Raw genomic sequence first — 91,895 nt, forward strand, 5'->3', positions numbered from 1 at the left:
CCCGCCGACACTCGGCACGAGCGTCGGCGGGCTGCCCGACGGTGGGTCGGTCGGCGATGTTCGGCCAGTTCAGACGGGCGGGTGCCGCCTTGAACCTCGAACCTCGTAGAGAAAATCTGAACGCACGCCCCGGGCCACCTGTCGGGCAAGTCAGTCGCTCTGCTCTCCGTTGCCCGCTTCCAGAACTGCGACGCGGGCGCGGAGTTCGGCGAGCTGCTCGACGGCCTCGGCCAGCGCCTGCTCCAGTGCCTCGACGCGGGCCGCGGTCCCGCCCGCAGGAGCGCTCGCCTCCCCCGGGCCTTCGTCCTTGGTGTGGTCGTAGTGAGCGACGAAGGCGCCCTTGCCGGGACGGGAGACCGCCCACCCCTCCCGCTTGAGCAGGGTCATGGCCTTCTGCACGGTCAGGCTGGAGGCCCCGAACTCCCGCATCAGCACGGCCTGCGTCGGCAGCGCGTCACCAGGCCGCAGTCCGCCGGAGCGAATCTGCTCCCGCAGGGTCTCGGCGATGACCTCGAACGTCAGCTGCACCCCGCCGCCCGTCGGCCTGCGCCCGCGCCGCGTCGCCTTTACGCCCGCCACCCCGCCGCCTTCCGTGCCGTCTATCAGCTATTTCCGGCCCGTCCAAACCGGGAAACCGGCCCCACACTACCCGCGTCCCACCACCCGCAAGAAAGGAATCAGGAGGGATGCACTTGAACGCGCCTGTGGGCCGATGTTAACGTCACGCACCCGCTGGTGATCAACACCGCGCCCCGCCGACCAGCCCTTACTGGTCCGGCCCCCGCGCCCAACTCCGAGGCGCCCCGTTCCCCTGTGAGCCGATCACTTCGGCCTGCCCACGTCACCCCGCGCCGTACCGCTTCCGCGCTCCCGCCGAAAGGCCGCTTTCCGCATGCCCGCACAGCTCCAACTCCCGTACCCCGCAGCCGTTCCAGCCGCCTCGCGTCCCTCGTCGTCGGCGCTGGAGCGCCGCGCCAGGCTGACCGCCAGGCTGGCGAAGCTCGCCGCCACCGGCCACCTTGCACCCCTCGCACGACAGATAGCCGGACTCGGCGGCTGCGTGCACCCGATCCGCCTGACCGGGCACCGCACCTGCCTGAAAGGCGCGACCGGTGAGATCCTCGACCACTTCGACTCCGGCCGACTCCCGGCGGGCGAACTGCTGGTCCGCTGCGGCAACCGCCGCGCCACCCGCTGCCCCGCCTGCTCCACCGTCTACCGCTACGACACCTACCAACTCATCGCCGCCGGACTACGCGGCGGCAAGACCGTCCCTACCAGCGTTGCCGTGCACCCGCGCGTGTTCGCCACCCTCACCGCCCCCGGCTTCGGACCCGTCCACAACCAGCCCGACACCGGCCGCTGCCACTGCGGCCACACCCACCCCGACGACGACCGGTTGCTGGGCACCCCGCTCGACCCCGAGCACTACGACTACATGGGCGCGGTGCTGTGGAACGCGCACGCCCCGGCCCTTTGGGCACGCTTCACCACCCACCTACGCCGCGAGATCGCCAAGGCCGCCGGCCTCACCCAGCGCTCGCTGCGCCACCACGCCACACTCTCGTACGCCAAGGTCGCCGAGTACCAGAAGCGCGGCCAGGTCCACTTCCACGCCGTCATCCGACTCGACGGCCCCACCGGCCCCGGCAGCACCCCGCCCGCCTGGGCCACCACCCAGTTCCTCAACCACGCCGTCCGAGCCGCCGCCCAACGCGCACGCGTCCACGACGAGGGTGAACCACCGAAGCAATCGCAGCCCGCCGGGCGCGTCCCCACGTCCCCGCCCCAAGGCTCAGATCGGGCGCGGTGGTTGGTGTTCCGGTTCGGGAAGCAGATCGACGTCCGGGCAATCCGCAGCACCGACTTCACCGGCGGCGGCCCGGTCACCGAGCGGCACGTCGCCAGTTACATCGCCAAGTACGCCACCAAGGGCGCCGAGACCACCACCGGCACCCTCGACCACCGCCTCCGCCTCCTCGCCGAACTCGCCACCCACGACATCACCGACCACGCACGCCGCATGATCCACACCGCCTGGCACCTCGCCACCAACTGCCAGCACGCGCACCTCCGCCTGCGCCAATGGGCCCACATGCTCGGCTTCCGCGGCCACTTCTCCACCCGCACCCGCCACTACTCCACCACCCTCACCCACCTCCGAGCCGAACGCACCACCTGGCGAACCAGCCGACCCGACACCCAGACCCCAACCCCCGCCCCGGCGTCGGCGTCGGCGTCGGCGTCGGCCGGTCAGACAGGCGGCAGCCTGATCGGTGACCAGGCCCAGCACTCCACTGACCTGGCCGCCGGTCACCGCAACATCGCCGGTCAGCGCGTGGACTCGGACACAACGCTGGTCATCTCCCACTGGCAGTACGCCGGAACCGGCCTCCTGCCCGAACACGAACACCTCGCCGACCTCCTGACCACAAAACGGCAGACCCGACCCGAGCAACCCACCCACACCCGGCACTCGAAGCGCTCCAGTGACCGCGCCGGTCACCCGGTCGGTCACTCCACCGATCGGCTGACCAGTGCTGTCCGGTCAAGGGCCGTCGGGTGACCGCCGGCACGGAACTCCTCACCGTTCCCCAGGTCATGGAACGCCTCCAACTCGGCCGCACCGCCGTCTACGACCTCATCCGCACCCACCAACTCCCCTCCATCACCCTCGGCCGCGCCCGCCGCATCCCCACCCACGCCCTCACCGACTTCATCCGCACCCGCCTCGACCAGGAAGCCGCCGCCTGATGACCACAGCCCGCCCCGCTTCGCCCCGCCGCTCCCGCACCCGTGCGAACGGCGATGGGACCATCTACCAGCGCAAGGACGGACGATGGGAAGCCGCCGGATACGTGCTGGCCCCCGGCAACACCCGCAAGCGCGTCCGTGTCTACGGCGCTACCCGTAAAGACGCGATGACCAAGCTCACCGAGAAGACCGCCGCCAGCAACCGCGGCCTCCCCGTCGCCGCAGCCGACAGCACCGTGAGCACCTACCTCACGTACTGGCTGGACGGCGTCGCCGTTCACCACCTGCGAGAGAACACCCACACCCGCTACGCGGCCTCCATCCGTCTCCACCTCAATCCCGGCCTCGGCGTCAAGAAGCTCGCCCGGCTCACCACCCGCGACGTACGCACCTTCCTCGACGGGCTCCGCACCACCTGCCAGTGCTGCGCCCAGAAACGGGACTCCGTCCGGCGATCCTGCTGCACCATCGGCCAGTGCTGCGGAAAGCGGCTCTCGCCGCTGACCGTGACGTACGTCCACGCCGTGCTCAAGTCCGCCCTGGAACACGCCGTCCGCGAGGACGAACTGCCACGCAACGTCGCCCGGAACGTCAAGACGACCACGCCCCGCCCCAGGCGTTTCCAGCCCCTCACCGCCGCCGAAGCCCGGCGACTCCTTCATGCGGCCAATGGCGACCGGCTTCACGCCCTGTATGAACTCGCTCTGCGCACCGGACTCCGCAAGGGCGAACTCCTCGGCCTCCACTGGGAAGACCTCGACCTCGACGGCGCCACCGCCAGCATCCACCGCTCGCTCCAGCGGACCCGCAGCCGGGGTCTGGCCGTCTTGAACACCAAGACCCTGGCCTCTGAGCGGCGCATCGCTCTCCCTACCGAATGTCTCAGCTCTCTCAAGATCCACCAGGAACGGCAGGAGGAAGAGCGTCAGGCGGCCGGAACGGGCTGGACGGACAACGGCCTCGTCTTCACCACCCCGAAGGGCAGGCCGCTCGACCCCACCAACCTCACCCGCCGCTTCCGCCGCCTCCTCCAGAGCGCAGGGCTCCGGACGATCCGCTTCCACGACCTCCGGCACTCGACCGCCACCCTGCTCCTTGAGCAAGGCGTCGACCTCGTCGTCATCAAAGAACTCCTCGGACACGCCCACATCGGCGTCACCGCCGGCGTCTACGCCCACGTCCGACTCCGCCTCCAGCGCCAGGCCATCAACACCCTCGGCGACGCGCTCAGCCCCACCGACGACGACCCTGACGCCCCACCCACCGCAGCCGCCGTCCGCTGACGTTGCCGTCAGCGTTGCCGTCAAACGACGCAGGGGTCCCGCTGGAACACTCCAGTGGGACCCCTGGCATTTCACCCTCTATTCGCGTGACGTCGAGTCCAGTCACTCCGGCGAGAATTGCTGAATTACTGGGTTATCGACCAGTCCGGGGACATTTTCAGTCAGCCGAGCATGCGCCCCTCGCAGGAAGTCACCGAAAGCGTCAACGAGCTCTTCCTGCTCCACGGAAACCTGCCACTGATGCTTCGAGGACGTAATTTCGACTAGACCGGACTCACGACGCAAGCGGATGACTTCATCATCTTCCGTGAAGCCAATCGCCGCATCTTCTCCTGACGAGAGACGACTCAACGCGTGGCGGAGAGAAAGGGCTAGATCAACGAGGGTCACATATCCCTCGCCGGAGATGACCTTGACGTCGCCAACCACAAGTTCGGCACTTACCCCGAAGTACTTGTAGCAGAGGTCCATCTCGCTGATCGCCGCTGAGTTGACCTGGGTCGCCCTGTCCCAGGTATCGCGCCAGGGCGACTCAGATTTCGGCACCTCGAAAGAGAAGTGAATCACAAATTCCTCAGCTCGCCGTTATTCAACTAGAACGGGAACGCCGTCACGACTTTACCGTCATTTACGACGACACGAATGCCTGTCAACTCTCCCCCACCATTCGCCGGACCGGCCCTTCCAATAGGAACCCCGAAATCCCACTCGTATACCTGTCCGGCGCGCGGCCTACCGGTTTCAGGGTCCGGAGTGTTCGCCCTTGGCGTCCCTCGGTCGATGGTCTCCGCTATTCGCCCACGAACATGCTTGGCCTTACCTGTAAAAATTCCAGCCTTATCGTCGACCTTCACACCGCCAGGACGGTGCCGATCCACGATGTGCTGCCAGTCTCCATTGTCCAGCGCCGCAGTTCCGCACAACCCACTCGAATTGTGAACCAGAACCGGCGTCTCCCCCGCCAGCACATAGTACGTATGCAGGTCGCTGACGGTGAGATTGTGAACCGTTGATTGCTGAGTCCAGCGCTGGACCGCAGTGATCTGAACGAGCGTGCCGGCCGAAGTGCGGAGCCACTCACCCGGCTGGAGGTCCGTCGCGTCGATCCACTCACGCAGCTCAGGAACCCAGAACGGGTGGCCGTCAGTCGCAGTGACCGATGCGGTCTTGGTGCCCTCAGCCCCGTCGGTGTCGAGGGTGACCTTGACCAGACGCTTGGTCCCGGTGCCCTTGATCTCCGCCGTGACCGTCTGGACCTCGGTCTTGCTGGTCTCCGGGTCGGTGGCGACGACACGGTCGCCTATCTCGATGTCCTCGATGGACTTCTGACTTCCGTCAGCCATCAAGACTTTCGTCTCGGGGACGAAGCTGTTGCAGTTCGCTCCGACTTCGGCTGCGTCTTCAGCAGCCTTCTCTGCTTTCTTCGCCCGCTTGTCGAACTTGAACCAGTCCTTGACGGCCGAGATCAGTTTGTCGCCGAGGCCCCAGATTCGTTTGGCGAGGGCCGCTCCCTTGTTCCACTTCTTGATCGAGAGCCCGTACCTCGTCGCCAGCTTGCCGACCAGACCGCCGGCGAAGCTGGTGGCGATGTTGAACGCCGTCGCCCCGCAGGCACCAAGGTTGCCCGTGGTGAAGCAGTCGAGAGCGTCTGTGATGCCGAGTTCGTCCAGCGCGATCTTGGCGAGTTCCTGGGCAATGGACTTCAGTCGCTGCTTGGCCGTGTCGGCCTGCTCACGGGCCACACCCGCCTCGGCCTCGGCGACGGTCGTTCCGCCGCCGCCACCGTTGCCTCCCGGGTGGCCGCCGGGGTCATCCGTGTAATCGCCACGGTCGGACGACGGTCCGGGGCCGCACTCGTTCCAGCCACCCACGCAGTTCGTGAGCCGCAGACCCGTCGCGTCGACGAAGGCGACCGGGTTGTTGTTGGCGTAGGTGTATCCGTTGATCTGCTGCGGATCGTTGAAGTCGATGATCGGGTCGACCGAGATGAACCGTCCGATCGACCGGTCGTACTCGCGTGCCCCGACGTTGGCGAGGCCCGTCGACTCGTCGACCGTCTTGCCCAGGAAGCCCTTGTCGTTGACCCAGGTCCTGCCGTCGTTGCCCCGCTCGTTGCCGTACGGGTCCATGCGCCGGCGGGTGATCGAGCCCGTGGCCGCGTCGACCGCGATCTCGGCCGTGCCGTGCTGGTCCGCTGCCAGGAACTGGACGCCGGTGGCCGTGCGCATGGCGACTGTGGTGGCGCCGAAGCCGTAGTACCGGGTGGCCGTGACCGCCTTGGTCGTCGGGTTCAGGCTCAGTTCCATGCCCGGCAGGTACAGCGTCTTCTCGCCGCCGACATTGCGCAGCAGGCGCTGACCGGAGGCGTCGTAGACGTAGTCCGTCGTCTTGGCGCCGGTGACCTTGGTCAGTTTGCCCGCGACGTTCCAGGTCAGGTCCTGGGTGTTGCCGCTCAGGATCCGCTTGGTCGTGTTGCCCGCGCTGTCGTATGCGTACGTGTCCTGGGACTTGACCTCCGGGTTGCCCGCGGTGGCCGGGGTGAGGGTCTCGACCTTCGTCAGAGCGTGCGGGCCGCCGTCGCCCGTCTCGCCGGCCGTGCCGTCCTGGTCGGCGTCGCCGTAGAAGTAGGACTTCTTGACGTCCGGGGCAGCCGTGGTGCCGTAGCCGTGGATCGTCTCCGTCTTGCGGTTGCCCGTGACGTCGTCGAACTCGTACGAGCGCCAGGACGGGGCCGGGCCGCCGACCGTGGCGGTCGAGGGCGCCGCGGTGCACGCCGCGTTGGTGGTGCCCGTGCCGATCGCGGTGTCCGGCGTCGTGCTGCTGGTCCAGGCGTCGGTCATCCGGCGCTGCCAGTCGTACCGGAAGCACTGGGTGTCCGCCTGGCCCCCGGCCGGGTTGTCCGTGACGGAGGTGACGTTGCCGACCTGGTCGTAGGTGTAACGGGCGTCGTACGCGACCGTCGCGGCGTCGTTGGTCTTGACGAAGGAGTGCGTCGTGCGGTCGGTGCCGCGCTCGTACTCGAAGCCCAGCTCGGTCGTCTTCGCCCGGTCCGCGTTGCTGGTCAGGAGCAGACGCCTCAGCTGGCTGGTGGTGGAGTACTCCGCCTTGTCGACGTACGTGTAGTTGGTCGATCCATAGACGCTACGCAGCGCCGTTTGCCGTTGCAGGGTGTCGTAAGTGGGGAACAGCACTTCTTGGGACAGCCCACCCGCCGCCGGGATCTGCGAGGACTGAACGCTCCCGTCAGCGTTGTACGCCGTCGTGTACTCGTAGGTGCCGCCCAGTTCCGGCTCGGCCGTCTTGGACACCGAGTAGCGGGTGGTGAGGGGCTCGTAGTTGGTGCCGAGCGCCGTCACCAAGGCGGCGGCGTACACCGCGCCGTTCACGTAGGTGTACGAACCATAGGCCTCGCCCTTGGCCACCGTGTCGTACGTGTAGGCCGTCAACTGCTTGCCCGTGGTCGGCTCGCCGTCCCACGTGGCCGTGACGCGGCCCATCTCGTCGTACACGGTGGAGACCTTCTTGCCCTGCGTGTCGGTCGCCGACGCCGTCTGGGTCGTCGCCGTCAGCCGGTCGAGGATGTCGTAGTCGTACTTGGCGTAGCCGGAGTCAGGGTCCTGAGAGGTGATCTTCCGGCCGCGCAGGTCGTAGCCGTAGGACCAGAGGTTGCCCTTGCCGTCCTTCACGCCCTCCAGCAGGCCTGCCTTGTTGTACGTGTACGTGGTGGCGACGTAGTCCGCGGACGTGCCCGTGGGAACGGGAGCACTGCCCTTGTACTGACGCATCTCGACCGTGCGGCCGCGGCCGTCGGCGATCGTCGTGGTCGGGGCCTGGCCGTTCGGCGGGTCGGCGTGGACGCGGTCGCCGCCGTAGGCGTAGGTGGTCCGCCAGCGTTCGTCGCCCGCCACCGCGAAGATGTCCGCGGTCTTGCGGCCGGCGCCGTCGTAGACCATCAGGCTCTGGGCATTGGTGTCGCCGTTCCTGACGGCGAACGGTGTGCTGCTGGGCGCGCCCGTCGTGTAGTAGTCGGTGTTGGTCTTCACGACGCGGCCGAGGCCGTCGTAGAAGGTGTCGGCGATCATGCGCCCGCTGTTCGGTCCTTCGGTCTGGACCTGGAAGGGGCGCAGGTTGCCGTCGTACAGCGTGTACTCGGGCGTTCCGTAGGTGCCGCCGATCTGGATCTTCTGCGTGGTCACCACGGACGGGCCGTCCTGGCGGACGGTGTACGCGTACTTGATGCTCGGTGAGGAACTCCCCTTCGACACGTCGGGGAGCCAGACGCTGGTGAGCCGGCCCAAGCCGTCGTAGGCGAGGTCGGTGCGCCTGCCGTTGGGGTCGGTCTGGGCCAGCGGGACGCCCCAGGCGGGGGCGTACTCCGTGATGGTGTTCCAGCCCCGCTTGTTCGTCTCCACCTTCTTGGTGGCCAGTCCGCTCGTGTCCGTGTAGGCGATCGTCGTAGCGGTGCCTGCCGCGTCCTTGACCTTCAGCGGGCGGCCGTAGGCGTCGAAGTCCGTCGTGGCCAGCTCGGTGACCGTCTCGTAGACGGGCGTGCTGGTGTCGGCGGTCAGCGAGGCCAGTCGCTGGACCTTGGTCGTGTCGCCCTTCGTCGGTCCGGTGCCGAGGCTCTGACCGTCGTAGAAGGTGAGGTCGTCGGAGAGGGTCTGCTTGCCGTGGTTGGTCACGTCGGAGCAGGTCGTCGCGGTTTTGTGCACCCGGTAGGGGAACGCCAGCAGGTGCTTGGCGGCGTTGTCGGCGTAGTAGGTGAGGGTGCACTGGTTGTCGGTGGCGTCGCCGTCGACTCCGAAGTCGTCGACCTTGGTCGGCCGGCCGGTGACGGTGTCATAGGTGTTGGTGCTCTTCGTCACCCGCCACTTGGGGCTCTGCGCCGTGTAGCCCTCGAGTGCCGTGTAGCTGGTGGTCGTGTCCGGGCGGATGTAGCGGGACTCGTCCGTGCCCCAGTCCTGCTTGCGGGAGCCGGTGAGCTGGGTCCAGGGCGTGCTGATGCTCTTGGAGACGATCGCGTCGGCGCTGTAGGAGCCGTTGTACGTGGTCGTCTCGAGCTCGAAGCCGGAGAAGTGGTCGGCGTCCGGGTACGTCTTGCCGGCCGAGTCGGTGAGCGTCTCCGTCCGCTTCGCGCCCGACGGGGTCTGGTCACCGTCGAGGCCGCGGAAGAAGGTGTGCTCGGTGCGGGTGTTGTCCGCCGCGACGACGCCGCCTTCGGAAGCTCTCACCCTGACCTTGGCGTAGCCGCGCCAGTCGCCCCACGTCAGGTACTTGGACTCGGTGATGCCGTCCGGGCGGTTCTTCCGCCAGCCGGTGTCGCCGATGTACTCGTACGACGTGGTCATGTCGGGGGTGTCGCCGACCAGGTCGGTCTGGGTGACCGAGCTGACGACATACTTGTGGAACCAGTCGGTGATCGGTTCCTCGACGCCCGGCGGGTTCCACTTCACCGGGTAGCAGCGCTTGGTGGACTCGCCCTCCTTCGGCAGCGCGGAGGCCGAGCAGTCGGCAGCCGCGTAGTTGACGCTGAGCTGGCCGCCGGACTCGTTCTGCACGCCGACGAGGCGGAACCGGTTCATCGCCTGGATGTTGTCGCCGGAGACGTCGACGCGGTTGGGGAACTGGTTGCCCAGGAGCTCGATGTCCGGCATCGACGTCGCCGTGCCGACCCGGCCCTCGTGGTCGATGTTCTGCAGCCAGAGCGACTTCGAGCCGTCACCGTTGTCGGTGAAGACGTGCGTCAGCTTCCAGTGGTCGACGTCGGACCAGCCGGTGCCCGAGCGGATCTGCGTGGTGACGGACGCCAGCTTCTTGCGGGTCCAGAACGTCGGTGAGTTCTGGCTCTCGCACTTCGTACCGGCCGCGCAGTTCTGGTCCCAGGGGACGTCCGGCCAGCGGGTGGCGGTGGAGTCGGTCAGATCGCCGGGCTCGCAGTCGGCGGCCGCGGCGAGGCAGCGCTCGTCGGTCGTGAAGACGACACGGCCCGGTGCGGCGGTCGTGTACACCTGGTTGTCGCGCTGGCCGTAGTCCACGCGCTTGAGGTAGCCGCCGCGGATGTACGGCTTGCCGTTCTCGGTGTACTTGAGGTTCTGGCTGTAGTAGTTGGTCTCCTTGCCGTAGTAGTAGGACATCACGTTGCCGTGGGTGTCCTTCACGTACGACAGGTTCCAACGCCAGGCCTGGGCGCAGGACGAGGCGTCGAACGTCGACGCGTGGCAGGGCTCGCCGGTGTCGTCGCCGTAGACGGGGACGGTCCAGGTGGAGTCGGTCGTCGGGTCGGGGTCCGTGGTGCCGGTGGTCGCCGGGTCGTCGGAACGCCAGCCCGGAAGGCGGTCCAGGCCGAAGTAGTACTCGGTGCCGTCGGTCGTCGTCAGGCGCCAGTACTCGCCCTCGTTGTCACCGTTGGTCGTGCCGGTGAGCTTCTCGACCGTCGAGTTGTCGTCGCCGGCGAGTCGCCAGGCTCCCGACTTGTCGTCCTTGACGATCTCGCCAGAAGTGCCGCCGGCCAGGGTGACCGTGGCGTTGTCGTACGCCCAGCACTGGTCGCCGTTGGCCTTGTCCTGACCGTCCTGGGCGCAGCCCTTGTAGCGGCGCTCGATGTAGCCGGGTTCGTAGCCGAAGCCCTGACCGGCCCAGGAGCCCTGGGAGTTGGTGACCGCCGTCTGGCCGTCGACGGACTGGGAGCTGTAGCCGAGGCTGACCGAGGGGGCGAGGCCGCCGGGCACCGGCGGGGTGCGCATCGGGTATGACCAGTTGAACGCACCCGAGGAGTTCGAGACGCTCCACTCGGAGGAGGGCTGGAGCGAGGTGGCCGTGTAGGTGCCCTGGTCGCCGGAGCTGTCGGCGGTCGCGGCGAGCAAGGTGACGCCGGTGCTCGTGGACGCCGACTTGAGGGTCTGAGTGGTGACACCGGCGGTCTGGTCGGGGGCGGCGTCAACCGTGGTCATGAGGGTCTGAGCCGATACCGAGTTCGTGCTCTTCAGCTCACGCGGGGTGGCGCACTTCTTCTTCTGGGGGGTGGTCAGCAGACACTCCGGGTACTGCACGAAGCGCAGCCGGGAGCCGTAGCTGCCGCCGTACGCGTCGGCGAAGCCGGAGTAGTCGAGCTGGACCTTGGCCGGACCCGCCTTGTTCACACCATCGGTACGAGCGACCTTGAGAAGTACGCCGTCCACGCCCGCGGCGAGCGACTTCTTGTGGTCGACGACCTCGACGGCCAGTTCGGCCGGGCCCGTGGTGCTCGGCGTGGCCGCCTTGAGGGGCAGGCCCTTGATCTTCGCGAACTTCGTGGAGACGGCCGTCTCCACGCGGCCGGCCTTCGGCCAGGTCACCTTCGCGGGGTCGGTGACGACGGCCGCGTCGACCGGGTTCTTCCTGGGCCTGTCGGCCTTCGCGTCGGTGCCCCGGGCGGGTCCGCGGTCCTTCTGCAGTTCGGGCAGACCGAGGTCCTTGGCCTCGGCCTGGGGGGCGTACTGCGGCAGCAGACCGATCGCCACGGCGATACCGAGGGCTGCCGCCGCTCTGCGTCGTGCGGTGCGGTTCCAGAACGCCGGTCGGGCGCGGAACCACGAGGGCGTGGACATGACTACTCCCAGCGAAGAGGGAAGTGGACGAGGCATCGGGGGCGGGGCGGCAGCGTGGGTGAGCGCCGCCGCCCCGGCCGTTGTCCGACTAGGTGGCGTCTCCGACGCCGGCGGCGATCAGCGAGGCTCGGTACTGGTCGACGACGCCTTGGTAGGCGCTGACCTCGTCAAGTGCTCCGGAGAAGTACTCACCGCCTGTGGCACCGGTCAAAGACCGGCCCACCTGGACGCTCACGGCGGAGAGATCCCAGATGTTGGGCCACAGGGTCTCGACCCCGCTCAGCTGACCGTTGACGTACAGCTTCACCTCGCCGAAAACAGCGTCGTAGGCCAGGATCAGGTGGTCGCCTGCTTTCTCCGTATTCGGCAACGGCATTGAGGCCGGACCAGCCGGCGTCGTCGTCGTCGCGTCAGAAGCGTCCCGATCCGTCACGGCGAGCTGCCAGCGCTGCGTCGCCTGCGAGTAACGGACCACGGCCGCCTGGCCGTTCACCCCCGCCAGGGCGAACACCGTCTGGTCCCTGCCCGGGGCGGCCGAGGCGAGCCGGGCTCGCGCCGCGACGGCGAAGCTGCCCTGCTCCGCGAACAGGTTCGAGCCCCGCTCGGCGAAGCCACTCGTGCCGTCCAACTGGAGGTGCCCGTCGCCCCACAGCGGTACTGCGGGGACGGTCGTGCAGGTCGGGTCCAGCTCGTCGCAGACGGTGTCCGACACCCGGTAGACGGAGGCGCCCCCGGACAGCGCGAGGCCTTCACGGCCGCCTGCCTCCGGCGAGACGCCGTTCTCCGCCTCGTCGAGCGGCCAGTAACCGACCTGCACCGGATCGGATCCACTCACCGTCGCGAGTTCCGGTTCCGTCAGCAGACGGTCGTAGACCTGGACGGCGGACAGCGTTCCCTTCAAGGGGTTCGTGTAGCCCGACAGAGAGAGGGACCTGCCCATCTGCAGCCCGCCGGTGGCTCCCCAGGACGTACGGCGCTGGACCGGCGCGGCCGCTGCCTTGCCGCCCTTGTACAGGGTCATGGTGCGCTTGTCGGCGTCGTAGACGGCGGCCAGGTTCACCCAGAGGTCGGCGACCGCCTTCGTGTCGTCCAGCACCCGCCACTCACCCAGCGAGTCTATGCCGGAGCCGGGGAAGCTGAACTCCCACTTCTGGGCCGTTCCGTCGTAGCCGAGCACGAAGCCGGGCTCGGCCGTACCGTCCTGGCTGACCAGCGTCATGTCGCGGGCGGGCAGTTCGGGGAGGTAGGCCCAGACGGAGACCGAGAACGACTTGGACGTGTCCACGACGGGAGTAGCGGTGGACAGGTGGGCGTCCTGCGATCCGTCGAAGGAGGTCGCGACCTTGTCCTTCATGTCGCCGAGTTTCGTCACGCCGAAGGTGGCTCCGGTGCCCTTCGCCGCCGACGGGTCGCCCGCCCGTCCCGCCGCCGCGGTGGCGGTCGCGGGATCGTCCAGCTTCCACGCGGCTGCGGGTGCTCGGCCGTTGGTGACGACGAAGCTGTATCCGGCCGGGCTCGTCGCGGACTTGCCGGCCGCGTCGACCGAGGTGACCGTCAGCGTCTGCGTGCCGGAGTTGGTCGGCGCCCAGCGCAGCGTCCCCGGCTTGCCGGTGCCCGACTGGGCGGACACGGAGCCGTTGGTCCCGTCCTGGAACTCGTAGCGGTAGGACACGACGTCGGTCGAGGTCGACGTGAAGGTGAAGGTGCCGTAGTCGCCGACTCCGGGATGCGGGGCGTCGTCGTCCGGGTAGTCCGTCGAGGTCACCTTCGGGGCGGCAGGGGTCGTCTTGTCGAGGACGAACTCGCAGGCCAGCGGGGGATCACTGCTGAGCGGTCCCCATCCCTGACCGTCGTTGCCCCGCGCCTGCCAGGCGTAGATGACGTTTTCCAGCAGGGTGTAGGTCCCTGGCGAACCGGGTGTGCCGGTGACCCCGGTCTTCGCCGAGAACTTCGCCATACCCGTCTGGCTGTTGGCCGGGTCGGAGTACGTGCTCTTCGGATCCGTGACGAACGACGACACCTGGATCCACTTCGCGGTCGCGGAGTCGTACCGCTTCAGGATGAACTCGGCGCGCACCGTCTCGGCCTTGCCGGCCACGTCGTTGTGGTCGTAGTCCCGGATGACGGCAGTCATCGTCGGCGCGGTGTCCACGTACGGACGCCCGGAGCCGCTGACGCACTTGCCGCCGGGCGAGATGCTCATCTCCGCTTTGGAGGGCTGCGCGGGAAGACGGTTGTACTTCACCTCCAGCTGGCCGTTGCCGCAGAAGCGGTTCCAGTAGGCGTAGCTCGAATCGTCGAAGGCCGCCAGGCGGAAAGTGGTGGTCGCCCAGCTGCTGTCCGCGGCCTGCTGCACCGCGGACGTCACGTTGAAGCGGAGGTTCTGGTTGGTCGACGTGCACGATCCCGCGCGGGCGGTCGTGGACGCGCTGGTGATCGTCTTCTTGACCGACGGCTGATTGTCCCAGTTCGTGATGGAGCCGATCGCGGCCGCGCCGGTGCTGTTGACCCGGGACAGGACCACCGAGCGCGCGGTGCCGTCGTAGGCGCTGGCCAGGGTGATCGCGAATTCGGCGTCGATGATGTCCTTGAGGGCGAGCGTGCCGGTCGGGATCGCGTAGAACTGACGCTTGCGGTCGTTACTGCTCGCACAGAGCGCGGAGACGTCCGCGGGACAGCGGCCCACACCCTCATGGCCCGAGAACTTCCAGAACTCCGCGTCGGGGAAGTACGACGAGACCATCGTCCACCCGGAGCGCGTGTAGGTCTTGGTCACCGGGTCGATGTACAGCGGGTATGTCGCGGACTTCAGCAGCTTCTCGTCCGGGGTGAGCACCATGGCGCCGTCGCGGAAGCCCAGCTTCACCGGAGAGACACGAGAACCCTCGCCCGGTCCTTCCCTGAGGTCCTCTCCACGGCCGCGGGCCGGGTCGGTCTTGCCCTTGCCCGAAGCCGAACCCGAACCCGAGGCCGACCCCGAGGTCAGACTGCGCTGCGTCCCGGACGCGGTCGTCGTGGAGGCCGTGTCCGTGGCCCCCGTCGAGTCCCACATCTGCGGCTGTGCCGCCTCGAACACCGGCCCGCCCGCACCCTCGTCCACGGCAATGAGGCCGCCGCCCGACTGCGCACGGACCTCTACACCTCGCGTGGTGACGGGCAGGTTGATCTCGGCCAGACGCGGGTCCTGCGCCGCCTCCGGCGTCTTGACCACGAGGAGGTGCGAGAAGCCGTCCACGTCCGCGCTCACTGTCAGGTCCACGCCCGGAAGTACGTCGGCGTAGGTGGCCGTGCTGCCCTCGACCTTCGGTTCGGGCAGTGCGCCCGGTCCCGGCCAGCTGAGGGACATCTGCTTGCCGGCCCGGTCCAGGGTCGCGAACGGGCCCGCGCCGCCGTTGGAGATCGCCATGTCGGCGGTCGACGCCTTGGGGGTCCAGGAGCCGTTGGGCGCCTGGACGAGCGTGGTGTCGAGCGACGCCCACGTGCCGTTCCTGAACACGCGTACGGGCTGGACGTACTCCCGGAGCGTGAAAGTACCGTCCGGATTGGCCAGTGTCTCGCTGCGCTCGGTGCGCAGGTTGACGGCTTCCACCTGCCGGCCGGCCGCAGTGGCCTCCGCCTGGGCCTCCTCCTCGGAGAACGCCTTGCCGTCGCTCGCCGCCTCGCCCTCCGAAGCGGCGACCGCTTCCTTGAGGGACGTCGGCCCGCTCACGGGCACTCCCACCAGTCCTGACGTGAACACCGCCCCCGCCGTCAGGGACACGACCGCCCCGCGCGCGAGATTCCGGCGCCGCTTGAGAGCGAACACCTTTGAACTCCCCACCGTTTGTCTGCTCATCGGTTTTGTGTCCCGGACCTTCGTCGCGTCAGCGAGCGGTCGCGCCGAAGGCTGCCGCCCCCGCCGCCGGGATCCCTCCCTCACCGGGCTTCCAGGTCTGCGTCGGCGCGCTGCCCGAGGCCGCGTTCCACGGGAAGCCGTACAGCGCACGCCCCGCCGCCGGACCGTAGGGAACGCCCACGTAGAGAAGTGACGTGCTTGCGCTCACGCTGATGCCCGCGTAGGTCCGGGCGGACGGGCCGGAGGGAATGCCCGCGCCGGGCTCGATCCAGGAGTCCGCCCCACCGGGCGCTCCCAGCAGCGAGAAGAGCTGGACGCCTCCCGCCTCCGGCGCGTCCGTCGTCGACTCCTCACCCGGCACGCCGACGGCCAGGCGCATGGTGATCGCCGTGCTCACCACGTTGACGCTGGTGTTCACGGCCGCGAGCCGCTGGCCGAAGTAGTCGCCTGCCTCGGCGTCGCCGTCGACGCCGTCGACGTTCTGGTCGATCCGGTTGAGCTGGACGACCGTGCCGTCGGACTTCACGTGGTACACGTGCACCATTCCGGCATCGGCGTTCGTGCCGATGTCCTCCCCCGGCACACCCACGGCCAGGATGGCGTCGGTGATGGTGGCGGCTCCGGACGGGCGGTAGGGAGCCAGCGCGAGGGCGGTGCCGTACTGGTCGTCCGCCTCGCCGACATCACCCGACAGCGTGACGTCCTGCCTCATACCGAAGTACTGGTCCGGAATGCCGTCGGTGTTGAGCGACGGCCGGAACACGTGCAGACCGCCCGCGAAGCCGACCGTTCCGATGCTCTCGCCAGGTACGCCGACCGTGAAGTAGCGGTCGGTCGCGGCGACCGAGGACCCGAAGCGGTCGTAGGCTTCCGCTTCCTCCCAGATCCCGACGCTGTTCTGATGAACCGTCGCGACGGATGGACTGACGCCGTAGGCGTACGCCGCGAACCCCATGTCCGTGAGGCCCGAGCTGTCCTCCCCCGGGATCCCGATGACGAGGAACGGCACGCCGGTCGTCGAGATGCCGCCGGCGACCGAGTAGCCGACCCAGTCGTCCACCTCGTAGTCGTTGGCCAACTTGCCGTCGGACCCCTGTCGGAATCCGAGGCTGGACGCGCCCTGGCCGATACCGGCCGTCGACCCGTAGACGAGGTGCACGAGACCGGCGTCCTTCACCGTGCCGACGTCCTCGTACGGCATCCCGACAGCGATGTCACTGCAGCCGTCGAGGTTCGCGTCGTACACGGCCATCGAGAAGCCGAACCGGTCACCGGCCTCGGCCGCGTCGGAAACGTTCGGCGTGTCCTGCGACAGCGTTGTCACGCCCGCGCCCCCGCCGTACACGATCTGGATCGCGCCGGCTTCTTCCTGGCCCGACACCGTCGCGAGCGGATCGGCGATCGCGACGTCCCGGATGCCGTCACCGTTGAAGTCGGAGTCGACCCCGCCCGCACACGCGGCCGCAGCCGCAGCCGGGGCGCCCACGGCGCCCCCCAGTCCCAGTTGCGACAGCACTAAAACCAACGCCCCAGCGGCCCCGCGCCGCCATGCCCTGTTCACTGGCACGGGTTTCCCCTCCCCCATGTGTTTCTCTGCGCTCGCGCGCCGGTCAGCCAGACTTGCCATGCCCCTGGCATCCCGGAAAAGCGACCCCTCCCCGAGCCCGCTTGCCCTGCCCTTGACACAGCAGGCCCCTCGATAAAGAGGGGCTAAAGAAAGTCAAGTGATCATCTCTTCACTCTGTGTACACAGGCAACACTCATCTCTCACCTCAGAATGTGACAACAATCACAGGGATCGCACACGACTCTCCAAAGCGGATCACGCCGGCGGATCACGCCAGCGGATCACGCCGGCGGACCACCCATACCCATCCCGCCCACCACCCCCGACGGCCGTCCGTCCCAGGGCCCGTATGCTCGCGAAACGAAGGCGGATGACACCGGAAGGCGAAGAAGTGAACTACAGGGTCCAGCCCAGCGCCCAGGTCGACGACAGTGCCGAGATCGGCGACGGGAGCAGCGTGTGGGACCTCGCGCAGATCCGTGAGGGAGCCCGCCTCGGCGAAGGCTGTGTCATCGGCCGGGGCGCGTACGTGGGCTCCGGGGTGCGTATGGGCGACAACTGCAAGCTGCAGAACTACGCGCTGGTCTACGAGCCGGCCGAACTCGGTGACGGTGTCTTCATCGGCCCCGCCGTGGTCCTCACCAACGACCACAACCCCCGCTCCGTGGACCCCGAGTTCCAGCAGAAGCGCGGCGGCGACTGGGAGGCCGTCGGCGTGCAGATCTCCGACGGCGCGTCCATCGGCGCACGGGCCGTGTGCGTCGCCCCGATCACCATCGGCCGCTGGGCGATGGTCGCCGCCGGCGCCGTCGTGACGAAGGACGTCCCGGACTTCGCCCTGGTCGTGGGCGTCCCCGCCCGGCAGGTCGGCTGGGTCGGCCGGACCGGCGTCCGGCTGGTCGAACGGGACGGCGGCGAAGGCCTCTGGGAATGCCCGCAGACCGGCGCGCTGTACGAGGAGAAGGACGGCGCCCTCGTGGAACGCGAAGGCTGACGAAGCCCGCCTGTTGAAAGGGCGCGACGCCGCCTTGGGTAGGGTTGCACTGCCGCGTCGTATCTCCCGACTGGTACCTGTGTCGGACGCGCGGCGCGCAGTTGAAAGGGCGAAAGGGATCCAGATGAACAGCCACGTGCTCTACCTCGCACTTGGTACCTACCGAGTGCGAGCGGCGCGCGAGCAGGTGAAGGAGCTCGCCTCCTCGGGAGCCAGGGTGTCCTTGGTGGCGTTGGACGATCCCGAGTGGCAGGAGACCCTGGCGGAACTCGGTGCGCTGGACGGCGTGGAGGTCGTCCGCGTCGCTCCCGGCAAGGACGGCGGCTGGGCCTCCGCCAAGAAGCTGGCCGGCTCCAAGTCCGGGCCGTTCGCCCAGGCGGACACCATCATCGCCGGTGACGCGCAGGCACTGCCCGTCGCCTGGATCGCGCGCCGCCGCCGCCCGGAGCTCGAACTGCGTCTGGAGCCGCACGGCGCCGGGCGCGAGATCGAGCCCTCCGACCTCGCCGTCCTCACCCCCTGGTATCCGTCCCCGAACAACCCGTTCGCCGGATCCTTCGTCCAGGCGGCCACGGACGCCGTCGGCGAGAACTTCGACCGCGTCACCGTCTTCCACACCGAGGACTGGGCCGGCGACGCCCCCGGCTCGCTCCGCGACGCGATCCCGGCGACCGTCGAACGCCTCCGGGAGCGTTCCGCCCTCGGTCACGTCCTCGACTCGCCCGAGGGCACCGTCGTCCGGGTCCCGGTGCCGCTGACCCGGCGCAAGAACTACGCCCCCTGGGTCGAGGCCCAGGTGGACGCGGTGCGCAGCGCCCTGCCCACCGGCCGCATCGAGGCGCCCCTCGTACACGCCCACGCGGGCATCTACGGCGGTGTGCTGGCCCTGCGGCTCGCCCGCCCCGACGCGCGGGTCGTCGTGACCGAGCACTCCACCTTCCTGGAGCAGGTGTTCGCGCAGGAACAGGGAGAGCAGCTCTACGGCGACATGCTGAAGCGCGCCGACGCTGTCATCTGCGTCGGTTCCGTGCTGCGGGACCAGATCGTCGAGCGTTTCCCGAAGTACGCGGCCAAGATCGGTGTCATCCCGAACGTCGTGGAATTCGATCGTTTCCCGCTTGGCCCCGAGCGCTCTCCCGAGCTGCTGCGATGGCTCTATGTGGGGCGTCTGGTCAAGCACAAGGGCGTCGGCGAGCTGCTGGAGGCCTTTGCGGTCGTCGCCGCCGACGAGCCGCGCGCGACGCTCACTCTGGTCGGACACGGCGCGCTCGAGGACGAGCTTCGCGAGCGCGGCGCGGAGCTGGGTCTGGGTGACCGGTTCCGTATCCTTGCGCCGGTCGCTCCGGACGCCGTCGGCCCGCTGATGCACGACTACGACCTCCTGGTGCACGCCAGCAAGCTGGAGACGTTCGGTATGACGATCGTCGAGGCGATCGCGACCGGGCTGCCCGTGCTCACCGCCCGCAGCGGCGGCCCCCAGGAGACAATGGCCGGCATCGAGCCGATGGTCGGCGCACTGATGGACGTCAGCGACGATCCCGGCGTCATCGTCGAGGCGTACCGGCGACTGCGCGAGACGGCCCATGAGCTCGACCTGCCGAGAGCCCGGAAGATCCTCGAGGGCCGCTACGGGCGTGACGCCGTGGCGAAGCAGCTCCAAGAGGTCTACGAAGGCGCCCTCCCCCCCATCCCCCAGCCCCCCGCCACCGACGCGGCGACCGCCAAGTCCCCCACCCTCAAGAAGAAGGACGCGGCCCCCGACTCCACCGAGCCTCTCGGCCGTGCCGTGATCCTCGCGCTCACCCCTCCCGGCAAGCCCCGCCGGATCACCAACTTCGCCAACGACCTCGTGGACATGGGCGTCGAGGTCACCCTCGTCACCGCCCAGTCGACGAAGCCGTGGGCGCGCATGGGGCTGAACCGGGGCGTGCCGGTGGTGAGCATCGAGGACGCCGAGAAGAAGCTGCGCGTCCCGCGCGCCGAGCGCTTCCTGGTCTACCGCGCGCCGCGGGCGGTGCTGCGCCGGGCCCAGCGGATCGCCGCGAAGAACCGTGAGGCGCTCGGCCCCGAACTGGCCGTCGCGACCGTGAAGCGGGCCCACACCAAGGTCGCCAACGCCTGGCACAAGAAGGTGTTCAACCGCACCTACAAGGAGGTCAGGCCGCAGCTGCTCTCCCGTATCGCCAAGCGGCGCGTGCTTCCGGAGCTGAGTCTGGACGCCGTGGACCACGTGTTCGTCAGCGACATCAACTCCACGGTGACGGGCTGGAAGTGGGCCAAGGCCCACCCGCATCTGAAGGTCACCACGAGCCTGGACCGCTCGGTGTACGACGCCGAGTGAGCCGACGGCAACGAGCGTGACGTGGGCGGTACCACCGGATCTTGCGGTGGTACCGCCCACAACCTTTTCCCACCCCCGGCAGTCGAAGACGACGACAGCGCAACAGGCGAACTGGGGGGAATTTCATGGGAGTTATCGGCAAAACCCTGCCGACGGCAGCCGTCGCGGCCGCGCTCGCGGGCGGAATGCTGTCCGCAACGCCCGCGCATGCCGTGGTGGGCGGCACCACGGCCACCACGTCCGACTGGATGGTGCAGATCCACGTCACCAAGCCCGACGGAAGCGTACGCATCTGCAGCGGGGCGGCCGTGGCGGCGCGCAAGGTGGTGACGTCCGCGGGCTGTGTGGCGGGCGCCGACAGCGTGCGGGTGGCCTCCGGCACCACCAGCCTCCTGGCGGAGACGGAGATGGACCCTTGGAGCGAGGACTCCAAAGCCTCCGCGGTGAGCCGGACCTGGACGGCCCCGGGCTACGACGCCACGACCGGCCGCGACGACATCGCCGTCCTCACCACTGTCGACCTGCTGCACACGTTCACCTACGTGCGGCTCGCAGCCTCGGACGACACCGCCGCGAACACGCCCGCGACCGTCGGCACCTTCTCCGGCTGGGGCAGCACCAGCGGCGCCTCCCAGGCTCCCTCAACCAACCTGCGCAAGGCGTCCCTGGCCGTCCGGCCCGACGCCGAGTGCGCCGAAGCCGCCGGCTCGGCGTGGGTGCCGGGACGGATGTTCTGCGCCGGTCTCCCGGCGACGGGCCAGGACGCCGGCAGCGTGACGCCGTGCACCGGGGACGAGGGCGGCCCGCTGATCAGCGACAACCGCCGCCTCATCGGCGTCTACTCACGCGCCACCGGCTCCGGCTGCACCGCCGACGGCAGCAACGCGGTGTTCACCAAGGTGAGCGCCCTCATGGGCGAGCTGGGCGCCCGGGTCAACGACACGAGCCTGAGCGGCGACGGCCTGGCCGACGTGTTCGCGATGACTCCGAACGGCAGGCGGTACGAGTACGACAGCACCGGCAGCGGCCTGAAGTCCCGCAGTCAGTGGCCCACCCTCGCCAAGCCCTACAGCCGCTACCGCCAGGTCGACCTGAACGGTGACGGATACCAGGACTACGTCTACCGGACCGCCACGGGCGATCTCTACCAGAGCTACGACACCGTCGTGTACGAAGGCTGGGGCAACTGGATCCGCGACCGCTACGAGATGAAGATCGGCAACGGCTGGAACAGCATGCAGTCCATCACCGTCCCCGGAGACGTCAGCGGCGACGGCACCCCCGACATCGTCGCGGTGGACGGCAACGGCGTGCAGTGGGTCTACCCCTTCAGCACCGGGGGCCGCCGGGGCCTCACCGGACGCTGGAAGACCGGTACCGGCTGGGCCGGTTACACCCTCTTCGGCAGCGGCGACTACACCGGCGACGGCAAGCCCGACCTGCTCGCCCGCGACACCGCCGGCCGCCTCTGGATCTACAAGGGCACGGGCCGGGGCGACGCACCCTGGCAGGCCCGCGTCCTGGTCGGCCGCGGCGGCTGGAACTACACCGCGTACGTGGCCTCCGGGGACACCACCGGCGACGGCAAGGCGGACTTCTACACCCGGGACAGCGCCGGAACCCTCTGGCTCTACAAGGGCACCGGCAACGCCTCGGCGCCCTTCCAGAACCGGGTGCGGATCGGCGGCGGCTGGAACATCTACAGCCTGCTCAGCTGACCCGGAGAACACGAAGTGGCGCCCGGCCGGGAAATCCGGCCGGGCGCCACTTCGTCGGCTCTACTGCAACGCGTCAGGCGCCCACGATCTCCCGCAGCCGCTCCTCGAACGGGATGAGCGTCGCCTCGCGGGTGTACGTCTGCGCGTGCTGCTGTGCCACCGCGCGCTGGTCCGGCGTCAGATCACGCGCCGCCTTGCCCGCGGCCACCATCGACGCGGCGAGCGCGTCCACGTCCAGGCTGTTGGCGTTGAACCACAGCGGGTAGCCCTCGAGCACGTCCTGCGCGGCGATGCCGGGCTGGTGCACGGAGACGATGGGGTGGCCGGACGCCATGTACTCGAAGATCTTGCCGGAGGTGACGTACCGTCCGCCGCCCGCGAGGAAGACCAGCACGTCGGCCTCCTCGTAGACCCGGCTGACCTCGGTCTTCGAGACCGGGCCGAGGTAGCGCAGGCCGGTGTCCTCCACGCCCTCCAGGTGGTTGCCCTCGTCGTCGAGGCCGAGGCGGGCCTTGAGGGCGCCGGGGCTGTTCTTGAAGAAGCCGAGGTGCCCGTGGATCTGCAGTTCGGCGTCGGCCAGGTCGGGATGACGCCGGGCGATCTTGAAGGCCTCGGCCATCTCCTCGACCGGCTGCTTGGCCGTCAGGGTGCCGAGGTAGGCGAACTTCAGCGGCTTCGGCTGGTCCTGCTCCTGCCCGGCGGCTTCGGCGGCCTCCGCCGCGGCCTTGGCCACGGCTTCCTTCTCCTCGGCCGTCGGCAGCACGTCCGCGTCCCAGCCGTTCGGCACGACCATCATGCGGTCGGCCACCTCCGGGTAGCGCTCGGCGTGCCAGCCGCGCAGGGCCTCGTTGACGAAGACGGAGGCCGAGGCCTTCGCCAGCATCCGCTTCTCCCACCCCCACGCGATGTGGCCCTCCGGGAAGGCCGGCTCGTCGTGGAAGATCTCCAGCGTCCACGAGTCGCGGTAGTCCATGACGTACGGAACGCCCGTGAGCCGGTTGAACATCCAGGCGGCCCCGAACGAGGCGAACGGGTTGCCGGTGGCGACGACCACGTCGAAGCGCTTCTTGGTGTGCAGCTTCAGGGCCCGCATGACGGACGCCCACGCCCAGGAGGAGTAGCGCTCGGGGAAGAGTTTGGTCTGGCTGAACTTGTAGACGCGCTGGGCCATCAACGGGAAGCTGCGGCGCAGCCAGCTGAACTCGCGCAGGTCGTTCTGCCACGAGTACTTGTTCAGCTCCGGCCGCTCCACGTGGATCCGCGGGTCGACGGTCTTCGACAGCTCCTCGTCGACGGATCCGATCACGTCGTAGAGGAAGTCGAACGGCGCGGCGCAGACGGTGACGTCCCAGCCCCTTTCCACCAGATGGTTGGCCGTGGCCCGGGCGCGGTAGACGCCACTCGCCCGCGACGGCGGGAAGTAGAACGCCAGGTAGAGCACACGGGGGCGCCGGTCGCTACGGTTCTTCATCGGTCTTCCTCGGTAGGTCAGCGAGCGGCTGAGGGCTGGGCGGGCGCGGTCGCGGGGGACGGTACAGCTGTTTCGACGCTGTAGGCGATGCGCGGGGTTCCCCGGCCGTCGGAGGAGTTCCAGAACTCCGTCAGCTCCACCGCGCGGGGAATGGACAGGGCGTCGGCGACGACGATGAGGTCCGGGCCGCCCTCGGAGCCGAAGCTGCGCCGGACCATACGGGTCCCGGCGGCGGGCCACAGCTTGCGGTGCACCGGCAGGAACACGCGGCGGTGCACCCGACCGGCCACGCCCTTCTCGTACGCCTTGAGCGCCTTGTCGGTACGCCCGCGCAGCCGGCCGCGGCCGATGGCGCCGGCGACGCGCCGGGGGACCCGGTAGAGCACCGCGCGCTCGATGCGGCGCGGCAGATGGCGGGCCTCCAGCTCCTCGAACGTGACCAGTCGCACGCCCGGCGCGAAGGTCTCGGTGTCCCAGGGCTTCTTCTGGCCGACGAGGACGACGACCTTGCCGCCGGCCGCGACGACGGCAGCGGATTCTTCGACCACGGCCCGCTTGCGCGCGGCGCCGACGGCCAGGAACAGTACCTGCATGTCACTCCATCACGGCGAGTCGGGGAACCAGAGTCGGTAGTGCGCCTGGGCCACGGCCTCGTAGCCGTAGTCGGCCGCGAGCTTGGCCTGGGCGCGGCCGAGGTCCAGCCCGCCGTCGAGGAAACGGGCGCGCAGGCGGCGGAAACCGTCGCTGACCGACTCGGCGTTCTCTTCCACGTCGATGAGTTCGCCCGCGGCGTCCTCGATCCCGGCGAGGATCTTCTGGGGTCCGCCGCACCGGGTGACCAGCACCGGCAGACCGGCGGCGAGTCCCTCGACGATGGTCATGCCGAACGTCTCGTACCGGCTGGGGTGCACCAGCAGGTCGTGCTCCCGCATCAGCTCCAGCGCCCGCTCGTGCGGGATGGCGCCGAGCAGTTCGACCGCGTCGCCCAGGCCGAGTTCGGCGATGCGCTCGGTGAGCGGGCGGCGCAGGGGTCCCTCGCCCGCCAGGGTGAGGGTGAGGGTGGGGTCCTCGGCGTGGCACTGGGCAAACGCCTCGAGCAGCCAGTTGACGCCCTTGTGCTCGCCCAGGGTGCCGAGGTAGATCCACTTGACGAGGTCCTTCACCGGCTCCGGGCGCGGTTCGTCGAAGGAGATCGGATTCGGTATGCGCAGGATTTTGTCCGCGTGGTGCGGGAACTGCTGCTCGAGGATCTCGGTGATCTTGTCGCCGACGACGAGGAAGCCGGTGACCCCGTTCAGGAGTTCGTCGTACAGCTCGACGGCCTGGGGGTCCTCGAAGACCTTGTCCAGGAACGAGGCGTGTTCGGTCACGAACACCTTGGCGTCGGGGCGGGCGTTCTTCAGCGCGGCCCAGCCGCTGGGCATCCCCACGTGGGCGTGGACGACGTCGGCCGGAATGGGCTTGCCGCCGAGGAGATTGCGCAGCTGGCGCTCGTGGTTGAGGGTCTGGGCGCCGTAGTTCTGGCCGCGCGGGACGGTGACGGGGAACTGCACGAGCTCGGCGCCGCCCGCGGTGGGCACCCGGTTGACGGCGAGGGGCATCAGCTTCGCGTTGGCGGCCTCGACCGCCTCGGTGCGCGCCGCGTCCATCGGGGCGACCCACGGGTCGCAGTGGTAGACGGTGAAGCGGTCGCAGCCCGGTGCCGTCGCCGCCACCATCGCGTGGACGAACGACCCCCGGAAAGGCAACTCCCGTGTCGGATACCACGGCGTGACCACGGCTACATCCCGGGGTGCTGCCTGCTTCATGTCAACTTCCTTATGGATCGCACGAGGACGCGTCACATTATCACCGGCTTTGCCACCGGCCGACGCCAGGACCGGACCGCGCCGGCCCTGGCGTACGGGGGGACGGAGACGGTCAGCGCCCGCTTCGGACGAGGCTCTGCCACTCCTCGAGGATACGGACGACGTTGTGCGAGGCCCGCCCGTCGCCGTAGGGCGTGCCCTTGTCCGCGGTCGGCGCGGGACGGGTGACCGTCGCGGCCCACTCGTCGGCGGACAGCGTGTGCGGGTCGGGCACCAGGAGGTTCCAGCCGGTCTCGACGGTCTCGACCCACTCCGTCTCCGGACGGATCGTGGTCGTGACGCGCTCCAGCAGGAACGCCTCCTTCTGGAGACCGCCGGAGTCGGTGACGACACCGGTCGAGGCCAGCACGGCGGCGACCAGACCGGCGTAGGGCAGCGGGCGGCCGACGTGGAGCGAGCCCTTCGTGAGCTCGATGCCGTGCTCCTTGGCCCGGGCGACCAGACGCGGGTGGGCGAGCAGCGCGACCGGCACCGGCAGCGCGGCCAGCGAGTCGACGATCGCGGCGAGCCGCTCGGGGTCGTCGGTGTTGTCCGGCCGGTGGATCGTGGCCAGCAGGAACGGCTGCGCGGGGTCGATGCCCTCGGGCAGCGCCGGCAGCTGGTGCTCGCCGGCGAGCACGGCGTCCCGGATGCGCAGGCAGATGTCGACCATCACGTCGCCCGCCAGGACGGAGCGCTCCTTGAGGCCCTCGTCGGCGAGGTGCCGCATGGCCTCCTCGGTCGGGGCGAGCAGGACGTCCGCGCAGTGGTCGGTGAGGACGCGGTTGTGCTCCTCCGGCATACGCCGGTTGAAGGAGCGCAGGCCCGCCTCCAGGTGCGCGACCGGCAGATGCATCTTCACGGCCGACAGCGCGCCGGCGATCGTGGAGTTGGTGTCGCCGTACACGAGGACCCAGTCGGGCTGCTCCCGCTCCAGGACCGGGTCGAGTGCGGAGAGCACGGCGCCGGTCTGCGTCCCGTGGCTGCCCGAGCCGACCCCGAGGTGGACGTCCGGGTCGGGAATGCCGAGTCCGTCGAAGAAGACGTCGGACAGATCGGCGTCGTAGTGCTGCCCGGTGTGCACGATGAAGTGCTCGTGATCAGTCCCGGCGAACGCGGCCGCGATGGGCGCCAGCTTCACCAGTTGGGGCCGGGCTCCGACAATGCTGATGACTTTCACTGCGCACTCTTCATTCTGGCTCAGGGCGGTGGGGGACTGACGCCATCATAAGGTCGGCGCCATGCGGGCCCCGCACCCGCTCCGTCCGGCAGGACGGTACGGGTGCGGGCCCCTCGCTTCGCTGATCGGGCGTTCGGTCAGCCGCCGATGACGACGCGGCGGACGCCCTTCCAGGCCTCCGGGTCCGTCGTACGGCGACCGTCGACCAGGACGGTGACGTCCGGCAGGTCGGCCGGGGTCAGGGTGCGGTACTCGGCGTGGTCGGCCTGGAGGATCGCCGCGGTGACCTTCTCGCCGGCGTGCGGGGCGAGACCGTGGGCGGCGAGCTCCTCGTCCGTGTACATCGGGTCCGAGACGTAGGGGACCGCGCCGCGCGCCTTGAGGGCCTCGACGGTCGGGAAGACGCCGGAGAAGGCCGTCTCCTTCACACCGCCGCGGTAGGCGGCGCCCAGCACCAGCACGTTCACCCCGGTCAGGTCGCCGTAGGCGGCGGCCAGCAGGTCGACGGCGTACTCGGGCATCGCGGCGTTCGCCTCACGGGCGGAGCGCACGACGGTCGCGGCCGGGTCGTTCCACAGGTACATCCGCGGGTAGATCGGGATGCAGTGACCGCCGACGGCGATGCCCGGCTGGTGGATGTGGCTGAAGGGCTGCGAGTTGCAGGCCTCGATGACCTTCTTGACGTCGATGTCGTTCTGGTCGGCGAAGCGCGCGAACTGGTTCGCCAGGCCGATGTTGACGTCCCGGTAGGTCGTCTCGGCCAGCTTGGCCAGCTCGGAGGCCTCGGCAGTGCCCAGGTCCCAGACGCCGTTCGGCTGCGGCAGGTCGGCGCGCTCGTCGAAGTCGAGGACCTCCTCGTAGAACGCCACACCACGGGCCGCCGACGCCTCGTCGATGCCGCCGACCAGCTTGGGGTAGCGGCGCAGGTCGGCGAAGACCCGGCCGGTCAGCACGCGCTCCGGGGAGAACACCAGGTGGAAGCCCTCGCCCGCGGTCAGACCGGAGCCCTCGGCCAGCATCGGCGCCCAGCGGGTGCGGGTGGTGCCGACCGGGAGGGTCGTCTCGTAGGAGACCAGCGTGCCGGGCTTGAGACCCTGCGCGATCGCCTTCGTCGCGGAGTCCATCCAGCCGAAGTCCGGGGTGCCCTCAGCGTCCACGAACAGCGGGACGACCACGACGACGGCCTCGGACTCGGCGACCGCCGCCGCGGTGTCCGTGGTCGCGCTCAGCAGCCCGGCGTCGACGGCCTGCTTCAGCTTGACGTCGAGGTCGTGCTCGCCGGGGAACGGCTCGACGCCGGCGTTGACCAGCTCGACGACCTTCTCGTTGACGTCCGCGCCGATGACCCGGTGGCCCTTGGAGGCGAACTGCACGGCCAGCGGGAGGCCGATCTTGCCGAGTGCTACTACACAGATGTTCATGGAGGGTCGCTACTTCCTTTTGGAACCGGTCGGCTTCTTGAAACCGGCGGACTTCAACTTTCTGACGCCGACCGCTCTCACGCGGCCGGCCAGGGACTTCAGCTTCCGGGGAGGAGCTGCCACCGCCCGGAGGATCAGTGCCCTCTTCGGCGGGTGCATCTGGGCCGTGTCGATCACGACCCGGCCCTTGTCGTTCACCAGGGCCGACGCCCGGTAGGGGTCCCCCTCCCGCCCCCACTGGCGGGCCAGCGGCATCGGCAGGTCCGTGCCGCGCACGGGGATCTCGTACGTCGTACCGACGAGGGTCACGTACAAGCGCAGACCTCGCTTGGCGGTGACGTACTCCAGCGGGATCCGGGCGTGCAGCACGCCGGCGGCGCCGTCCTCGGCGGGCTTCACCACCTGCTCGCCGACCGTTTCCGGGAGCTTGGCCCCGCTCTTCAGCTTCAGTGCGCCCGGCTTGTCGGCCGACTTGGGCATGGCGCCCGTCGCGAGCCGCAGGCTGACCCCGTCGAGGCCGCCGAGCACGGGCACCCGCACGGACACCGTGTAGGTGAGGCCGTCGCCCTCCTGCTCCCAGTCGGAGGCGAGCAGTCGGGTGCCCGGGGCGAGCTGGGCGGCCACCGAACCCCCGGGCAGCACCTCGAACACGCGGTCGGACAGGCCGAGGCGCGGGTCGCGGAAGCCGGGGTAGCGGGCGAAGGCGTGGTCGTCCTCGACGAGGAACGTGACGCCGGATTCCGCCTCCGAGCTGATCATCGTGGACAGCTCGTCGACCGCGCCGGCCTGGGCCAGCGCGATGCGCACCCGGCGCTTGACGTCCATGGCGTCCCGGATGCCGTCGGTGAAGTACGCGTCGGCCAGCTCCGCGATGCCCGCGCAGATCCGCCGCTGGAGCTCGCCGTCCAGGCCCGGGAAGTCGTCCTGGACCAGCTTGGCCAGCTCCCAGGTGAAGTGCCGACGCAGCATCGCGTCCCGCTGGGGACCCGCCTCGATGAGACCGGCCGCGGAGCCCATCATCTCGGCGGTGCATTCGAGCCGGGAGAGGTGGTCGGCGCGGTAGGTGATGTTGCTGTTGTCGCCCCGCTTGACCGCGTAGTAGCAGGTGTAGTTGGCGACCACGGAGATCTTGCGGGCCCGCACGAGGGCCTCGATGGTGAACGGCTGGTCGCTGCCCACGGCCATGTGCTCCGGGAAGCGCAGCCGGTGCTTCTCGACCAACTCCCGGCGGAACAGCTTGGTGTTGGCCAGGGTGTAGGGCACCCCCGGCTCGTCCAGAGCGACTTCCCGGTTGCCGTGCTGGTAGAGCTCCTGGTGCACGTACCGGCCGTTGGTGCCGACCATCTTGCCGATCACGACGTCCGAGCCCTGCTTGTCGGCGTACTTCACCATGCGCTCGAGAGCTTCCTCGCCGAGGTAGTCGTCGGAGCCTATGAAGTACACGTAACGGCCGGTGGCCACGTCCAGCGCTCGGTTGCTGGGCGCGGCCGGGCCGCCGGAGTTCGACTGGTGGATCACTTTGACGGTGTCCGGATACAGCGCCGCGAACCGATCCAGTTCGCGGCCGCTGTCGTCCGTGGAGCCGTCGTCGACGGCGACGATCTCCAAGCGCTCACGTCCGATGGTCTGTTTGACCAAGGAGTTCAGGCACTCCGTCAGATACGGCATCGTGTTGTAGACCGCGACGACGACACTGACGTCAGGCGCAGCACTCATGCTCGGGCTCCTGGTCTCCGCCAGCCGGAACGGCTGGGTCCTGCGGGGAAAGTCTCACAGAACATAGGAGTCCTACCGAGCACGCACCGTTCCCCCGATGTGTGATGCTCAGCTGCCATGGACGGCCAGGTCCTCCACCGGAAGGGTAACGCTGGTGTTCGTCGTGGCCGATTCGAGGAGCGCGGCGGCCACCTCGACCGTGCGCATGCCCTGACGCAGGGTGCAGATGTCCGCATCCTTGCCGAGCACCGCGTCCCGGAAGAGCTCGTGCTCGACCTGGAGCGGCTCGCGCTTCGGGATGGCGTACCGGATCATGTCGCCCTCGGAGACGCCGCGGAAAGCCCGCAGGGCCTCCCACTCGGTGGTCACCGCGGCGTTGGAGTGGAACGTGAGGTCGGCGGTGAGGGTGTCGGCGATGAAGCAGCCGCGCTCACCGGTGACCGAGGTGAACCGCTCCTTCAGCGGGCTCAGCCAGTTCACCAGGTGGTTGACCATGGTGCCGTCGTCGAGCCGGCCCACCGCGGAGACCATGTCCTCGTGCTCACGACCGCTCTTGGAGACGGTATGCGCGGCGATGGACACGTACTGCCGGCCGGTCACCCAGCCGGTGAGGTCGATGTCGTGCGTGGCGAGGTCCTTGACCACGCCGACGTCCGCGATGCGGTGCGGGAAGGGACCCTGACGACGGGTGACGACCTGGTAGACGTCACCCAGCTCGCCGGCCTCCAGCCGGGCCCGCAGCGACATCAGCGCCGGGTTGCACCGCTCGATGTGACCGACGCCGGCCACCAGACCCCGCGACTCGAACGCCTCGACGAGACGCCGGGCGCCGTCGACGGACTCCGCGAGCGGCTTCTCGACCAGCGCGCACACGCCGGCCTCGGCGAGCGCCAGACCGACCGGCTCGTGCAGCGCGGTCGGGCAGGCCACGACGGCGTAGTCCACGCCGAGGGCGATGAGCTCCTCGACGGTGTTCAGGATCGGCGCGCCCTGGGCGGCGCCGAACTGGTCCCCCATCGGGTCGACGACGCCGACGAGGTCGACGCCGTCCAGACCCGACAGGACACGGGCGTGGTGACGCCCCATGGAACCGAGGCCGACGAGTCCCGCTCGCAGCGACTTCCCGGTGCTCACAGTTGCTCCCCCAGAGCATTGACGGCGGTGACGATGCGCTCCAGGTCCTGCGTGGACAGGGCCGGGTGCACGGGCAGCGACACGACCTCGGCGGCCGCGCGGTCCGTCTCGGGCAGGTCCCAGTCGCGACCCGCCTTCTGGTCCGGCTCCCAGTACGGCTTCAGCCGGTGGATGGGGGTCGGGTAGTACACCGCGTTGCCGATGCCGGCCTCGGTCAGCTTGGCCATGGCGGCGTCGCGGTCGCCCTGGATGCGGACCGTGTACTGGTGGTAGATGTGCCGAGCGCCCTCGGCGACCTTGGGCGTGATCACGTTCGGCGCGGTGATGTGCTCGGTGAGGAACGCGGCGTTGGCGATGCGCTGCTCGGTCCAGCCGTCCAGCTTGCCGCGCTGCACACGGCCGATCGCGGCCGACACGTCCGTCATCCGCACGTTCACGCCGACGATTTCGTTGGCGTAGCGCTTCTCCATGCCCTGGTTGCGCAGCAGGCGCAGGGTCCGCGCGGTCTCCGCGTCCCCGGTGGAGATCATGCCGCCCTCGAGGCTGTGCATGTTCTTCGTCGGGTAGAAGCTGAACGTGCCCGCGGCGCCGAAGGCGCCGACCGGGGTGCCGTGCAGTGCGGCCGCGTGGGCCTGGCAGGCGTCCTCGATCACGGCGAGCCCGTGCTGCCCGGCGATCTCCATGATCTTGTCCATGGCGGCCGGGTGACCGTACAGGTGCACCGGCATGATCGCGGCGGTGCGCGGCGACAGGGCCGCCTCGACCGCGGCCGGGTCCAGGCAGAACGTCTCCGGGTCGATGTCGACGAAGACCACGTCGGCGCCGACCAGCCGCACCGCGTTCGCGGAGGCGGCGAAGGAGAACGACGGCACGATGACCTCGTCGCCCGGGCCGAGGCCGAGGGCGAGGAGGGACAGGTGCAGCGCGGAGGTACCGGAGTTGACCGCGACGCAGTGGCGTCCGGCGACCAGCTCCGAGAACTCCTCCTCGAACGCGGCCACCTCGGGCCCCTGGACGACCATGCCACTGCGCAGCACGCGCACGGCGGCCTCGATCTCCTCCTCGGAGATCACAGGCTTGGCGGCCGGTATGAACTCATGGGCGTCGGTCATCGACATCCCCTCCTCGTACGGCGACCTCGAAGGCGCACCACGTCACGCGTCGTCGGGAAGGGGCCGTGTCGATGCTCAGCACGGCCGCGTCCCTGGTTGTCCGCCGACCCTCGAGGCGAGCGAACAGTTCGTATACGGGACCCCGCTCCCCCCGAAGGGTTCCGTGCGGGAAGTCAGCCGTGTCCGGCTGTGGTCACGGTGTGCATGTCTTTGGCCACCGGGACCACGGTGCACGTTACCAGCCTGCGGACGGCGATTTTCCCTAGGGTTATCACAGCGAAACCCACCGTACGGGTGGGCTGCGCCACAGCGAGACACAGAGTAACTCCCCTGTGAACCCACTGCGACACGGCGCGTGGCCGGGTCACGACGATCACCCGGCGGGACGGCTGTGCGGGCGGCCGGTGGTTCCCGGATGCCCGCACAGCCGTTCGCTCGGACGGACGTCAGTCCTCCGTGGAGGCGGTGACGGACGGCACGCTCTGCTGCGCCGCCGCCGTCTTCTTCGACGCGGCCTTCTTCGCCGTCGTCTTCTTGGCGACGGTCTTCTTCGCGGCCGTCTTCTTGGCCGCGACCGTCTTCTTGGTGGCCGCCTTCTTCGCCGTGGCCTTCTTCGCCGTCTTGCGGGCGGCGGCCTTCTTCGCGGGAGCCGCCTCCGCGTCCTCGGCGGGCGCCTCGGCCACCTCGGCCTCGGCCGTCACGTCGGCTGCCACCTCGGTGGCGGCCTCCGGCGCGGCCGACGGGACGACCACGACGGCCGTCTCCTCGGACGCGGTCGGCGCGGTGGCCTTGCGCACGGCGCGACGCCGCGGGCGGGCCTGGGCCGCGCTCTCGACGACGGGCTCGGCGGCCTGCTCGGCCTCGGGCTGCTCCACCGGAGCGACCTCGGCGGCCGGAGCCTGCGCGAGAGCCGGCTCGGCGACCGTCACCACGGCGGCCTCCGCTCCCGCGGGCGAACCGGCCGGCGCGGACACCTTGCGGGTGGCGCGACGGCGCGTACGCCCCTTGGGCGCGGCCTCGTCGACGACCGGAGCCTCCGCCGTCTCGACGACCGGGTCCTCGACGGCGACCGGCTCGGCCTGCGCGACGGCCGCCTCGACGACGACCTCCTGCGCGGCGGGCACGTCGGCCGGCCCGGCGGCAGGCGCCTCGACGGGCTCCTCCACGGGCTCGGCCGTGACGAGCGGCTCGGTGCCGCCGGCCTTGCGCGACGAGCCGTTCCTCGACTCGCCGCCCCTCGGCGCACCCGCCGGAGCGGACGCCCGACGGCTCGCCCGACGCCGGCCCCGGCCACGCGTGGCGGCGGCCTCCGCCTCGGCGATGCTGCTGTACAGCTCCTCGTCGGGCGCGTAGTCGGGGGCCGGGAGCGCAATCGGCTCGGCTGCCTCGGCGGCGACCTCGGCCTCGCTCTCCGCCTCCTCCTCGACGCTCACGAACGGCTCGAGGACGTCGACGTCGGCCGCTGCCGTCTCGTGCTCGTGCTCGTGGGGCTGGCCCTCGCCACCGCGGCCGCGCTTCTTGCGCTTGCCACCGCCGCCGACCGCGGTCGGCTGCTCCATGTGGACGATGACACCGCGTCCGTTGCAGTGCACACAGGTCTCGGAGAACGACTCCAACAGCCCCTGGCCGACCCGCTTACGGGTCATCTGCACGAGCCCCAGCGAGGTCACCTCGGCGACCTGGTGCTTCGTACGGTCGCGGCCCAGGCACTCCAGGAGGCGCCGCAGCACCAGGTCCCGGTTGGACTCCAGCACCATGTCGATGAAGTCGATCACGATGATGCCGCCGAGGTCGCGCAGCCGCAGCTGACGCACGATCTCCTCGGCCGCCTCCAGGTTGTTCCTGGTGACGGTCTCCTCGAGGTTGCCGCCCTGACCGGTGAACTTTCCGGTGTTGACGTCGACGACGACCATCGCCTCGGTCCGGTCGATCACCAGCGAACCGCCGCTGGGCAGCCAGACCTTGCGGTCCAGCGCCTTGGCGAGCTGCTCGTCGATCCGGTAGGTGGCGAAGACGTCGACCTCGGAGGTCCACCTCGCCAGCCGCTCGGCCAGGTCGGGCGCGACGTGCGAGACGTACCCGTGGATGGTCGACCAGGCCTCGTCACCGCTGACGATGACCTTGGAGAAGTCCTCGTTGAAGATGTCGCGCACGACGCGGACGGTCATGTCCGGCTCGCCGTACAGCAGCGTCGGGGCGTTGCCGCCGTTCTTCGCCTTCTTCTGGATGTCCTCCCACTGCCCCTGCAGCCGCTCGACATCGCGGCGCAGCTCGTCCTCGCTCGCGCCCTCGGCGGCGGTGCGCACGATCACGCCCGCGTCCTCGGGGACGATCTTCTTGAGGATCGTCTTCAGCCGGGCCCGCTCGGTGTCGGGCAGCTTGCGGCTGATCCCGGTCATCGACCCCTCGGGGACGTAGACCAGGTAGCGGCCGGGCAGCGAGACCTGGCTGGTCAGACGCGCGCCCTTGTGCCCGATCGGGTCCTTCGTCACCTGCACGAGCACCGACTGGCCCGACTTCAGGGCGGCCTCGATGCGACGCGGCCCGTTGGCCATGCCGAGCGCCTCGAAGTTGACCTCACCGGCGTACAGGACGGCGTTGCGCCCCTTGCCGATGTCGATGAAGGCGGCCTCCATCGACGGCAGCACGTTCTGCACCTTGCCCAGGTACACGTTGCCGACGTAGGAGGTCGACTGCTCCTTGTTCACGTAGTGCTCGACGAGCACGTTGTCTTCCAGGACGCCGATCTGGGTGCGCTCGCCGCTCTGGCGGACGACCATCACCCGCTCGACGGCCTCACGGCGGGCCAGGAACTCGGCCTCGGTGATGATCGGCACCCGGCGGCGGCCCTGCTCGCGGCCTTCCCGGCGGCGCTGCTTCTTCGCCTCGAGACGGGTCGAGCCCTTGATGGACTGCACCTCGTCGGACGGCTCGGAGGGCTTGCGCGGCTCACGGACCTTGACGACCGTGCGCTCCGGGTCTCCGTCGCCCGGCTGCTCGGCCTCGCCCGAGGAGTCACCGGCGCGACGACGACGGCGACGGCGGCGACGGCTGCCGGCGGTGGAGCCACCGGCCGAGTCCTCGTCCTCCGCGTCCTCGTCCTCCTGCTCGGCGGTGTCCTCGGCGTCCTGTGCGGCCTGCGCGGCGGCGAGGTCGTCGGCGCTCTCGTCCGACTCCCCCTCGCCGTCGGCGGCATCGCCACGACGACGGCGTCGGCCGCCACGGCGGCGACGGCGACGCGAACCGGTCTCCTCGGTCTCGTCGTCACCCTCGACATCGGCCTCGTCGACCTCGTCGGGCTCCTCCGACTCGCTCTCCGCCTCGTCCTCGACGGCGGGGGCGGCGGTCTCGACCGGTGCGGCGGGCGCGGCGGTGCGGGCGGCCTCGGGCTCCTCGCCGAAACCGGCGCCACGGCGGCGGCGACGGCGACGCGACCCGGTCGGCTCCTCGATGAGCTCCTGGGCCGGCTGAGCCTCCTCGGGCTCCTCGACCTCGGTGGCCTCCGCCTCGGCGGCGGCCGCCTCGGCCGCGGCTCGCAGCGGGGTCTGGAACTGCGGCTCGGCGAACACGGGCGCCTGGAACACGGCGACCGCGGGCCGGGCCGGACGACGCGGCGCGTCGTCCTCGCCGTTGCCCTTCACGGGCTCGGGCGCGGAGAAGCCGCCGGCGGCCCGACGGACCACCCGGCGACGCCCACGCCGCGGACCGGCGTCCTCGTCGGCCTGGGCGGGAGCTTCGGCAGCGGGGGCTTCGGGAGCCTTCGGCTCTTCGGCAGCGGCCACGGGGGCGGCGGGCTCGGTGGTCTCGGGGACCTCGGCCTCGGCGGGCGCGGAGACGCGGCGCGTGGCGCGACGGCGGGTACGCGGAGCGGCCTCGGCGACCTCGGCGGGCGCCTCCTCCGCAACCGCGGGCGCCTCGGGCTCGGCGGCGACGGCGGGCGTCTCCGCCTCCGGGGCGCCGGCGGGCGCGGTGGCCCGGCGGGAGGCCCGGCGCCGCGTACGGGGAGCGGCCTCGGCAGGAGCCTCGTCGGCGACCGCGGCGGCAGGCTCGGGCAGGGTCTCGACGGCGGCCTCCTGGGCGGCGGGCTCGACGGCCTCGGCCGCGGCGGGCGCGGTCACGCGACGCGTGGCCCGGCGACGGGCACGGGGAGGAGCGGCGTCCTCGGCGGCGGTCTCCTCGGCGGCCGGTTCGCTCGCCTCGGCGGCGGCCACGGGCACGACGGTCTCCGCGACCTCGGCGGCGGCCGGAGCCCCGGCGGGCGCGGAGGCGCGCCGGGTGGCCCGGCGGCGCGTACGAGGAGCGGCCTCTTCGGGCTCCTCCGCCTTGACGTCGGCCTTGACGTCGGCCTGGCCGTCGGTCTGGAGGTCCTCGTCCTTGAGGTCCTCCTCCGCCAACTGCTCGGCGGACTCGACGGCCGGTATGGCCGGCGCGGTGATCTCGGCCGAGGTGTCGGCGGCGCCGACCGGCGGACCCGCCGGCCGGGAAGCGGCCCTGCGCCGACGACGCGGCGGCAGGGTGTCGCTGGGACTGTTCGATTCGGAGTCCGTCACGGACTCTGTGGATTCGGTTGGCTCGAGCATGCGGGCGTTTCTCCCGTCAGGCTCCCGGGCGCCGCGCCTGGTCCGGCGTCGATCACGAAGGATCGACCGCCGTTGACGTCCGCGGCTCGCGCGATGCGCGGTGCCGCCGTCCGGGGCGCGGGCGCCGCACGGGAGCTCTCTGTGTCCTGTCTCGCCGGTTCCGTACGCCGAATGCGTACGGCCTGGCGAAAGTCTTCTGGTCGGTGCGCTGCCCGACCCAGGTGGCTCCCGAGTACGAGGGCGGCGCTACGACGTTCGTCCCTTCGCGGAACCTTCCCTACGCGGGCGCCTTCGCGGCGGCAGCGGGATCGGCCGTTGTAGGGGCCTGAGCTGCCTCGCGGTCGGGCGCGAGCGGGTCGGTCACCGTGCCGGTCTCTTCATCGAACAGCCCCTGCGCCAGCCTGGTCACCGCAGCGGGGACCGGCGGCGCCAGGTCGGCCACGGCGCGAAGACCGGACAGGACGTCGTCGGGTCGAACGGCAGGCGTCACGTGCCGAACAACCAGCCGCAGTATCGCACAGGGCTGGTCGGTCGGCCTATCAGCAGGTTCACTGTGCGTTTCAAGTTGTACGACCGCGGCACGGGCGTCGAAGGTGCGGACGCCGTTCTTGGTCATGCGCTGGACCTCTACGGCGTCGGCCTCGTTGAAGGCGTCCACCGCGCGATCGGCGTCGGCCTGGTCCACCCCGGCCAGCCGCAGCTCCCATACGGAGGCCGTCAGCCGGTCGGCGAGACCCGAGGTCCGGGCCTCGACCGCGTCGACGACGTCGAGCCCGGTGGGCAGCGACTCGTCGAGCAGAGCTCTCAGCTTCTCCGGGTCACGCGCCGCGGTGAGCGCGATCTCCAGGTACTCCGCCTCACTGCCCGTGCCGGTGGGTGCGGCATTGGCGTACGACACCTTCGGGTGCGGCGTGAACCCCGCCGAGTACGCCATCGGCACCTCGGCACGGCGCAACGCGCGCTCGAAAGCACGCTGGAAGTCACGGTGGCTGGTGAACCGGAGGCGGCCGCGCTTGGTGTAGCGCAGTCGAATGCGCTGCACCGCGGGTGCGGGCGGCGGGCCTTCGGGCTGTCGCTTGCCCAGTGTCGTTCAGTCCTTCGTGAGAGCGGTCGTACTGCTACCAAGAGTACGTGTCTTGTCCGCCGATGGTTCCCGACGGGCGATCGCCTCCCGTTGCACCGGCTCCCCGAAAAGCAGCCGCCGCACGTCGGCGCGGGCCTGCCGGGCCGTCTCCCGGGCGGTGGCCAGCGCCTGCCGGGCAGCCCGGCTCACGCTGCGCGCGGCCTGGGCGGCGGGACGCAGCACGGCGTCCCGGACGACGTGCCCGACCGGGGTGAGAACGGTCCGGTACACCCAGCGCACGGGCTCCACGAAGATCCACCGGAAGAGCGTGCCGAGGAACCGCCCGACGGCGCGCGAGATCCGTCCGGCGATCCGCCAGGCGTGCCCGAGGGCCTGCCCCACCTCGCGCGCGACGACCGCGAGGAAGCGCCCGACGGGGGCGAGCACCCAGCGCCACAGAGCGAGCGCGGGCAGCACGACCAGCACCCTGGCCGTCCAGTACAGGACGAGCCCGATCCCGCTGACCAGCACCCCCAGGAACCAGCCCACCCCGCGCGCGCACCAGGCGATCGCCCGCCCGATGGGCGCGAGAAACCACTCGTAGACCCACCGGGCGGGCACGACGGCCAGATACCGCACCAGCCACGCCACGGCGGTGTACGCACCGACGCAGACCCCTGTCACCAGCCAGTGGACGGCCCGCCCGACCGGCGTCAGCACACGCGCGTACACCCACGCCAGTGCGCTCCGAACGCCTCGCCCGAACGGCGCGAGGACGTACCGCCAGAGCCAGACCACCGGCACGACCACCAACACGTTCCCCAGCCAGGCGAGCGCCTTGCCCACAGGCACGACGACATACCGCCACAGCCCGATCAGGGGCCGGACGACCAGCACCTTCCCCAGCCACAACAGCCCCCGCCCGAACGGCCGCAACGCGCCGTCCCGGAGCAACCGCCCCACCACGACCAGTGCGTCCCACGCCATCCGCACAGGCACGACCAGCACCAGCACCACGATCCGCACAGGCAGCCGGACCGCCACGACGAGACACCCTTCGGGCGACTGCGCGGACGGCCGGGCGGGCGGTTCGACGGGCGGTTTCTGCAGGTCCATGTAGACGTAGACGCTACATCCGCCCCGACGGATGCAGTGCTGAGAGCCCGTCAGAACGGGCCCGGAGCTCTGGGAGAGCACCTGCCCGGTGTTCGCGTTGCGGAATACACCATGCAGGTGAAGAGTGGTTCATATCGGCTCTGTCCTGTTCGAGCGCCAGATCTTCTCCGCTCCGGGAGTTCCCGTTCTCCGGAGCGTTTCTGAGCCTGAGAGGCCGCCCACAAAGCGCATCTGGAATCACTATGCCCAGAACCGCCCGGCGACACGTCTTCGACATGGTCGGCACATCCCTCTTGGCCGCAGCGCTCACCTTGCCAACGGGCCTGGCCAGTGCGGCAGCACCTCATACCGACGACAGCACGAGCCCGAACTCAGTACTCACACAAGCGGCATCTTCCTCGCCGTCGCCCACTCCGCCTCCGACACCTCCCCCCGCGCCCACGCCCACCCCTACACCCACACCCACTCAGCCCTCGACTGATACGTCGCCAACGCCCACTTCTCCCACACCGAACGATTCGGCTTCCGAAGCCCCGGCGGAGCAGAAGAAGAACATTGAAGATCTAACGACAAGTCTGAACGAACAGCAGGAAACCGTCCCCGAAGAACTCGCGTCGACCGTGGAGGATTTGACCACCACCCTGGAAACGGTCGAGGACCCCGAGACGACACCGCAGGACAGGCAGGCGGTCATCGAGAGCACGAAGGAACTGACCTCGACGCTGGCAGTCATCAGCGACGACAGCACCCCTCCCGAGCTGCAAGAACAGTTGACCCCGTTGGTGAAACAGGTGACCGCCACTCTGGAGGTGGGCAACGACCCGAGCGTGCCGCCCGAGGACCGGTCCAGGCTTCTCCTGGTCGTGAAGCGGACCGCATCCGCCCTCGACGCCATCCGCGCCCCCGAGACGCCGCAGAACCTGCGCGGGCAACTGATCGACATCGTGGCGGACGCGAACTCCGCCTTGGAGACGAGCCGCGGTACGGAGGAGACCGGCACGACCCTGATGATGACGAGCACTTCGGCGGAACTGGGCCTCGACCAGGACACACGCCCCGCGGACCGGCCCGGGCTCGTGGATGACGCACAGCAGGGCAATCAACTGGCGAAGCACATGAACGACCCCAGAACGCCACCGGAGGAGCAAGCCGAAGCCCGGCAAGAGCTGAGGGACCGAACCCCTCGGATGAAGGACAGGCAGGAGGACGCCGCCTCCGCCCAGCGCCTGCCGGAAGCCTCCCTCGGCAGGGCGGCCGAAGTGTGCACCAACGCGATATTCAACGCCAAGCCGGAGCGTGAACTCGCCAAGGGGCTGGAGGATCTGGTTCCCCAGAAGTGGGACACCGAAGGGGTCAAGGACTTCTGGAAGGCCAAGGAAGAGCGCGACGACTCGCTCGACGTCCTCGCCCAGTTGCAGAACGACGAGCACACCCACGCCCCCTTCCCGGTCGCACCGCTCATCACCGAGCTCGCCGAGCTCATACCGGGGGACGACCTGCTCTCGACTCTCGGCGGAAAGCCTGCTTCCTCCTGCAGGCAGACAGCGGTGTACCTGGAGGCGGACGCCGGGATCACCGTGACCCCCTGGCTCATGGAGCCCGACGGCGGTTGAGGAACGGAACACCGCCGTCAACGACCGGCGGATCCCAGCAGCTCCGCCACGGACACCTCCGCACCAGCACGAACCGACGCCGCCCCGTACCTGTCCAGCTCCCTCTTCTCTTCCGAATAAAAACCCCGCTCGTCCTGGAACCGGAACGAAGAGATCGAAGATATGAGCCGGCCCGTGGGCGACCAGATCGCCGTCACATAGCGGGGCTTACGCGTGACATTGATCAGATTATTGTTGTGCCACACCCTCCCGTGATAAATGAGCTGCTTCTCACATCCTCTTTCTGGAGGGCAGTAGTATTTCTCGTCACTCTTGTTCCATGAATAATGAACGGCGCCGAAATTCTTCACATCGAGCTTCCCACGATCCTTCCTCATGTACGAAACCTGCACGCGGACGCTTACTATTTCGTACGCGGCATCCACGGGGAGTTGGAGAACGCGCTCAAGAGCGTATTCCTGCCCGACTTCGAGGCGCTCACCCGGACCGTAGAAATGCCCGCTACTTATCGCGGTGGGAGAGAAGTCGTCGACATAGAGTTCCGCCTCCCCCGCCACGCCACCCCCCCTCCCTGCACTCTCCCCCCACTTCTCCAACAAGTCCCGAAGCTCGGAGTGCCTGGAGTAATGGAAATCTCTGCCACGGACCGTATAGATGTCATTGACGATATAGACCGGGATCCCGCCGGTATTCTTCATGTACAGCGTCAGCGGGACGTGAATGAACGGCTCCCTACGGTCCGGCCGCGCCGCCCCGAATTTTGCGCTCAAGGTAAAATGCATAGGGGCTGTGGCGGGTTGGTACATGGTCGAATACATCAGGCTGGAACCCGTCAGGAGTGCGGTGACGACCAATCCCGCCGCAAATGACTTGGGCTGCGGGACTCCCTGCCAGGTTTTTTCGCGCACAAGGAGGACAAAAGCCCACAGGGACCAGCACCACAGGGGCACGAACGCCAGCAGGTAGGGCGTGTAATCCGTCTCTTCCGTCCACATGGCCAGAAGGAGAGTGTCGGTTGCCAGCGCGATCAGCACCGCGAGCAGGACGACCGCTCCGGAGAGCCTGAGCTGCCGTCTCCCCCAGTAGTCGAGCACCATGACGGCGGCCGCGCCCTGCACCAGACCTGACAGGACGAACAGCCCCCCGGTCATCCGTTGCGCAAAAGTCAGTGCCCCGGAGGCGTCCGGCCATCCGATGACCGCATTGAGCATCATGGACGCCAGCAGTCCGGCCATCATGAGCACCGCGGTCGCACGCCTTCGCCATGCCCGGTCAGGCCAGGTCCTGCTGTCCCCGCCGCGCCAGCACATGGACGCCGGATCATCCAGATCCATGTTCACCGGACAGCCGCGCCGACCAAGTATTCTCCGCAGTTCACCCGCCGACCAGGCGCTGCCTGCCGCCTCGCCGTCGATCGTGACCCGGCGCAGCCCACGATCGTCCGGCTGCTCGACAATGACCCACGGACGGATGCTCATGGGATCAGGCTCAGCCCAGAAACAGCACCACGCACGCGGAACTGCCCCGTTTGGCCTGCCCCCACGGTCGCCGAGCCGAACCGCTCGACCGACGCCATCGCACCGGCCTACCCCGCCTCAGCCGGTCGGCGTCGCCTGCTTCACCGTCAACGGCAGCAACGTCTTACCGGTCGGACCGATCTGGATGGAGGTGTCCATCGCGGGGCACACCCCACAGTCGAAGCAGGGCGTCCAGCGGCAGTCCTCGACCTCTGTCTCGTCGAGGGCGTCCTGCCAGTCCTCCCAGAGCCAGTCCTTGTCGAGGCCCGAGTCCAGGTGGTCCCAGGGCAGGACCTCCTCGTAGGTCTTCTCGCGGGTGGTGTACCAGTCGACGTCCACGCCGAAGGCGGGCAGCGTCTTGTCGGCGCACGCCATCCAGCGGTCGTAGGAGAAGTGCTCGCGCCAGCCGTCGAAACGGCCGCCGTCCTCGTAGACGGCCCGGATGACCGCGCCGATGCGGCGGTCGCCGCGGGACAGCAGGCCCTCCACGATGCCGGGCTTGCCGTCGTGGTAGCGGAAGCCGATCGAGCGGCCGTACTTCTTGTCGCCGCGGATCTTGTCGCGGAGTTTCGTAAGGCGGGCGTCCGTCTCCTCCGCCGAGAGCTGCGGGGCCCACTGGAACGGGGTGTGGGGCTTGGGGACGAAGCCGCCGATCGAGACCGTGCAGCGGATGTCGTTCTGGCCGGAGACCCTGCGGCCCTCGGCGATCACGTTCATCGCCATGTCGGCGATCTGGAGGACGTCGTCGTCCGTCTCCGTCGGCAGACCGCACATGAAGTACAGCTTCACCTGACGCCAGCCGTTGCCGTACGCGGTGGAGACCGTCCTGATCAGGTCCTCTTCCGAGACCATCTTGTTGATGACCTTGCGCATGCGCTCCGAGCCGCCCTCGGGGGCGAAGGTGAGGCCCGAGCGGCGGCCGTTGCGCGTCAGTTCGTTCGCCAGGTCGACGTTGAAGGCGTCCACACGGGTGGAGGGGAGGGACAGGCCGATCTTGTCCTCCGTGTAGCGGTCCGCGAGGCCCTTCGCGACCTCACCGATCTCGCTGTGGTCGGCGCTGGACAGCGACAGCAGACCGACCTCCTCGAAGCCGGTCGCCTTCAGACCCTTCTCGACCATGTCGCCGATGCCCGTGATGGAGCGCTCGCGCACCGGGCGGGTGATCATGCCGGCCTGGCAGAAACGGCAGCCTCGGGTGCAGCCGCGGAAGATCTCCACCGACATCCGCTCGTGCACCGTCTCGGCGAGCGGGACCAGCGGCTGCTTGGGGTAGGGCCACTCGTCGAGGTCCATGACCGTGTGCTTCGACACGCGCCAGGGGACACCGCTCTTGTTCGGCACGACCCGGGCGATACGGCCGTCCGGCAGGTACTCGACGTCGTAGAACGCCGGGATGTACACCGCGCCCGTCTTCGCGAGGCGGAAGAGGACCTCCTCGCGGCCGCCCGGCCGGCCCTCCGCCTTCCACTCGCGGATGATCTTCGTCATGTCCAGTACGGCCTGCTCGCCGTCGCCGATGACCGCCGCGTCGATGAAGTCGGCGATCGGCTCGGGGTTGAAGGCCGCGTGGCCGCCCGCGAGGACGATCGGGTCGTCGAGGCCGCGGTCCTTGGACTCCAGCGGGATCCCGGCGAGGTCCAGGGCCGTCAGCATGTTGGTGTAGCCGAGCTCCGTGGAGAAGGACAGCCCGAACACGTCGAAGGCCTTCACCGGGCGGTGGCTGTCCACCGTGAACTGCGGGACGGCGTGCTCCCGCATCAGCGCCTCCAGGTCCGGCCACACGCTGTACGTGCGCTCGGCGAGGACGCCCTGCTGCTCGTTCAGTACCTCGTAGAGGATCATGACGCCCTGGTTGGGCAGACCGACCTCGTACGCGTCCGGGTACATGAGCGCCCAGCGGACGTCGCTGGACTCCCAGGGCTTGACCGTGGAGTTGAGCTCGCCGCCCACGTACTGGATCGGCTTCTGCACATGCGGGAGCAAGGCTTCGAGCTGCGGGAAGACCGATTCGACAGACATCGCGGAGTTACCTTCGTGAGCTGAGCCGACAGGGGCGGGACGGGGGAGGACGGGGGTACGACAGGGGTGACCATCAAGCCTAACCCGGTCGGAGGACTCCCCCGCCCCAGGGAAGGCCGCCGCCGGCCCTCCCGCACCACTGCTCCCGCTATACCTCCATGGCCCCCTGGATCGTCTCCCACGCCTTTGGCAGCGCGCCCTCCGCCAGCTCCGCCCGGCGTTCCTCACGGCCGTAGAGCAGCCCGTAGGTGAAGGCGCTCTCCCCCGCCGCGTGCGCCACGGCGGACAGCTCGCGCAGGGTCTGGCGGGCCATGACGCTGTCCTGGTGTTCGCCGAGCAGGCTCTGCAGCGACTTCATGGACCTGGTCAGGGTCTTGGCCGGGCCGCCGATCGCCGGGGTGGCGGTCTCCGCCGCGTACCGGGTCCGCTTGGCCTTCTTGCGCGCCTCGTGCAGGGCTTCGTCGCGTGCATGGCCGGACGGCTGCTCCAGGGCCTGCCCGATCAGCTCGGACACCTTCCCGAAGTCCTTGCGCACGGCCTTGGCGAGCACCTTGGACGGCTTGCCGGCGGCCGCCTCCAACAGCGGTGGGTCGGCGACCAGCGTGTCCAGGGTGTCGAGCAGGGTCAGATAGCGCGGGGAGTCCAGGACCCCGAGCAGTCGCTTGCGCGAGCCGCGGTGCCCGGCCCTGTCCCAGGTCTGCCACCGTTCGCGGACCGGGCCGGAGACCAGGGTGTGCGGCACCTCGTCGAGGCCGGCCCGGATGCGTTCGCCGAGCACCTCGTGGTCGCGGCCCACGCCCAGCTCACCGGCGAGCCACTTCAGCTCGTCGCCGATCGGGGCGGTGACGGTCCGGTCCAGGACCTTGCCGAACGAGCGCAGAGCGCTGCGCAGCCGACGGGTGGCGACGCGCATGTCGTGCACGGACTCCTCGGCCTCCTGGCGGACGGCCGGATCGAGCTCGACGATCGCGTCCCGCTGGGCCCGGGCATACGCCAGCACATGATCACCCGCGGTCACGGGCTCACCGCCGAAAGCCCCCTCCCCCGGCCCGGCTCCCTTTCCGGCTTCCTTCGCCTTCTTGCGCTGTTTCTTCGACGCGGTCTCGGTCAGCGCCCGCGCCAGCTTCGACGTCGACTTCGACGGCCGTACACCCGCCCTGCGCAGCCGTTTCTCCACCTTGTCGAGCAGGGCCGGGTCACCGCCGTCGGCGAGCTCCACCTCGATCTCGGTCCACTGGGCGCTGCCCTCGCCGCCGAACAGCCGGTCCGCCCGGACGGCGTCCACGCTGGCCTCGGCGAGCAGCCGCCCCTCGGCGTCCACGAGGTCGCGGATGTCCCGGCTGGAGCGCAGCCGCACCACGGGCACCAGCTGTCCCTCACGCACGCGGGAGCGCACCAGCCCGGCGAGCTCCTCGGGCACGTCGTCGGAGAGCGGGGCTCTGATCTCGTCCCGGACTCCGGCCTCGACCGGCAGTTTCAGATGCCAGCCGGCGTCCGAACCCCCGGTACGGCGGCGCAGCGTGATCGAGGCGGCGGCCAGGCGCAGGTCGGAGGTGTCGTAGTAGATCGCGTCCAGCTCGGCCACGCCCTTGTCGAGGACGGACGCGACCCCGGCCACACCGGTCAGGTCGGGCAGCCCGCTCTCGTCGGATTCGTACTTGCGCTCGATCTCGCGTTTCGTCTCCGCCATGAATTGAATCTAGTCGGAGTCGGGCCCGAACGGCAGTGCGCACGGGTCCCCAATCAGGGATGAACTCAGGGAAACCGCAAGGTGTCCCCATGTTTACGCGGACATCGGCCGTTGCACCCGGATGGACTGCAACAGCCCCATCGCGACCCATACCGCGAACATCGACGAGCCTCCGTAGGAGACGAACGGCAGCGGCAGGCCCGTCACCGGCATGATCCCCAGGGTCATCCCGATGTTCTCGAACGACTGGAAGGCGAACCAGGCCACGATGCCCGCGGCGACGATCGTGCCGTACAGCTCGGTCGTCTCCCGGGCGATACGGCAGGCGCGCCACAGGATCACGCCGAGCAGGACGATGATCAGGCCCGCGCCCATGAAACCCAGTTCCTCGCCGGCGACGGTGAACACGAAGTCCGTCTGCTGCTCCGGGACGAACTGCCCCGTCGTCTGCGAGCCGTGGAACAGGCCTGCCCCGGTCAGCCCGCCGGAACCGATCGCGATCCGCGCCTGGTTGGTGTTGTAGCCGACACCGGCGGGGTCGAGGCTGGGGTTGGCGAAGGCGGCGAAGCGGGCGATCTGGTACTCGTCCAGGATGTGCAGCTGCCAGACGGTGATCGCGCCGGCCGCTCCCGCGCCGAGCAGGCCGAAGATCCAGCGGTTGGAGGCTCCGGAGGCCAGCAGCACGCCCAGCACGATCAGCACCATGACCATGACCGACCCGAGGTCGGGCATCAGCATGACGATCAGCATGGGAACGGCCGCGAGGCCGAGCGCCTGGACGACCGTGCGGTGGTCGGGATAGAGCTTGTCGCCCGCGTCGACCCGCGCCGCGAGCAGCATCGCCATGCCCAGGATGATCGAGATCTTCACGAACTCCGAGGGCTGGAGCGAGAAGCCGCCGCCGAGGACGATCCAGGAGTGCGCACCGTTGACCGTCGAGCCGAGCGGGGTCAGCACCGCGAGGATCCCCAGCAGCGACAGGCCGTAGAGCACCGGCACCGCGTTGCGCAGGGTGCGGTGACCGAGCCAGACGGTGGCGATCATCAGGCCGATCCCGATGCCCATGTTCATCAGGTGCCGGACCAGGAAGTAGTACGGGTCACCCTGGTTGATCTCGGTGCGGTTGCGGGTCGCCGAGTAGACCAGGAGCGAGCCGATCAGCGACAGGGCGATCGCCGACAGCAGTATCGGCCAGTCCAGCCGCCGGGCCAGCGAGTCACGGGCGAAGACCCGTGTCCAGCCGGCCCGCTCGGGCCCGTATCCGGAGACGGAGAAGCTGTTCGCGCCGGTCATGTGCACATCCTCCGGCTTCCCCTCTTCCGCCGTCGCCGACGGGTGTCCCGGTTGGTGTTCGTGTTCTGCTGGACGGTGCCCGCCGCCTGCGTCTCATCCGGCTCCGGCGCGGCCTCCTGGCTGAGGCGCTGCTCCTTCGCCGGGTCCTTGGAGATCTTCGGGGACTTGATCGTGCCGTCCGTCTGGATCTTCGGCAGGCTGGTCAGCGGGGTGGGCAGCAGGGCGTTCTTCTTGTCGATCTTGCCGTCGTCGGAGACGCCGTACAGCGCGTCGTAGATGTTGCGCACGGCCGGACCGGAGGCGCCGGAACCGGTACCACCCTGCGAGATCGTCATCACGACCGCGTAGTCCTTGGTGTACGTGGTGAACCAGGACGTCGTCTGCTTGCCGTAGACCTCGGCGGTACCGGTCTTGGCGTGCATCGCGATCTTGTCCTGGGGCCAGCCGACCTGGGCGAAGCGCCAGGCGGCCGTACCGCGGGTGGCGACGCCCGCGAGGGCCTCGCCCATCTGGCTCAGCGTGGTCTTGCTTATCGGCAGCTTGCCGTGCGACTTGGGCTTGATCTCGCTGACCGTCTTGCCGTCGGCGCTGACGATGGCCTTGCCGACCGTCGGGTCGTACAGGGTGCCGCCGTTGGAGATCGCCGCGTAGATCGTGGCCATCTGGATCGGGGTGACGAGGGTGTCGCCCTGACCGATGGAGTAGTTGATCTCGTCACCGGCGCGCATCTTGTTGCCTTCGAGACAGTTCTCGTACGCGATCTTCTCGACGTAACTGCCGTCCTTCTTGCCGGTCTTGCACCAGCCGTCCTTGTTGGCGTCCCAGTAGGACTGCTTCCATTGACGGTCGGGGACCCGGCCGGTGACCTCGTTGGGAAGGTCGATGCCGGTCTCCTTGCCGAGCCCGAACTCGTGGGCGGCCTTGAAGAAGTAGTCCTTGGGCTCCCCCTTCTTCGGGTTGATGCCGCCGTCCTTCTGCCATTCCTTGTGGGCGAGCCCGTAGAACACGGTGTCGCAGGAGACCTCCAGGGCCCGGCCGAGCGAGATGGAGCCGAAGCTCTGCGACTCGAAGTTCTTGAAGACCTGGCCGCCGACCGAGTAGGAGCTGGTGCAGGGGTAGTTGCCGTTGAAGTCGTAGCCGGCCGCGACGGCGCCGGCCGTGGAGATCACCTTGAAGGTGGAGCCGGGCGCGGACTGACCCTGTATGGCCCTGTTGAGCAGCGGGTAGTTGGAGGACTTGCCCGTCAGCTTCGTGTAGTCCTTGGCGGAGATCCCGCCGACCCAGGCGTTCGGGTCGTACGTCGGGTTGGAGGCCATGGCGACGATGCGGCCGGTCTTGACCTCCATCACGACGACCGCGCCGGAGTCGGCCTTGTAGTTCTCGTTGGTGTTGCGGTCGTGCTGCTTGCGGGCTTCCTTCATCGCCTCGTTCAGCTCGTACTCGGCGACCCGCTGGACGCGGGCGTCGATGCTGGTGACGAGGTTGGAGCCGGGCTCGGCCGGGTCCGCCTCGGCCTGGCCGATGACACGGCCGAGGTTGTCGACCTCGTAGCGGGTGACGCCGGCCTTGCCGCGCAGCTCCTTGTCGTACTCGCGCTCCAGGCCCGAGCGGCCGACCTGGTCGGAGCGCAGGTAGGGCGAGTCGGTGTCCTGGGCCTTGGTGAGCTCGTCGTCGGTGACCGGGGAGAGGTAGCCGAGGACCTGCGCGGTGTTGGACTTGCCGGGGGCGGGGTAGCGGCGCACGGCCTCGGGCTCGGCGGTGATGCCGGGGAAGTCCTCGGCGCGCTCGCGGATCTGCAGGGCCTGCTTGGCGGTGGCCTCGTCGGTGATCGGGATCGGCTGGTACGGCGAGCCGTTCCAGCAGGGCTGGGGCGTCTGCGCGTCGCACAGCCGTACCTTCAGCATGACGTCCTCGGGGGTCATGCCGAGCACGGCCGCGAGTTTGGTCAGGACCGCCTTGCCGTCGTCCGGCTGCTTCAGCAGGTCGGTGCGGGAGGCGGAGACCACGAGCCGGGTCTCGTTGTCTGCCAGGGGCACCCCGCGCGCGTCCAGGATCGAGCCGCGTACGGCGGGCTCGACGACCTGCTGGACGTGGTTGCCGGAGGCCTCCTTGGCGTACTCCGCGCCCTCCCGGATCTGCAGGTACCACAGCCGGCCGCCGAGCGTGCCGAGGAGGGAGAGGACGAGAATCTGGATCACGACGAGCCTGATCTGGACCCGTGGTGTCCGACCGGTCTCCGGAATGTTAGTCATGGGCGGAGCCCATTCCTTCAAGGGTGATGGGCGACGGGTGGGCATTGGTCACTGCGACTGCCTCCCCCTCTCAGTACGCGAACGAGTGTGCGCAGCTGTGCGTGCGTACGAATGATGAACGACCGGCCTGTGAGCCCACGTTCCGCCGGAACTTCCCCGTTCGAGTGAATCCCGGGGTGGCCGTTCGGGTGAACCCGTCCTTGCTCACAGCCGCTTGACCCCCTTGATGCGGCCGGCCCGGGCCCCCCGCGACCTGGCCGCCTTCAGCTTCAGGCCGTTGCGCTGGCCGCCGATCCGCAGGCCCGTCCCGGAGGAGAGCCAGCCGGAGGAGATGTCGGGGCTCTTGGCGGCGGAGTTGGTCTCCGCGAGGGGGTCGTTGTCGGCGCGCCGGGCCAGGAACATGATCGCGGGGACCACGAACGGGGCCAGCAGCAGGTCGTACAGCGCGGCCGTGAACAGCAGCCCGGTCAGGCCGACATGGCGGGCGGCGGTGTCGCCGACGAGCGCGCCGACCCCGGCGTACAGCAGGGTGGAGCCGATCGCGGCGCCGACGACCACGACCATCGGGCCGGTGGCCGACTTGATCTGCCCGCTCTCGGGCTTGACGAGCCCGGCAAGGTAGCCGATCACGCACAGCACCAGCGCGTAGCGGCCGGCGGCGTGGTCGGCGGGCGGCGCGAGGTCGGCGAGGAGGCCGGCGCCGAAGCCGATGAGGGCGCCGCCGACATGACCGTAGATCATGGCGAGGCCCAGGACGGTGAGCAGGAGGAGGTCGGGGACGGCGCCCGGGAGGTGCAGGCGGGCGAGGACGCTCACCTGGATGACCAGGGCGACGACGATCAGCGGGACGGAGAGCAGGATCCGGTTGACGCGCATGGGGGTTGTCAGCTCCTACTGCTGCTCTTGCTGGCCGTCGACGGACGCGTTCGGGGTCACCGTGACGGTGACCGTCGGGGTGGGCACCGGCTTGGGCTTGGAGGGGAGCACGGTGTCGCGCGGGTCCTTCTTCGGGGCCTCGACGACCACGCCCACGATGTCGAGCTTGGTGAAGCTGACGTACGGCGTGACGTAGAGGGTGCGGGTGAGGTCGCCGCCGGAGGGGTCGACGCGGGAGACGACGCCGACCGGGACGCCGGGCACGAAGGGCTTGTCGGCCTGCGAGCCGAAGGTGACCAGCCGGTCGCCCTTCTTCACCTCGGCCTTGCCGTTGAGGAGTTCGACGCGCAGCGGCCGGTCGCCCTGCCCGGAGGCGAAGCCGAGCTCGTCGGACGCCTCCATCCGGGTGCCCACGGTGAAGTCGGGGTCGTTGGCGAGCAGCACGGTCGCGGTGTCGGGGCCGACCGTGGTGACCCGCCCGACCAGCCCGTCCCCGTTCAGGACCGTCATGTCGCGCTTGACGCCGTCGTTCGCGCCGACGTCGATGGTGATGGTCCAGGAGAAGCCCTGGGCCGCTCCTATCGCGATGACCTCGGCGCCCTTGATGCCGTACTGGCCCGCGCCGGCGATCTTCAGCATCTTGTCGAGCTGCGCCAGCCGGCTGCGGTTGCGGTCGTCGCTGCCGAGCTTCGCCTTGAGAGCCGCGTTCTCCTGCTCCAACGTGGCGAGCCGGTCATGGCGTTCACCGGAGTCACGGACGGCGGAGACGGCGTTGCCGACGGGATCCACCGCCGACGACATGCCGTCCTCGATCGGACCGAAGACCGCGGCCGCGGCCTGTCGGGCACCGTCGACCGGGGAGTCCTCCCCGCCGCGGATGTCCACCGTGATCAGCGCGAACGCGATGGCGACCAGCAGCACCAGGAGCAGCCGGCTCTCTCGTGTGTCCCTCACGTGCGGCGGCCGTGCCCTTCCTCGAAAGAAAAACCAAGAACAGGAATTCGGGCAGCCCCGGGCCAAGATGACCAAGGGCGCTTTGTGGGAGCTTATGCCTCTATATCAACGATCCGCCGCACGAGAGGAGATCATCTCGTACGGCGGAACCGAAGCGTTACGTCATCTGCGGGGCGCGGCGTCCAGCACCTGCTGGAGCGCCTCGAACTCTTCGACGCACTTGCCGGAGCCGAGCGCCACGCTGTCCAGCGGGTCCTCGGCGATGTGGATGGGCATGCCGGTCTCCCGGCGCAGCCGCTCGTCCAGACCGCGCAGCAGGGCTCCGCCGCCGGTCAGAACGATTCCGCGGTCCATGATGTCGCCGGACAGCTCCGGCGGACACTTGTCGAGGGTGGTCTTCACGGCGTCGACGATGGCGTTGACCGGCTCCTCGATCGCCTTGCGCACTTCGGCGGCCGAGATGACGACGGTCTTGGGCAGCCCGGACACGAGGTCCCGGCCACGGATTTCGGTGTGCTGGTCGTCGTCGAGGTCGTACGCCGAACCGATCGTGATCTTGATCTGTTCGGCCGTCCGCTCACCGAGAAGGAGGCTGTACTCCTTCTTGATGTGCTGGATGATCGCGTTGTCCAGTTCATCGCCCGCGACACGGATGGACTGGGCGGTGACGATGCCGCCGAGCGAGATGACCGCGACCTCCGTGGTGCCGCCGCCGATGTCCACCACCATGTTGCCCGTGGCCTCGTGGACCGGCAGGCCGGAGCCGATGGCCGCGGCCATGGGCTCCTCGATGATGTGCACCTGACGGGCGCCGGCCTGGGTCGACGCCTCGATGACGGCACGGCGCTCGACGCCCGTGATGCCCGAGGGCACACAGACGACGACTCGCGGCCGAGCCAGATACCGCCGCTTGTGGATCTTCAGGATGAAGTAGCGGAGCATCCGCTCGGTGATCTCGAAGTCGGCGATGACGCCGTCCTTCAGCGGACGCACGGCGACGATGTTGCCCGGCGTGCGCCCGATCATCTTCTTCGCTTCGGCGCCGACCGCGAGGATGCCACCGGTGTTGGTGTTGATCGCGACGACGGACGGCTCGTTGAGTACGATCCCGCGACCCCTGACGTACACCAGCGTGTTGGCGGTCCCGAGGTCGACAGCCATGTCACGGCCGATGAACGACATTGAGTTCCCCATCAGGATTCGACTGGCCTTCCATGAGCTTTTTGAGGGCTTATCAGGTCGGCGAGGTGGGTGCTGTGACGTGAAGGCTTCCATCGTAAACGCGCCTGCACGAACACTGCGGAGCGGTCTCCGCCATTGTTTGCAGATGCTGTGAGGGTTCGCTTCTGGAGACGGGCGTTCGGGGTTACGGGTTCCCTCGATCGCCCGCTTCAGACCGCTTCAGACTGGTTCGGACGATCCTCAGACGCGGCCGGGGAAGAAGATCTTCACCTCGCGCTCGGCGGACTCCTCGGAGTCGGACGCGTGGATCAGGTTCTCGCGGACGATCACGCCGAAGTCACCGCGGATGGAGCCGGGGGCGGCGGCGATCGGGTCGGTCGGACCGGCGAGCGCGCGCACGCCCTCGATGACCCGCTCGCCCTCGACGATCAGCGCGACGACCGGACCGGAGGCCATGAACACCATCAGCGGCTCGTAGAAGGGCTTGCCCTTGTGCTCGCCGTAGTGCTGCTCCAGCGTGTCCTGGTCCAGGGTCCGCAGCTCCAGCGCGGTGATCTGCCAGCCGGCCTTGCGCTCGATACGGCTGATGATCTCGCCGGTCAGGCCACGACGGACCGCGTCGGGCTTGAGCAGGACGAGGGTGCGCTGGCTCACGAGGTGACTCCTTCTACGACCGGGCTACTGCCGGGGTGTGCGGTGGGATGAGGTTACAGGGCGTATCCGGCCACCTGTTACGCAGCGTCAGCGGTATCCGGAGAGCCGGCGGCCTGTGCGGCGAAGCGCGCCTTCGCCGCGTCGATCTCTCTGCCGTAGTGCACCGAAGCCCACCACAGGGCGCCGAACAGCACCCCCATGAAGAACATCATCGGGACGAAGAACCCGGATGCGACGAGGGCGATCTGCAGCGCCCAGCCGAGAGTGACGCCCCCGGGCCGGGTGACCAGACCGCACAGCAGCACGCTGAAGAACATGGCGATGCCGCAGACCGTCCACACCGTGGACGTGGACAGATCGGGTTCCTTCATGGCGACCAGACCGGCGAAGCCGATGATGAAGAACTCGCCGATCAGGGTCGAGGAGCAGAGCGTACGCATGGTGGGGGACCTCAGCCCTTCCCGAGAAGCAGTCGGGCCTCGCCGACCGTGATGACGGAACCGGTGACCAGCACTCCGCCGCCGGTGAACTCGCCGTCCTCCTCGGCGAGCGTGATCGCCGCCTCCAGGGCGTCGGGCAGCCGGGGCTCGACCTGGACGCGGTCGTCCCCGAACACCTCGACGGCGATCGCGGCGAGCTCGTCGACGTCCATCGCGCGGTGGCTCGAGTTCTGGGTGATGACGACCTCGGCGAAGATCGGTTCGAAGGCCTCCAGCAGCCCTCGCACGTTCTTGTCGCCGCTGGCGCCGACCACGCCGATCAGCCGGCTGAAGTCGAAGGCCTCGCTGACGGCCTCGGCGGTGGCGCGGGCGCCGGCCGGGTTGTGGGCGGCGTCGAGGACGACGGTCGGGGAGCGCCGGACGACTTCGAGGCGGCCCGGGGAGGACACGGCCGCGAAGGCCTTGCGGATCGTCTCGATGTAGAGGGGCTCGGGCCGCTGGGCGCCGACGCCGAAGAACGCCTCGACGGCGGCGAGCGCGACGGCCGCGTTGTGCGCCTGGTAGGCGCCGTGCAACGGCAGATACACCTCGGGGTACTCGCCGCCCAGCCCGCGCAGGGTGACCAACTGCCCGCCGACGGCCACCTGCCGTGCGACGACGCCGAACTCCAGACCCTCCCGGGCCACGGTCGCGTCGACCTCGACGGCCTTCTTGAGCAGGACCTGGGCCGCGTCGACCGGCTGCTGGGCCAGGATGACGGTGGCGTCCTGCTTGATGATGCCGCCCTTCTCGACGGCGATCGCGGCAGGCGTCTCACCGAGCCGGTCGGTGTGGTCCAGGTCGATGGGCGTGACGACGGCGACGTCACCGTCGATCACGTTCGTCGCGTCCCACGAGCCGCCCATCCCCACTTCCACGACCGCGACGTCGACGGGCGCGTCGGCGAAGGCGGCGTACGCCATGCCGGTGAGCACCTCGAAGAAGGACAGCCGGTACTCCTGCGACCCGTCGACCATCTCGACGTACGGCTTGATGTCCTGGTACGTCTCGATGAACCGCTCGGCGGAGATCGGGACGCCGTCGAGGCTGATCCGCTCGGTGATCGACTGGACGTGCGGGCTCGTGTAGCGGCCGGTGCGCAGCTCGAAGGCGCCGAGCAGGGCCTCGATCATGCGGGCCGTGGACGTCTTGCCGTTCGTGCCCGTGATGTGGATCGACGGGTACGCGCGCTGCGGCTCCCCCAGCACGTCCATCAGCGCGGAGATCCGGCTGACGGAGGGCTCCAGCTTGGTCTCGCCCCAGCGGGTGGCCAGCTCCGACTCCACCTCGCGCAGGGCCTTGTCGACCTCGGGATCGGCAGGGCGCGCGGGCACATCGGCCTGCCCTGCGCCGCCCTGGGTGCGCAGGGTGCGGCTGCCGGCCTCGATGACGGCGAGGTCGGGATCGCGGTCTGTCTCCTCCGCGATGATCTCGTCGAAGGGGTCGAGGGGGCGGGGCTGGTCGTGGTCACCGTTCGGGGGGAGCTCGCTCACGGGGCCAGTCTACGGACGACCACTGACAGACGTAGGCGAAGGCCCCCAAGGACGCGTACGGCCGGTACGGGTCCCTGGGGGCCTTCGCCCTGTCTGCGCAGTGCCTCACGCCTCGGGCAGGCGCTCCAGCTGGCTCTGGATGCGGGCGATGTCCTCGTCCGCCTTGGCGAGGCGGCCGCGGATCTTGTCGACCACGTTGTCCGGGGCCTTCGCCAGGAAGGCCTCGTTGCCGAGCTTGGCGTCGGCCTGGGCCTTCTCCTTCTCGGCGGCGGCCAGGTCCTTGGCCAGGCGCTTGCGCTCCGCGACCACGTCGATCGTGCCGGAGAGGTCGAGCGCGACCGTGGCGCCCGCGACGGGGAGGGTCGCCGTCGCCGAGAAGTCCTCCCCCGCCGGTGTGAGGCGCAGCAGCTGGCGGACGGCCGCCTCGTGCGCCGCGAACGGCGTGCCGTCCAGCGTGAGACGGGCCGGGACGCGCTGCCCGGGCTGGAGCCCCTGGTCGGCGCGGAAGCGGCGGACCTCGGTGATCACCGTCTGCAGGCTCTCGATCTCCTGCTCGGCGGCCGGATCCCGCAAGCCACTGTCCTTCGGCCACTCGGCGACGACGACCGACTCGCCGCCGGTCAGCGTCGTCCACAGGGTCTCGGTGACGAACGGGACGATCGGGTGCAGCAGCTTCAGGGTGACGTCGAGGACCTCGCCGAGGACCCGGCCGGAGACCTTCGCGGGCTCGCCGCCGGCCATGAACGTCGTCTTGGAGAGCTCGACGTACCAGTCGAAGACTTCGTCCCAGGCGAAGTGGAACAGCGCGTCGGAGAGCTTCGCGAACTGGAAGTCCTCGTAGAGCGCGTCGACTTCGGCGACGACCGAGTTGAGGCGGGAGAGGATCCAGCGGTCGGTCGCCGACATCTGCGAGGCGTCCGGCAGCGGGCCGTCGACCGTGGCGCCGTTCATCAGCGCGAAGCGGGTGGCGTTCCAGATCTTGTTGGCGAAGTTGCGGGAGCCCTGGACCCAGTCCTCGCCGATCGGGACGTCGACACCCGGGTTGGCGCCGCGGGCCAGGGTGAACCGGAGGGCGTCGGAGCCGTACTTGTCCATCCAGTCCAGCGGGTTGACCGCGTTGCCGAAGGACTTCGACATCTTCTTGCCGAACTGGTCGCGGACCATGCCGTGCAGGGCGATGGTGTGGAACGGCGGGGTGCCGTCCATCGCGTACAGGCCGAACATCATCATCCGGGCGACCCAGAAGAAGAGGATGTCGTAGCCGGTGACCAGGACGGAGTTGGGGTAGAACTTCGCGAGCGACTCGGTCTGTTCGGGCCAGCCGAGCGTGGAGAACGGCCACAGGCCGGAGGAGAACCAGGTGTCGAGGACGTCGGTGTCCTGACGCCAGCCCTCACCGGTCGGCGGCTCCTCGCCCGGGCCGACGCAGACGACCTCGCCCTCCGGGCCGTACCAGACCGGGATGCGGTGGCCCCACCACAACTGCCGTGAGATGCACCAGTCGTGGAGGTTGTCGACCCAGTCGAAGTACCGCTTCTCCATCTCCTGCGGGTGGATCTTGACCCGGCCGTCGCGGACGGCGTCACCGGCGGCCTTCGCGAGCGGGCCGACCTTGACCCACCACTGCATGGACAGCCGCGGCTCGATGGTGGTCTTGCAGCGCGAGCAGTGGCCGACGGAGTGGACGTACGGCCGCTTCTCGGCGACGATCCGGCCCTCGGCGCGCAGCGCGGCGACGATGGCGGAGCGGGCCTCGAGCCGGTCCAGTCCCTGGAAGGGGCCGTGGGCGGTGATGACCGCGTGCTCGTCCATGATCGTGATGGCCGGCAGGTCGTGCCGCTGGCCGATCTCGAAGTCGTTCGGGTCGTGCGCCGGGGTCACCTTGACGGCGCCGGTGCCGAACTCGGGGTCGACGTGCGTGTCGGCGACGACCGGGATGGAGCGGTCGGTCAGCGGGAGGCGGATCTCCTTGCCGACCAGGTGTTTGTAGCGCTCGTCGTCGGGGTGGACGGCGACGGCGGTGTCACCGAGCATCGTCTCGGCACGGGTGGTGGCGACGACGATGGTGTCGTCACCCTCGCCGTACTTCATGGAGACGAGCTCGCCGTCGTCGTCCTGGTACTCGACCTCGATGTCGGAGATGGCCGTCAGACAGCGCGGACACCAGTTGATGATGCGCTCGGCGCGGTAGATCAGCTCGTCGTCGTAGAGCCGCTTGAAGATGGTCTGGACGGCCTGGGAGAGACCCTCGTCCATGGTGAAGCGCTCACGCGACCACGCGACGCCGTCGCCGAGCCGGCGCATCTGGCCGCTGATCTGGCCGCCGGACTCGCCCTTCCACTGCCAGACGCGCTCGACGAAGGCCTCACGGCCGAGGTCGTGCCGGGACTTGCCCTCCTTGCCCAGCTCACGCTCGACGACGTTCTGCGTGGCGATGCCGGCGTGGTCCATGCCGGGCTGCCACAGCGTCTCGAAGCCCTGCATGCGCTTGCGGCGGGTGAGGGCGTCGATGAGCGTGTGCTCGAAGGCGTGCCCCAGGTGCAGGCTGCCCGTGACGTTCGGCGGGGGGATGACGATGGTGTACGGAGGTTTCTCGCTCTTCGCGTCGGCCTCGAAGTAGCCCCGCTCTACCCAGCGCTCGTACAGCGGCCCCTCTACATCGGCCGGCGCGTACTGGGTCGGCAGTTCGGTGTGGGGCGCTGATGGCTGCTGCTGAGCGTTCTCGGTCACGGGGCCAGTTTAGGGGTGTCACCGCGCCGTCCCGAAACGTGTTTGCTCTGTAACGGTAGGGGCCCCGCCGCCGTGCAGGTGTTGGCTTTGAGCCAGGATGTGAAAATCACATAAGCATCTGGAGGGGAACCCAGAAATGAGTCACAACCAGCCGGGCCCGTACGGTGGGCAGCCCCAGCAGCCCGGACCGTACGGCCAACCGGGTCCGTACGGCCAGCCGCCGCAGGCACCCCAGCCCGGCTACGGCCACCCCCAGCAGCCTCCCGCCCCGCAGCCCGGTTACGGCTACCCGCAGCAGGGCGTCCCCCCGCAGGCCCCGCCGCCCTACGGCCAGCAGCCCGGACCGTACGGGCAGCAGCAGCCTCCGTACGGCCAGCAGCCGCCCTACGGCCAGCCTCCCTACGGCGTTCCGCAGCCCCCGGCGGCGGGCGGCGGCAAGAAGAAGGCCGGCATCGTCATCGGCGCGGTGGCGGTCGTCGCCGCGATCGGCGTGGGCGCCTACTTCGTGCTCGGCGGGACCGGCGGCGCAGGCGGCCTGAAGGACGACGGCGCGCACAAGCTGGACACCCCGGCGACCGCGCTCACCGAGTACAAGCGCGTCGGCAAGGGCGGCGAGAGCAGCGACTCCGACACCACCAAGTACCTGACGGCCAGCGGCGTCACGGGCGGCAAGGCCGTCGTCGGGCAGTGGTCGACGGCTGATTTCGGCGACTACGACCCGCAGAACCCCGACCCCGCGGACCTGCCCGGCGAGGCCGAACTGCTGACCGCCAAGGGCATCACGATGCTCGGCGGCTACGGCAAGATCGCGGACCCCGAGAGCACCCTGGACAAGTACTTCGCCGCGATTCAGCAGGAGCTCGAGAGCAGCAACTCCTCCAGTTCCTCGAGCAGCACCCAGGGCAAGACCGAGCTGATCGGCCAGCCCGAGGAGGCCGACATCGACGGCGCGGTCATGAAGTGCCAGTCGGCGAAGAGCACCAACTCGCTGACCAAGAAGGAGTCGACCGACTGGTTCTGCGTCTGGTCCGACTACAGCACGATCGCCATGGTGTCCCCGGGCGACAACACCAAGAGCATCACCAAGGACGCGGCGATCGACATCACCACGAAGCTGCGCGACCAGGTCCGCATCAAGGCGTAAGCCGCGGCGGAACGGGTCCGGCGACCTCGACTGCGAAGGGGCCCCGGTCGGTTGACCGGGGCCCCTTCGCCGTACGTGTGTCGTCGTACCTGTGTCGGCTAGGCGGTCTTCTGCTCGCCCGGGCCCCGCCCGCCGCGCGCGTCGCGGGGGATCAGGGTCGGGTTGACGTTGGAGAGGACGACGTCCGCCGTGATGACGACGCGCGCCACGTCCTTGCGGGACGGAACCTCGTACATGACCGCCTGGAGGACTTCCTCCATGATGGCGCGCAGGCCGCGCGCGCCGGTCTGGCGAAGGATGGCCTGGTCGGCGATGGCCTCCAGGGCCTCGCGCTCGAAGTCCAGCTCCACGCCGTCGAGTTCGAAGAGCCGCTGGTACTGCTTGACGAGCGCGTTGCGCGGCTCGATCAGGATCTGCAGGAGCGCCTCGCGGTCCAGGTTGTGGACCGAGGTGATGACCGGCAGCCGACCGATGAACTCCGGGATCATGCCGAACTTGACCAGGTCCTCGGGCATGACGGCCTCGAACTGGTCCTTGGACTCCAGCTCGCGCTTCGAGCGGATCGTGGCCCCGAAGCCGATGCCCTTGGCGCCCGCGCGGGTCTCGATGATCTTCTCGAGGCCGGCGAAGGCACCGCCCACGATGAACAGCACGTTCGTCGTGTCGATCTGGATGAACTCCTGGTGCGGGTGCTTGCGGCCCCCCTGCGGCGGGACCGAGGCGGTGGTGCCCTCCAGGATCTTCAGCAGGGCCTGCTGCACGCCCTCGCCCGACACGTCACGCGTGATGGAGGGGTTTTCACTCTTCCGCGCGACCTTGTCGATCTCATCGATGTAGATGATCCCGGTCTCGGCCTTCTTGACGTCGTAGTCGGCGGCCTGGATCAGCTTCAGCAGGATGTTCTCGACGTCCTCGCCGACGTATCCCGCCTCGGTCAGGGCCGTGGCGTCGGCGATCGCGAACGGGACGTTCAGCATGCGCGCCAGGGTCTGCGCGAGGAGCGTCTTGCCCGAGCCGGTGGGGCCGAGCAGGAGGATGTTGGACTTCGCCAACTCGATGGCGTCCTCGCGGCCTTGGGCGCCGCCGTTCTCGCCGGCCTGGACGCGCTTGTAGTGGTTGTACACCGCGACCGACAGAGCCTTCTTGGCGGGCTCCTGGCCGACCACGTAGCCCTCGAGGAACTCGTAGATCTCGCGCGGCTTCGGGAGTTCCTCCCAGCGGACCTCGCTCGTCTCCGCGAGTTCTTCCTCGATGATCTCGTTGCAGAGATCGATGCACTCGTCGCAGATGTAGACACCGGGCCCTGCGATGAGCTTCTTGACCTGCTTCTGGCTCTTGCCGCAGAACGAGCACTTGAGCAGATCGCCGCCGTCACCGATGCGTGCCACGGTGTGCTTCCCCTTCGCCTGGGAGACGACTGGACGCTTTCGAATCCAGCGGCTCCTGGTGCTGCCTTATTCCGACGGTACCTTGCCTGGCCCCCCGTTCGGGCCCCCCTTGGCACGGTTCACTGCGACGTGGACCGTGTCACACCGTGCCGGAGGGCCCTCGAACGGGACGACCGCGCGCGTCAGCGCAGAGAGTTGTTGTTCATCTTGCGGGTGGAGATGATCTGGTCGATCAGGCCGTACGCGAGCGCGTCCTCGGCCGTGAGGATCTTGTCGCGCTCGATGTCCTCGCGGATCTTCTCGATCGGCGTGGTGGAGTGCTTGGCCAGCATGTCCTCCAGCTGGGCGCGCATCCGGAGGATCTCGTTGGCGGCGATCTCCAGGTCGGAGACCTGACCGCGGCCCGTCTCGCTGTACGGCTGGTGGATCAGCACGCGCGCGTTGGGCAGCGCCATGCGCTTGCCCGGCGTGCCGGCGGCCAGCAGGATCGCGGCGGCGGAGGCCGCCTGGCCCATGCAGACCGTCTGGACGTCGGGCTTCACGAACTGCATCGTGTCGTAGATCGCGGTCAGCGCCGTGAAGGAGCCGCCGGGGCTGTTGATGTAGACCGAGATGTCCCGGTCGGGGTCCATCGACTCCAGGCACAGCAGCTGCGCCATGACGTCGTTGGCGGAGGCGTCGTCGATCTGCACGCCGAGGAAGATGACGCGCTCCTCGAAGAGCTTCGCGTACGGGTCGTACTCGCGGACGCCCTGGGAGGTGCGCTCGACGAAGCGCGGGATGACATAGCGGGATTCGGCGCGAGGGCCGGTGTATTCGGCCTCGGTGCGGGCGTAGAGGCCGCTGCCGGGGAAGTCGTTCACGGTGTCTCCTGGAGAGAGGGCTGGGGCGGTGACTGGAGGGGCTGGAAGGGGGTTCTGACGGCCCTGACGGCTTCCGGGGCCCCCGGGGTCCTCGACCACCCCCGGGACGACTCCAGGAGGCCGGGAGGGCTTCCTGGAACTCCGGGAGGGCTCGGAGGGCTCCTGGAACTTCAGAAGGAAGTCAGTGGCTCAGGGAGGCACAGCGGGCTCAGCGGGCTCCGAAGAGCGCCCTGCGCGGCCCTGCCGCCGTCAGCGACGGGCCCTAGGCCGCCCCGGTACCGCCGCCGCCCGGCATGCCGGCAGCCGTTGGCATGACGTCGTCGATGAGGCCGTACTCCTTGGCCTCGAAGGCGTCGAACCAGCGGTCGCGGTCCGAGTCGCGGGTGACCTGCTCGACCGTCTGGCCGGTGTGCTGGGAGGTCAGCTCGGCCATGCGCCTCTTGGTGTGCAGCAGCCGCTCGGCGTGGATCTTGATGTCCGAGGCCGAGCCGGCCAGGCCCGCGGAGGGCTGGTGGATCAGGATCTCGGCGTTCGGCAGCGCGAAGCGCTTGCCGGGGGTGCCCGCGCTGAGCAGGAACTGGCCCATCGAGGCCGCGAGGCCCATGGCGATGGTCACCACGTCGTTCTTGATGTACTGCATGGTGTCGTAGATCGCCATACCGGCCGTGATCGAGCCGCCGGGGCTGTTGATGTAGAGGTAGATGTCCTTGTCCGGCTCGGCGGCAAGGAGCAGCAGCTGTGCGGTGATCTTGTTGGCGATGTCGTCGTCGACCGCCTGGCCGAGGAAGATGATCCGCTCGCCGAGCAGCCGGTTGTAGACCTGGTCGCCGAGGCCACCACCGATAGGGTCGCCGGCGGCTGTGGGCATCAGATTCGTCACGTATCCACCTGCTCGTCTTACGACGGCGCCGGGCCGTCTCACGTGTACTGCCGGGGGCAACGGGGACTCCCCTGCCCTCGTATTCATGGACCCTAACGCGCGGGCCCCTTCGGGGAATCCCGGAGAGGAGAGTGTTCGCCGGGGGCGTAGCCGCCGCCCCCGCGGCGGGGCCGCGGATCGCTGCCGCCCGCGCCCCGGGGTAGCCCCCAGGTAGCACCCTCGCAGGCCCCTGTAGGCGCGTCCGGGGCCCGCACGGGCCCGTGCGGGCCCCGGGTACGCCGACGGGCCCCGGGACAGGAAGTCCTCGGGGCCCGTCGTACGCGCATCAGAACATCAGAGGTGACTCGAGGCTCAGGCCTCGGGCTTCTCCTCGGACTCGGAGTCGGCGTCGGCAGCGCCCTCGACGGCCTCGACCGTCTCGGTGGCGGCCTCGACCTCGTCCTCGTCGTCCAGGTCGACGACCTCGCCGTTGGTGTCCTTCACCGTGGCGGACTCGACGACCGTGGCCAGCGCCTTGCCGCGGGCGACCTCGCCGACCAGGAGCGGAACCTGGCCGCCTTCGACGACCGCCTGGGCGAACTGGTCGGGCGACATGCCGGAGGAGGCGGCACGGCGCATGAGGTGCTCGGTGAGCTCCTCCTGGTTGACGTTCAGCTTCTCGCGCTTGACGAGCTCGTCGAGCACGAACTGGGTCTTGATGCCCTTGACCGCGGCCTCACGGGTCTCGGTGTCGAACTCCTCGGCGGTCTTGCCCTGGATCTCCAGGTACTTGTCGAGGTCGAGGCCCATCTGGCCGAGCTGGTGGTGCTCCAGGTTGTGCTTGCGGGTGTTGATCTCGTCCTCGAGCAGCTTCTCGGGGACGGGCACCTCGACGAGCTCCAGCAGCTTCTCCAGGACGCGCTCCTGGGCCTGCGTGGCCTGGTCGTACTGCTTCATGTTCTCGAGGCGCTTGCGGCTGTCCGCCTTGAGCTCGTCGAGGGTGTCGAACTCGGAGGCGAGCTGCGCGAACTCGTCGTCCAGCTCGGGAAGCTCACGGGCGGCGACCTGGGTGACCTTGACGGTGACCTCGGCCTCCTTGCCGGCCGCCGAGCCGCCCTTCAGCTCGGAGGTGAAGGTGGCCTCGCCACCGGCCTCCAGGCCCTTCACGGCGTCGTCGATGCCTTCCAGCAGCTCGCCGGAGCCGATCGTGTAGGAGACGCCGCTCGCGACGCCGTCCTCCAGGATCTCTCCGTCGACCTTGGCCTCCAGGTCCACGGTCACGACGTCGCCGTCCTCGGCGGCACGCTCGACCGGGGAGGTCGAGGCGAAGCGCTCGCGGAGCTGCTCGACCGACTTGTCGATGTCCTCGTCCGACACCTCGACGGCGTCGACCTCGACCTCGATGGAGGAGAAGTCCTCGGGAAGCTCGAGGGCGGGACGGACGTCGACCTCGGCGGTGAAGTTCAGCGTCTCGCCGTCCTTCAGCTCCGTGATGTCGACCTCGGGCTGGCCGAGAACGTCGATCGAGGCCTCGTTGACGGCCTCCGTGTAGAACTTCGGCAGCGCGTCGTTGACGGCCTCCTCCAGCACGGCACCGCGGCCGAAGCGCTGGTCGATGACCCGGGCGGGGATCTTGCCCTTGCGGAAACCCTTCACCGTGACCTGCTGGTTGATCTTCTTGTACGCCGCGTCGAGGCTGTCCTTGAGCTCCTCGAAGGGCACCTCGATGCTGAGCCGAACCCGAGTCGGGTTCAGGGTCTCCACGGCGCTCTTCACGGTTCGGTCTCCTTGGGGGCTGACTTCTTGGGTTCTGCAGGAGCCAGACCGGCTCCCGCGGATTCGCCGCCCGGAGGACTTCAAGAGAGATGAGACATACGGGCGTGCAGCTTGCATAGTAACGGCAGCGAGGACACGCCCCAAAGGCGATCAAGCGAGGTGACCGCACAGGCGGCCGGTTGTTGGTCGGTCGACTGCCGGTCGATCGCCGGTCACCGGTCGATCGGTGGTCGGTCGGTGGTCGGGGTGGCGGGATTTGAACCCACGGCCTTCCGCTCCCAAAGCGGACGCGCTACCAAGCTGCGCCACACCCCGTCAGGTGCGAGACGTAGGGTACATGCCCGCAGACCGCCCGACCGTCGCTTTTGCCGAGCCCGAGGATGAGCCGCGGCGGGGCCGGGAAGCGGGGCGCGAGAAACGGGGTGTGCGACACACGGCGCCGACCCGCTACGATGCTGGCAGTGCCGCGGTCCACCGACCTGCGGCGCGCGTTGTGCGGGCGTAGCTCAATGGTAGAGCACTAGTCTTCCAAACTAGCTACGCGGGTTCGATTCCCGTCGCCCGCTCTTCACGAATCAGGGCCAGGTCAGAGGTTCATTCCTCCACCTGGCCCTGATCATTTCCGGGGGCTCCGATCAGCCCGCCGTGTCCCCCTCGTGCCCTCTTGGGCTTTCGATCTTGCTTCTTCTTGGCTTTCCGTGGCAATGCCTCCGGCGGGGATCGGCCGGCACCGGGATGGAGGGGGCGCCACCGCCGACTGCGGGCTCGTAGTGGCGTGCGTGGGGGGCGTGAATCGAACCCACGGCTGCCTCAGTCCGAGGTGGGCATGACCTCTCGGCCGTGTCACCATGCGCGACAGGACCCAGACGCTATGACGCCAAGGTCAGTAGTCGTCGTCCGGCTGTTCGTTTCGTTTGCCGTTGCAGTACGACCAAGTACAGACGCCGTGCCAGTACTTGGTGCGTGACGATGTGTAGAGGTCCGCGGTCAGGTCGGCCACCTGGGAGCGAGTCAGGCCGGGGGAGCCGTTGCGGATTTGGTGAGAGTCGGCGACCGCCACGGCGGCCACGATGCTGTAGTCGGCCAAGACGCAGATCGGGACTCGTATCGCCGGGGCGGAGCGTGTTTTCACCGAGCCCATGCTCTTGAGGTCAGCGTCCTGGCACTCCATCAGAACGCCGTGAAAGCCGGCAGGGGCGAACCGCACGCGGGAGCCGACCAGCTTGCCGCTGAACGCCTGGTCGCCGTCGTCGATCGCCTCGAAGAAGTTGTCGAGCGCGGTGGCCGGGTCGGCGATCGTGCCCCAGAGGCCGTCGACCAGCAGTGTTCTGCGCCCGTACTGGTACTGGGCCTGCGCGACGGCAGGGTCCAGGGTATCGACGAGGTCCCGACAGGCCACAGACCGCGACCACCGGAACCGCACGGGGCGGGCGGCGAACCGGGATGACATCGGTGCTGACATGAACGCCGACGGACGGGGGCAGACAGTGACGCTCCAGTACGACTGTGGTCACAGGCAGGTGATCCTGCTCACCTGCGTGCCCGATGCCAGGGGACAAGGCGGGAACAGCGGGTTCGATTCCCGTCGCCCGCTCTGTACGGCCCTCGTCGTGTTCGGGCACATGGCGGTGGCCGTGGCCGGACTCGGCGAGGGGCGGGCCTCAGAAGCTGATCGAGTTGATCGTGTCCGCGAGGGAGTCGAGGAAGCGGTTGATCGACGGGGCCATGCCGGTCGAGGCGAGGAAGAAGCCGAACAGGATCGCGACTATGGCCGGTCCCGCCTTGATCGACCCTCCTCTGATCAGTACCACCAGGATGATCGCCAACAGCAGCACCACTGACAGTGAAATGGCCACAACTGATCACACGCCCTCGGTCGGTCCGCACTCCCGCTTCCATCGTGCCACCAACACGGCCTCCCTATGCTGCCCGTGACGCATCATCGCGTGGGCGCTCCGCCGCCGAGAGTGCCGTACGGCAATGGGATCGCATACCGCACAGGGGAATTGAGGAAGTTCGTTTCCATGCCCACACAACGCCTGTACATCTAATTCGAATTGCGGCGGCAGGCACGTCAACCACTGACACACAACCGGCGTTATGCACCTTTTAGTCGGTATGAATCGTGACATCTTGGGCGGTTTGGGTGGTCGAGAGGGGTGCATTGCGATCCGGGCATACGTTCCAGGCATGCGTTCCGGCTTTGCACCCGAAGGGCAATAACGAGGAATGACCTGGGGCGTTTTACGAATGTGCGCACTCGACGCTAGGGTGCCTCGAATGTTCCACGCCGCTTCGTCTGTCGTTCCGAGTTCGCGCTCGCACTCGCCGTCCCCTCAGCCCTCCGCGAGACGTGACGCGTTCTTCGACAACGCCAAGTACCTGGCGATCGTGCTGGTCGCCGTGGGTCACTCCTGGGAGCCGCTGAAGGGCGGCAGCCGGGTGCTTCAGGCCGCGTACATGTTCGTCTACACCTTCCACATGCCGGCGTTCATCGTCGTCTCCGGCTTCTTCTCCCGCAGCTTCGACGGGAGTCCCCATCGGCTCAAGCGGCTGCTCACGGGCGTCGCCGTGCCGTACGTCGTCTTCGAGACCGCCTATCCGATCTTCCGGCGCGTCGTGGACCACAACACCACCCAGGAGATCAGCCTCCTCGATCCCTGGTACCTCACCTGGTTCCTGTGCGCGCTGTTCGTCTGGCGGCTCACCACCCCCGTCTGGAAGCTCGTCCGCCATCCGCTGCCGCTCGCGCTCGGCGTCGCCATGCTGGCCGCCGTCACCCCGAACATAGGCGACGATCTGGACCTCCAGCGGGTTCTGCAGTTCCTGCCCTACTTCGTCCTCGGTCTGTGCCTCAGGCCCGAGCACTTCCGGCTGGTGCGCCGCCGCTCGGTGCGGATCGCGGCCGTGCCGGTGTTCGCCCTCGCGCTGGCCTTCGCCTATTGGGCGGTGCCGCGGATGAACGTCTCCTGGCTCTACCACCGTGACTCCGCGCAGGAGTTGGGCGCGCCCTGGTGGGCCGGACCCGTCATGCAGCTCGCCCTGTTCGGCTGTTCGCTGGTGCTGACGGCCTGCTTCTTCTCCTGGGTGCCAGGTCGCAGCATGTGGTTCACGGCGCTCGGCGCGGGCACGCTGTACGGCTATCTGCTGCACGGCTTCCTGATCAAGACCGCCGACTACCGCGGCTGGTTCGACCACCCCTCGCTGCACCGGCCGCTCGGCGAGATCGCCGTCAGCGTCGCCGTGGCCGTGGCCGTCACGCTGCTGTGCACCCCGCCCGTGCGGCGGGTCTTCCGGTTCGTGATCGAACCGAAGATGGAGTGGGCCTTCCAGCGGGACGCCGCCGAACTCGCCCGCGAGCGCGAGACTCAGCGCGAGACCCAGCGCGTTGAGGGCAGTAAGGTCCGCGCCTAGGGGGCTTCTGATGGATCTCCGCGGCGTCGCGACGCCCGGCACGCACTCTCGCCGCACCGGGCGAAAGCCCTAGTAGCTCCGCTACGAGGACTCTCGCCCGGCACACCGAGAGCACGCACCGAACGCCGCTCCTTCTCCCGCGGAGATCCATCAGAAGCCCCCTAGGCCTCACCCCGGGTGGGGCGTCAGGCCGAGAAGTGTGTGCATCCGTGCGTACTTCTCGGTCAGGCGCGTCCTGGTGGGCGCGTCCAGGGCCGCCAGGCGGGACGGGTCCGCGTTGTGGGCCAGGTCCGCCTGTTTCACCAGCAGGGCGCCCGGTGTGGCCAGGATGCGCCCCGCGTACGCCTCCGGGGGCTCCCCCGGCCGCTTGGTGACCGCCAGGACGACCGCCTTCGTGCGGTCGCTCAGCGGGGCCTCTTGCAGCCAGGCCTCGGACAGGGCGTCGTCCTCGACGGCGTCGTGCAGCCAGGCGGCCGCGATCTGGTCGGCGTCGCCGCCACGCGCGCGTACACCCTCCGCGACCGCCTGGAGGTGCTCGGCGTAGGGCCGGCCCGCTTTGTCGGTCTGGCCTTCGTGGGCGGCGCGGGCGAGGGCCTCGACCTCGGACAGGGTGAGCATGGGTCCCCTTCGGGAGAGCTCGGCAGTGCTCAGGACAGCGGCACCGCTTGGGACGTCGGGCCCTCCCGGCAGACCAGCAGCAGGGCACGGTCGTCGTTGACGTCCTTCGCCACCGCCTCGATCAGGTGCCAGGCGGCCCCCTGGAAGCCGCCGGCCACATAGCGGTCGGCCTCGCCGGTGAGGCGGTCGATGCCCTCGACGATGTCCCGGTCGGAGGTCTCCACCAGGCCGTCGGTGAAGAGCATCAGCACGTCGCCGGGGCGCAGCGAGCCCTTCACCGGGTCGAACTGGGCGCCGTCGTACACGCCGAGGAGGGGGCCCTCGGCGGCCTTCTCCTCCCAGCGGCCGCTGCCCGCGCTGAGCTGGAGGCCCGGCGGATGACCGGCCGAGTAGAGCTCGTAGTCGCCGGAGTCGAGGTCGAGGACCAGGTGGATGGAGGTCGCGAAGCCCTCGTCCCAGTCCTGGCGGAGGAGGTAACCGTTTGCCGCCGGGAGGAAGGCGTGCGGGGGCAGGGAGCCGAGCAGACCGCCGAAGGCGCCCGAGAGCAGCAGGGCCCGGGAGCCCGCGTCCATGCCCTTGCCGGAGACGTCCGTGAGGACGACCTCCATGGTGCGGCCGCCGTTCGTCCGGGCCGCGACGACGAAGTCACCGGAGAACGACTGGCCGCCGGCCGGCCTGAGTGCCATCTCGCGGTGCCAGCCCGGCGGCAGGCTCGGGAGCTTGCTCTGCACCCGGATGCGCTCGCGCAGGTCGAAGAGCATGGTGCCGCCGCGCCGCCAGGGCACGCCGACCCGACTGCGGAACTGGGCGATGAGGAGGCCGAAGAAACCGCAGGCGGCGACGACCAGGACCACCCCCGGGGTGACTCTGGACGGGCCCTCCGTGTACGGCCCCAGCTGCACCGACTCCACGATGAGGGCCGTCGCCGCAGCCGCGTACAGGCCGAGCAGGCTCGACGGGCGCAGCAGCAGACCGCCCGCGACGATCGGCAGGACCAGGGCGGCCGGCGAGCACCACACGGAGTTGGCGAGCGTGGTGACGGCGATCAGCGGGACGGTGAGGAGGAGGAAGGCCAGGGCGATCCAGTCCGAGCCGTCGCCGCGGAAGTAGTCCACGGCGCTTCTGCGCAGGCCGGTGCGGACCCGGTGCAACAAGTGCTTCAACCGGGCCGTGAACGTCTCGGCTTCCGCGCGCCGCTGTCGTCCTGCTGCCATTAGTTCGGGACCCTATCCATCGAACCCGCCGCTTGGCACGGGAGGTCCCACTTGTCCCCCGTCCGAGGCCCAACTTCACAGTGAACTTCACGGAAAGCGCTCGCGCCCCGAAGAGGGAGAAATTCCCTGGCTCGTCCTGCATTGGGCTGCTAGGCATGAGTCCATGACGAGTGAAGCGAAGGGCGGTGCGGCCCGATCGGCGACCGGTCCGCGGGTGCTGCGGCCGGACGAATGGGACGAGTGGTACGGCACCCTGATGCGTGCCTTCGGCGGAGTGCGCGAGACAGTCGAGGAACGGGACCTGTGGAGGGCGCTCACCCCGTTCCCACGCTCCCTGGGGGTGTGGGAGGAGGACGGCGGGGACGATCCGGAAGGCGGCTGTGTGGGGTCCGCGGGGGCCTTCGACTTCCGGCTGACGGTGCCCGGCGGCGCCTCGGTGCCCACGGCGGGCGTGACGATGGTCAGCGTGCGCGCGACGCACCGGCGGCGCGGGGTGCTGACGTCGATGATGCGGCGGCAGCTGGACGACGTACGGGAGTGGGGCGAGCCGCTCGCCGCCCTCACCGCCTCCGAGCCGGACATCTACGGACGGTTCGGTTACGCGGCGGCGACCTTCGGTCTGCACGCCGAGATCGACACCGGCCGGGTACGGCTGTCCGTCCCGGCCGGCACGGACGGCGTGCGGCTGCGGTACGTCGACCCCGCCGCGGCGCTCGACGCGTGCGAGACGGTGTACGCGCGGACCGTGCCCGATCGGGCCGGGATGCTCGCCCGGCGGCCCGGGTGGGAGCGGCTGGGACTGCTCGACCCGGAGAGCGCGCGCAACGGTGCGTCGCCGCTGCAGTGCGTGCTCGCCGAGCGGGACGGCGAGGTCACCGGGTACGCCCGCTTCCGGGTGCGGCCCGAGTGGACCGACCGCGGGCACAACGGGCAGGTGCTGCTCCAGGACCTGACGGGGCTCGATCACGTGTCCGAGGCGGCGCTGTGGCGGTTCCTGTTCGGGATCGACCTCACGACCACGCTGAAGGTGCGGGGGCGGCCGATGGACGACGCGTGGCAGCATCTCGTCTCCGACATCCGGCGGTGTGAGCTGCGGGTGCGGGACTCGTTGTACGTGCGGCTGGTGGACGTCGGCGCGGCACTGGAGGCGCGGACGTACCAGACGCCGGTGGATGTGGTGCTGGACGTCGAGGACGCCTTCTGCCCCTGGAACTCGGGGCGTTGGCGGCTGTCCGGCGACGCCAAGGGGGCGGTCTGCGGGCGGACGTCCGATGCCGCCGATCTTGCTCTGTCGGTACGGGAGCTGGGGGCGGCGTACCTCGGCGGGGTGAGCCTGGGGGCGCTCGGCGCGGCCGGGCGGGTGCGGGAGCTCAGGCAGGGGGCGTTGACGGAGGCGGCGGTGGGGTTCGGGGCGGTTGCCGCGCCTTGGCTGCCGCACGGGTTCTAGCGGGGCGGTGCGGCTCGGCCCGGGGCCGGGCGGTCGCGGGGCGGTGCGGCTCGGCCCGGGGCGGGCGGTCGCGGGGCGGGGCGGTCCGTCGCTTGGCTCAGCCTTTCTGGCAGGTCGGGCACCAGAAGAGGTTGCGGGCCGCCAGGTCCGCCGTGCGGATCGCTTCGCCGCAGAGGTGGCAGGGCTGGTTCGCACGGCGGTAGACGTACACCTCGCCGCCGTGGTCGTCCACGCGGGGCGGACGTCCCATCGCCTCCGGAGTGTGCTGCGGGCGGACCGTGTCGATGCGGTTGTTGCGGACGCCCTCGCGCATGAGGTCGACGAGGTCGGTCCACATCGCGTCCCACTCGGCGGAGGCGAGGGTCCGGCCCGTGCGGTACGGGTCGATGCCGTGCCGGAAGAGGACTTCCGCGCGGTAGACGTTGCCCACGCCGGAGATGATCTTCTGGTCCATGAGGAGGGCGGCGATCGTCGTGCGGCTGCGGGAGATGCGGGTGTAGGCGAGCTGCGGGTCGGCGTCGGCGCGGAGGGGATCGGGGCCGAGGCGGGCGTGTATGGCCTGCTTCTCCTCGTCCGTGATCAGGGCGCAGGTGGTGGGGCCCCGGAGGTCCACGTAGGAGGTGGGGCCGGTGAGGCGGAGGCGGACCGTGTCCGTGGGCGGGGGCGCGGGGGCCGGGCCGAAGTTGACCTTGCCGAAGAGGCCGAGGTGGATGTGGATCCAGCGGTCGCCGGCGAAGCCGAGGAAGAGGTGTTTGCCGTGGGCTTCGGTGCGGGTGAGGGGGGTGTCGGTGAGGAGGGCGGCGGCGTCGGTGAACTTGCCCTGGGGGCTGGTGAGTTGCGTTGCCCGGTTGGTGAAGCGGGCGTAGTCCTGCGCCAGTCGGTGAATCGTGTGCCCTTCTGGCACCTGGGTCTCCCTTGCTTTCCCACCCACCCGCCCGACTCGGTGGGTCGGAAAGTGGGCTGGTCCGGGGCTCCGCCCCGGACCCATGCGGGGGCTCCACCCCCTGCGCCCCGCCGGGGCTGCGCCCTGCGTCGCGGCTGGGGCCCGAACCTCCGCCGCGGCTGGGGCCCGAACCTCCGCTGCGGCTGGGGCTCGGCCCTTGGGTCTGCGCTTCAGGGGAGCTACTGCTGGGGGTGGTGGGGCGGGATTTCCGGGAGGGTGCCTGTGGTTTCGTATGTGGCCAGCATGTCGATGCGACGGATGTGGCGGGTGTCCTCGGAGAACGGGGTGGCCAGGAAGGTCTCGACGAACTTCGTCGCCTCGTCCTGGGTGTGCATGCGGGCGCCGACCGCGACGACGTTGGCGTTGTTGTGCTGGCGGCCCAGCGACGCCGTCTCCTCGCTCCAGGCCAGAGCGGCACGGACGCCCTTCACCTTGTTCGCCGCGATCTGCTCGCCGTTGCCGGAGCCACCGATCACGATGCCGAGGGAGTCGGGGTCGGCGGCGGTGCGCTCAGCGGCGCGGAGGCAGAACGGGGGGTAGTCGTCCTGGGCGTCGTAGATGTGGGGGCCGCAGTCGACGGGGTCGTGACCCGCCTCCTTGAGCCATTCGACGAGGTGGTTCTTGAGTTCGAAGCCGGCATGGTCCGAGCCGAGATACACGCGCATGGGATGAGTGTGACACGCGTGTTGCGGGGTAGCAGCGCCGGGTGCCGCGTCCAAAAACTGTAGGCAATTCCACAGAAGCTCAGGAAAACCTCAAGTAACAATCCGGAATCAAAGGTTCCTGAATCCATTCGCCTCGGATTCACTGGACCGGCTCGTACGTCCCCCCACATGTCGATACGTGTCGATCCACCTGATTCCCCTCACGCGGCGCAAAGGAAAGCCATCCCCATGACTTCGCAGCCGACCCTCACCAAGGCCGATCGCGACCCCGGAGGCCCCGGAGAACCCGGCGACCCCGGTTCCGGACTTCACGCAGGGCTCAAGAACCGGCATCTGTCGATGATCGCCATCGGCGGTGTCATCGGCGCCGGACTGTTCGTCGGTTCCAGCTCCGGCATCGCCACCGCCGGGCCGGGCATCCTGCTCTCCTACGCTCTCGTCGGCACGCTCGTGGTGCTGGTGATGCGGATGCTCGGCGAGATGTCCGCGGCCAACCCGACCTCCGGCTCGTTCTCCGCCCACGCCGACCGGGCGCTCGGCCGCTGGGCCGGGTTCTCCATCGGCTGGCTGTACTGGTTCTTCTGGGTCGTCGTGCTGGCCGTCGAGGCCACCGCCGGCGCCAAGATCCTCGAAGGCTGGATTCCCGCCGTCCCGCAGTGGGGGTGGGCGCTCATCGTGATGGTCGTGCTCACCGCCACGAACCTCGTGTCCGTCGGCTCCTACGGTGAGTTCGAGTTCTGGTTCGCCGGGATCAAGGTCGTCGCGATCGGCGCGTTCATCGTCATCGGCGGGCTCGCCGTCTTCGGTGTGCTGCCCGGCGTCGACAGCGACAAGGCCGGACTGGGCAACCTCACCGAACACGGCGGCTTCCTGCCCAACGGGCCCGGCGCCATCCTCACCGGAGTGCTGCTCGTCGTCTTCTCCTTCATGGGCAGCGAGATCGCGACCCTGGCGGCCGGCGAGTCCGAGGACCCGCAGCGGGCCGTCACCAAGTCCACGAACAGCATCATCTGGCGTATCGGCGTCTTCTACCTCGGGTCGATCTTCGTCGTCGTCACGCTGCTGCCCTGGGACGACGCGTCCATCGCGGAGCAGGGCTCCTACGTCGCCGCCCTCGACTCGCTCGGCATCGCGCACGCCGGTCAGATCATGAACTTCATCGTGCTGACGTCCGTGCTGTCCTGTCTCAACTCCGGGCTCTACACGGCCTCCCGCATGGCCTTCTCCCTCGGTCAGCGGGGCGACGCGCCGAAGGTCTTCGCCCGGACGACGGGGCGGGGCGTTCCGCTCGCCGCCATCGTCGTCTCCGTCGCGTTCGGGTTCGTTGCCGTCTTCTTCAACTACAAGTTCCCGGACTCCGTCTTCCTCTTCCTCGTGAACTCCAGCGGGGCCGTGGCCCTGTTCGTCTGGCTGGTGATCTGCTTCTCTCAGCTGCGGATGCGGAAGATCATCCAGGCCGAGGCGCCCGAGAAGCTGGTCGTGAAGATGTGGCTGTACCCGTACCTGACCTGGGCGACGGCCGCGCTGATCGTCTTCGTCCTCGGTTACATGCTGACCGACACCGAGGGGGAGAGCAGCGGGCGGACGACTGTGCTGCTGTCGCTGCTCGTCGCCGCGGTCGTCGTCGTCATCGCCGTCGTCAAGCAGGGCGGCCGGCTCACGGCCGATGACAAGGGCAAGGACGTGGACGTGGACGTGGAGAAGGAACAGGTGAGCTAGCTCGCTTCGGGAGATCTGCGAAAGGGGTCCGGCTGTCTCGGCGGGGCCCCTTTCTTCGGTTCACTTCTTTCGTTCTGTCACATCACCTTGAAGCTGTCCTTCACCCTCTCGTACGTCTTCATGGCCGCCGTCTCCGTCTCCGGCTGGTACCAGGTGTTGATCTGGAACGACCTGCCGTCCTCGTTGAAGCCCAGGAGACGGGCGTGCCAGGGGGTGCCCTGGAGGGTGAACGTGTACTCCCAGACGACCGCCGGGAGGCCGCGGAACGTCGTCTCCTCCAGGCGGATCTTGCGGTAGTCCTGGCCCTGTTGGGCGTTCCGCTCGGAGGTCTGCCAGGTGTCGATCAGATCGCCGCGGGCCAGGGAGGACTTCGCGACGAGTTCCTGGGTGCCGTCGGGGGACGTGTAGTGCACCTCCGCGCCCGTCTTCACATCCCGCCGCCAGCCCTTGGGCGTCGCCCACGCGAAGCCGCCGGCCTCCTGGTGCGTGCCGGGCGGCAGACTCGGCGGCCTGAAGGTCCCCTCGACCGTGGACGACGGTGACAGCGACGGGGTGGCGGGGGCTTCCGCAGTCGTGCCGGTGACCGGCGACGGCTTGGGCGAGGCGCCGCCTGCCCGGTCGTCGTCGCCGTCGTGCGCACCGGGGGCCGACGCGAGCACGATCGCCACGACCGTCCCGACGGCCACGACACCCAGGGCGGCGACCGCTCCGGTACGGCGACGTCGGCCTGTCCATCCCGCGGTCCGGCCGCCGCGCCCGCTCCCGGAGGCCGCCGGGACAGCGGGACCGGGCAGCTCGCCTCCGGACGGGAGTCCCGCTCGGCGGGTCCGGACGGCTGAGCGCGGTGCGGGGGTTCCCTCCCCCGCCTCCGGGAAGGGCCTGCGTTCCGTCTCCGCCTGGGAACGGGCCAGTGAGACTCCGGAACGAGGGGGAGCGGACGGGGAAGGGGTCGGGGACGGGGATACGAACGGGGCTGCCGAGCCTGACTCCGAGCGCATCTCCGAGGCTGCTTCGGTGGAGGGATCGGGGGGCTCTGGAGGAGCCGGTGCCCTCGATGCGTCCAGGAGCGCGCGTGTCGGCGGCTCCCTCAGCACCGCTGGTCCTGCTACCGGTACTTCTGCTGGTCCTTCTTCTGGCCCTCCTCCCCCTTCTGCAGGGGGCGGGAAGGCTATGGGGGCGAGGGCGGATTCCAGGTCGGTGAGGGTCGGGCGGGCTGCGGGGTCCTTCTTGAGGAGGGTTGCGAGGACGGCTTGCAACGGGCCCGCGTCGACGGGGAGTCGAGGTTCCTCGTAGAGGACCGCGTGGAGCGTGGCCAGCGTCGTTTCTCGGGAGAAAGGGGAGTGGCCTGCCAGGGCCGCGCAGAGCGTCGCGCCCAGGGACCAGACGTCGGAGGGCGGGCCCTGCGGGCTGCCGGAGATGCGCTCGGGGGCCATGTAGTCGGGGGAACCGACCAGCATGCCGACCATGGTCAGCGCCTTGGCGTCCTGGATCGCGGCGATGCCGAAGTCGGTGAGGACGACGCGTCGACCGCCGGTCGCCCTGTTGCCGAAGGTGTCGAAGGTCTGCGCGCTCGGCGCGTTCTCCACCAGGACGTTGCCCGGTTTGATGTCGCGGTGCAGGACTCCCCCCGCGTGCACCTGGCGCAGCGCCATGACCAGGCCGAGGCCGATGCGGGCGGTCTCGTGCGGGCCCAGCGGACCCTCCTCGGCCATGATCCGCTCCAGAGAGCGGCCGGCGACCAACTCCATGACGATCCAGAGGCGTTCGCCCTCGTCGACCACGTCGTAGACGCGCACCACGTTGGGGTGGTCGATGCGGGCGGTGGCCCTGGCCTCGCGGAGGGTGCGTTCGCGGCGGGTGCGGGTGTCCTCCGAGTCGAGGCCGTCGATGCGCATCTCCTTCACGGCGACCTGCCGGTCGAGCACCTCGTCGGTGGCTCGCCACACCCGTCCCATTCCTCCCTGCCCGATACTCTCGACCAGTCGATAGCGGCCCGTCACGATTATCCCTGGGAAACCCCCGCTCCCTGAATTATCCGGATTCCCGTCGTTCCCCGGATTCCCCGGACCCCCCGGATTCCCCGTGTTTCCCGAATTTCCCGGCAATCCGCTGCACCCCCTCCATTGCCCGGCCCCTGAAACACAATAGTCACACTTAGTGCGGTACCAGCATAGTGTGGAGAAATCTTGTGGTACCTCTTCAAGTACTGCGAATTCAGGCGCAGCCAAGGGGGCCGAACATGAGTTCTCGTCGTGCGACGACCATTGCCGGATCGCTGGTCGTGACATCTTTCTCGGCAGTGTTGATCTTTTCCTTCCCGGCCGGGGCGGACGACCAGGGGCCCGGCAGCAGCAAGGGGGGAAAGCCCGTCGACGAGGCGCCTGCGGGCGTGAAGACGACGACGCTGCTGCCGGAGTCGATCTCGGTCGACAACAGTTCGAACAAAACGGCTATCACCGCGACGGTGAAGAACGAGGGAACCAAGGACAGCGGACAGATAAGGCTTTTGGTCGTGGGGTTCGACGGACTCTCGGTCAAAAGCGTCGAGGGGTGTGCCGCCATCGCGGAGAAAGATCTTCCGGAGGGATCCAACAGCGGTTTCGCCTGCCCCATCGACAATCTCGCGGCCGGGGCGTCGAAGTCGTACGCCGTCGACGCGACCTTCGATCTGAGCAAGACCGGAAAGATCTGTCTGCCCGTCCAGACCAGCGACGGGACGAAGACGTTCTGGCAGCAGGGCCCGGTGCCGTTCGGTACGACGAACCCGTCGCCGAACGCGCCCGCCACCCCGCTGCTCCTCGGCACCGACAACACGCCCGTGGCCCCCGGCGGCGACGAACTGCCCAAGACCGGTGTCGGACGCGACCTGCTGCCGCTCGGCGCGGCCGGGGCCTCGCTGCTCGCGGCGGGCGCGGCCGGGCTGTGGTGGTCCCAGCGGCGACCGCGGCAGCGGCAGGGCTGAGCCCGACAACCAGCCCGACTGCCCGACAGGCCGACAGGCCGACAGGCCAACAGGCCAACAGGCCAACAGGCCCAGCAAGCCCGACAGGACCGACAGGAGCGACAGGACCGACAGGAGCGACAGGACCGGCAAGCGCCGACAGCGAAGGGGCGTGATCTGACGGAATCCGTCAGGTCACGCCCCCTTCGGCGGTCGGGTCGGCGAATCGTCAGCCGGTCACCGCTTGACGAGCTTCCAGGCCGTCGGCAGCAGGCCCATCGCCAGGAGTGCCTTGAGGGCGTCGCCGATCAGGAACGGCGTGAGGCCGGCCGCGATGGCGGCGGAGGCGGAGATGTCCGCCGCGTAGGCGAGGTACGGGACGCCGACGGCGTAGATGACGGCCTCGCCCAGCAGCATCGCGCCCGCCATGCGCAGCATGGAGCGGTCGGCGCCGCGGCGGGCCAGCGCGCCCACGGCGGCGGAGGCGAGGATCATGCCGAGGATGTAGCCGAAGGAGACGCTGAGGCCCGAGGCGCCGTCGGCGAACCACGGCACGCCGGCGAGCCCGGCCAGCGCGTACACGGCGAGTGCGGAGACTCCTCGGCGGGTGCCGAGGGTCGTGCCGACGAGCAGCGCGGCGAAGGTCTGGCCGGTCACCGGAACGGGGGTGCCGGGGACCGGGACCGCGATCTGGGCCGCGAGGCCGGTCAGCGCGGCGCCGCCGAGCACGAGCGCGATGTCCCGGACACGGGAGGCGGGGAGCAGGTCGGCGAGGACCTGCCCGGGACGGGCGGCGGTGACGGCGGCGGTGCTCATGGGGACTCCGCGAGGTGGGGACGGTTCGGGACACCGCGACGCTATCCCAGCGATCACGGGCCGCTCACCGTCAGCGATCGACAAAGGGGGGAACTCGACCTTGGTCGGCTCCGGACAAAGAGTGCCCGTTACACCCGGTACGGCGTGACGCCGATCACTGAGGTGGGGATGTTTCGCCCACCTTTCGGCGAGACGGCGAGATTGTGTGTTCTCACCAAAGGAATCCTAGTGCTCTGGTCGGATTCACCTTTCCTGCCCTACGCTTCCAGCCATGGTTGCCCAGGCCCAGGCCCTGAACTTCTCGTCGCGTCGCCATGTCGACCTGCGACGCGTCGGCACGGCCGCCTGTCGCCCTCCGGTGTGAGGCGGGCGGAGTCGGTCATCCGGCGCGCCGCGCCCCACAGACGGCGCAGTGTCGGACCGGCTCCCGACTTCCGAGGAAGTTCCCCTTGCCTCCCATGCCCCGTACCGCGGCTCCCCCCGCCCGGACCTCTGCCCGGACCTCTGCCCGGACCCCTCCTCCGGCGGCCCCTCCCGTCGCCCGCCGGGTCGCCGACAGCGACCGGCGGCGTACCAGTGCCAGCGTGATCCTGCGGTCCGTGCTGGAGCACGGGCCCGTCGCGCGCTCCACCCTCGCCCGGCTGACCGGGCTGTCCCCCGCCTCCGTCACCGATCACTGCGCCCGGCTCGCCGGGCTCGGGCTGATCCGGGAGGCGGCCGTGCCCCGGCGCAGCAACGGGGTGGGCCGTCCGCACGTTCCGGTGGACCTGGACGACTCCAGGCTGGTGCTGGGCGGGGTGCATGTGGCGGTGCCGTACACGACCGTCTCGCTGCTCGATCTGCGGGGACGGGTGGTGGCGCGGCGGGAGTTGAGGCATCGAAGCCTCGAACCGTCCGAGGTGCTGGCGCGGGCCGCCGACGGGCTCGGCGCGCTGCTGGGCGAGGCTCCCGACCGCCTGGCCCTCGGGGCGGGGGTCGCCGTGGGCGGCTGGGTGGACCGGGATTCGGGGACCGTCGTCGAGCATCCGCTGCTCGGGTGGCGGGATGTGCCGGTGCGGGAGATCGTCGCCGGTCGCAGCGGGCTGGCGGTCCAGGTGGACGGACACGCGCGGGCGTTGGTCAACGCGGAGCGGATGTTCGGGCGGGCGCGCGGCAGCCGGAGCGTGCTCCAGCTGTTCGTCGGGAACGTGGTCGACGCGGCGTTCGCCACCAACGACGAGGTGCACCACGGGCCGCGTTCGCAGGCGGGCGCCATCGCCCATCTGCCGTTGGCCGGCGGCACCGAGCCCTGCGACTGCGGACGCGTCGGCTGCCTCCAGGCGGAGCTGAGCGAGCGGACGTTGTGCCGGCGGGCCACGGCGGCAGGGGTGATCGACCGGGTCAACCCGATGCATGTGCTCGCCGCGGCCGACGCCGGGGACCCGGTGGCCGTCCGGCTGTTGCGGGAGCGGGCGCGGATGGTCGGGCGGGCGGTCGGGCTGCTGCTGGACGTGCTCAATCCGGAGCGGGTCGTCGTCACCGAGGTGGGCGTGCTGTTCCGGGAGGACTGCCTCGCCGCGCTGCGGGACGAGGTCGGTGCGGGGCGCGCGGACTGCGTCCTGCCCGCGAGTTTCGGGGACTCCGTGCTGGCCGTGGCGGGCGGCGCGGTGGCTCTGGACGTGCTGTACCGGGATCCGCTGAGGGCATCGGAGGCGGGCGACACCGTGCGCGACACCGCTCCCAGTTAATTCAGAAACTCCGAATGTTGACAGGCCTTGCCCGAGGACGGGAATATCGTTCCATGAGCTGTCGCACCTTCTGTTGCTGACGCCCCGGCGCGCCGGGAGCGCGCCCTTCTCTTCTCCCTCTGCCTTGCATCTCGGCCTTTGATGCTCCGCCTTTCACGCGTGAGCTTTCTTTGTCAGGCCATGATGCGCCCGCAATTCCGCATTCCTTTCCGTTCGTTTTCCCCTGGGGGTTCTCCCATGCCCGTTTCCCGTGCGTCCGGTGTCGACCGACGTCTCTTCCTCGCCTCTCTGCTCGGTGCCGCCGCCGGGGTCGCGGGGCTCAGCGGCTGCGCCGAGAGCAGTGCCGCCACGGGTGGCGAGGGCGCCTCCGCGGCTCCGCTCGCCGACAAGGTGCCCGCCGGCACGAGCCTGAAAATCTCCTCTTTCCAGAACGTCCAGCAGTTGCAGTTCAAGCTGGCGGATCTGCCGGCGCTGCCGTTCAAGGTGTCCAGCTGGCTCAACATCGGGGCCGGTCCGGATGTCATCAACGCCTTTCGCGCGAAGTCCCTGGATCTCGCCAACAACGCGGGTATTCCGCCGATCCAGGCCCATTACCAGGGATTCGACGCGAAGATCGTCGCGATCAACATCACCCGCAAGCCCAACTATCTCTTCGCGACCAAGCCGGGCAGCGACATCCACACCGTCGAGGACTTCCGGGGGAAGAAGCTGGCGTTCTCGCAGGGGCAGGCGCAGGGCGTCGTCCTGCTGCGGGCGCTGAAACAGGCGGGCCTGAAGTACGACGACGTCAAGCTCGTCCCACTGACCAGCAACCAGTTCCTCACCGCTCTCCAGTCCGGTCAGGTGGACATCGCCCCGCTCGCCAACAGCCAGTCCCCGGCCTACCTCAAGCAGTACGGGTCCAAGGGCGCCCGGGTCGTCACCACCGACGTCGTCGACCTGCTCAACCTGCTGTGGGCGCCGACGTCCGTGCTGAACGACGAGGCGAAGGCGGCCGCGGTCGCCGCGTACATCCCGCAGTGGGCGCGGGGCCAGGTGTGGCAGTACGAGCACCCGGACGTCTGGAACGAGGAGTTCTACGTCAAGACCCAGAACCTGACCCTCGATCAGGCCGAGGCGATCACCGCGCTGGCCAACAAGCCGCTGTTCTCGCCGAGTTGGGCCGAGGCGATCAAGTGGGAGCAGGAGACCGCGGACCTGCTCGCGGAGGGCGGCTTCGTGAAGAGGTTCGACGTCTCCTCGCTCTTCGACCACCGCTTCGAGGGCATCGCCGCGAAGTCCGTAGCCGCCGAGTACCGGAGTTGACCGCCATGACCACCGTCACTGCCACCGCACTGGGCACCGCCCCCGCCGTCACCGCCGAAGACGGCCGCCCCCGCCGCCGACGGCGCCGCGGCCTCGCCCCCGGCCGCCGGCTGCCCGCCGCCCGCCTCGCCGGGCCCCTGCTGCTCATCGTCCTGTGGGCCGCCGCGTCGGCCGCCGGGCAACTGGACACCGGCGCGATCCCCGCGCCCCGGACGGTGCTGGAGACCGGCGTCCGCCTGTGGACCGACGGGACGCTGACCACCGACATCCTCACCTCGCTGGAACGCGCCGGGTACGGCTTCGCGATCGGCCTGACCGCCGGGGTCACGCTCGCGCTGGCCTCCGGGCTGAGCCGGACCGGCGAGGCGCTGATCGACGGAACCGTGCAGCTCAACCGGGCGATCCCGACCCTCGGTCTGATCCCGCTGTTCATCCTCTGGCTGGGCATCGGCGAGACCTTCAAGATCGCGATCATCGCCATCGTCGTCTACATCCCGATCTACCTGAACACACATGCCGCGCTGTCCGGCATCGACCACCGGTTCGTCGAACTCGCCGAGGTGCAGGGGCTGTCGAAGGTCCAGTTCATCCGGCAGATCGTGATCCCCGGCGCGCTGCCCGGATTCTTCGTGGGACTCCGGCTCGGGGTGACCGGCTCCTGGCTGGGACTGGTGGTCCTGGAGCAGATCAACGCCACCAGCGGCCTCGGCTACCTGATGTTCCAGGCCCAGAACTACGGCCGGTCCGACGTCATCCTCGTCGGGCTCCTCATCTACGGCGTCTTCGGACTGATCTCCGACAGCGCGGTCCGTATCGTCGAACGGAGGGTGCTGTCGTGGCGCCGCACACTGAGCAACTGACCCGACCCGCCGTTCAACTGCGGGGGCTGACCCGGTCGTTCGACGGACGTACCGTCCTCGACGGCATCGACCTCGACATCCCCGCCGGACAGTTCGTGGCCCTCCTCGGGCACAGCGGATCCGGCAAGTCCACGCTGCTGCGGGCGGTCGCCGACCTCGACCACGAGGTCGTCGGCAGCGGGCAGCTCACCGCCCCCGAGCGGGTGTCGGTCGTCTTCCAGGACTCCCGGCTGCTGCCCTGGCGGCGGGTGCTGGACAACGTCCTGCTCGGGCTGGACGGCAAGGAGGCCGACCGGAAGGGGCGGGCCGCCCTCGCCGAGGTCGGGCTCGGCGGCCGGGAGCGGGCGTGGCCCAACGAGCTGTCCGGCGGCGAGGCGCAGCGGGCGGCGCTGGCCCGCTCGCTGGTGCGCGAGCCCGAGCTGCTGCTTGCCGACGAGCCGTTCGGGGCGCTGGACGCGCTGACGCGGATCAAGATGCATGCGCTGTTGCGTGAGCTGTGGGAGCGGCACAAGCCGTCTGTGCTGCTGGTCACCCATGACGTGGACGAGGCGATCGTGCTCGCCGATCGGGTGCTCGTCCTGGAGCACGGGCGGGTCGGGCTCGATCTGACGATCGATCGGCCGCACCCGCGTTCGTATCGCGATCCGTTGCTCGGGGAGTACCGGGAGCGGTTGCTGGCGGCGCTCGGTGTGACCGAGGACGTGGGGTGACCCCCGGACAGGCCGAAAGATCCGCACCGGCGCTCGTACGCCGCCACCAGACCTGCTCGTCGTAAAGGACCCGCCATGCCCCGCCGTCTCCTCCACCTCAACGCGTTCCTCATGAGCACCGGTCATCACGAAGCCTCCTGGCGGCTTCCGGAGAGTGATCCGTTCGCCCATGTGGAGTTGGACCACTACGTCCACCTGGCCCGGATCGCCGAACGCGGCACCTTCGACTCGCTGTTCCTCGCCGACGGGCCGCAGCTGTGGGGCGACATCGCCCAGCGTCCGGCCGGCGCCCTGGAGCCGCTCACGCTGCTCACCGCGCTGGCGACCGCCACTCGGCACATCGGGCTGATCGCCACCGCGTCCACGTCCTACAACTCCCCCTACAACCTGGCCCGCAAGTTCGCCTCGCTGGACATCATCAGCGGGGGCCGGGCCGGCTGGAACATCGTCACCACCGCCGGCGCCGAGGCCGCCCGCAACTTCGGGCTCGACGCCGAGCCCGCGCACGCCGAGCGGTACGCCCGTGCCGCCGAGTTCCTCGACGTGGCCCTGAAGCTCTGGGACAGCTGGGAGGACGACGCGATCGTCGCCGACAAGGCGTCCGGCGTCTGGGGCGACGACGACAAGATCCACCCGCCCCGGCACCAGGGCACGTACTTCAGCGTCGAGGGCGCGCTCAACGTGCCGCGTTCGCCCCAGGGTTACCCGCTGCTCGTGCAGGCGGGGTCGAGCGAGGACGGGAAGGCGTTCGCCGCCCGGTACGCGGAGGCGGTGTTCACCGCGCAGCAGACCATCGAGGACGCGCAGGCCTTCTATGCCGACCTCAAGTCCCGTACGGCGGCGGCCGGTCGCGACCCCGAGCACATCAAGGTGCTGCCCGGGATCGTGCCGGTGATCGGCTCGACGGAGGCGGAGGCGCGGGCGCACGAGCAGGTCCTCGAGGACCACATCGTCCACTCGTACGGTATCCAGCGGCTGGAGCAGTTGCTTCAACTTGAGCCGGGCGTACTGGAGTTGGACGGCCTGCTGCCCGCCGATCTGCCTCCGGAGAGTGCGATCGAGGGGGCCAGGAGCCGCTACACGCTCGTCGTGGAACTCGCCCGGCGCGAGCGGCTCACCGTGCGGCAGCTGATCGGGCGGCTCGGCGGCGGGCGCGGGCACCTCACCTTCGCGGGCACGCCCGAGCAGGTCGCCGACGCGATCGAGACCTGGTTCACCCAGGGCGCCGCCGACGGCTTCAACATCATGCCCGCGGTGCTGCCCTCCGGCCTCGACGCCTTCGTCGACCACGTCGTCCCGATCCTGCGCGCCCGCGGTCTGCTGCGCACGGAGTACGACAGCCGCCCCCGCACGACCCTGCGCGAGCGGTACGGCCTCCCGCGCCCCGCCAACCAGCACGTGAACACCCCCGCACCCGCCCTCGAAGTCCCGCGCGGACGTCCTGCTGCTCACGCCCTGACGGCCCGGTGAAGCGTCCTGCCTCGTGATCGTCTTCTCACCCTTCACGCAGGCGGGCGGAATGAAGGAAGCCCCCGCGAGGACGTGACTCGCGGGGGTTCTCCCCTCTCCGGGCGGGGGGTTCTCCCCCGCCCCGGGTCCACCGATCGGTGGACGGGAAGTTCAACCGGGTGCCTCTGTCCGGCAACTGCCCTGGTCAACAAGGCTTTTGGGCATGGAATCAATCAACTCCCCCACGGTACGCATCGCGCGTTCCAGCGCCCGGCACCCCTGGCGGGCGATCATCGGCTGGCTGGTGTTCGTCGCGCTGTGTCTGGCCGTCGGCAGTGCCGTCGGGACGAACAGCGCGAGGACGGCCGACTACCGGGTCGGCGAGGCCGGCCGGGCCGAGGCCATGGCGGCGGACGGGCAGCTGGAGCGCAGGTCCGCCGAGCAGGTGCTGATCTCCGCCGCGCCGCCGGGCACCGCGCTCGACGCCTCCGCCGCCACGGCGGCCGCCCGCGATCTCACCGCCCGGATGGCACGGCTGCCCGAGGTCGCCGAGGTGGCCGCGCCGGTCCGCTCCGCCGACGGCCGGATCCTCGTGGTCGAGGTGACCCTGAAGGGCGAGGAGCGGGACGCCAAGAACAAGGTCGACACGCTCACCGCGCAGACGGCGGCCGTCCAGCAGGCCCACCCGGAGCTGCTGCTCCAGGAGACCGGCAGCCCTTCCATCAGCAAGGGCGTCGACGAGCAGCGCGGGGACGATCTCGCACTCTCCGAGAAGATCACCCTGCCGGTCACGCTGCTGACCCTGCTGGTCGTGTTCGGCTCGCTCACCATGGCCGCCGTGCCGCTGCTGCTGGCGCTGTCGTCGATCGCGGCGGCCGTCGGGCTGTCGATGGTCGCCTCGCACGTCTCCCCCGACACCGGGGTCGGCACGAACGTCATCCTGATGATCGGTCTCGCCGTCGGCGTCGACTACACGCTCTTCTATCTGAAGCGGGAGCGCGAGGAACGGGCCCGCAGCGGGGGGCGGCTCAGCTCGGAGGCGCTGGTCGAGCTGGCGGCGGCGACCTCGGGGCGGGCGGTGGTGGTCTCCGGGTTCGCGGTCGTCGCCTCGACCGCCACGCTGTACCTGGCCTCGGACGTCATCTTCTCCTCGCTCGCCACCGGCACCGTCGTGGTCGTCCTGGTCGCGATGGCCAGCTCCCTGACGGCGCTGCCCGCGCTGCTCACCGTGCTGGGCAGGCGCGCGGAGCGCAGGGCGTCCCGGCGTGCCGAACGCGGGAAGCCGTCCCGGCGCACCCGCGAGGACAGCGGCCGCGGCGACCGCGCCTGGACCGTCCTCCTGCGCCCCGCCGCCCGGCATCCCCTCGCCACGCTCTGCGTGTCGGTCCTCGCCCTGCTCGCGCTCGTCGTCCCGCTGGCCGGTCTGCAGATCACGGAGATGAGCCGGGACACGCACTCCCGCGAGATCCCCGCGATGCGGGTGTACGACCGGCTCAACGAGGCGTTCCCCGAGCAGCGGGTCACCCACCAGATCGTCGTGCGCGCCGAGGCAGCGCAGGCCGACGAGGTCACCGAGGCGTTCGCCGCACTCACCCGACTCACCGACGACGACCCGCTGTTCACCGGCACGCCCCGCGTCCGGACCTCCGCCGACCGCCGCGTCAGCACCCTCGAACTGCGGGTGCCCTATCTGGGCAACTCCGACCAGGCCTACGACTCGCTCGACCACCTGCGGCACGAGTACCTGCCGAAGACCGTCGGCCGGGTCGCCGGCGCCGAGTACGGCGTGAGCGGTGACGTGGCCCGGTACGCCGACTATCCGGCCCACCAGAACGGCAAACTCCCTCTCGTGCTCGGGGCGTTGCTGCTGGTGACCTTCCTGATGACGCTGTACGCGTTCCGGTCCGTCGTCCTCGGCCTGCTCGGCGTCGCGCTGAACCTGCTGTCGGCGGCGGCCGCGCTCGGGCTGCTGGTCCTCGTCTTCCAGCACACCTGGGCCGAGGGGCTGCTCGACTTCCACTCCACCGGGTCGATCGGGTCGCGGGTGCCGCTGTTCCTGTTCGTGATCCTCTTCGGTCTGTCCATGGACTACCAGGTGTTCGTGGTCAGCCGGATCCGGGAGGCCGTGCTCGCGGGGACCCCGACCCGGCAGGCGGTGCTCGACGGGGTCCGCCGGTCGGCGAGCGTGGTGACCAGTGCGGCGGTGGTGATGACGACCGTGTTCGTGAGCTTCGTCTTCCTGCACATCATCGAGATGAAGCAGATCGGGTTCGTGCTCGCGGCGGCCGTCCTGCTGGACGCCTTCGTCGTGCGGATCCTGATCCTGCCGTCGGCGATGCTGCTGCTCGGCGAGCGCAGCTGGTGGCCGGGCCGGGCGGCGCGGCCCGTGAAACCCGCAGCGAGCACAGCGCCGTCCGGCATACGTTCCTCCGTATGACCATGCCCTCGCCTTCCGTCGACGTGTTCTGGGCCACGACACTGCGCCGATGGAACACCGTGTGCTGGGTGCTGTTCGCCGCGATGGCGGTCGGGATCGTCACCGCCCTGGGCGACAGCGGCAGCCGGTACGCGGCCCTCGCCCTGCTCGGCGGCGTGGCGCTCAGCTACGGGGTCCTGCACCGCTTCCCGGACAACCCCGTCGTACGACCGCACGGCTACCTCGTGGTGCTGGTGGTGGCGCTCGGCGGACTGGCGTACCTGCGCACCAGCTACGCGTCACTGTTCATGACGACGCTTCCCCACTACTGGATGTTCGGTCGCAGTCCGAGGATCTCCCTGGGGTTCCTCGGACTGGCCGCCGCGCTGACACTGGGGGGAAGCTGGATGGAGCAGGGCTGGTCGAGGGAGTTCTTCGGCGAGGCGACGGTGGGCACGCTGATCGTGGTGGCGGTGGGGGTGCTGATCGGCCTGTGGGCGCGGGCAGTGGTCGAGCAGAGCACCGAACGCGCCGCGCTCATCGTCGAGTTGGAGCGCACCCAGGCGGAACTGTCCGCCGCCCACCAGCGGCAGGGCGCGGCGGACGAGCGGGAGCGGATGGCGCGGGAGATCCATGACACGCTCGCGCAGGGCTTCGCGTCGATCGTGATCCTCGCGGAGGCCGCGCGCACGGAGCTCGTGGTGGACCCCGGCCGCGCCGCGCGCCAGCTGCGCTCGATCGAGTCGACGGCCCGGGAGAACCTGGCGGAGGCGCGGGAGCTGGTCGGCTCGGGCCACCCCCCGGACGGGTCGGCGTCCCTGGCCCGGACGCTCCGCCGGGTCCTGGGCCGGTTCGCGGAGGACACCGGGCTCACCGTGGCGGCCGACCTGACCGAACTCGACTGCGACCAGCGGACCCGGATCGCGCTGCTGCGCTGCGCCCAGGAGTCGCTGGCCAACGTGCGCAAGCACGCCCGGGCGTCGACCGTGGGGCTGGTGCTGGCCCGGCGGCCGTACGGGGTGGAACTGGAGATCACCGACGACGGCACCGGGTTCGCGGTGGGGGACGCGGTGGGATTCGGGCTGGACGGAATGCGCAAGCGACTGGCGGAACTGGGTGGAAGGCTGACGGTGACCAGTTCGATCGGGGACGGCACGAGGATCCTGGCGGTGATTCCGGTATGAACGGCGACGCGGCCGCACTGCGGGTCGTGGTGGTCGACGACCACACCGTCATGCGGGCCGGGGTGGTGGCCCTGCTGGCCGGGGAGGACGGCATCGAGATCGTCGGCGAGGCGGGCGACGGCCGGGCCGGCCTCGACCTGGTCGAGCGGCACGACCCCGATGTGGCCCTCGTCGACCTGCGGATGCCGGTCCTGGACGGGGTCCGGACGACGACCGAGATCGTCGCCCGCCATCCGCGCACCCGGGTCCTGATCCTGACGACGTACGACACGGACGCGGACATCGAGCGCGGGGTGGAGGCGGGGGCCATCGGCTATCTGCTGAAGGACACCACGCGCGAGCAGCTCGTGGACGCGATCCGGGCGGCGGCGCGCGGGGAGACCGTGCTCGCGCCCCGGGTCGCGGAGAAGCTGGTCGCCCGGCTGCGGCGGCCGGTCCAGGAGGCGCTGACCGCCCGGGAGACGGACGTCCTCGGCGCGGTCGCCGACGGGCTGACCAACGCCGAGATCGGCCGCCGTCTCGTCATCTCCGAGGCCACCGTCAAGACCCATCTGCTGCGGCTGTTCGCCAAGCTCGACGTGAACGACCGGACCCGGGCGGTGGTGGTGGCCATGGAGCGGGGGCTGCTGCCCCCGCCGTAGCGCAGGGCCGGGCGGCGGGTCGGGCGGCGGGCGTCAGGGCTTGCGGGCCAGGCCGCCGTGCTGGCCGATCGGGTGCGGTGGCGCGGCCGTGCCCGGGGCCGGACGCCACAGCGGTACGGACACCACGCCCGGCTCGACCAACTCCAGCCCCTCGAAATAGCCCTCGATCTGCTCGACCGGGCGCAGGAAGTACGGGACCGCGCCGGTCTCGTTGTAGGCGTCCTGCGCCTGCTCGTAGGCGGGGTCGGTGCCGCGGGAGCCGTCGTTGACGCAGAGGTAGCTGCCCGCGGGCAGGCCGTCGAGGAGGGCGCGCACGAGGTCGCGGGCTCGGTCGTAGCCGTCGACGTGGCCGAGGATGCCGCTGAGGATCAGGGCGGTGGGGCGGGTGAGGTCGAGGGTCCGGCCGGCGGCCGCCAGGATGCCGTCGGGCTCGTACAGGTTCAGGTCCTCGTACGCCGTCACGCCCTCGGGGGCGGAGGTGAGCAGGGCGCGGGCGTGGGCGAGGACCAGCGGGTCGTTGTCGACGTAGACGATCCGCGACTCGGGGGCGAGCCTCTGGGCGACCTCATGGGTGTTGTCGACCGTGGGCAGCCCGGTGCCGACGTCGAGGAACTGGCGGACGCCCGCCTCCTCGACGAGATGGCCGATGCTGCGGCCGAGGAAGGCGCGGCTGCTGCGCGCGATGGTCACGATACCGGGGAAGACCGCGGTGTAGGCGTCGCCGGCCGCCTCGTCCACCGGGTAGTTGTCCTTGCCGCCCAGCCAGTAGTTCCAGATGCGGGCCGAATGGGGTACCGAGGTGTCGATCTCCGTCATGGGAACCATGGTGCCCCCGCGAGGGCTGCTCGCGGGGGGCCGTGTCGCGCAGGTTTCGTTACAGGTTGCTGAAGTCCGGGCCCTTGGTACGGGTGCGCTTGATCTCGTAGAAGCCGGGGACGGAGGCGACCGCGACGGTGCCGTCCCAGAGGCGGGCGGCCTCCTCGCCCTTGGGTGCGGGGGTGACGACCGGGCCGAAGAAGGCGATCTGCTCGCCGTCGGGGCCGGGGACGGCGATGACCGGGGTGCCGACGTCCTGGCCGACCTTGTCGATGCCCTCCTTGTGGGAGGCCCGCAGCTGGGCGTCGAACTCGAAGTCCGACTGCTCGGCGTACTCGATCAGGGACGCGGGCAGACCGACGTCCTTGAGCGCGCCCGCGATGGCCTCCAGGGTCGGGCCCTCGTCGTTGTTGTGGAAGCGGGTGCCGAGCGCGGTGTACAGCGGGCCGAGGACGTCGGCGCCGTGCAGCTGCCAGGCGGCGGTGACCACGCGTACCGGCTGCCAGGCCTTGACCGCGAGCATCTCGCGGTACTCCTCCGGCAGCTCGTCGATCTTGTCCTCGTTGAGGACGGCGAGGCTCATGATGTGCCAGCGGACCTCGATGTCACGGACCTTCTCGACTTCCAGAACCCAGCGCGAGGTCATCCAGGCCCAGGGGCACAGCGGGTCGAACCAGAAGTCGACGGGCGTCTTCTCCGACATGTCTCTCCTCAGAAGGTCCTCAAGAAATCAAGCTTCCTCGCCTCAACGCCGTCGCCCGTGCCGCACATTCCCTGCTGCCCGGCGTCAGGGGCACGTGGCAGGATCGCTGCTGACCACGAGATCCATCCCATGACGTGCCGAGGGAGTACCGCCCGTGCCCGGTGAGAACCTGTCCCGCGACGAGGCCCGGGAGCGGGCCGCCCTGTTGTCCGTCGACGGGTACGACGTGTCCCTCGACATCCGGTCGGCGGTGGGCGAGGAGGCGGGAGAACGCACCTTCCGGTCGGTCACCACGCTGCGCTTCCGCTGCAACGAGCCCGGCGCGTCGACCTTCGCGGACCTGATCGCGCCGAGTGTGAGCGCCGTCTCCCTCAACGGACGCGACCTCGACCCCGGCGAGGTCTTCGACGGCGCCCGGATCCTCCTCGACGACCTGGCCGCGGAGAACGAGCTGATCGTCGACGCGAGTTGCGCCTACTCCCGCACCGGCGAGGGCCTGCACCGCTTCGTCGACCCCGAGGACGGCGAGGTGTACCTGTACACGCAGTACGAGCCGGCCGACGCCCGCCGGGTCTTCGCGAACTTCGAGCAGCCCGATCTCAAGGCCCCGTTCCGCTTCGAGGTGCGCGCGCCCGAGGGGTGGACGGTGTGGAGCAACGGCCTCGGCGAGCAGGCGGACGGGGTGTGGCGGTTCGCGGAGACGAAGCCGATCTCGACGTACATCACGTGTGTCGTGGCCGGTCCGTACCACTATGTGACGGATACGTACACGCGTGAGCTGGAAGACGGCAGCACGCTGGAGATCCCCCTCGGCGCGATGTGCCGCAAGGGCCTCGCGCCCTACTTCGAGCCCGCCGACGTCTTCCTGATCACCAAGCAGGGCCTGGACTTCTTTCACGACCGTTTCGACTGTCCGTACCCCTTCGGGAAGTACGACCAGGCGTTCGTCCCCGAGTACAACCTCGGCGCGATGGAGAACCCGGGCCTGGTGACCTTCCGCGAGGAGTACGTCTTCCGGGGCAAGGTGACACGGGCCTCGTACGAGGCGCGGGCCAACGTCATCCTGCACGAGATGGCGCACATGTGGTTCGGCGACCTGGTCACCATGCAGTGGTGGGACGACCTGTGGCTGAAGGAGTCCTTCGCGGACTTCATGGGCGCGTTCGCGCTGGTCGGCGCGACCCGCTTCACCGACGGCTGGATCACCTTCGCCAACCGCCGCAAGGCCTGGGCGTACCGCGCCGACCAGCTCCCCTCCACGCACCCGGTCACGGCCGACATCCGCGACCTGCAGGACGCCAAGCTCAACTTCGACGGCATCACGTACGCCAAGGGCGCGTCCGTCCTGAAGCAGCTGGTGGCCTACGTCGGGCAGGACGCGTTCCTGGAGGGCGCCCGCCGCTACTTCAAGCGGCACGCGTACGGCAACACCCGGCTCGGCGATCTGCTCTCCGTGCTCGCCGAGACCAGCGGCCGGGACATGGCGCTCTGGGCGCGGTCCTGGCTGCAGACGGCCGGCGTGAACTCGCTGACCCCGCAGGTGCTGCTGGACGCGGCGGGCCGGGTGAGCGAGCTGGCCGTGCTCCAGGAGGCCGCCGAGTCGCATCCCGAGCTGCGGCCGCACCGGGTGGCGATCGGCCTCTACCGGCTTCAGGACGGCCGCCTGGAGCGGTACGCGCGTGCCGAGACGGACGTCGACGGCCCCCGTACGGTGGTGCCGGAGCTGGCCGGCGCCGAGGCGCCCGAGCTGGTGCTGGTCAACGACGACGACCTCACCTACTGCAAGATCCGGTTCGACGAGACCTCGCTCGCCACCCTGCGCGAGCACCTGGGCTCGACGACCGACCCGCTGGCCCGTGCCCTGTGCTGGTCGGCGCTGTGGAACATGACCCGGGACGCGGCTCTGCCCGCGTCCGACTTCGTGGACCTGGTGACGCGGTTCGCGCACCGCGAGTCCGACATCGGCGTCCTGCAGATGCTCCACGCGTGGGTGAACTCGGCACTGGTGCACTACGCGCCCGAGCAGTGGCGGCCGACGGGCGGGCGGATCCTCGCCGACGTCGCGCTGCGGGATCTGCGGGCGGCCGAGCCGGGCAGCGAGCACCAGCTGGCCTGGGCGCGGTTCTTCGCGTCGGTCGCGTCGTCCGGCTCCGACTTCGAGCTGCTCCAGGGGCTGCTGGACGGCACGGCGAAGATCGACGGACTGGAGGTCGACCAGGAGCTGCGCTGGGTGTTCCTGGAGCCGCTGGTGGCGCACGGCGTCGCGGACGAGTCGGCGCCGGCGGCCGAGCTGGCCCGCGACGACACCGCGTCCGGCAAGCGCCACCAGGTCCGCTGCCTCGCCGCGCGCCCCTCGGCGGCGGTCAAGGCGCAGGCGTGGGCGCAGCTGGTGGAGTCGGACACGCTGTCCAACGCGCTCGTGGAGGCGACGATCGCGGGCTTCGACCAGCCCTCGCAGCGGGAGCTGCTGGCGCCGTACGCGGAGAAGTACTTCGCGTCGATCGAGCGCATCTGGTCGGAACGCTCCATCCAGATCGCGATGCACATCGTCCGGGGCCTGTTCCCGTCGCTCCAGGACTCCCCGGAGACGCTGGCGGCGGCGGACGCGTGGCTGACGGCGCACGAGTCGGCGGCCCCGGCGCTGCGCCGGCTGGTGCTGGAGGCGCAGGACGACCTGGCGCGCTCGCTGCGGGCACAGGCCGGCGGCGCCCACTAGTGCCGCGGCAGGCAACGTTTGCCCGTCAAGGAGCGGCGTCCGGTGCGTGCTCTCGGCGTGCCGGCCGGAAGTCCTCGTACTGGACGTACTT

The 91,895-nt window shown here is 69.6% G+C and carries 63 protein-coding genes and 2 tRNA genes; 22 read left to right on the forward strand and 43 right to left on the reverse strand.

Annotated features, from left to right (window positions below):
* Nucleotides 1–150: 150 nt before the first annotated feature.
* Entirely contained in the window at nucleotides 151–579 is a 429-nt protein-coding gene (locus AB0J04_RS14025; protein WP_363168627.1) for a winged helix-turn-helix domain-containing protein, read from the reverse strand.
* A gap of 313 nt (nucleotides 580–892) precedes the next feature.
* On the opposite strand from AB0J04_RS14025, the gene AB0J04_RS14030 reads away from it, so the two are divergent.
* The 3 genes from AB0J04_RS14030 to AB0J04_RS14040 are packed head-to-tail and all read left to right on the forward strand — an operon-like array spanning nucleotide 893 to nucleotide 4,037.
* Entirely contained in the window at nucleotides 893–2,566 is a 1,674-nt protein-coding gene (locus tag AB0J04_RS14030) for a replication initiator (protein ID WP_363168628.1), read from the forward strand.
* Nucleotides 2,563–2,754: a helix-turn-helix domain-containing protein gene (locus tag AB0J04_RS14035; RefSeq protein ID WP_363168629.1), complete on the forward strand. Its 192-nt coding sequence runs from the start codon at nucleotides 2,563–2,565 to the stop codon at nucleotides 2,752–2,754. Before AB0J04_RS14030 ends, AB0J04_RS14035 begins: the two co-directional genes overlap by 4 nt.
* Nucleotides 2,754–4,037 (forward strand): tyrosine-type recombinase/integrase, encoded by a 1,284-nt coding sequence (locus AB0J04_RS14040; protein WP_363168630.1) that lies wholly within the window; start codon nucleotides 2,754–2,756, stop codon nucleotides 4,035–4,037. Before AB0J04_RS14035 ends, AB0J04_RS14040 begins: the two co-directional genes overlap by 1 nt.
* A 102-nt stretch (nucleotides 4,038–4,139) precedes the next feature.
* Here the strand turns inward: AB0J04_RS14040 and AB0J04_RS14045 are convergent, their stop codons facing one another.
* The 4 genes from AB0J04_RS14045 to AB0J04_RS14060 form a co-directional block, all read right to left on the reverse strand.
* Nucleotides 4,140–4,604 (reverse strand): hypothetical protein, encoded by a 465-nt coding sequence (locus AB0J04_RS14045; protein WP_363168631.1) that lies wholly within the window; start codon nucleotides 4,602–4,604, stop codon nucleotides 4,140–4,142.
* Between the two features lie 26 nt (nucleotides 4,605–4,630).
* Nucleotides 4,631–11,623, reverse strand: coding sequence for a polymorphic toxin-type HINT domain-containing protein (locus AB0J04_RS14050; protein ID WP_363168632.1), 6,993 nt, complete (start codon nucleotides 11,621–11,623; stop codon nucleotides 4,631–4,633).
* A gap of 88 nt (nucleotides 11,624–11,711) precedes the next feature.
* On the reverse strand, nucleotides 11,712–15,332 hold the full coding sequence (locus AB0J04_RS14055; protein ID WP_363168633.1) for a LamG domain-containing protein: 3,621 nt from the start codon (nucleotides 15,330–15,332) through the stop codon (nucleotides 11,712–11,714).
* Nucleotides 15,333–15,486: 154 nt separating this feature from the next.
* The gene (locus AB0J04_RS14060; RefSeq protein WP_363168634.1) at nucleotides 15,487–17,085 is read right to left on the reverse strand and encodes a VCBS repeat-containing protein; all 1,599 of its coding nucleotides are present in this window, start codon (nucleotides 17,083–17,085) and stop codon (nucleotides 15,487–15,489) included.
* A 331-nt stretch (nucleotides 17,086–17,416) separates the two neighbouring features.
* On the opposite strand from AB0J04_RS14060, the gene AB0J04_RS14065 reads away from it, so the two are divergent.
* The 3 genes from AB0J04_RS14065 (at nucleotide 17,417) to AB0J04_RS14075 (ending at nucleotide 22,078) form a co-directional block, all read left to right on the forward strand.
* Nucleotides 17,417–18,019, forward strand: a complete 603-nt coding sequence (locus tag AB0J04_RS14065) for an acyltransferase (protein ID WP_363168635.1) — start codon at nucleotides 17,417–17,419, stop codon at nucleotides 18,017–18,019.
* A gap of 124 nt (nucleotides 18,020–18,143) precedes the next feature.
* A complete protein-coding gene (locus AB0J04_RS14070) occupies nucleotides 18,144–20,360 on the forward strand; it encodes a glycosyltransferase family 4 protein (protein WP_363168636.1) in 2,217 nt (738 codons plus the stop codon).
* A gap of 125 nt (nucleotides 20,361–20,485) precedes the next feature.
* Nucleotides 20,486–22,078: a trypsin-like serine protease gene (locus tag AB0J04_RS14075; protein ID WP_363168637.1), complete on the forward strand. Its 1,593-nt coding sequence runs from the start codon at nucleotides 20,486–20,488 to the stop codon at nucleotides 22,076–22,078.
* A 73-nt stretch (nucleotides 22,079–22,151) separates the two neighbouring features.
* Here the strand turns inward: AB0J04_RS14075 and AB0J04_RS14080 are convergent, their stop codons facing one another.
* From AB0J04_RS14080 to AB0J04_RS14130, 11 genes are all read right to left on the reverse strand, one after another.
* Nucleotides 22,152–23,549: a glycosyltransferase gene (locus AB0J04_RS14080; RefSeq protein ID WP_363168638.1), complete on the reverse strand. Its 1,398-nt coding sequence runs from the start codon at nucleotides 23,547–23,549 to the stop codon at nucleotides 22,152–22,154.
* A gap of 17 nt (nucleotides 23,550–23,566) precedes the next feature.
* Entirely contained in the window at nucleotides 23,567–24,142 is a 576-nt protein-coding gene (locus AB0J04_RS14085; RefSeq protein WP_363168639.1) for a hypothetical protein, read from the reverse strand.
* A 9-nt stretch (nucleotides 24,143–24,151) separates the two neighbouring features.
* Nucleotides 24,152–25,357 (reverse strand): glycosyltransferase, encoded by a 1,206-nt coding sequence (locus AB0J04_RS14090; protein WP_363168640.1) that lies wholly within the window; start codon nucleotides 25,355–25,357, stop codon nucleotides 24,152–24,154.
* A gap of 112 nt (nucleotides 25,358–25,469) precedes the next feature.
* Entirely contained in the window at nucleotides 25,470–26,576 is a 1,107-nt protein-coding gene (gene wecB / locus AB0J04_RS14095; protein ID WP_363168641.1) for a UDP-N-acetylglucosamine 2-epimerase (non-hydrolyzing), read from the reverse strand.
* A 137-nt stretch (nucleotides 26,577–26,713) separates the two neighbouring features.
* The gene (locus AB0J04_RS14100) at nucleotides 26,714–27,997 is read right to left on the reverse strand and encodes a nucleotide sugar dehydrogenase (RefSeq protein ID WP_363168642.1); all 1,284 of its coding nucleotides are present in this window, start codon (nucleotides 27,995–27,997) and stop codon (nucleotides 26,714–26,716) included.
* Nucleotides 27,998–28,006: 9 nt separating this feature from the next.
* Entirely contained in the window at nucleotides 28,007–29,713 is a 1,707-nt protein-coding gene (locus AB0J04_RS14105; protein ID WP_363168643.1) for a glycosyltransferase family 2 protein, read from the reverse strand.
* Nucleotides 29,714–29,821: 108 nt separating this feature from the next.
* Complete coding sequence (locus AB0J04_RS14110; protein WP_363168689.1) at nucleotides 29,822–30,799, reverse strand: Gfo/Idh/MocA family oxidoreductase; 978 nt, start codon at nucleotides 30,797–30,799, stop codon at nucleotides 29,822–29,824.
* A gap of 44 nt (nucleotides 30,800–30,843) precedes the next feature.
* Nucleotides 30,844–31,959 carry a DegT/DnrJ/EryC1/StrS family aminotransferase gene (locus AB0J04_RS14115; RefSeq protein WP_363168644.1) on the reverse strand — a complete coding sequence of 372 codons (1,116 nt, stop codon included), beginning with the start codon at nucleotides 31,957–31,959 and terminating at the stop codon, nucleotides 30,844–30,846.
* Between the two features lie 446 nt (nucleotides 31,960–32,405).
* Nucleotides 32,406–36,539, reverse strand: a complete 4,134-nt coding sequence (locus AB0J04_RS14120; RefSeq protein WP_363168645.1) for an Rne/Rng family ribonuclease — start codon at nucleotides 36,537–36,539, stop codon at nucleotides 32,406–32,408.
* Nucleotides 36,540–36,816: 277 nt separating this feature from the next.
* Complete coding sequence (locus AB0J04_RS14125; RefSeq protein WP_363168646.1) at nucleotides 36,817–37,581, reverse strand: TIGR03936 family radical SAM-associated protein; 765 nt, start codon at nucleotides 37,579–37,581, stop codon at nucleotides 36,817–36,819.
* A gap of 48 nt (nucleotides 37,582–37,629) precedes the next feature.
* On the reverse strand, nucleotides 37,630–38,718 hold the full coding sequence (locus AB0J04_RS14130) for a hypothetical protein (RefSeq protein WP_363168647.1): 1,089 nt from the start codon (nucleotides 38,716–38,718) through the stop codon (nucleotides 37,630–37,632).
* Nucleotides 38,719–39,347: 629 nt separating this feature from the next.
* On the opposite strand from AB0J04_RS14130, the gene AB0J04_RS14135 reads away from it, so the two are divergent.
* The gene (locus AB0J04_RS14135; RefSeq protein WP_363168648.1) at nucleotides 39,348–40,331 is read left to right on the forward strand and encodes a hypothetical protein; all 984 of its coding nucleotides are present in this window, start codon (nucleotides 39,348–39,350) and stop codon (nucleotides 40,329–40,331) included.
* A gap of 17 nt (nucleotides 40,332–40,348) precedes the next feature.
* On the opposite strand, the gene AB0J04_RS14140 is transcribed toward AB0J04_RS14135, so the two are convergent.
* The 12 genes from AB0J04_RS14140 to AB0J04_RS14195 form a co-directional block, all read right to left on the reverse strand.
* Entirely contained in the window at nucleotides 40,349–41,809 is a 1,461-nt protein-coding gene (locus tag AB0J04_RS14140) for a hypothetical protein (protein ID WP_363168649.1), read from the reverse strand.
* Nucleotides 41,810–41,926: 117 nt separating this feature from the next.
* On the reverse strand, nucleotides 41,927–43,867 hold the full coding sequence (locus AB0J04_RS14145; RefSeq protein ID WP_363168650.1) for a TIGR03960 family B12-binding radical SAM protein: 1,941 nt from the start codon (nucleotides 43,865–43,867) through the stop codon (nucleotides 41,927–41,929).
* Nucleotides 43,868–44,015: 148 nt separating this feature from the next.
* Nucleotides 44,016–45,557 (reverse strand): CYTH and CHAD domain-containing protein, encoded by a 1,542-nt coding sequence (locus AB0J04_RS14150; RefSeq protein WP_363168651.1) that lies wholly within the window; start codon nucleotides 45,555–45,557, stop codon nucleotides 44,016–44,018.
* Nucleotides 45,558–45,650: 93 nt separating this feature from the next.
* Nucleotides 45,651–46,850 carry a rod shape-determining protein RodA gene (rodA, locus tag AB0J04_RS14155; RefSeq protein WP_363168652.1) on the reverse strand — a complete coding sequence of 400 codons (1,200 nt, stop codon included), beginning with the start codon at nucleotides 46,848–46,850 and terminating at the stop codon, nucleotides 45,651–45,653.
* Nucleotides 46,847–49,102, reverse strand: a complete 2,256-nt coding sequence (mrdA, locus tag AB0J04_RS14160; protein WP_363168653.1) for a penicillin-binding protein 2 — start codon at nucleotides 49,100–49,102, stop codon at nucleotides 46,847–46,849. Before mrdA ends, rodA begins: the two co-directional genes overlap by 4 nt.
* Nucleotides 49,103–49,306: 204 nt before the next feature.
* Complete coding sequence (gene mreD / locus AB0J04_RS14165; RefSeq protein ID WP_363168654.1) at nucleotides 49,307–49,978, reverse strand: rod shape-determining protein MreD; 672 nt, start codon at nucleotides 49,976–49,978, stop codon at nucleotides 49,307–49,309.
* A gap of 15 nt (nucleotides 49,979–49,993) precedes the next feature.
* The gene (gene mreC / locus AB0J04_RS14170; RefSeq protein WP_363168655.1) at nucleotides 49,994–50,932 is read right to left on the reverse strand and encodes a rod shape-determining protein MreC; all 939 of its coding nucleotides are present in this window, start codon (nucleotides 50,930–50,932) and stop codon (nucleotides 49,994–49,996) included.
* Nucleotides 50,933–51,094: 162 nt separating this feature from the next.
* Entirely contained in the window at nucleotides 51,095–52,114 is a 1,020-nt protein-coding gene (locus AB0J04_RS14175) for a rod shape-determining protein (protein ID WP_020127820.1), read from the reverse strand.
* A gap of 240 nt (nucleotides 52,115–52,354) precedes the next feature.
* A complete protein-coding gene (ndk, locus tag AB0J04_RS14180) occupies nucleotides 52,355–52,768 on the reverse strand; it encodes a nucleoside-diphosphate kinase (protein ID WP_363168656.1) in 414 nt (137 codons plus the stop codon).
* Nucleotides 52,769–52,845: 77 nt separating this feature from the next.
* The gene (locus AB0J04_RS14185; protein WP_363168657.1) at nucleotides 52,846–53,208 is read right to left on the reverse strand and encodes a DUF4233 domain-containing protein; all 363 of its coding nucleotides are present in this window, start codon (nucleotides 53,206–53,208) and stop codon (nucleotides 52,846–52,848) included.
* An 11-nt stretch (nucleotides 53,209–53,219) separates the two neighbouring features.
* Nucleotides 53,220–54,740, reverse strand: coding sequence for a folylpolyglutamate synthase/dihydrofolate synthase family protein (locus tag AB0J04_RS14190; RefSeq protein ID WP_363168658.1), 1,521 nt, complete (start codon nucleotides 54,738–54,740; stop codon nucleotides 53,220–53,222).
* 105 nt (nucleotides 54,741–54,845) lie between these two features.
* A complete protein-coding gene (locus AB0J04_RS14195; RefSeq protein WP_363168659.1) occupies nucleotides 54,846–57,470 on the reverse strand; it encodes a valine--tRNA ligase in 2,625 nt (874 codons plus the stop codon).
* 136 nt (nucleotides 57,471–57,606) lie between these two features.
* Between AB0J04_RS14195 and AB0J04_RS14200 the strand changes: the two genes are divergently transcribed.
* Nucleotides 57,607–58,614, forward strand: a complete 1,008-nt coding sequence (locus AB0J04_RS14200; RefSeq protein WP_363168660.1) for a hypothetical protein — start codon at nucleotides 57,607–57,609, stop codon at nucleotides 58,612–58,614.
* A gap of 98 nt (nucleotides 58,615–58,712) precedes the next feature.
* Here AB0J04_RS14200 and clpX read toward each other — a convergent pair whose 3' ends face one another.
* From clpX to AB0J04_RS14225, 5 genes are all read right to left on the reverse strand, one after another.
* Complete coding sequence (gene clpX, locus AB0J04_RS14205) at nucleotides 58,713–60,002, reverse strand: ATP-dependent Clp protease ATP-binding subunit ClpX (protein WP_363168661.1); 1,290 nt, start codon at nucleotides 60,000–60,002, stop codon at nucleotides 58,713–58,715.
* Nucleotides 60,003–60,184: 182 nt separating this feature from the next.
* Nucleotides 60,185–60,865 carry an ATP-dependent Clp protease proteolytic subunit gene (locus AB0J04_RS14210; protein ID WP_266397397.1) on the reverse strand — a complete coding sequence of 227 codons (681 nt, stop codon included), beginning with the start codon at nucleotides 60,863–60,865 and terminating at the stop codon, nucleotides 60,185–60,187.
* Nucleotides 60,866–61,127: 262 nt separating this feature from the next.
* Entirely contained in the window at nucleotides 61,128–61,733 is a 606-nt protein-coding gene (locus AB0J04_RS14215) for an ATP-dependent Clp protease proteolytic subunit (protein WP_363168690.1), read from the reverse strand.
* 363 nt (nucleotides 61,734–62,096) lie between these two features.
* Nucleotides 62,097–63,500, reverse strand: a complete 1,404-nt coding sequence (gene tig, locus AB0J04_RS14220) for a trigger factor (protein ID WP_363168662.1) — start codon at nucleotides 63,498–63,500, stop codon at nucleotides 62,097–62,099.
* Between the two features lie 238 nt (nucleotides 63,501–63,738).
* Nucleotides 63,739–63,815 (reverse strand) — tRNA-Pro (locus AB0J04_RS14225).
* 180 nt (nucleotides 63,816–63,995) lie between these two features.
* Here AB0J04_RS14225 and AB0J04_RS14230 point away from each other — a divergent pair.
* Nucleotides 63,996–64,066, forward strand: a tRNA-Gly gene (locus tag AB0J04_RS14230).
* Nucleotides 64,067–64,383: 317 nt separating this feature from the next.
* Here the strand turns inward: AB0J04_RS14230 and AB0J04_RS14235 are convergent.
* Nucleotides 64,384–64,899, reverse strand: coding sequence for a hypothetical protein (locus AB0J04_RS14235; RefSeq protein WP_363168663.1), 516 nt, complete (start codon nucleotides 64,897–64,899; stop codon nucleotides 64,384–64,386).
* A 262-nt stretch (nucleotides 64,900–65,161) separates the two neighbouring features.
* A complete protein-coding gene (locus AB0J04_RS14240) occupies nucleotides 65,162–65,356 on the reverse strand; it encodes a hypothetical protein (protein ID WP_030779494.1) in 195 nt (64 codons plus the stop codon).
* A 424-nt stretch (nucleotides 65,357–65,780) separates the two neighbouring features.
* Here AB0J04_RS14240 and AB0J04_RS14245 point away from each other — a divergent pair, with 424 nt between their 5' ends.
* Nucleotides 65,781–66,914 (forward strand): acyltransferase family protein, encoded by a 1,134-nt coding sequence (locus AB0J04_RS14245; protein ID WP_363168664.1) that lies wholly within the window; start codon nucleotides 65,781–65,783, stop codon nucleotides 66,912–66,914.
* Nucleotides 66,915–67,082: 168 nt separating this feature from the next.
* Here AB0J04_RS14245 and AB0J04_RS14250 read toward each other — a convergent pair whose 3' ends face one another.
* Entirely contained in the window at nucleotides 67,083–67,532 is a 450-nt protein-coding gene (locus tag AB0J04_RS14250) for an HD domain-containing protein (protein WP_363168665.1), read from the reverse strand.
* Between the two features lie 29 nt (nucleotides 67,533–67,561).
* Nucleotides 67,562–68,746, reverse strand: a complete 1,185-nt coding sequence (locus tag AB0J04_RS14255) for a PP2C family protein-serine/threonine phosphatase (RefSeq protein WP_363168666.1) — start codon at nucleotides 68,744–68,746, stop codon at nucleotides 67,562–67,564.
* A 163-nt stretch (nucleotides 68,747–68,909) separates the two neighbouring features.
* Between AB0J04_RS14255 and AB0J04_RS14260 the strand changes: the two genes are divergently transcribed.
* Nucleotides 68,910–70,193: a GNAT family N-acetyltransferase gene (locus AB0J04_RS14260; RefSeq protein WP_363168667.1), complete on the forward strand. Its 1,284-nt coding sequence runs from the start codon at nucleotides 68,910–68,912 to the stop codon at nucleotides 70,191–70,193.
* 97 nt (nucleotides 70,194–70,290) lie between these two features.
* Here AB0J04_RS14260 and AB0J04_RS14265 read toward each other — a convergent pair whose 3' ends face one another.
* Nucleotides 70,291–71,097 (reverse strand): DNA-formamidopyrimidine glycosylase family protein, encoded by an 807-nt coding sequence (locus AB0J04_RS14265; protein ID WP_363168668.1) that lies wholly within the window; start codon nucleotides 71,095–71,097, stop codon nucleotides 70,291–70,293.
* Nucleotides 71,098–71,315: 218 nt separating this feature from the next.
* Nucleotides 71,316–71,801, reverse strand: coding sequence for a ribose-5-phosphate isomerase (locus AB0J04_RS14270; RefSeq protein WP_363168670.1), 486 nt, complete (start codon nucleotides 71,799–71,801; stop codon nucleotides 71,316–71,318).
* A 228-nt stretch (nucleotides 71,802–72,029) separates the two neighbouring features.
* Here AB0J04_RS14270 and AB0J04_RS14275 point away from each other — a divergent pair, with 228 nt between their 5' ends.
* Nucleotides 72,030–73,520 (forward strand): amino acid permease, encoded by a 1,491-nt coding sequence (locus AB0J04_RS14275; RefSeq protein WP_363168671.1) that lies wholly within the window; start codon nucleotides 72,030–72,032, stop codon nucleotides 73,518–73,520.
* Nucleotides 73,521–73,597: 77 nt separating this feature from the next.
* Here the strand turns inward: AB0J04_RS14275 and AB0J04_RS14280 are convergent, their stop codons facing one another.
* Complete coding sequence (locus AB0J04_RS14280) at nucleotides 73,598–75,475, reverse strand: serine/threonine-protein kinase (protein WP_363168672.1); 1,878 nt, start codon at nucleotides 75,473–75,475, stop codon at nucleotides 73,598–73,600.
* A gap of 284 nt (nucleotides 75,476–75,759) precedes the next feature.
* Between AB0J04_RS14280 and AB0J04_RS14285 the strand changes: the two genes are divergently transcribed.
* Nucleotides 75,760–76,482, forward strand: coding sequence for an LPXTG cell wall anchor domain-containing protein (locus tag AB0J04_RS14285; protein WP_363168673.1), 723 nt, complete (start codon nucleotides 75,760–75,762; stop codon nucleotides 76,480–76,482).
* 216 nt (nucleotides 76,483–76,698) lie between these two features.
* Here AB0J04_RS14285 and AB0J04_RS14290 read toward each other — a convergent pair whose 3' ends face one another.
* Complete coding sequence (locus AB0J04_RS14290) at nucleotides 76,699–77,277, reverse strand: biotin transporter BioY (protein WP_363168675.1); 579 nt, start codon at nucleotides 77,275–77,277, stop codon at nucleotides 76,699–76,701.
* A 458-nt stretch (nucleotides 77,278–77,735) separates the two neighbouring features.
* On the opposite strand from AB0J04_RS14290, the gene AB0J04_RS14295 reads away from it, so the two are divergent.
* The 8 genes from AB0J04_RS14295 to AB0J04_RS14330 all read left to right on the forward strand — a co-directional run bounded on the left by AB0J04_RS14295 (nucleotide 77,736) and on the right by AB0J04_RS14330 (nucleotide 87,569).
* Nucleotides 77,736–79,004, forward strand: coding sequence for an ROK family protein (locus tag AB0J04_RS14295; RefSeq protein WP_363168676.1), 1,269 nt, complete (start codon nucleotides 77,736–77,738; stop codon nucleotides 79,002–79,004).
* Between the two features lie 237 nt (nucleotides 79,005–79,241).
* Nucleotides 79,242–80,309: an ABC transporter substrate-binding protein gene (locus AB0J04_RS14300; RefSeq protein ID WP_363168677.1), complete on the forward strand. Its 1,068-nt coding sequence runs from the start codon at nucleotides 79,242–79,244 to the stop codon at nucleotides 80,307–80,309.
* 5 nt (nucleotides 80,310–80,314) lie between these two features.
* On the forward strand, nucleotides 80,315–81,169 hold the full coding sequence (locus AB0J04_RS14305) for an ABC transporter permease (protein WP_363168678.1): 855 nt from the start codon (nucleotides 80,315–80,317) through the stop codon (nucleotides 81,167–81,169).
* Nucleotides 81,145–81,879 carry an ABC transporter ATP-binding protein gene (locus AB0J04_RS14310; protein ID WP_363168679.1) on the forward strand — a complete coding sequence of 245 codons (735 nt, stop codon included), beginning with the start codon at nucleotides 81,145–81,147 and terminating at the stop codon, nucleotides 81,877–81,879. Before AB0J04_RS14305 ends, AB0J04_RS14310 begins: the two co-directional genes overlap by 25 nt.
* A 75-nt stretch (nucleotides 81,880–81,954) precedes the next feature.
* Nucleotides 81,955–83,349 (forward strand): LLM class flavin-dependent oxidoreductase, encoded by a 1,395-nt coding sequence (locus AB0J04_RS14315; RefSeq protein ID WP_363168681.1) that lies wholly within the window; start codon nucleotides 81,955–81,957, stop codon nucleotides 83,347–83,349.
* 202 nt (nucleotides 83,350–83,551) lie between these two features.
* A complete protein-coding gene (locus AB0J04_RS14320; protein WP_363168682.1) occupies nucleotides 83,552–85,765 on the forward strand; it encodes an MMPL family transporter in 2,214 nt (737 codons plus the stop codon).
* On the forward strand, nucleotides 85,762–86,928 hold the full coding sequence (locus AB0J04_RS14325) for a sensor histidine kinase (RefSeq protein WP_363168683.1): 1,167 nt from the start codon (nucleotides 85,762–85,764) through the stop codon (nucleotides 86,926–86,928). Before AB0J04_RS14320 ends, AB0J04_RS14325 begins: the two co-directional genes overlap by 4 nt.
* Nucleotides 86,925–87,569 carry a response regulator transcription factor gene (locus AB0J04_RS14330; RefSeq protein WP_363168684.1) on the forward strand — a complete coding sequence of 215 codons (645 nt, stop codon included), beginning with the start codon at nucleotides 86,925–86,927 and terminating at the stop codon, nucleotides 87,567–87,569. The genes AB0J04_RS14325 and AB0J04_RS14330 overlap by 4 nt, the downstream gene beginning before the upstream one ends.
* Before the next feature lie 33 nt (nucleotides 87,570–87,602).
* On the opposite strand, the gene AB0J04_RS14335 is transcribed toward AB0J04_RS14330, so the two are convergent.
* Both AB0J04_RS14335 and AB0J04_RS14340 read right to left on the reverse strand, forming a co-directional pair.
* Nucleotides 87,603–88,385, reverse strand: a complete 783-nt coding sequence (locus AB0J04_RS14335; RefSeq protein WP_363168685.1) for an SAM-dependent methyltransferase — start codon at nucleotides 88,383–88,385, stop codon at nucleotides 87,603–87,605.
* Between the two features lie 58 nt (nucleotides 88,386–88,443).
* A complete protein-coding gene (locus AB0J04_RS14340) occupies nucleotides 88,444–89,088 on the reverse strand; it encodes a DsbA family protein (RefSeq protein WP_363168686.1) in 645 nt (214 codons plus the stop codon).
* 154 nt (nucleotides 89,089–89,242) lie between these two features.
* On the opposite strand from AB0J04_RS14340, the gene pepN reads away from it, so the two are divergent.
* On the forward strand, nucleotides 89,243–91,804 hold the full coding sequence (gene pepN / locus AB0J04_RS14345; RefSeq protein WP_363168688.1) for an aminopeptidase N: 2,562 nt from the start codon (nucleotides 89,243–89,245) through the stop codon (nucleotides 91,802–91,804).
* Nucleotides 91,805–91,895: the final 91 nt, after the last annotated feature.

The sequence above is a fragment of the Streptomyces sp. NPDC050263 genome (genome assembly GCF_040655955.1).
GTDB lineage: Bacteria > Actinomycetota > Actinomycetes > Streptomycetales > Streptomycetaceae > Streptomyces.

What these genes read in the sequence shown, in the direction of transcription:
- AB0J04_RS14030 (WP_363168628.1), top strand. Translation starts at nt 893, where the DNA reads ATGCCCGCACAGCTCCAACTCCCGTACCCCGCAGCCGTTCCAGCCGCC.
- AB0J04_RS14040 (WP_363168630.1), top strand. Translation starts at nt 2,754, where the DNA reads ATGACCACAGCCCGCCCCGCTTCGCCCCGCCGCTCCCGCACCCGTGCG.
- AB0J04_RS14050 (WP_363168632.1), bottom strand. Translation starts at nt 11,623, where the DNA reads ATGTCCACGCCCTCGTGGTTCCGCGCCCGACCGGCGTTCTGGAACCGC.
- AB0J04_RS14060 (WP_363168634.1), bottom strand. Translation starts at nt 17,085, where the DNA reads ATGGCAAGTCTGGCTGACCGGCGCGCGAGCGCAGAGAAACACATGGGG.
- AB0J04_RS14070 (WP_363168636.1), top strand. Translation starts at nt 18,144, where the DNA reads ATGAACAGCCACGTGCTCTACCTCGCACTTGGTACCTACCGAGTGCGA.
- AB0J04_RS14075 (WP_363168637.1), top strand. Translation starts at nt 20,486, where the DNA reads ATGGGAGTTATCGGCAAAACCCTGCCGACGGCAGCCGTCGCGGCCGCG.
- AB0J04_RS14080 (WP_363168638.1), bottom strand. Translation starts at nt 23,549, where the DNA reads ATGAAGAACCGTAGCGACCGGCGCCCCCGTGTGCTCTACCTGGCGTTC.
- AB0J04_RS14085 (WP_363168639.1), bottom strand. Translation starts at nt 24,142, where the DNA reads ATGCAGGTACTGTTCCTGGCCGTCGGCGCCGCGCGCAAGCGGGCCGTG.
- AB0J04_RS14090 (WP_363168640.1), bottom strand. Translation starts at nt 25,357, where the DNA reads ATGAAGCAGGCAGCACCCCGGGATGTAGCCGTGGTCACGCCGTGGTAT.
- AB0J04_RS14100 (WP_363168642.1), bottom strand. Translation starts at nt 27,997, where the DNA reads ATGAACATCTGTGTAGTAGCACTCGGCAAGATCGGCCTCCCGCTGGCC.
- AB0J04_RS14105 (WP_363168643.1), bottom strand. Translation starts at nt 29,713, where the DNA reads ATGAGTGCTGCGCCTGACGTCAGTGTCGTCGTCGCGGTCTACAACACG.
- AB0J04_RS14110 (WP_363168689.1), bottom strand. Translation starts at nt 30,799, where the DNA reads ATGGGGCGTCACCACGCCCGTGTCCTGTCGGGTCTGGACGGCGTCGAC.
- AB0J04_RS14115 (WP_363168644.1), bottom strand. Translation starts at nt 31,959, where the DNA reads ATGACCGACGCCCATGAGTTCATACCGGCCGCCAAGCCTGTGATCTCC.
- AB0J04_RS14120 (WP_363168645.1), bottom strand. Translation starts at nt 36,539, where the DNA reads ATGCTCGAGCCAACCGAATCCACAGAGTCCGTGACGGACTCCGAATCG.
- AB0J04_RS14130 (WP_363168647.1), bottom strand. Translation starts at nt 38,718, where the DNA reads ATGGACCTGCAGAAACCGCCCGTCGAACCGCCCGCCCGGCCGTCCGCG.
- AB0J04_RS14140 (WP_363168649.1), bottom strand. Translation starts at nt 41,809, where the DNA reads ATGAGCATCCGTCCGTGGGTCATTGTCGAGCAGCCGGACGATCGTGGG.
- AB0J04_RS14145 (WP_363168650.1), bottom strand. Translation starts at nt 43,867, where the DNA reads ATGTCTGTCGAATCGGTCTTCCCGCAGCTCGAAGCCTTGCTCCCGCAT.
- AB0J04_RS14150 (WP_363168651.1), bottom strand. Translation starts at nt 45,557, where the DNA reads ATGGCGGAGACGAAACGCGAGATCGAGCGCAAGTACGAATCCGACGAG.
- rodA (WP_363168652.1), bottom strand. Translation starts at nt 46,850, where the DNA reads ATGACCGGCGCGAACAGCTTCTCCGTCTCCGGATACGGGCCCGAGCGG.
- mrdA (WP_363168653.1), bottom strand. Translation starts at nt 49,102, where the DNA reads ATGACTAACATTCCGGAGACCGGTCGGACACCACGGGTCCAGATCAGG.
- mreD (WP_363168654.1), bottom strand. Translation starts at nt 49,978, where the DNA reads ATGCGCGTCAACCGGATCCTGCTCTCCGTCCCGCTGATCGTCGTCGCC.
- AB0J04_RS14175 (WP_020127820.1), bottom strand. Translation starts at nt 52,114, where the DNA reads ATGTCGTTCATCGGCCGTGACATGGCTGTCGACCTCGGGACCGCCAAC.
- AB0J04_RS14185 (WP_363168657.1), bottom strand. Translation starts at nt 53,208, where the DNA reads ATGCGTACGCTCTGCTCCTCGACCCTGATCGGCGAGTTCTTCATCATC.
- AB0J04_RS14200 (WP_363168660.1), top strand. Translation starts at nt 57,607, where the DNA reads ATGAGTCACAACCAGCCGGGCCCGTACGGTGGGCAGCCCCAGCAGCCC.
- AB0J04_RS14215 (WP_363168690.1), bottom strand. Translation starts at nt 61,733, where the DNA reads ATGCCCACAGCCGCCGGCGACCCTATCGGTGGTGGCCTCGGCGACCAG.
- AB0J04_RS14245 (WP_363168664.1), top strand. Translation starts at nt 65,781, where the DNA reads ATGTTCCACGCCGCTTCGTCTGTCGTTCCGAGTTCGCGCTCGCACTCG.
- AB0J04_RS14250 (WP_363168665.1), bottom strand. Translation starts at nt 67,532, where the DNA reads ATGCTCACCCTGTCCGAGGTCGAGGCCCTCGCCCGCGCCGCCCACGAA.
- AB0J04_RS14255 (WP_363168666.1), bottom strand. Translation starts at nt 68,746, where the DNA reads ATGGCAGCAGGACGACAGCGGCGCGCGGAAGCCGAGACGTTCACGGCC.
- AB0J04_RS14260 (WP_363168667.1), top strand. Translation starts at nt 68,910, where the DNA reads ATGACGAGTGAAGCGAAGGGCGGTGCGGCCCGATCGGCGACCGGTCCG.
- AB0J04_RS14270 (WP_363168670.1), bottom strand. Translation starts at nt 71,801, where the DNA reads ATGCGCGTGTATCTCGGCTCGGACCATGCCGGCTTCGAACTCAAGAAC.
- AB0J04_RS14275 (WP_363168671.1), top strand. Translation starts at nt 72,030, where the DNA reads ATGACTTCGCAGCCGACCCTCACCAAGGCCGATCGCGACCCCGGAGGC.
- AB0J04_RS14280 (WP_363168672.1), bottom strand. Translation starts at nt 75,475, where the DNA reads ATGGGACGGGTGTGGCGAGCCACCGACGAGGTGCTCGACCGGCAGGTC.
- AB0J04_RS14285 (WP_363168673.1), top strand. Translation starts at nt 75,760, where the DNA reads ATGAGTTCTCGTCGTGCGACGACCATTGCCGGATCGCTGGTCGTGACA.
- AB0J04_RS14290 (WP_363168675.1), bottom strand. Translation starts at nt 77,277, where the DNA reads ATGAGCACCGCCGCCGTCACCGCCGCCCGTCCCGGGCAGGTCCTCGCC.
- AB0J04_RS14295 (WP_363168676.1), top strand. Translation starts at nt 77,736, where the DNA reads ATGCCCCGTACCGCGGCTCCCCCCGCCCGGACCTCTGCCCGGACCTCT.
- AB0J04_RS14300 (WP_363168677.1), top strand. Translation starts at nt 79,242, where the DNA reads ATGCCCGTTTCCCGTGCGTCCGGTGTCGACCGACGTCTCTTCCTCGCC.
- AB0J04_RS14305 (WP_363168678.1), top strand. Translation starts at nt 80,315, where the DNA reads ATGACCACCGTCACTGCCACCGCACTGGGCACCGCCCCCGCCGTCACC.
- AB0J04_RS14315 (WP_363168681.1), top strand. Translation starts at nt 81,955, where the DNA reads ATGCCCCGCCGTCTCCTCCACCTCAACGCGTTCCTCATGAGCACCGGT.
- AB0J04_RS14320 (WP_363168682.1), top strand. Translation starts at nt 83,552, where the DNA reads ATGGAATCAATCAACTCCCCCACGGTACGCATCGCGCGTTCCAGCGCC.
- AB0J04_RS14325 (WP_363168683.1), top strand. Translation starts at nt 85,762, where the DNA reads ATGACCATGCCCTCGCCTTCCGTCGACGTGTTCTGGGCCACGACACTG.
- AB0J04_RS14330 (WP_363168684.1), top strand. Translation starts at nt 86,925, where the DNA reads ATGAACGGCGACGCGGCCGCACTGCGGGTCGTGGTGGTCGACGACCAC.
- AB0J04_RS14335 (WP_363168685.1), bottom strand. Translation starts at nt 88,385, where the DNA reads ATGACGGAGATCGACACCTCGGTACCCCATTCGGCCCGCATCTGGAAC.
- AB0J04_RS14340 (WP_363168686.1), bottom strand. Translation starts at nt 89,088, where the DNA reads ATGTCGGAGAAGACGCCCGTCGACTTCTGGTTCGACCCGCTGTGCCCC.